Origin of the sequence: Parasphingopyxis lamellibrachiae, from assembly GCF_003385775.1 — a bacterium.
Classification (GTDB): Bacteria; Pseudomonadota; Alphaproteobacteria; order Sphingomonadales; family Sphingomonadaceae; genus Parasphingopyxis; species Parasphingopyxis lamellibrachiae.
Genome location: NZ_QRDP01000004.1, coordinates 2,063,862 through 2,173,526, shown reverse-complemented (window position 1 = coordinate 2,173,526; position 109,665 = coordinate 2,063,862). Strand labels below are relative to the sequence as shown.

Sequence of the window (109,665 nt, the reverse complement as noted above, 5' to 3'; positions counted from 1 at the left end):
CTCTTTGCGCTCGCCGGTCTGCTTGTCCTTCCATGTCTCGGATGTCGCGATGCGCAGATTGCAGACCTTGCCGCCATTGCTGAACGAACGCGATTCCGGGTCGCGCCCCAGATTGCCGATAAGGATTACCTTGTTGACGCTGCCAGCCATGTCTTGTCTCCCAGAATTCCTGCCGCCGAGTCCCGGCGGATAGTTCGCCTTGGCTTAGAAAAAGGGCGGGGATTCGACAAGCACCGGGAGAACGCAACATGGGGTTATGTTGGAGCGGTGTGTGTGTGCTTGCCAGAATTTCGCTTGTTGTCCGCCGGTCTCAGGCAGGTGATCGGGCACCGGACCGGTCGCTACAACCCGAATCCAACCGCCGTCCAATAGGTGATCCCGGCGGCCAGATAGGCAAGCGCAAACAGATAGGCGAGCATGAAGGCCGGCCATCGCCAGCTGTTGGTCTCGCGCCTTGTGACGGCAATCGTCGACAGGCATTGCGGGGCGAAGACGAACCAGGCGAGGAAAGCGAGCGCGGTTGGCAGGCTCCACTGCCCCTGCAGCTGCTGGGTCAGCGACTGTTCGGCCTGCTCCTCGTCGCTTTCATCGATCGAATAAGTTGTGGCAAGGGCGGAAACCGCCACTTCGCGGGCCGCCATGGCGGGGATCAGCGCCAGCGAAATTTCCTCGTTGAAGCCGATCGGCGCCATCACGACATGGAGCCCGTCGGCAACCCGCCCGGCAATCGAATATTCGGTCTGGCTGAGCGGGCTGTCTTCGGGTGCCTGCGGGAAAGAAAGCAGGCCCCAGAGCACGATTGTGGTGACAAAGATTATCGTCCCGGCGCGTTTCAGGAATATCCAGGCCCGTTGCCAGAGACCGAGCGCCAGATCGCGGAGCAGTGGCAGCTGATATTTGGGCATCTCCATGATGAAGCTGGCCGCCGCCCCTTTGGCGACAGTGCGCCGCAGAACGAGCGCCGCAATCATCGCCCCTACAATGCCCGATATATACAAGCCGAAAAGGACCAGACCCTGAAGACCGATACCCGGCCCCACACTGCTGTTGGGGATGAAGGCGGCGATAATGATCGCATAGACGGGCAGCCGGGCCGAACAGGTCATCAGCGGCGCGATCAGGATTGTTGTGAGCCGGTCTTTAGGATCAGCAATCGTCCGGGTCGCCATGATGCCCGGAATGGCGCATGCAAAGGAGGAAAGCAGGGGAATGAAAGACGCGCCCGACAGGCCGAAACGCGCCATCAGCCGATCCATCAGGAAAGCCGCCCGCGTCATATAGCCAGTGGCTTCGAGCAGCAGGATGAAAAAGAACAGGATCAGGATCTGCGGCAGGAAAACGACGACCGAACCGACCCCGTTTATCACCCCGTCTATGATAAAGGATCTGAAATATCCTTCCGGCAGCAAGTTGTCCGCGGTGGCGGTCAGCCAGCCCTGCCCGGCTTCGATCCATCCGACCGGGGCTTCCGACCAGGCAAAGACCGCCTGGAACATTACAAACAGCAATCCGGCAAGCAGCAGCGGACCGAACAGCGGATGCAGGGCCACAGAGTCGATACGCTGGTTCAGACGCCGGGAGGGCGTTTCGCTGACGATCGTGCGCCGGGCTATTGTCCGGGCGCGCTCCGTATTGAGCAGCGTATCATATTCGTCTCCGTCGCCGCGACCCGGGTCGATCGCGCGGATGTTCGCACCGGTAACGCTGCCGTCTATGGCTTCTTTCAGCTCTTCAATGCCGCGCCTTCGAACGGCGACGGTCGGAACGACAGGAACGCCGAGTTCCCGGGCAAGCGTATCCGGATCCAGCTCGAGCCCGTCGCGCGTGGCAAGATCGACCATGTTGAGGGCAACCACAATCGGCAGCCCCAAGGCGATCAGTTGCAGCGTGAAGCGGAGATGGTTTTCGAGATTCGCGGCATCGATAACCACGACAAGCGCATCGGGCAGGCGTTCGCCTTGCTGTGCGCCGGTTACGACATCGCGGGTCACCTCCTCGTCAGGGCTCGACGGGTCGAGGCTATAGGCGCCGGGCAAATCGATCAGCTCGACCGGGCGCCCATCGGCAAGCGCAAGCCGGCCAGCATGCCGCTCTACCGTGACACCGGGATAATTGCCGATCTTTTGCCGCGCGCCGGTCAGCGCGTTGAACAGAGCGCTTTTGCCGGCATTGGGATTGCCGACCAGCGCAACCAGCGGAATACCCGTCATGTCTCTGAAACTTCTACCTCTATGGCGCAGGCATGGGCCCGGCGCACCGCTATCGTCATCCGGCCGACCTTGCAGGCAATGGGATCGCGGCCGAAGGGCGCGCGGTGCAGGGGCTGGATCGCAACACCCTCGCCAAAGCCGAGCTCGCGCAACCTTTTGCCATCGGCGGGCGACAAGGCCGACCAGTTTATCGCCGCTATGCGGGCGGACTGGCGGAGAGGCAGGTCATCAAGACTCACGGGAATCATCCATCTGATGTGGTTATCTGCGAGTGATTATCAATATCGGAAAGGAAAAGCCAGCCATCTATATACCGCAGGGCCGCTAGCGGCCGGGATAGCGCAATCGACCGAGAAAGCGGGAAACGCTGAACCGGCGGTCCGGATCGCCGCGCAGCTTTTTCTTGAACTTTTCGAACTGCGCGACATTGCCCAGCCGGCGATCGAGAAAGGCTATGGTCTCCGCCTCGCCTTCGCTCTCATCGTCCATCCAGACCATGATCGTGGACCCGTAAACGCCGGACAGGATGGTCCGCTTGCTGTAATGGTTGAAGTCGGTCGCGGTATCGCCAGCCAGCCTCCACATCGCATCCGCCGACCGCCAGGCAAGCTTGCCGGCAAGCGGCATATTGCTGGGCATGGCCAGGATCGCCATGGCGCGGCGCAGGGCCTCCTTGTTGGGACGGGCGATTTCGATCCGTTTGAGGATCGCGCCCCTTATGCGCTTGTGAACGGGCATTGCGGCGAGCTCTTCGGCGGAGAAGGCCGCCGCCATTTCCGCATCGATATGCGCGAACCATGCATCGATCATGTCCGGAGCGCCCCGGGGGAAGGCGAGGCTCGCGGCGCCGGTGTCAACACCGGCTTCGTCCGCAGCCCGGTGCACAGCCTCTTCGTCCCACCCGTCAAAAGCGGCATGCCCGGCGATAATCGGCGCAAGGTGCACACGGATTTCGTCGAGTGTCGGGTCTGCAGGAAGGGGTTGGGCCATGGGTCTGTATATACGCCTTCGACAAATAAGGCCAAGGCCTGTGCACGTGCTTCGTGACAGATTCCCACGCCTTTGGTATCGCTCCCATTCACAGGCTCGCGGCCTTGAGCCTTGAGAACAACAGGGGAAGCAAAATGGCAAAGTTTTTCGGAAATCTGAATATGGTGCTGCTCGCCGGCGTGGTGGTCCTCGTCGCGATCATGTTCGGCCTGCATGGCGATGTGATGGGCGATGCCTATGCAAACAGTTTCATGCGCTATCTGCACGTGCTGTGCGGCATCATGTGGATCGGGCTGCTTTATTATTTCAATTTCGTGCAGGTTCCGGCGATGCCTGCCATTCCGGCCGAACATAAGCCCGCTGTTACCGGCCATATCGCGCCTAAAGCACTGTTCTGGTTCCGCTGGGCAGCGCTGTTCACGGTGCTGACCGGCCTCACGGTCGCGCATCTCTCGGGCTATATGGTCGAAGCGCTGACCTTGCAGCCAGGCGTCATGCTGATCGGTATCGGCATGTGGATGGCGCTGGTCATGGCGTTCAACGTCTGGTTCATCATCTGGCCCGCCCAGAAGAAAATCCTCGGCATTGTCGAAGCCGATGACGCGGCCAAGGCCGCGGCCGCTCCGCGTGCGTTGATCGCATCGCGGCTGAACACGCTGCTTTCCATCCCGATGCTCTATTGCATGGTGACGCAGGGTCTGCTCGGCAGCTGAACATAGTCCGGGCGGCGGTTGGTGCCGTCGCCCGGCCCTACCCCATCCCGATCGCACTGAACTTTAGGCCCACCTAGAAATGCTTGGGCAATTGCCGCGCATTTGCCTCTGGCTGAAGAGCGCGCGCTGCCTATGTTCGCTGCTGACGAAACTTTCAGGGACATACAACTCATGCCTACGCTTTTCGATCCAGTAACGCTTGGCGCCATCGAAGCGCCCAACCGCATCCTGATGGCGCCGCTGACGCGGGGCCGCGCCGCGCCGGGTTTCGTGCCCAATGCGCTGATGGCGGAATATTATACGCAGCGGGCCAGCGCCGGCCTGATCATCAGCGAGGCGACCGGCATCAGCAGGCAGGGGCTGGGCTGGCCCTCCGCGCCGGGTATCTGGACCGAAGAGCAGACCGAAGGATGGAAGCAGACGACGGCGAGCGTTCATCAGGCAGGGGGCAGGATTGTCCTCCAGATGTGGCATATGGGCCGGATCGTGCACCCCGATTATCTGGACGGCGAGCCGCCGGTGTCATCATCCGCCACGACAGCGCCCGGCCATGCCTATACGCCGACGGGGAAGAAGCCCTACGAACAGGCCCGTGCCCTGCGTACAGACGAGATTCCCGGCCTGCTCGACGACTATGCGAAGGCGGCCCGCAACGCGATGGCAGCCGGTTTTGACGGCGTACAGATCCATGCCGCGAACGGCTATCTGATCGATCAGTTCCTGCGCGACGGCTCCAACCTGCGCGAAGACGAATATGGCGGATCTCCCGACAATCGCACCCGGCTTCTGGCGGAAATCACGGAAGCGGTTGTGCGCGAGGCGGGCGCGGACCGGACATCGGTTCGCCTCTCCCCCAATGGCGACAGCCAGGGCGTGGACGACAGCAATCCCGAAGCCGTATTCCCGCTCGCAGTCCAGAAGCTCTCCGATCTCGGGATCGGCTTTCTCGAGTTGCGCGAACCGGGCCCCGAAGGAACATTCGGACGCACGGACGTGCCGAAACTCTCGCCCCTAATCCGCAAGGCCTTTGACGGCCCGCTGGTGCTCAATTCCGATTATGGCGCCGAAGACGGTCAGGCCGCGCTGGACAGCGGAATAGCCGATGCGGTCAGCTATGGCCGGACTTTCCTCGCCAATCCCGACCTTCCACGCCGTTTCCGCGAGGGTCTGCCGCTCAACGAGTCCAATATGGCGACATGGTATATTCCCGGACCCGAGGGCTATACGGATTACCCTTTCGCCGAAGAGACGGTAGCCGCCGAATAGCCTTCACGGCCTGAGCTTCAGACGCCGATTTTATTCGCCGGCAAAGCGCTGGCCGAGATCGAACATCGCGATGGCGGCTTTTGCCGCCTCTCCGCCCTTGTCCTTCTGGTCCGGGCGGGCGCGGACTTCGGCCTGGGCGGCGTTTTCCACCGTCAGTATCCCATTACCGATGGCGACGCCGTCCATGGTCAGCGCCATAAGCCCGCGCGCACTTTCACCGGCCACGATCTCGAAATGATAAGTCTCGCCGCGGATAACGACACCGATCGCAACGAACCCGTCATAACGACCGCTTTCCGCCGCCATGGCAACCGCGCCGGGGATCTCCAGCGCGCCGGGCACGGTGATCAGCTCATGGCTGTGCCCGGCCGCCTCAAGCGCGGCCTTCGCCCCCTCGATCAGCCAGTCATTATACTGGTCATAAAATCGCGCTTCGACGATCAGGAAATGCGCCATCAGCTCCGCTCCTCAACATCGATTGCACGCTCGCCCACAATGGACAGCCCATAGGCATCCAGGCCCACCAGGCTGTGATGCGTGTTGGTGAGCAGGGTCATGGTCTGGACCCCCAGTTCAGTGAGGATCTGCGCGCCCACGCCATAGTCGCGCAGCTCTTCCATATCCGGACGCTCCTGCCCGCTCTTAACCTGCAGCGCCTTGGTGAACGCACCCTGCATCGTCCGGTTGATCACCACCACGATGCCCGCGCCTTCCTCGCCGATAATCTCCATCGAGCGGGACAGCATCTGGCCGCGTGCGCCCTCTTCGCCGAACACATCGGTAAAGGCGGACAGCGCATGCATGCGGACCAGGGTCGGCTTGTCGGGATCGACCTTGCCTTTGACGAGCGCGACCTGCTCGGTTCCCGTCGCCTTGTTGAAGAAGGTCATCGCCGTCCAGTCGCCGCCCCAGCGGCTGGTGAACGGAGCCTCCGCCTTTTTCTCGACGAGATGATCGTGGCGGCGGCGATAGGCGATCAGATCGCGGATCGTTCCGATCTTGAGGTTGTGGAGCTGCGCAAAGGCCAGCAGGTCCCCCATCCGCGCCATCGTGCCGTCTTCATTCATGATCTCGCAGATCACACCGGCCGGATTCAGGCCGGCCAGCCGCGATATGTCGACAGCGGCTTCGGTATGTCCCGCGCGCACCAGAACGCCGCCGGGACGCGCCACGAGCGGAAACACATGGCCGGGCGTCACGATCTCGTCCTTGCCTTTGGAGGCATCGATGGCGACCGAGACGGTTCGCGCGCGATCCGCCGCTGAAATTCCTGTCGTCACGCCATCGCGCGCTTCTATCGACACGGTGAAGGCGGTTTCATGCCGGGTGCCGTTGTGACGGCTCATCAGGTCCAGCCCGAGTTCTTCCGTACGGTCTTTGGTCATCGCCAGACAGATGAGCCCGCGGCCATATTTGGCCATGAAGTTGATCGCATCCGGCGTCGCCATCTGGGCGGGAATAACAAGATCGCCTTCATTCTCGCGATCCTCGTCATCGACGAGAATGAACATCCGCCCATTGCGCGCCGCTTCGATTATCTCTTCGGGGCTGGCCAGCGCCTGGCCGCCGCCCGTCACCAGATAGCGTTCGAGCTTGAGCAGCGTTTCGGCAGTGGGATTCCAGTCCTCGTCGTCAAGCTTGCGCAGAGAGTTGGGGTGGAGGCCCGCCGCTTTGGCAAGGCCGGCCTTGCTGGCTTCGCCGGAAGCAACAAGACTGCGAACATTTTCGATCAAGGGTGTAGACATAGGGCCTGAATATCACATTTGGATGTGATGTCCAGACCGCAATCACACCAAGGTGTTAGCTGCCGGTCATTCTCGCGAGATAACGCGCCAAAATATCGATTTCGATGTTGATTGGCTGGCCGGCGCCTACCTTATCGAACGTCGTAACCTCGGCCGTGTGCGGAATGAGATTGATCGTAAAGCGGCATCCGTCATCGGTGTCGCTCACCGTATTGACGGTCAGCGACACGCCGTTGAGCGTGATCGATCCCTTGGCCGCGATCAGGCGCGCCAATTCGTCCGGCGCACGGATCGTGAGTTCAAGCGAATCGCCCACCGGCTCGGCAGCGATAATTTCGCCAATCCCGTCAACATGGCCGGTCACGATATGACCGCCCATTTCCTCACCCAGCTTGAGCGAGCGTTCGAGATTCAGCCGTGCGCCTTCATTCCATTGCCCCTGTGCCGTGCGGGACACGGTCTCAGCGGAGAGATCGACAGCGAACCAGTCCTCGCCCTTGTCGACAACTGTCAGGCAAACCCCCGAACAGGCGATCGACGCGCCGAGATCCACAGTCGTCATGTCATAGCCACAGAGTATCCGCAGGCGCAGATCGCCGCGTTGCTCGGCCTCGGCAATAGTGCCGATATCGGTGATGATTCCGGTAAACATTAGGCGCGCTCGTAAACCTCCATCCGGTCCTTGCCAAGCATGCGTGTTTCGATCAGCCGCCAATGGCCATGGGCATCGTCGAGCTGGGCAAGACCGATATCGCCCAGCGCGCTGAGGCCCGCGCCGATCAATATTGGCGCGCGATACAGTATGAGCCGGTCTGCACAATCGGCCGCTATAAAAGCCGCCGCTGCGCCCGCACCACCCTCCACCAGCAGATGATCGACATTTTCGAGATCGGCAATCGCGCCGGGCTCGGCAAGATGCTGCCAGACCGGCTTGTCCGCATGCAGCTGGAGCTTGCTGAAATTGCTATAATCGCCCGTCAGCACGGCCCGGGCCGGCGTGCGGTTGGCCAGGCCGTCCAGCCGCACGTTCAATGTCGGCGAATCGCTCTCCGCGGTTCCCCGGCCGACCACCACCATATCGGCAAGCGCCCGTTCGACATGAGCGTGCGCGCGCGCTTCGGGACCAGTGATCCACTGGCTGGATCCATCGGGAAGCGCGACCTGCCCGTCGAGCGAGGTGGCGAGTTTCAGCGTGACATGGGGCCGGCCTTTTTCCAGCCTTGTGAAGAAACCAGCCATTGCGCGTTTCGCCTCGTCGGCGAGCAGGCCTTCGACAACCTCGATTCCCGCGGAACGCAGTTGCGCTATTCCCCTTCCATCTGTCCGGGGGTCGGGATCGGTTGCGGCGATGACAACGCGGCGCGGCGCGGCGGCGACTATGAGGTCGACACAGGCGGGGCCGCGCGCACTCTGGTGCACACAGGGCTCAAGCGTTGTGTAGATATCGGTACCTTTCGCATCCACGCCTTCCAGCGCCATCGCCTCGGCATGCGGGCGGCCGCCTGGCTGGGTCCAGCCGCGCGAAACAACACGCCCATCGCGAACGATCACGCAGCCAACATTGGGATTGGGAGCGGTCCGGCCCCGGCCGCGCCAGGAAAGCGCCAGCGCCATGGCCATGATCCGCGCGTCAAAGGCCGTCAGCTGCCCGGCTCCGCCACATCGTCATCTTGTGGCCGCGCCAGCGTCCGGCGATTTTCTTCAGTGATCCGGTCCGCTTCGGCGGCGGCCTCGCGATCATAATCCACGCCGGAAGCATCGGCCAATTCCTGAAACCGCTGGCGTGACAGTGCCCGGCGCTCATTTTCGGCCAGGGCGAGAACCCGCTGGCGCTCGATGATTTCTTCGTCCGTCCGGTCGGCAGACCAGCTCTCGACATAGGTGATGGTCGGCTCGGTCGGCTCGATACCAGACGCGCTGTCGATCGCGAATACACCGATAACTACGGTGGGTATCGTGATCGCCATGACCAGCGCGACCCAGCTGTGGCGTTCGCGGCGCGTGAAGAAGGACACGGTGTCCTTCACGATCACACGGGGCTTGGGGGGCATCATTACCATGGCCCCCAAATAGTCCAACTGACCGTCCAGCGCCAGAGGCCGGGTCTGTTCGCCGTTCAGGTGATCCGGAATTCCACGACATGCTGCTGCCAGCTGTCTACCGTGACACCGTCACGCGTGGCCGGTTCGAAGCGCCAGCGACGCAGCGCCTGACGCTGCGTCGCCTCGCAAAAGGCCGGGTGTGTCGCGCGAACCGGCTCGGCCGCGATAACCCTGCCATTGGCGGCGATATGGACGCGGATCGTGCAACTGCCTTCTATCTCCTGCCGTATGAGTGCGGCTGGATAGCGCGGTTGCAGCGCGCCGCGATGTGACGGGTGAATGCGCGCCGCAACCAATACCGGTTCCGGCGTTGCCTCGACGATCGGCGTGACCGGAGGAAGCGGCGGCACCGGCCGAATCTCCGGCGCTTCGGTGAAGGTTATGCGGCCGGGCGGAGTCGGCACCGGCGTCGGTGTTGCGACAGGAGGGGGCGGCAACGCGGTTTCGGGGCCCGTCTGCTGGGGAAGCGGATCCGGATCCTGCGGCCGCACGATATTGACCACTTCGGGCGGCTCGCCCGGATCGGCAAGCCTTATCGCCCCCGATTTCATCAGAAATGCGACCGCAATCGCCGCGGCGTGCAGGCCGATAACAATTGCAAACCCCGACCCGCTATGCCGTGACTGGCCCAGAAAGCTGGATTGTTTCGATGTGTGTCCTGCCACTTCCTCTCTCCCGAACAATTGCAAGAAAGGTAATGTTACACCATATCATAAATGAAATCCAGACGACCGAAACCGTTGCCGTCTATCGATGGAACCGGGGTTAGGGTGGCAGAGAGGAAGGCGGGCGCTATTTTCCGCGCAACCGCATCAGTCCCTCTTGCGCAGCACTGGCGATGAGCTGGCCGTCCTGCGTGAATATCTGGCCGCGATTGAAGCCGCGCGCATGTCCCGTCCATGGCGAATCGGTCGCGTAGAGCAGCCATTCATCGGCGCGGAAATCCTCATGCATCCACAGCGAATGATCGAGACTCGCCATTTGCAGCGGATGGCGCATCCAGCTGATACCGTGCTTCAGCGTGCTCGTGCCGAGCAGGCTCATATCCGAGGCATAAGCCAGAATCGCCTGATGCAGGCGCTTGTCATCCCCAATCGGGGCCACGGCGCGGAACCATGTGCAGCTATAGGGCTCCGAGGGCTCGGGCTTCACCGGATTGCGCCGCTCCACCGGCTTGAGCTCAATCGAACGCTGGCGCAGCATGCGCTTGCGAAACGGCTCGGGAATCTGTTCGATATTATCGCGCCAATAGTCGGCTTCGCTCCGTAGCGAATCGGGACTCGGTACGTCGGGCATATCGAACTGGTGCGCGAGACCTTCCTCGGGACGCTGATAATTCGCCGCCATGTTGAGAATCGGCTTGCCGCGTTGCAGAGCGATGATCCGCCGGGTCGAAAAACTCCGTCCATCCCGGTCACGCTCGATCCGGTAGATGATGGGAAAGTCTTCATTGCCGGGCCGCATGAAATAGGCGTGGAGCGAATGGGCGACGAGTTCATCGTCGACGGACTGGTTTGCCGCGACAAGCGCCTGTGCAATCACCTGGCCTCCAAAGACGCGGCCAACGCCGCCCGGCAGGCGCGGCCCCCGATAGAGATCGGTATCCAGCTCCTCGACCGTCAGCAGATCGCATAATTTCCCGACCAGCTCTTCAGGCGTTTTCAACCCGGAGGTTTGCGCATCATCGTCGTTTTCCAAAATTTATCCTTCAATTCGTGCTTGCCCGCCAGCTCAACCGGCGTTGCGTCCGTCTTCGTTCAGTGCACTGCACAATTCAAGCCCGGCCGCAAACTCCCTAGCCGTAAAGATCGGCATAGACCGCGCCCAAAACGCCTGCGCGGAACGGCGTGACCTCGCTCGGCAGGTTCTGGACATAGCCCGATGCACGCAAATTGTTAGCGCGGTCGACCCAGGCGACAGTGCCAGCCGCACCGCCCCAGCCATAGGTGCCGATACCTTCGCCCGCCGCTCCCGGCTCCGTCGTGACCCGTCCGCCGGCTCCGAAGCCCGACTGATAATACATGTCCGTCTTGTCGACATCGGCCGGCAACAGATCGGACATGGCGAGCCGCGCCGTTTCGGCATCCATGATGCGGACATCGCCCAGCGCGCCTTCGCCGAGCAACATTGTGAGGAAACGGTCATAGTCGCGCGCACTCGAGACCAGCCCGGCCCCGCCATAGGGGTAGCGCGGCGGCTGCGCATAAACGGACCCCTCGGCCGGATCGACGAGAACCGGCGCACCGTCGCGGATGGTATAGCTTGCAGTCATCCGGCCGGTTTTCTCGGCCGGCACCTGGAAGATCGTGTCGCGCATATCGAGCGGCGTGAAAATGCGTTGCTGAAGAAATGTATCGAAGGGCATGCCGGAAGCGATTTCGATAATCCGCCCGAGCAGGTCGAGCGACACGGAATAGCTCCATTTGGTTCCCGGATCGGCAATGATCGGCAGCGTCGCCAGCCGGTTGGCAAATTCCTCCAGGCTTTGGGGGCGCCGTGCGACAATCTCCGGCTCTTCATGCATGATAACGCCGGGCTCCAGTCCCAACCGCCGATATTCAGCAAGCAACGGCCCGGTCGTGATGATCGTATAGCCGAGCCCTGCCGTATGGGTCAGCAGGTGGCGGATGGTGATCGGCCCGCTTGCCGGTCGCGTCTCCAGACTGTTGTCGGGATCGGTCAGAACGCGCGGTTCGGCAAAAGCTGGAAGGAAATCGGCGATATTCTGATCGAGGCCGATCACGCCATCCTCAACCAGAAGCATTGTTGCCATGCCGGTTACTGGCTTGGTCATCGAATAGATGCGCCAGAGTGTATTCGCATCGACTGGCTGCGCGCTGCCCAGCGCCGTCACCCCGTCCGCAAAATATTCGGGTGCGGCCTGGCCGCGACCAAGCGCGATCAGGGCTCCCGGAATCGGATGGTCGGCGACAAAGCGGGGCACGAACGCTTCAACCGAAGGCCAAGCGGAAGCCGGCGACCGGAATGCCATGGAGCGCGCCGCGGGAAAGCCTGTAAGAGCAAGGCTTGCCCCGACGCCGCCCAGAAATCGTCTCCGGTCGATTTGTAATCCGCCCATATCCACTCCCCCAAAACTGGTTTTTCTTTGAAACCAGCTTCGCGCGGCCACGCAAATTTGGCAAGCGCGGCGCGATGTATCTACAGGCGGCGGGCCAGCCGGGCGATCGCGCGATCTTTGCCGATCAGCGGCAGCAGCGACGCCATTTCGGGTCCGTGATCGCGCCCGGTCAGCGCCTGACGAAGCGGCAGGAACAGCGCCTTGCCCTTGCGGCCGCTCTTTTCTTTCAGCTCGCCCGTCAGCCTTTTCCAGGCGGCATCCGACCAATCGAGCGTCGCAGCTATCTCCGCAGCCTGGTCGAGAAAAGCCTCGGTCTCGGCATCAATGGCAACCGAGTCCACCGGCCCCTCAACCACATGCCACCAATCGCTTGCCTCGCTAAGCGTTGTGAGATTGGGGCGAATTGCCTGCCAGCCATCCGCGCCCATGCCCTGCGGCAAACGGGCCGCCACAGCGTCATAATCGAGCTGGTGGAGGATCTTGGCGTTGAGCGTTTGCAGCTCTTCGCCGTCGAACCGGGCCGGGGCGCGGCCGAACCGGGCGAAATCGAAACTCTCGATCAGCGGCGCGGCCTCGGTGAACGGCTCGACGGGATCGCTCGTGCCAATCCGCGCAAGCAAAGAGACCACAGCCATAGGTTCGATACCGTCCTCACGGAATGTCTCGACGCCGAGCGAGCCCAATCGCTTGGACAATTTGCCCTCGCTCCCGACCAGCAGCGCCTCATGCGCAAAGGCCGGGGGCAACGCGTTCATCGCGTCGAACATCTGCAACTGGAGCCCCGTGTTTGTCACATGGTCCTCGCCGCGTACGACATGGGTGATGCCCATTTCCGCATCGTCGACCGCGCTCGGCAGCATATAGAGCCAGCTTCCGTCCTCGCGGCGGATAACCGGATCGGAGAGCAGCGCCGGATCGAAATGCTGCGGCCCGCGGATCAGGTCGTCCCATGCAATCGGTGTGTCATGGTCGAGCTTGAACCGCCAATGCGGTGTCCTGCCCTCGGCTTCATGATCCGCAATCTGCCGATCCGTTAGGTCGAGCGCTGCGCGATCGTAGACCGGCGGCTTGCCGCGCCCCAGCAGGATCTTGCGCTTGAGCTCCAACTCCTGCGGCGTCTCGTAGCACGCATAAACACGCCCGGCAGCGCGCAGTCTCTCGAACGCGGCGTCATAACGATCGAAGCGCGCGGACTGACGCTCCTCGCCATCGACATCCATGCCGAGCCAGGCCAGATCGGCGCGGATCGCCTCGACATGTTCCTCTTTCGATCGCTCGCTATCGGTATCGTCGAGCCGCAGCAGGAAACGGCCGCCCTGCTTGCGCGCCCAGAGCCAGTTGTGGAGCGCCGTGCGGATATTGCCGACATGGAGCCGGCCGGTCGGCGACGGGGCGAAACGGGTGATGACGGTCATGGTTCAAACGGTCCGGAAGGCATTGGTGATCGGATAGCGGCGGTCGCGGCCGAAATTGCGGACGCCGATCTTGACGCCGGGCGGCGACTGGCGGCGTTTATATTCGGCGATGTAGAGCAGCCGTTCGATCCGGGCGACCGTTTCCCGCTCAAAGCCGCGTTCGACCAGCGTATCGATATCGGCCTCTTCCTCGATCAGTCCTTTCAGGAGCGGATCGAGCACATCATATGGGGGCAGGGAATCGCTATCTTTCTGGTCCGGACGCAGCTCTGCCGAAGGCGGTTTGGAGATCACGATGTCCGGCATGACCGGGCCATCGGGCCCCATCGCAAGGCTGGGCCGCGTTTCATTGCGGAAGCGCGACAGATCGAAAACGGTGGTCTTGTACGCATCTTTCAGCACTGAATAGCCGCCCGCCATATCGCCATAGATGGTCGCATAGCCGACCGCCATTTCGGACTTGTTGCCGGTGGTGAGCAGCATATGGCCGAACTTGTTGGAGAGCGCCATCAGGGTGACGCCGCGAATCCGCGACTGGATATTCTCTTCGGTGATATCAACTTCGGCATCGGCGAAACTGCCCGCCAGCATCGCGTCAAACCCTTCCACTGCGGGCATGATCGGGATCGTATCGAGCTTGCAGCCAAGCAGGCGCGCGCATTCCGCCGCATCGTCCAGGCTCTCCTGACTGGTGAAGCGCGAGGGCATCATCACGCACCAGACCCGGTCCGCACCCAGCGCATCGACGGCCACGGCGGCAGACAGCGCACTGTCTATCCCGCCGGACAGACCGAGCACGACGCCGGGGAAACGGTTGCGGTTCACATAGTCGCGCAGGCCGACGAGCATCGCATGGTAGATATCGGCCGGATGCGCATCGAGCGCATGTTGCGGCCCGTCGGTACAGGCCCAGCCATCCGGCTGTTTTTCCCAGACGGTCGTTGCGATCTCTTCTTCCCAGTCGGCAAACTGCCAGGCGATCTCGCCATCCGTGTTGAGGACGAAGGAGGAACCGTCGAACACGATCTCGTCCTGTCCGCCGACGCGGTTGAGATAGGCCAGCGGCAGCCCGGTATCGGCAACGCGGCCCCTGGCGAGAGCCAGCCGGATATCGTCCTTCTCCACCTCATAGGGGCTGCCATTGGGGACGATGAACAGTTCCGCGCCGAGCCCGGCGAGATGCGCGCAGACGCCGTCGACCCAGATATCCTCGCAGATCGGCACGCCGAGCCGTACCCCGCGAAACTCGATCGGCTCGGGCAATGGCGCCGGTGTAAACAGCCTGAGCTCGTCAAACGTACCGTAATTGGGCAAACGGTGCTTGCGGGTGATCGCCGCGATTTCGCCGCCATCGAGCAGCGCCATCGCATTATAGAGGCCGCCCTCCTCGGTGATCGCCGTACCGACCAGCATGGCCGGACCGCCGCCCGCAGTCATCCGGGCCATCCGTTCCAGTTCTGCGCGCGCACGTGCGATAAGCGCGGGTTTGAGCACCAGATCTTCCGGCGGATAGCCGATCAGCTGCAGTTCGGGGAAAACGATCAGGTCGGCATCGGGGCAGTCGGCGCGCGCACGGAGCATGGCATCGGCATTGCCGGCCAGATCGCCCATCACTTGGTTGAGTTGCGCAAACGCTATCGCCAGCCGGTCGGTCATGGCCCGCTCTTAAGCGGGCGCGGTGCGGGCGGCAATGCTTTGGACGAGCCGCCCGGTCGCATTGCAGCGTTCACCCGAACAGCAATGTTCCCAGAAGCCGTCCCGGTATGAAGGCAAAGGCGCCGGCCACGACCAGCCCGATATACATGCCTTCCATGGACCGGCGATGGCCGACGACATCGCCTTTGCTGATTCTCCAGAGAGAGAGCGGTACCGAAACAAGCACCAGCACCGAGAAAATGTGAATGAAGGAGAGGGAGAGCCAGAAGCTGGATATTGCCGTTACCAGCATCAGCACGACCCAGACCCTGCCCAATATCCGATGCAGCGAATCGCCCTTGCGCCGAAGCAGCACATAGCCGCCCAGAGGCACCGCAGGGACAACGGTTGCAAGATGGATCACGACGGCAAGAGACAAATTGTTGTCAGAGGGCTGACCCTCACCATAGCTGAGCGACATCAGCGTAAGGGTCACAACCACCGTCCCGAGTAGGACGGCCAGCGCTCCAATCAGACCGATTCCGGTCTGCCGGGATTTAGGGATAACGGTCATACCAATCTCCCGGCGATGGGCGCTCCCGGTATTCCGACCTGCTCGGCATAGCCATCAGCCAATGTCAGCAATGACACAGCGAGACAGGCGGCGAAGATGAGATGGATCGTCCGGCAATAGAATAGTCTCGGCATGGCTTGGCTCCTCTGTCCAATTTGGGCCTTCATGCTGACACCAGGCCACCGGTCGGCAAGCGCCTCTACGCGCCGCGCGCATTTTCTTCGCCAAACCCCCGGATTTGCGCTATTTGCCCATTCACGAAGCGCGAACGGGACAAGAAACGACCATGCTCTTGCGGCGACTGGCCATTGAAATCTTCATCATCGCGGCAATCGGGGCGATGCTCGGCCTGCTCGGACCGTTCGGGACCTATGCCATGCCCAGCGCGCCGCGCTTCGCCTATTGGCTGGGCTTCATACTGGTCGGATATGCGGTTTACCGGCCCGTTCAGACCGTGGCGACCTGGCTGGCTCGGGAAACGGCCATCCCGATCTGGGGGACGTTGCTGCTGGCGGCCGGCCTCGCCTCGCTGCCACTCACTGCACTGATCGGTTTCGCTCTCGGCGGCATGCGTTTGGACAGCCGCTATTTCGAGGCCGGCTTTGCCATGCTCTATCTGCAGGTTCTGGGCATCGGCATCGGTATCCAGATCGTGATGTGGCTGTTGTTCGGCCAGCGCCGCGCTGACCAACCTCGCTTGGCGACCGGAACCCCGGCCGCCCCGACGCCGCTCGATATCACTGCAATTCCGCTGCCCGAACAACCGCCCGCACCCTTTTTCGACCGGCTCTCGCCGCGACTGGGCCACAATCTCGTCTGCCTCGAAATGCAGGATCACTATGTGTGCGCGCACACGCTCGTCGGGAGCGAGATGATTCTTATGCGTTTGCGCGACGCGATCGCCGAGCTGGAGGGCTTTGAGGGGATGCAGGTGCACCGCAGCTGGTGGGTGGCCCGCGATCAAGTGCGCGCGATCCGGCGCGAAGGCCGCGCGATCAAACTCGAACTTGCCAACGGCCTTCTCGCACCGGTTTCGCGCAACCGCCAGGAAGTCCTCAAGCGCGAAGGCTGGCTCTGACAAGAGGTGTGGCCGGGCCACACCATCGTCTCTCCCCAAAAAAGCGCAGCAAACCAGTTTCTTTTTCCGGGGCACGTCCTAAAACAACGCGCAAAGGGGAAGAGCATCCATGAAATTGCTGTCGGGTAACTCCAATCTGCCGCTTGCGAGCGCCATCTCCCAATATCTGGAGATCCCGCTGACTGAAGCCAATGTCCGGCGTTTCGCCGATGAGGAAATCTTCGTCGAAATTCTCGAAAATGTGCGCGGCGAGGATGTGTTCGTCCTGCAATCAACGAGCTATCCTGCGAATGACAATCTGATGGAGTTGCTGATCATCATCGATGCGCTCAAACGCGCATCGGCGAAACGCATTACCGCCGTCATGCCCTATTTCGGCTATGCCCGGCAGGACAGGAAGCCCGGCCCGCGCACGCCAATCTCATCCAAGCTCGTGGCCAATCTGATCACCATCGCCGGCGCCAATCGCGTGCTGACCATGGATCTCCATGCCGGCCAGATTCAGGGCTTTTTCGATATCCCGACCGACAATCTCTATGGCGCGCCCGTGATGGCCGCAGATATTTCCGCGCGCTTCTCCAAGAAAGACATCACCGTCGTATCGCCCGATGTCGGCGGCGTCGTGCGCGCCCGGGCGCTGGCCAAACGGCTCGACAATGCGCCGCTCGCGATCATCGACAAACGCCGTGAAAAGCCGGGCGAGTCGGAAGTCATGAACATCATCGGCAATGTCGAAGGTCGGTTCTGCATCATCGTCGACGATATTGTCGATTCGGCGGGCACGCTCTGCAACGCAGCCGCGGCCATGAAAGAGGCTGGCGCCGAGGATGTGATGGCCTATTGCACGCACGGCGTACTCTCGGGCGGCGCCGTTGCCCGGGTCGACAAATCGGTGATGAAAGAGTTGGTGATCACCGATTCGATCGGCAATCATGATGCGATCGCCGAGACGGGCAAGATTCGTCACCTTCCCATCGCTCCGCTTTTTGCCGAGGCAATCCGCCGGATCGCGGACGAAAGCTCCGTTTCCAGCCTGTTCGACTAAACCGTGAGCCAGTGTCATAACGCGAATCGGAGGCGCATATGCCAAAGATCGCGAACAGTGGATTTTCCGACTGGGCCCCGGATCGCCTGGCGGATCTGACGGGCAGAACCTTTCTCATCACAGGCGGCAACTCGGGTATCGGTTTTGACGCCGCGAAAATGCTGGGCGAAGCCGGCGGCGATGTCGTCGTTGGCTGCCGCAATCCCGACCGGGCCAAAAACGCGGTCGCCGAACTCGAGAGAACCGCCAGAGGCAAAGTCGAAACCATCGCGCTCGACCTTTCCAACCTGTCCTCGGTCCGCAAAGCTGCGGACGAGGCACACACGCGCTACCGATCTCTTGACGCCCTGATCAACAATGCCGGCATCATGCAGACGCCCGAAACCAGAACCGTCGACGGCTTCGAGCTTCAGCTCACCACCAATCATCTCGGCCATTTCCTGCTCGCTGGTATGCTCCTCGATCTGGTGGAACGGGCGCAAGGCCGGATAGTCGTGGTTTCGAGCATTGCGCACAAATTCGGCACCATCCACCGCGACGACCTGATGCTGGAAAAAGCCTATTCGCCTACCAACGCCTATAGCCAGAGCAAGCTTGCCAATCTGATGTTCGCCCTTGAACTGGATCGGAAACTCAAGGCCAAGGACAGCCCGGTAAAGGCCATCGCCTGCCACCCGGGATATTCAAACACCGCGCTTCAGGATACCGGGCCCTCCGGCCTGCTGAATTTTGCCTACAAGTTCCTCAACCCACTCATGGCCCAGCCTTCCGAGAAAGGCGCAATTCCAACCGTGCTCGCAGCGGCGGGAAGCGAAGCCAGAGCCGGAGCCTATTACGGTCCGACGGGCTGGGGCGATGCCCGGGGCCCGGTCGGGGACGCGTTCGTCGCCCGGCGCGCGCTGGATGAAGAGGTTGCGCAGTGGCTTTGGGAAGAGAGCGAGAGGCTGGTCGGTTTTAACTGGATGATGGGGCAATAGGCTGTTCCGACTAGCGCAATCCCGCCCGCTGGTTTAGCGCCCGCAGCATGACACTTAAATCCGATCTCGATCTCGTAAACCGGCTTGCCGATGCCGCCGGCCAGGCCATCCGTCCCTTTTTCCGCTCCGCGTTCGCGCATGAAAAAAAGGCCGATACCACGCCCGTTACCGAGGCAGACCGCGCAGCGGAGACTGCTATCCGCGAAATCCTTGAACGCGAGCGGCCGGAAGACGGGATCATCGGTGAAGAATTCGGAACCACCCGCGAAACCGCATCGCGCCAATGGGTGCTTGATCCGATCGACGGCACGCTCAGCTTCATGGCGGGCCGCCCGATCTTCGGTACGCTGATAGCCCTGTTGCAGGATGGGTGGCCCGTGCTCGGCATGATCGACCAGCCAATTGCCAATGAGCGCTGGACAGGGGCTATGGGCGGCGAAACACTGTTCAACGGCAAACCGGCAAAGGCACGGCGATGCAAATCGCTGGAAGGCGCAACGGTGGCGACCACGAGCCCGCATTGTTTTTCCGAGGACGAAGCGGCCGCCTATCTGCGCGTTATCGCCACTGCTTACGGCAAAAATCCTTGGCCGCTCTATGGCGGCGACTGCTACAATTATGGCCTGCTCGCCTCCGGTCATGTCGATATTGTTATCGAGGCCGGGCTGAAGGTTCACGATTTCGCAGCGCTGGTTACGGTCGTCGAGGGCGCGGGCGGGCAGATGTGCGATTGGCAGGGAGAACCGTTGACCGCCGAAAGCGACGGCAGAGTTATCGCGCTGGGCGATTCAGCCCGGCTCGACGATGTGTTGGAAGCGCTGCACGCAGCCTAGCGGACCAGGCATTGGAGCACGCTGCCGACTCGCAATAGCCGGCGCTGGCCAAACGAAATTCGTCGTGCCAATAGTCGATCCCACATGCAGCCTGCGAGCGGCTTGCCATGAAAATCCATCTACCGTTTGGGGGGAAGCTTTGGTGAAAATACCATCTTTGGACGATCTGTTTCGGTATCGTTATCCGATCGCGATCGCAGCGATCATCATCAGCATTGTAACCTGGGCTGTCGAATTGCTCGGCTGGGTCTATGTCTGCCCCTATTGCCGCACACAGCGCACCGTTATCGGGCTGATCGGCCTTTCCCTGCTCTTCCCGAGGCCAGATCACTGGCTCAGTCGCTGGATCGTAACGGTTCTTGCGCTGTTCGGGATTGTCGTTGGTTCTACACAGCATTTTGCCGGGTGGAGAAAAATCATGTCCGGTGAGTTCTCCTGGGGCGAGCAATGGTATGTGAATCCCTGGATGCTTTCCGGCTTTGCGCTGTTCATCATCACCGGGCTGGCACTGTACAGCTGGGTCTGGAAGCGCCAGGATTAGGAACAGGCGCCTGCGGATTCCGCAGCGCAGTTCGATAATGCGCCTTGCGCGGTGCACCAAAAACAGCTAATGCGCGCGCCTTGCGAAGAGGCGGGCTGGCCGAAAGGGCTGCCAGGTCCGTCTGAAATCGCCTCGACAAAAGGAGACGAAAATGCCCAAACTGAAGACCAAGAGCGGTGTGAAGAAACGCTTCAAGATCACCGCAACCGGCAAGGTTATGCACGGAGTCGCTGGCAAGCGTCACCGCCTGATCAGCCACAACGCCAAATATATCCGCCAGAATCGCGGCACGGACGAACTGTCCGCAGCCGATGCCAAGGTCGTCAAGAAATGGGCGCCTTACGGACTGAGGAAATAGGTCATGGCTAGAGTAAAACGCGGAACGACGACCAAGGCACGTCACAAAAGAGTTCTCACCGAAGCCAAAGGCTATTGGGGCCGGCGGAAAAACACGATTCGTGTTGCCCGTCAGGCAGTCGAAAAGGCTGGCCAGTACGCCTATCGCGATCGCAAGGTCAGAAAGCGTAAATTCCGGGGCCTCTGGATTCAGCGGATCAACGCTGCGGTGCGCACGGAGGATTTGACCTATGCGCGCTTCATGCATGGCCTCAAACTGGCAGGCGTCGAGCTGGACCGCAAAGTCCTTGCCGATCTTGCCATGAACGAACCGGAGGCGTTTAGCGCCGTCGTTGCCCAGAGCAAAGACGCGCTCTCGAAAGCCTGAGGCAACGACAAGAATAGCCGGTAGCAACATCGGCGATTCCTATTAAAGAGGGCGCGGGGAGCGAAATGGCTCCACGCGCCCTTTTTGCATTCACGGCAACCGGAACGGACTGAGACATGGACCAGCAAAAGCCAGATTTGGAGCAGCTCAACACGGACCTGCAGGCCGCGATCGACGTCGCCGCCGGCCTTGATGCGCTCGACGCTGTCCGCGTCCATGCGCTCGGCAAGAATGGCGTCGTCACCGGCCTGCTGAAAACGCTGGGCAAAATGTCCCCTGAAGAACGCCAGGTGGAAGGACCAAAGATCAACGGCCTGCGCGCGGAAATTGCCGCCGCCATAGAGAGCCGGAAATCCGCATTGGAAGCAGACTTGCTCGCCGCACGACTGTCTTCCGAAACGCTCGACCTGTCGCTCCCGCCGAAAGAGATGCCGAAAGGCTCCATTCATCCGGTCAGCCAGGTGATGGACGAACTCGCCGAGATCTTCGCCGATCTGGGCTTTGCCGTCGCTACCGGGCCCGAGATTGAGGACGACTGGCACAATTTCACCGCGCTCAATATTCCGGAAACCCATCCGGCGCGCGCTATGCACGACACTTTCTATTTCGGCGAAGAGCAGCAGCGCGATGGACAGCCGATGATGCTGCGGACGCACACATCGCCCGTCCAGATTCGCACCATGACTTCTGAAAAACCCCCGATCCGGATCATCGCGCCAGGCCGCACTTATCGCTCGGACAGCGATGCAACACACACGCCTATGTTCCACCAGGTCGAAGGCCTGGTCATTGATCGCGACATCCATATGGGCCATCTGAAATGGACGCTTGAGACCTTCGTGAAGGCCTTTTTCGAACGCGACGATATCGTGCTCCGCTTCCGCCCCAGCTATTTTCCCTTCACCGAGCCTTCGGCCGAAGTCGATGTCGGCTATTCTCTGAAAGACGGAAAGCGGATCATCGGCGGCGATCCGACGAAAGAGGATGGCGGCTGGATGGAAATTCTCGGCTCGGGCATGGTCAATCGCCGCGTGATCGAAGCGTGCGATCTCGATCCGGATGAGTGGCAGGGCTTCGCCTTCGGCTGCGGCATCGACCGGCTCGCCATGCTCAAATATGGCATGGACGATCTGCGCGCCTTTTTCGACGGCGATCTGCGCTGGATCAGACATTATGGATTCTCGGTGCTCGACGTACCGACACTGAGCGCGGGAGTGGGCGCATGAAGTTCACACTGGGCTGGCTCAAAGAGCATCTCGATACCGAAGCCGATCTCGACACCATCCTCGAGACGCTGACCGCAATCGGGCTCGAGGTCGAGGGCGTGGAAAATCCGGGCGCGCAGATCGGCGACTTCCGGATCGCCCGGGTCGTATCGGCGGAAAAGCATCCGAATGCCGACAAGCTGCAGCTGCTCAAGGTCGATACCGGGTCCGGCGATCCGGTGCAGGTCGTGTGCGGCGCGCCCAATGCACGGGCCGGCATGGTCGGGGTTTTCGCGGCGCCCGGAATGTATGTGCCGGGCATCGACGTAACGCTTGGCCCGGCGAAGATCCGCGATGTCGAAAGCTTCGGCATGATGTGTTCCGAGCGCGAACTGGAGCTCTCCGACGCGCATGAAGGCGTGATCGATCTGGGCGACGAAGCGGCAGCGAATGTTGGCGAAAGTTACGCGATCTGGGCAGGGCTGGACGACCCGGTGATCGATATCGCTATCACCCCCAACCGGCAGGATTGCATGGGCGTATATGGTGTGGCGCGGGACCTGGCCGCGGCCGGCCTTGGTACGCTGAAACCCCTTCAAGTGTCTGATATTACAGCAAATACTCCCTGTTCCATCGAGATTCGCACAGACGATCCCGAGGGCTGCCCGGCCTTTTTCGGGCGCTCCGTTTCCGGTGTGGCGAACGGCCCTTCGCCCGCCTGGATGCAGAAGCGCCTGCGCGCCATCGGCCAGAAGCCGATCTCGGCTCTGGTCGACATCACCAACTATATCATGATCGATCATGGCCGCCCCCTCCACGTTTATGACCGCGCGAAACTGGGCAAGGCGATCTTTGCGCGCCGGGCCGAGGACGGGGAAACCGTCGTCGCGCTCAACGGCAAAGAGTATCGCCTCGATGACTCGATGACCGTGATCGCAGATGAAAACTCCGTTCACGATATTGGCGGCATCATGGGCGGCGAACATAGCGGTGTGCAGCCGGAAACCACGGATATCGTGATCGAATGCGCCTATTTCACGCCCGAGCGGATTGCCCTTACCGGCCAGAGGCTCGGCCTGATGTCTGACGCGCGCGCGCGCTTCGAACGCGGCGTCGATCCGGCGTTTCTCGACGACGGCCTCGCCATCGCAACGCAGCTTGTGCTCGATATCTGCGGCGGCGAAGCCTCGGCCAAAGTGGAAGCCGGCGCCCCGCCACTCGAAACAAAAGCCGTCGCGTACGACCCTGAGCTTTGTGCAACCTTAGGCGGCCTTTCCGTACCCTTCGACACACAACGCGCATCGCTGGAGGCCCTTGGCTTCACCGTCGAGGGCCCGAAAGAAAAGGGGGCGCCGTTCGCCGTTTCCGTGCCGAGCTGGCGGCGCGATATTGTTGGAGCGCCCGATCTGGTCGAGGAAGTGCTGCGGCTCGAAGGTTTCGACGCCATTCCCTCCACCGCCCTGCCCCGCAAGGAAGGCGTCGCCACGCCGACCGCCTCGCCCGAACAGAAGCGCGAACGCAAGGTCCGCCGGGCCGCCGCCGCGCGCGGGCTCAACGAGGCCGTGACCTGGAGCTTCATTCCCGAGGCCGAGGCCGCGCTCTCCGGCGAAGCGCCATGGGTGCTCGCCAATCCGATCAGCGAAGACATGAAGGTCATGCGGACCTCGATGATTCCAGGCCTCGCGGCTGCCGCCAAACGCAATGCGGATCGCGGCGCAGCCAGCATCCGGCTCTTCGAAATAGGCCGCCGCTATCTGGCAGAAGACGAACGCCCGACCTTGGGTCTCATCCTCGCCGGTGCGAAAGATGCGCGCCACTGGCAGGGCGGCGGTGCACCGTTTGACGCTTATGACGCCAAGGCCGAGATCCTCGCCCTGCTCGATGCGGCAGGCGCTCCAACCGCCAATCTGCAACTGTTTGGGGATACCAGCCCGCTTTATCATCCGGGCCGCTCGGGGCGTCTCTGCCTCGGCCCAAAGAACATGCTGGCCGAATTTGGCGAGCTGCATCCGGCTACCCTGAAGGCGCTCGATCTCGATGGCCCCGCCATGGCCGCCGAGCTGTATCTCGACGCCGTGCCGATGCCGCGGTCTTCCGGCCATATGCGCCCCGCCTTCACCCCGCCCGCGCTCCAGGCCGTAACCCGCGACTTCGCCTTCCTGCTGGATAGCGACACCCCCGCCGGCGATCTGCTCCGCACGGTCCGCAGCGCCGACAAGCAGGTGCTGGTCGATGCGCGGATCTTCGACGTCTTCACCGGCAAGGGTGTAGCCGAAGGCAAGAAATCGGTCGCCATCGAAGTGACGCTCCAGCCCGGCGAGAAAAGTTTTACCGAAGAGGAGCTAAAGGCGATTTCGGACAAGGTGGTAAAGGCGGCGGAGAAGGTTGGCGGTGAGCTCAGGGGTTAGATGTAATATTGAGATTCCCTAAGTGGCTGAACTGTGGATATTGTTTGAACGTTGATCCATTAGGTGGTTTAAGTTCTTGGACATGAACTTTGTGCCTCCAACCAGTCGTTATCGTCTCTATTTCGATGAGACCGGCAACGGTGATTTAGATGCGGCGGAGAAGCACCCAAACGAACGCTATCTGAGCATCACGGGTGTCGTCGTGAAACAAGACACCCATGACGGCTATCTGACCCGCCGGATGAACAGGCTCAAAGAGGATATTTTCGGAGCGCAAGAAGTAGTCTTGCATCGAAGAGATATTATGAGGAGCGAAGGCGATTTCGTGGCTCTCCGAAACGTGGAGCGGCGACAGGAGTTCGACTGGCGAATGTCTTCGATCATAGCTGAGTGTCTGATCGCTGCCTTCACGATTTCAATCGATAAACTTGAACATAAACAGCGATATAAAGTCTGGCGCTACAGCCCCTATCATTATCTGCTTGAATGCCTGTTGGAACGATTTGTATTGTGGTTGCGGAGAAATAACTTCCAAGGCGACATGCTAGGCGAAGCGCGCAATCCCAGACACGACAAGCAGTTGCGTCGGGCATTTACCTACTTTTACAAACATAAAACCGGGATGGTAGATTCCCAAATGATACAAGCTCGCCTGACTTCAAAAGATCTACGATTGCTGCCAAAAGAGAAAAACATAGCGGGACTTCAGATTGCAGATCTCCTGGCGCATCCCTGTCATCGCTCGCTCAAGTTTGAGCAGCTTGGAGAGGCAATCGGACCGGATCATGGAACCTATCTCGTAGGTCTACTTCGCCGCTACTGGTATGATCGGAATCCAAACAGCGGCGTGATTTCCGGCTACGGGACAAAATGGTTGCCCTGAAAAGTGTGCGGGGGCCTATAAGCCCCCGCGCGATCGCAAATTACGATCTCCCTTCGACCGAAGCCGAATTACCATCTATATAGTCAAATTGGCTATCTGGATCAAGATCCTCTGTTATGAATCATGGGGTTGCGCCTTAAGTCATTGATAGAATCCGGTTTTTTGGCATTTCGAAGACTCTCACAGAATCAAGAGCGGTCGAAAAGCCTTTCTTGAACGATCAAATCACCGCCCCAACAAGAACACCGCCTGTTCGGCCAGCAAATTCGCCGCCCCCGCACCGCGTTGCCGATTCCCGCTCAGGAACCAGGCTTGCTCCACGGCGATCCCCTGCTCGCGCAGCAATGCGCGGAAATCGTCGATGGTGACATGGTGGATATTCTCGGTCGCATACCAGCTTAGCGGCAAGGCGCCGGTGACCGGCATCCGCCCGCCGAAGAGCAGGCTCGCGCGCACCCGCCAATAGGCGAAATTGGGGAAGGAGACGAAGGCGCGCGGGGCGATGCGCAGCAGCTCGCCCAGGATCGCGTCGGGCGCGCGCGTGGTTTGGAGCGTCTGGCTGAGGATCGCATAGTCGAAAGCGCTGTCGGGATAGTCGGCGAGATCGGTATCGGCATCGCCCTGCACCACCGACAGCCCCTTCGCCATGGCGGTGGCGACATCGGCGGCGTCAAGCTCCAGCCCCCGGGCGTCCGCGCTTTTGGTTTCCCGCAATGCCGCCATGAGGCCGCCATCGCCGCAGCCAATATCCAGCACGCTGGCGCGGTCCGGCACATGGCTGGCGATAATCGCGAGATCGGGGCGCAGCGGCCTCATGCCGAAAAGGCCTCCGGATTGTCGAACAGCATCAGCCGCTCGGGATGTTTGCCGACAAACCAGCCAAACTGTTCGTAAAGGCTGTGCGCGTCGCGGGTGAAAAGCACCCAGCGACGCAAATCCCGCAGCCGTGCGTCGCCGTGCAGATGGGCGAGCATGGCTTTGGAAAGCCCCCGCCCGCGATGCTCTTCCAGTACATAGACATCGGCGAGATAGGCAAAGGTCGCCCAGTCGGTAATCACCCGGGCCATGGCGACCTGTTCGCTGCCATGAAAGATCGCGATGCAATGGCTGTTGGCAAGCGCAGTGGCGACAGTTTCGGCGGAAATGCCGGGCGACCAATAGGCGCGCGTCAGATAGGCATGGGCCGCCACCGCATCGATCCGCGCCTGATCTTCGGTCAACTCATATCCGGCCGGGAGAGTCACGCCCCCTCTCCCGCTTTCAGAAACCCGTCCACCGCCGTATTCAGGCCCGGCGTATCGAGCAGGAAGGCGTCATGGCCGAAGGGGCTGGGCAGTTCGACAAAGCTGACCTCCGCACCGCCGGCATTGAGCGCGCGGACGATCGTTTTCGCCTCGCTGGTCGGATAGAGCCAGTCGCTGTCGAAACTGATCACGCAAAAGCGCGTCGACGAGCCGGCAAAGGCATTGGCGAGCAGGCCGCCATGTTCCTCTGCCAGATCGAAATAGTCCATCGCGCGGGTGATATAGAGATAGGAGTTGGCGTCGAAGCGATCGACAAAGCTGATCCCCTGATGCCGCAAATAGCTTTCGATCTGGAAATCGGCATCGAAGCCGAAACTTTTCGAATCCCGCGCCTGAAGCCGCCGGCCGAATTTCTCGGTCAGGCCTTCTTCGGACAGATAGGTGATATGCGCGGCCATGCGGGCGACGGACAGTCCCTTGGTCGGCGGCTCGCCATCGGCATAATAATCGCCGCCGCGCCAGTTGGGGTCGGCCATGATCGCCTGCCGCCCGACTTCGTGAAAGGCGATATTCTGGGCCGAATGCCGGGCCGCCGTGGCGATGGCGACGGCGGAACGCACACGCTGCGGATAGCAGGCCGCCCATTGCAGCACCTGCATCCCGCCCATCGAGCCGCCGATCACCGCCTGCAGCGTCTCGATCCCCAGATGGTCGAGCAGCATCGCCTGGGCGCGCACCATGTCGCGCAGCGTGATGACGGGAAAGCGCATCGCATGGGGCCGCCCGTCCTCAGCCAGGCTGGCCGGGCCGGCGCTGCCCATGCAGCTGCCCAGCACATTGATGCAGATGATGAAATGGCGCGCGGGATCGATCGGCTTGCCCTCGCCGACCATGCGCGCCCACCAGCCGGGCTTGCCGGTTACCGGGTGCTGCGAGGCGACATGCTGGTCCCCGGTCAGCGCATGGCAGATCAGGATCGCGTTGGAGCGGCTCTCGTTGAGCGCGCCATAGGTTTCATAGGCGAAGTCCACGGGCGCAAGCGATGCCCCGCCATCGAGCGCCAGAGGCCCGGCCAGGGTGAGCGCGCGCGCGGCGCCAAAGGGGGAATTGTCCTCCGCCATAGAGAAGCGGCGCTAGGGCGCGGGGGGCCGGCTTGTCAAACCTTTGTCGGAAACTTCCCTGCGGAAGCTCGCCGCTCAACCCACAGGTTGAGCCCGACAAACAGATCTCACTTTGAACCGCGCCCGAATCCCTCTATCGACGCCGCATGACCGGCCCAACCCCCAAGCCCTGGATCGCGGCGATGACGCCCTACACGCCCGGCCGCTCCACGGGCGGTTCAAACGCCCCGGCGATCAAGCTGTCGTCGAACGAAAACCCGCTGGGGACGAGCGCGCGCGCGGCAGAGGCGCTGGCGGAGGCGCGCGGCAGCCTTGCGCGCTATCCCGATCCCGGATCGACGGCGCTGCGCGGCGCGATTGGCGCGCTGCACGGGATAGCGGCGGAGCGGATCATCTGCGGTACGGGATCGGACGAGATACTGCACCTGGCCGCCGGGGCCTATGCCGGGCAGGGCGACGAGATCCTCTATGTGCGATACGGCTTCAGCGTCTATCCGCTGGCGGCGCAAAGGGTGGGGGCGACACCGGTCGAGGCGGACGACCGCGACTATGCGACCGATATCGACGCGCTGATCGCCGCGATCACGCCCCGGACGCGGGTGATCTTCCTCGCCAATCCGAATAACCCCACGGGCACCTATACCGGCATGGCCGAGGTCGCCCGCCTGCATGACGCCATGCCCGCCGATTGCCTGCTCGTGATCGACCAGGCCTATGCCGAATATCTCGATCCGGAGCGCGCCGCAGCCCCGCTGGCGCTTGCGCGCGATGCTGACAATATAGTGGTTACGCGCACCTTTTCAAAGATTTACGGGCTGGCGGCCGAGCGGATCGGCTGGGGCTATGGCCCGCCCGCCGTCATCGAAGCGCTGAACCGGATCCGCGCGCCGTTCAACGTCACGACCGCCGGGCAAAAGGCCGCCATGGCTGCACTCGGCGACCAGGATTTCGTCGCGACGAGCCGCGCGCACAATGCAAAGTGGCGCGCATGGCTGGCCGGGCGGATCGCGGCGATGGGCAATGCCGGGCTGAGCGCCGTGCCGTCCGAAGCGAATTTCCTGCTGGTCCTGTTCGACGGCGCGCTGAGTGCAGAGGCCGCCTATGAGGGGCTGATGGCGCGCGGCTATATCACCCGCTGGCTGCCCGGGCAGGGCCTGGCCCATGGCCTGCGCATCACGATCGGCACCGAAGAGGAAACGCGCGGCGTGGCCGAAGTGCTCGAAGCGCTGGTCGGAGAGTGTCAGGCGCCGGGCGCGCGCTGACACTTTACTCTCTCCCGCTCTCCAGACTGTTGATCTCGGCATGCACCCGGGCTTCGATCTCCGCGCGCGGCAGGCCGGTCGGGATCGGATCGAAGAAACGATAGGTCACGACGCCGGGATATTTGATCCAGCCCTTGCGCGGCCAGACATGCCCGCTTTCGATGGCAATCGGCACGACCGGCAGGCCGAACATCTTGTAGAGCCCCGCAAAACCGGCCTGGAGCGGCGGCGTTTCGCCGGGCAGGACCCGCGTGCCCTCCGGAAAGATCACGACCGAACGGCCATCGGCAAGCACAGCGCGCGTGCGTTTCAGCATGGCGCGCATCGCCGCTGCGCCGCCGGCGCGGTCGACGGCGATGCCGCCATAGCGTGTCGCCAGCCAGCCCCAGCCCGGAATCGCGGTAAGCTCCTTTTTCAGCACCGGCGCCGGGGTATCGAGCAGGTTGAGGAAATCGAGCGTCTCGAACATCGCCTGATGCTTGGCGGCGAACAGATATTGCCCCTCGGGAATCGCGCCCTCGATCCGCACCCGGATGCCGAGGATCCAGCGCGCGCACCAACGGTGGAAACGCACCCAGCCGAAAATCACATTGTGCATCGGCCCATCGCCCAGCGCCGCGCCGATCAGGGCCGCCATCACCCAGGGAATGGTCAGCCCGTAGAAAAGGAGGATGAAAAGGAGCGTCCTTATTGCCGCCATGACGCCCTATAGCCCGACTATCGCACTGACGCGGCGCAGCAGATATTTGTTATATTCCAGAAACAGTTGCATGAAACTGGGGTCGCTCGGCACAGCATCGGCCAGCAGCGAAACGCCATCGTCCAGCTCGCGGACAAGCTCGAAACGGGCGCGAGGCATGTGCCAGTCGGTCGTGACCAGACGGACGCTGGTGAACCGGTTCTCGCGAACCCAGCGCGCCGCTTCCTGGCCATTGCTGCGTGTATCGACCGCTTCCTGACCGAGATCGATGCAGCAATCGAACAGCCGCTCGGGCGCGCCGGTTTGCTCGGCCAGTTCGACGGGCCGCACCGTCCGGTTGACGCCCGAGACCAGCATGCGCCCGGCCTGCCCGGCCTCGAGCAGCGCGATGCCCCGATCGATCCGGTTCTCGCCGCCGGTCAGCACGATGATCCCATCCGTTTCCTGCGGAGCCGCCGGACCGGGCAGACCAACGACGAACACCGCAAAGCCGAGCGCCCACACCAGCACGATCAGGGAAAGGATACGCCGCACCATCGCCCTACCCTACAGCATTTTCTTGAGAACGCCGATGACGGTGAACCGTGCGACCAGTGTCGACACTACCGCTCCGATGATCGGCAAAAGAATGAGGAGCAGCCAGGCAAGGGGCGGCAGGGTTGCGGAACCGAGCAGCTCCGACCCCACCGCGCCGATCCGTTGCCCGAGCAGCAGCAGCACGATCACCGCGGTCAGGAAGCCGATCGTACCGCCCAGCAGGGCATCGAGCGCAATTCGCCGCTGGAACAGGCGCGCAATCTGGATATCCGTCGCGCCCATCAGGTGCAGCACTTCGATCGTGCCGCGATGCGTGTTGAGCGCCGCGCGAACGGCGAGGATCACCGATGCAGCAAGAGCGCTGGCGGTCAACAGTACCAGCGCAAGGGCGAGCCAGGTCAGCGACCCGATCAGTCCGGCCAGCGGCGCAAGGAACTGGGCATGATCGTCGACCCGCGCGGCGGGCGCGGCGGCAATGATCGCCTCCTCCACCGTTTCGAGCCGGTCATGCGCTTCCTCGGTAAGGTCCGCGTCGATCATCGTGGGGACGGGAATCCCCTCCTCTTCGCCGGCGCCGCCGATCCAGGGCTCAATCAGCGCTTCGATCTCGGCATCGGGCACCCGGTTCACCGCCGTCACGCCTTCCATGGCCGAAAGTGCCGCCATGGCTGCGCGCGTCTGCTGCTCGCGCAGGTCGGGATTGGCCTCGACGATCTGGATGGTTATCCGCTGGGCGATACTGCCCGTCACATTGCGCGCCGCGTGGTTGAGAGCCAGCCCGCCGGCCGCCGCAAGCACGGTCAGGAACATCATGATCGCGATTACCCATGGCATCGGCCCCGACAGCCGGCCTTCGGTGAGCAGCCTGCGTTCGGCCGGGCTGGCGGCGAAGGGCAGGGTCATGCGCTGGGCTTCCGGGGCTTGCCCATATGCGGTTCGCGCGGCGGGTTTTTCAGTGCGCCGGTGGGATCGGACAGCCGCCCCCCTTCGAGCCGCATCAACTGCGCCGCAGACACCCGGCTCAGCAGATGGATATCGTGGGTCGCGACGACCAGCGTCGTGCCGAGCTTGTTGAGCGCATCGAACAGATGCAGCAGCCGGGCGGCCATTTCCGGGTCGACATTGCCGGTCGGCTCGTCCGCGATCAGGATCTCGGGTCGGCCGATCACCGCGCGGGCGATGGCGACGCGCTGCTGCTCCCCGCCGGAAAGCGTCGCCGGACGCGCGCTTGCGCGGTCGGACAGGCCAACCCAGGCGAGCATCTCATTGACCGGCGTCGCAAGCTCGTCTTCCTCCACACCCGCCACCCGAAGCGGCAGTGCGATATTGTCGAACGCGGAGAGATGCGGGACGAGGCGAAAATCCTGGAAGACGACGCCGATCCGCCGGCGAAAGCCCGGCAGACGATCGCGCGGCAGGGTAACCACATCCTCGTCGAAAAGCCGGATCAGCCCGCGGCTCGGGCGCTGCGCCAGATAGAGAAGTTTGAGCAGGGAGGTCTTTCCGGCGCCCGAAGGACCGGTGAGAAAATAGAAACCGCCGCCATCCAGTGAGAAGCTGACGTCAGACAGCGTCTCTGCGCCCGTACCGTAGCGCAGCCCGACATTTTCGAACTGGACAATTGTCGTGGCCATCCTTGCTGCCATGGCACAAGCCGCCATCCGGCGTAAAGCACACAACGCACAGCGGAACCAACTTGCCAGCAAGCCCCCTGCCCGCGTAGATCACAAGCCTGTTTGCAATCAGTTGGCGTTCCTTTCGCATGATCCTCGTTTGTCCTTCCTGTTCAACACGGTATCTGGTGCCCGATACAGCCATCGGCGTAGAAGGACGGCAGGTGCGCTGCGCCAATTGCAAGAATAGCTGGTTCGCCGAAGGCCCGGACACCGTCGCCGCCGCCGCCGCGCCTTCTCCTCCGCCGCAGCCCGTGCAACAGGAATTTGCGGAAACAGCTCCCCGGGAGCGCCGCACGGAAGAACCCCGGATCGAGAAGCCGGCGCCGCGCACGCCCTCCGTCGAGGGCAACGATCCCTTTGCCCACGAGCCGCCCTTCAAGCCCCGGCGCAACCCGGCAAAGATGTGGACCGCAATTGCCGTCGGGCTGTTTATTCTTCTCGCAGCCGGCATCGGGGCCGTCGCCTGGTTCGGTCCGCCGGGCTTCCTGTCGGGCTTTGGCGGCAGAGCCGCCGACAGCGCGCTCGACGTGCAGCTCGTGCGCAGCCCGGAGCGGCGCACCCTGGCAAGCGGCCATGAACTGCTCTCGATTTCCGGCCGGATCGTCAACATGACCGACGAAGAACAGCGGGTGCCCGATATCCGCGCCGAACTGCGCAATGCACAGGGCGCTGTTGTCTATGACTGGACGATCCAGGCGCCGCAGACTTCCCTGCCGCCGCGCGAAATGGTGGAGTTCAACTCCGCCGAGATCGACATTCCCCGCAATGCCGAGGAACTGAATCTCAAATTCGTGCCCCTCGAAGGAGGGTAGTTATCCATATCGGGATACTCACAGGAGGAGGCGACGTTCCGGGCCTCAACGCCTGTATCCGCGCGATCACGCTCGGCGCGCTGGAAGAAGGCTGGCAGGTTACCGGCTTCCGGCGCGGCTGGGAGGGGTTTTTGCGGATCGACCCCGACGACCCGGAGACCGTTGCCGCCCAAAGCTGGACGCTGGACCGTGCCCGGGTGCGCGGCATCGATCGCAGCGGCGGCACGATCCTCCATACCTCGCGCACCGATCCGCGCACCCAGGCCGAAGGCGACCGGACGGACCATGTGCTCCAAGTGCTCGACCGGCTCGGCATCGACGCGATGATCACCCTGGGCGGCGACGGAACGCTGCGCTTTTCCGCGCATCTCTCCGAACGGGGTTTCAAGGTCATCTCCATCCCCAAGACGATGGACAATGACGTGCACGGCACCGATTACTGTATCGGTTTTTCGACCGCGATCACCCGCTCGGTGGCGGCAATCAACGCGCTGCGCACGACCACGGCCAGCCATGAACGGATCGGCGTGATCGAACTGTTCGGCCGCCGTTCGGGCGAAACCGCGCTGCTTTCCGGCTTTCTTGCCCAGGTCGCCCGCACCGTAATCGCCGAAGTGCCGGCGGATCCCGATATACTGATCCCGCTGCTTGTCGAGGACCGCGACCATAGCGGCGAGCATTACGCGATGTGCGTGGTTTCCGAAGGGGCCAGCATCCTCGGCTCGGAAGCGAATGGCGAAATGGGCAAATCGGCGACCCAGCGGGCCGAAGGCGGGGTCGGGCAACAGCTCGCCCGGATTGTCGAGGCCCGGACCGGCATCGGCACCGTGGTCCAGGAACTGGCCTATCTGATGCGCGCCGGGGAGCCCGACGCGATGGACCGGATGGCGGGTTTCGCCTTTGGCGGGCTGGCCGTCCAGCTGCTGCGCGACGGCAAGGCGGGCCGGATGGTGGCACTGACCGACGGCAATTATTGCCATGTCCCGATCGGGACGCTGCTCGAGCAGCAGAAATCGGTCGATATCGCCAATCTCTACGACAGCAAGGCCTATCGCGCGAAACTCATGCGCATCGAAGGCATGCCGATGTTCCTCTGTTAGGCAGCGCCTATTACTGGAATTCGACGAGCTGCTCCGCGCCCTCCGCGTCGGGGCTTGCCGTCCCATCCGTATCACGGCGGCGGACGATCCTGAGCAGCACCCCCTCCGGCCGGGCATCCGGGCGCGTGAAATCTATCTCTTCGGCGGCGAGGATGTGCGCGGTGGCGCGTGCATGGACCGTTGTGCCTGATTCGGGCAGGGCGGCGAGCAGCAGGAGAGCGGTTGTGATGGCCATGGGGCGATGGCTAAGCGGCAAAATTCGGGGCGAAAAGGTGAAGAAAGGGTTAATGGTCCCCAAAAAGAGCCTTAATGCAGCGATTTGGGCGAATGTTGCCACCGGGAGGTGCAATCGATGATGATCGGCCATTGCACCGGCCCGCACCCTTTGCTAGAGGCTCGCGCCTGCCAGAAGCCGGAAGCTATGCCGGCCTTGTGAAAATGTGCGGTCGTGGCGGAACTGGTAGACGCGCATCGTTGAGGTCGATGTGGGCTAACGCCCGTGGAAGTTCGAGTCTTCTCGACCGCACCATTTTCCAACATTTCAATGATTTAGGATGAAGAGAAGTCGCGCAGCGCGACTTTTTTGTCTGTCAGACCTTTGGCTTCGCCTCAGGCGCCGCACCAGCCCTCACCCCCACCCGACCTCTCACAGGGTATACTGATTGGGAGGTCGGGTGGGGGTGAGGGCTGGTGCGGCGATTTCCTGCAAAGGAAATTCTGACAAGAAAGCCTACAATCCGCTACTCGCTTGAGGCGACGGGACCGCCGACGGCGACTGTGCCGAGCCGGACGCTGTCGGTTTCGTCCGAAACGAAAGCCCGGCGGCCAAGGGCGGCGTTTACGCCGATGGCCTGGGCCGAAAGTTCGGCAATGCGGACGCTGTATTCGCCGTAGGGCACGCCTTCGAAGACGAAAAAGCCGTCAAAATCGGTGCGCATCGTCTTAACGACCCGGCCTTCGATATCGACAAGCTCCAGATCCACGCCTTCCAGCGCGCCGCCGCCCGCCCGCACCAGCACACCGTCGACTTCGCCGGCGCTGACCAGCGGCAGTTCGACAACCGCGGCAATTCCGGGACGCGGCGTGACGACGACGCCCGGCCCGCGGGGCTGGACGAACGGATCTGCGAGCGAGGATGTGTCGATGCCGACGAGAATCGGCCGGTATGGGGTCATTCCGGTGACAACCGCCACGCCGTTTTCGTCGGTCGGCTCGTTGGAGGGCGCGCGGCCGGTCGTGATCTGCACGCCTTCCTCATAGGGTTCGCCGGGCTGGCGCACGCCGTCATTGTTGAGATCGCGGAACACGCGGGCCACCGTCTGCCCGCTGCTTGCGAGCTTGTCGGCCGTGACCTGCACGCCGCCGCGCGGATTCGGGCCGATGCTGAAGGCGAGATTGAGCCCGGCCGCGACCGAACCATCGGTCGCCGCTTCGGCAGATGCGGTCAAAGCAAAACGGTTGAAGCGCCGGACATAACCGATGCTCGCCCTCGCGCGGTTCAGCGTCGCCTGATAACCGAGTTCCGCGCGCCAGGCGCTGTTTTCGCCAGCCGCCCAGTCGGCGGTGAGCGCCGCGCTTTCGAACCGGCTGCCCGGCGAAAGCCGCCAGCGAGCCTCCCCTCTCAGGCGAACCCGCCCGATCCGGCCATTGGCAAGGATCGCGGCATTGGTCTGGGCGGGCGGGCCGACTGTATCGCTCGTCGTCTGGCGGCGATATCCGATCTCGCCGGTCAGCGCGAAACGGCGCATATTGGCGGATATCCGGGCCGCAACGTCAAGCTGGTCTGCCCCGTTTGCGCGTGTCTGATAGGTCGCCTGCACCCGGACCGGCATAACGACGCGGCCGATGTTGAGGCTGTGATCCAGGGCAAGGCTGTGACGCCCGGTCGTGTCCGTGCCATAGCGTTCGGTGCGGAAATCGCGCGCAATGACCGATTCCGCGCTGATATAGGCCCGGCCGAACCGGCCCAGAAGCTGGGCGCGGGCAGCATATCCGCCATTGTCCGCCCATGCGGCGGTTATTTCGACCAGCGCGGGCCCGATCGCGCGGCGTACCGAGCCCTCGACGACCGTGACGCGCTCGTCGGCGATCACCAGATTGTTGAGCTGGAACGCCAGCGAGGTGCGCGCATTGATCCCGCGTTCGAGGCCGAAACCCGCCCGCCAGTTGGATCCGCGCGCAAAATCGCGATTGTCGATCGAAATCAGGTCGCGATTGTCCTGGCTCGCGCCGGCCCAATACCATGTCTGGCGCGGCGGAATGCTCGCCGCGCCGACATTGATCACCTCGGTTTCGCGGCGCGTCTGCCCCTGGGGGCCGTACAGCACGACCTCGAACCGGTTGATGCCGTAGCGCAGCTCGACATCGACAAATTCGTACCGGCCGTCGCCGCGATCCATGGAAAAGGAGAGCAACTGGCCGTTGCGATAGAGTTCGGCCTCCCAGCCATCGGGCAATTCGCCGCGAAAAGTGCGGCGATCGAAGCTGTCCGGCTGGTCCAGCGGCCGGTTGGTGACGATCAGGCCGCGCCCGGATGTCGGTTGCACCGCAATAGGAGAAGACTGGCCGGCAACATCGCCGATCGCGAAATGGGTCGCCTGCAAGGGCCCGAGCAAATTGCCCGTGTTCGAGCTGCGAAAAGCCCGCACACGCAGCGATTGCGGAACCCCGCGATTGTCCGAAGCCAGCCGCGCATCGACTGAAGCCGTCAGCAGCTCGCCGGAGGCGTAGATCTCGTACCGCCGCTCGATACCGCTGGTCCGACGCTGGCGATCGCGCAATCCGCCGAGCGAAACGACCACATCCACCGAGGGCGTCCGCCACATGCGGTAGGGCGTATTGGCCTGAGGCAGGGAAGACAGGTCGAAATCGAGGCGCGGACGCAGCCCGGCCGCGCGGCCGCGGCGCTCCATTGCACGCTGCACGGGCAGGGGCTGTTCCGAACTGAGCAGAAGCACGGCGTTGCGCAGGTCCGCTTCCATTGTGACGCCAAACCAGGCGGCCAGCGCCTGGGTGGCGACACACCAGCCTTCGGGTGTATCGAAAACGATCCCGTCCGGAAGATTATCGGACGATTCCCCGAATCTGACCCGATTCCGGTTGCGATCGATAACAATTTGATTTTCTTCGGTAAAAGCCCAGCCTTCGGCGCGATTACCCGCGTCGTCGATGGCGATTGGTACATCGAGCGCCGCTATTGTGTCGGCAAGATCGATGCAGACGCTGCCGGGTGTCTGATAGCCGCGCACGCCGTCGCCCAGCCGATATTCGCCAAGCCTGACATCGAACAACAGAGAATCGTCGGGGTGCGGCTCCCAGGCCTCCTGTGCAGAAGCGCCCGCCGCACCAAAAAGCGCGGCGAGCCCTGCCAGGATGAGTTTTGCCTGATGTGCCCAGCGGCGCATGGTGCCCCGCTCCCTCCGGGTGCCGCTCTACCGCAGCACGCCTTCGGTTTCGGCGATCAGTCCGCCGCCCGCACTATCGGGTTCGCGGTACTGGATCCGTATGGGTCCCGCGAGATTGCCCTGAAATTCCTCGGAAACCGGCAAGATTACCGAGCGGCTGCCAATTTCTGAGTAAACCGCGATTCCCCGGGCGCGGGCCAGCGGAACATCCACACCGGGCCGGCTGACGATGATTTCGCCATAGACTGAACGATCACCCTGGCGGCTGAGGTCGAAACCGATGCCCTGAACGCCATTTTCCTCGACAATCCGGGGGTTTGCGATGGCTGCGGTCGCCGTCAGATTGCCGTGACGGATAATAATCGGGATCGTAACGCCATAAACCGGGACCAGACGGATCTGGAACCCTTCGCCCTGACTTTCGGCTTCGCTGGTTACGGGTCTTGGTCGCGGAATTGCGCGGAAAAGCATATGAACCCGGTATTCGCCATCGGCCAGGCCCTGCGGCGCACGGACACCGATACGGATCGCCTGAGGCTGGTTGGGCGGAAGCACGACGCGGCGCGGCGCATAGCGGATCATGCCGAGCGCCGCCTCTTCACTGTCATTCGGCAACTCAACCTCTTCAAGCCCGCCATCCGGCGTCATGCGCCGCAGTTCGAGCGAAATCCGGTAGGTCGCTTCCTCGGTGCCGATATTGTTGAGGATCACCTCGGTACCACGCGAGCCGTTGAGCACCACACGAGTCGGCGCGACGAGCAGGTCATTTGCGAGAACAGGCGCCGCCGCGGCAATGGCGGCCGCAGCAAGAGCCATAGCTGCAAAGCCGGACCGGATGGTTTTGGGCAGATATTCTAGGATCATGCGAAGGTCTCCGTCTGAACAAACGGGGAGCAACGCCACACATGACGCAGCAACGCATAACCCCCCGGAAATACGCACAGAACCTTGCAGAAATTGGTTATTTTTCCGTCAAGAATTGGGGGTTGGTGCAAAGAAAAGCCCGGCGGGGCTTGCGCTCCGCCGGGCCAAGTTCAGATATCGTGCCAGCTTCAGGCCGGCATCGGCATGTTATTGATAATCAACGCTTACCGAGAAGGTACCGCTGTAAACGCCAGCGGGCTGATTGGCCGCAACCGAGAGGCTGCCGCCCACATAAAGCGGAACGGCCGAACCGGTCATCGCCAGAACAGTGGACGAACCACCAAGCGTGATCGGCATGTTGTTGGTGCCGTCGCTAAGCTGCGTCAGGCCGCCAAGGCCGGTAACGTCGACATTGAGGCCATTGGCACCCGTGACGTTGAAGGAGGCGGACGAAACGCTGGCAGCGCCAGCACATGTCAGGTTGGCGGCGCAGTTGCGCGTGCCGGCTGCGTTTGCGGCAATCGAAACAACACCAGAAGCTGCGGTATCCGGCACGATCGTGCCGAAGTTAAGATCGCTGACCTGAGCAATCTGAACCTGCTGCAGAATTTCAGCCGTCGCATCGGCGGTTGCCGTTGCAGCATGCGCGCCGGTGGCACCCAGGCCGAGAGCAATCATTGCCGAACCAGCGGCGAATACAGTTTTGAGATTTTTCATTGATAGTCCCTTTTCCACTTTCCGAATGTAAAATTGAACGGAACGTGTCCCCCGCACCATTCAGCGCCTCTTGTGACCGGTTATGTTTCAGATATGCCGAACAACTATGGTTAAAGTGGGCTTAAGACTTTGATCTCACCGATCATTCATATTCGGCGCTAACCCGCATTCTTCCGCGGAAATTTCCAACATCCTCGCCATCGACGATGATTCGCCCGCCAAAGGAAAAGCGCAGCTGGCCGTCGCTGCCGATCCGCGGCTGGACCGGAAGATCGCTGCGTACATCGCGCAGTTCGACGCGCCGTCCGCCCGGTGCCCGCAAGATAACTTCATCCGGCAGGTCGACCCGTACCGCGCGGCCCGGTTCGCCACGGATGACGACGGTTCCACGCATGGCAAGGCCGCCAAGGTCGAGCAATCGGGTGAGCCGGCGCTGGCCGGTCTGCGGATCGATCTCTGCCTGGCCGCCCTGATAGTCGAGCAGCGCCATGCGATCGAAATCGATGCCGGTATCGATATCGATGTGGAGCGGACGCGACGGTCTCGCCTGCGGCATTATCGGCCCTGTATCCTCGCAAAGGCGGCACGCGCCCTGCGCCAGCACCGCCGTCGGCGACGCGATTGGCATTGCTGCAAGGAGCAAAACCGGGAAAAAGATAGGATGACGCCACATGACGCCCTTTTTCGGCGCTAACCAATCAATATATCGTTAACGATAAAAGCCTGCCATGAAGGGTTCACATGTTCGCTGCGACCTTTACGAAAGCCCCCTGACCGTGCCGATACCCACGCCTCATATCAATGGCATCGGCGCAGCGACGCCCGACCATGACATTCACCATGCCTTTATCGGCTGGGCGGCGGCACAATTGTCCGATCCGCGTGAACAGGCGATCTTCGCCCGCATGGCCGAACGGGCCGGGATCGAGCATCGCTGGTCCGTCTTGCCCAGAGGCGCGGACGGGGGCTCCCCGATCTGTGCGGGCGGCTTCTACGCACAGGGCATGCCGCCGACCTCAGAGCGCATGAAGCTCTACGCCGAAACGGCTCCGGAACTGGCGGTTGAAGCGGTTTCCAATCTGCCCGAGATACCCGATCCGGCCAGCATCACCCATCTTGTCGTTGCCAGCTGCACGGGTTTTACCGCGCCGGGCCTCGATCAGCTGGTCGCGCGGAGACTGGGCCTGAAGGGTTCGGTTGAACGCACATTGGTCGGCTTTATGGGCTGTTATGGTGCGGTGACCGCGCTCAGGAATGCCTATCATATCGTGCGTTCCGAACCGGAGGCGCGGGTACTTGTCATCACGACCGAACTGTCGACCCTGCATCTGCAGCCCGATGCGGCGCTCGAACCGCTGCTCGCGATGCTGCTGTTCGGCGATGGCGCGGCGGCGGCGATTGTCAGCGCCGAACCCAACGGACTGGCAATGGGCCGCCAGTTTGCCGCGACCCTTCCGGAATCGCACGATCTGATCCAATGGCATGTCGGCGATACGGGATTTGCCATGCATCTGTCGGGCGAAGTGCCGGGGCGGATTGGCGATGCGCTGGCCAGCGCCGAGTTCCGGTCCGCCATCTGCAACGGCGAAGGCCCCGATGCGGTCGACAGCTGGGCTGTGCATGGCGGCGGGCGATCGATCCTCGATGCGGTCGAAAAGGGATTGGACCTCGGCCCGGATGCGCTCGCCATTTCCCGCGATATCCTGCGCGAAAAAGGCAATATGTCCTCGGCAACGCTGATGTTCGCGCTTGAACGCATCATGCGCGAGCCGCCCGCCGGTCAGGGCCTGGCGATTGCCTTCGGGCCGGGGCTGGCGGCCGAGGGCTTCGAGTATCGGAGCGCCTGATGGCCGGCCTCTCCCAGCGCGCAATCGCCGAAGAGCAGATGGACGCGCCGGGCCTGGCGCCGGACATCTATGCCGCCGTCCTTACCGATCTTGAGCGGGCGAACCGCTGGACCTTCGCGGCCCGGCCAACGCTCAGCTTTCTGGCCCGTGCAACACAAGGGATGGACAGTTTCAGCCTACTCGATGTCGGCTATGGCGAGGGCGGCATGCTGCGCGCAATTGCGGGATGGGCGAAGGCGCGCGGCATAGAGGCAAGGCTGACAGGCATCGACCTCAATTCAAAAAGCCGGGCGGCTGCCGAAGCGCAAACACCCGATGGCATGACAATCGACTATCGGACGGGCGACTATGCCGATTGCGAGCCAACCGACTTCATCGTCTCCAATCTGGTCGCCCATCATATGACGCACGACCAGCTCATCGCCTTTCTGCGCCACATGGAAGCGCAGGCGATGCGCGGCTGGATGGTCAACGATCTCCACCGGCACCGCTTTGCGTATTTCGGCTATCCGCTGCTCGCGCGGATCATGGGCTGGCATCCGATTGTCCGGGCGGACGGGCGGTTATCGATAGCGCGCAGCTATCGCCCCGCGGAATGGCAAGCCCTGCTGGGCGAGGCGGGCATCGCACCGGGTGCCTCGCATATCGTCCGCTATTTCCCGTTTCGATTATGCGTCGAACGACAGCATTGATCGCTGGCGGCGGGCCGGCAGGGCTTACCGCAGCCATCGCGCTCGCCCGCGCTGGAATGGAACCGCTGCTGATCGAACGACACGCCCGAACGCCAGACCTGCTCTGTGGAGGCTTTGTCAGCTGGCAGACGCTGAAATCCCTGGAGCGGCTCAAAATCGATCCTGCGCGGCTGGGCGGCCATGCGATCGACCGGGTCAGGCTGTTCGCGGGCAACCGATCGCGCAGTGCGCAGCTTCCCCATCCCGGAATGGGCTTTTCCCGCCGCCGACTGGACAGTGTGTTGCTCGAAACAGCGGAAGCGGCGGGCGCCGATATTCAGCGCGGCACCGCGATAAGCAGCGCAGATGGCCCCGATGCAATACGCCTAGCGGACGGGCAAAGCCTGGCCGCCGATGCGCTGTTCCTCGCGACCGGAAAATATGAGCTGCGCGGCCTGAAACGACCGGTTGGCAAACAGGACCGCGACCCCTGGATGGGCCTGCGCTACCGGATTTCCGCCTCGGCCGCGCTTCGCGACAGGATCGGCGGCGCGATAGAATTGCATCTGTTCCGCCATGGCTATGCCGGACTTTTGCTGCAGGAAGATGGCAGCGCCAATCTCTGCCTAGCGCTGCGCCGCTCCCGCCTGCGCGAGGCGAACGGGAATCCGGGGCAGCTGCTCGGGCTATTGGGCAGGGAAGCGCCAAGCCTGGCCGCGCGGCTGGACGGCGAAACGCTGCCCGATACTTCCGACGCGATCAGCCGGGTGCCTTATGGATGGCGGATGCGTGAAGGGCATCGCGGCCTGTTCCGGATCGGCGATCAGGGCGCGGTCATCCCCTCACTCGCCGGCGAAGGGATAGGCATTGCGCTGGCCAGCGGCGAAGCGGCAGCAAGAGCCTATCTTGCTGGCGGCCCCGCAGCCGCCATTGCCTTTCAGAAGAATTTCGCCCGGACGGCGCGGCGGCCGATGGCGATCGCGGACCTCCTGAAACGGATCACCGATCATCCCCGCCTCGCGCGCCATGCCATCCGACTTGCCGGTTTCCCCGGCCTTGTCGGCCTGCTGGGCGAGGCGACCCGGATTCGCGCTTGATCGCTCCCGCGGCCGCTCCCATATTCGCACCATGGACAAACTGGATCTCACCGAAGCCGAATGGCGCGAGCGGCTGACCCCGGAACGCTATCATGTGCTGCGCGAAGGCGGCACTGAGCCCGCCTTTGCCGGCAGCCTGTACGACAATCATGAAGCCGGCGACTATCTGTGCGCGGGCTGCGGACTCAAACTGTTCGAGAGCAGGACGAAATATGACAGCGGCTCGGGCTGGCCGAGCTTCACCCAGCCGGCAAGCGAAGACGCGGTGACCGATCACCAGGATATGAGCCATGGCATGGTCCGCACCGAATCGCGCTGTGCGCGGTGCGATGGTCATCTCGGCCATGTTTTTCCGGACGGACCGCCACCGACCGGTTTGCGCTATTGCATGAACAGCCTGTCGCTCGAGTTCGAACCGCACGAAAAGGGCTGAACCGACCATCAGGACAGTCGGTCGCCAACTGCCGACAGGCCGTGATTCAGCTAACATTCAGCCGCAAACCCCGCTTGTGGCCCATTGGGTAGGCGCTTAGGGCAGGAATATATGGCGGCATCTCGAGCATCGAAGCGCGGGCCGGTCTGGCGCGTCACGATCGGACTGATCAAATTCGGCCTTTACGCCGCGCTGCTGGGCTTTGTGGCCCTGGCGGTCGCGGTCGGCATTGCCATGTCATCGCTGCCCGATTTTGATACGCTCCAGTCTTCGCCCAATGGCCAAACGGTACGCGTCCGCGCCGCCGACGGCACGGTGATCTTCGCGATGGGGCCGAGCTATGGCCAGTGGCTGCGCCACGACGAGATTCCCGAGATCATGCGCGATGCGATGATTTCTGTCGAGGACCGGCGTTTCGAGAGCCATCTCGGCGTCGATCCGATTGGCATCGCCCGTTCGGTCTGGGTCCGGATGGAGCGCGGCAGATGGGCCCAGGGCGGATCGACGATCACCCAGCAGCTGGCCCGCAACCTGTTCCTCACCAACACCCGCACTTTTGGCCGCAAGATCCGCGAAATGATTCTCGCACTCGCTATCGAACGGAGATTCACCAAGGAGCAGATCCTCGAACTGTATCTGAACCGCGTCTATTTCGGCGGCGGCGCCTATGGCATTGATGCAGCATCGCGGCGCTTTTTCGGCCATTCGGCGCGCGAGCTCGATCTTTCCGAGGCCGCAGTTGTCGCCGGTCTTGTCAAAGCGCCCTCCCGCTATTCCCCCACTGCCGATGCGCAGGCGGCCATCGGGCGGGCAGGCGTTGTACTCGATCTGATGGTGGAAACCGGGCATATCAGCGCCAGCGAGGCTTCGGCGGCGGCCCCCGACGATGTCTCCCTGACGCCCCAGCCGCGCCGCAACAGTGTGCGCTATTTTACTGACTGGACGCTAAACCAGCTCGACCTTCTGATCGATGAAACCCGCGCACCTATCGACGTCTGGACGACGCTCGATCTCGATATGCAGGCGCGGGCGGTTGAATCGGTGCGCGCCCACACGCCGGAAGGCGCCCAGGCCGCCCTTGTTTCGCTCGACCGGGACGGCGCAGTGCGCGCGATGGTCGGCGGCACGGACTATGTGACATCCAACTATAACCGGGCCGTGACGGCCGTGCGCCAGCCAGGCTCCTCCTGGAAACTGTTCGTCTATCTGGCGGCGCTCGAAAATGGCTACACGCCCGACGACCGGGTGATCGACGAACCGGTCAACTGGAATGGCTGGCAGCCGCGCAACAGTTCCGGCCGCTATTCGGGCGAAATGGACGTCCGCACGGCCTTTGCCTATTCGGTGAACACCGTCGCCGCCCAACTGGGCGCGGAAGTCGGCCTGCACACTGTCGCCAATATGGCCCAGCGCTTCGGGATCAGTACGCCTGTCAACACCCATCCCTCCATGGTGCTCGGCACATCAGAAGTGCGCGTGATCGATATGGCGCGCGCCTTCGCATCCGTTGCGGCGCACGGCATCGCGATCGAGCCTTACGGGATTGTGCGCGTGACGACCGAGGACCCGGAAACCCGCGAGGAGATAGAGCTCTACCGGGCCGAGATCGACCAGTCCCGCGTCCTGGTCGCGCCTTATGTCGCCGCGGAAATGACCGACCTTCTGCAAACTGCGGTCGCCACCGGCACTGGCCGGGCCGCCCAGATCGGCAGGCCGGTTGCCGGCAAGACGGGAACCACCAGCTCCAACAAGGATGGCTGGTTTGTCGGCTTTTCCTCGGGCTTGACCACGGCAGTCTGGATGGGGCGGGACGATGCCCGCGCCGTGGCCGGACTGCAGGGCGGACGGGCCCCCGCGCGCGCCTTTGCCGATTTCATGCGCTATGCCGTTTCCAGCCGGCCGGTCGAACAGTTCGAAACCGAAGTCACGCTGCCCGAATGGCAGCTGGAAGACGAGAATGACGCCTATTTCGGCGATCCGCTGGACGACGAAATCTTTGTCGACGAGAATGGCATGCCGATCAGCGATCCCGGGGTCTATGGCGAAGACCGGCGCTATGAGGATGTCGTAGCGCCCGACACCATGACCGAGGACTGGCTCGACGAAGTCCTGCGCCGCAGCGAGGGCGACAGGCGCGCGGAACAGCGAGACAGCCCGGCGCCGCCCGATGACGGAAATGCGCCGCCCGCCCCGGCGATCCGGAATCAGGAAGAAGAGCCGACCCAGTAAAGCGCGGCACCATGCCGGCGGAGCCAGGCCCGTTCCGGCGCCGGGTCGCGACCGAAAAGATCCGCAACGACAGCGTGGAATTCCGGCCCGTGATGCATATGGATGCGATGGGCAACCTCATGCGCCACGGTTGCGCTCAACACTTCCGGCGGGGCCATGACGAGCCGCCAATTATAACGGATATTGCCGCTCGATGCGCAGCTGCCCCAACGGCTGCGGGCATCGCCGATGCTGATCCGGGCCACCTGGATGCCGGCGCGCAGAGCGAGGCGGTATGTCTCCTCCTCGAGAATCTGCCGCGCCTGGGCCTTTAGCCAGCGCAGGGCGCGGCCGGCAATCGCTTCTTGGGGGCCGCCGAAAACCAGCCTGTCTCCACGATATTGCGGCGTCCGGGGATGGGCCGGGGACCAGTCTATCCGGATATCCCGGCCACGATAGGGCAGGGCGCCACCGGCGAGGACCGGGCGAGGACCGGGCAGTTTTTCCAACTGCGCCTCAATCCAATCCCGCTGCGTCTCCGCCCATTTTCGTGCCCTGGTGAGACTCGACCGCTGGGGCAGGCTGAGCAGTATGCGGCCGTCATGCGGATCGACACGCAACCGGAAAGAGCGCGCACGCGGATGGCGTTTCACCGTCAGAAAGCGGCGATGGCCGCCGCCTTCGAACGGGATATCAGAGATCGCGTTCGACACAGTGATGCTCGAGATCGCCGGCATCCAGCTCGGATATCGTCCAGCCGCGCACCGATTCCCCGGCTTCGTGCACGGCCTCGCGATCGCCGCATACCAGATAGTGCCAGGCGGGCAGCGGCTCGCCCCGCGCCAGCAGCCGATAGGCGCATGTCCGGGGTAGCCAGGGGAAATCCTCCATATTGCGAGCGGTGAGCCGCAGACAGTCGGGAACCTTGATCCGGCGATGTTTGTAATCCGTGCACCGGGCGCTTTCCCTGTCGAGCAGCTTGCACGCCACATTGGTCGGCTGGACAGCGCCGCTGTCTTCATCCTGCAGCTTGTGAAGACAGCATTTGCCGCAGCCGTCGCAAACCGCCTCCCACTCGGCGCGGGTCATCCGGTCGAGACGCTTGGTTTCCCAGAAATTGCCGGTCACCGACCCAAACCCTCCTGATCCGGCCTCACCGGGACCAGCGAACCAGGGTTTCGGCTATCGTCTCGGGGCCGTCCTGGATCGGCAGGATCGCAAGCGGCTCGCCCTCGGGGCCGAACAGGATGGCGTTGTTGCTGTGATCGACAAGATAATTGCCCGTCCCGTCATCCTCGCCAAGCGCATAATAGACGCCATAGCGTTCCGCCGCCGCATCGATCGCTTCGCGCGAGCCCGACATACCGATCATGCGCGGGTGGAAACTGTCGGTGAACTGGACCAGCACGTCCTGCGTATCGCGCGCCGGGTCGACCGAGATAAAGATCGGGGTGATCCGCTCGGCAAGGTCCGGATTGTCCCTTTCAACGATGCGCATCGCCTGGCCGAGTTTCTGCATATCGACCGGGCAGACATCGGGGCAGAAGGCATAGCCGAAATAGATGATCCGGTTCTGCCCCGCGAAATCGGCTTCGCGGACGGTTTCCCCATTTTCATCGGTCAGTTCGAAATCGCCGCCGATCGCCGCGCCCTGGAGCGGCGGCGGTGCGGGTTGCTGTTCCGCCGAACAGGCGAACAGGGCAAGAGCGGCGAGTATCGGGAGGCCGCCTTTTCTGAGAGGTTTGAGATCGTTCATGACAGGGCCAGTCATGCTTTGCTAAGGGGCAGGTTGCAAGCATCAATGGGGTCAGATTTCCATGCACGGGTCGACGTTACACAAAATCTCCAACAAGGCGGTTGCCATTCTCGTCGCAGCACTTGCTTCGCTGCTCCTGCCGGTAGCCGCCCAGGCGCAATTCTCCGACACCTATAATTTCATGCGCGGCGTGCGCGACCGCGATTTTGCCACGGTCCGCGACCTGGTCGAACAGCCTGGCTCGACCGTAATCAACATACGCGACCGATCGACCGGCGATGCCGCGCTCCATATCGTCACGCGGGAACGGGATTCGCAATGGCTGCTCTATCTGCTGCGGCAGAACGCCAATCCCGATATTCGCGACAGGGAAGGCAACACACCGCTGCATATTGCCGCGCAGATCGGCTATCTGGAAGCAGCCGACTGGCTCAGGATCGTCGATGCCGATCTGAACGCGCGCAACAATCGCGGCGAAACGCCGCTGATCCTAGCCGTGCAGCAGCGTAATGCGGCGCTGGTCCGCCAGCTGGTCGACGCCGGTGCCAATCCCGACATCGCTGACAGCGTAATCGGGCTCTCGGCGCGGGACTATGCCGTTCGGGACGGCCGCTCCGGCGATATTGTAGCGATCATCGAAGCCGGACCCGAAATCACAGCAGAAGAGGAAGAGGCTGTCGTCGGACCCAGCGTCAACTAAACCGGTTCGGGCCGATCAGTCGAAACCCGCCAAATGCGGGTCTTCGGCCGCCAGCAACCGCGCCGCAGCCCGGCGAGCAAATCGCAGGGTTTCGGCCTTGCGCCGCGCGGCGGTCAGATTCTGGTCGGCCGCCTCCCTGACAATGGCGGCATCATAGGGGTCGGCTACGATCAGACCCGAAATTTCCGGCTGCAATTCCGCCCGCGCGCACAGATCGAGGTCGAAACCGGCCGGAACGGCCCAGTAAAAGCGATCGCAATAATCGAGATAGTCGGGCCATTTCCGATCCCCGAGAAGGTCGGCCCGGCTGACCTTTATCTCGACGATCACGATCTGCCCCCTGGCGTCGATGGCCATGATATCGGCACGGCGACCATTGCCGAGCGTGACTTCGGTCTGCCCGATCAGCGTCTGGCGATAGAATAGGCGAGAGACTCCTCGCGCAACGTGGGTCGCCCCCAGCTGTTCATCGCTATCGATCACTTCCGAATCCGCCATAGCGCCTGTTTAGAACAAACATCGAACAGAAAAAAGAGGTTGCTACGCCGCGCCGATGAAATCGGCGAGCCAGGCCTCCGGTTCGTCCAGATCTATCTCGACAACCCAGATATCGGGGTCGAATTTGCGGCGGCGCTCCAGATAGTCGGCAAGGGCCTGCGGATCGCCGATATCGTCGGGCCCCGCCTCGACCCAGCGATAGCTGCCATCGGGCGCAAGGCCGCGTTCACGCAGGCCGCGCACGGTGCCGCGATCGGCCAGGGCAAGGAGCACGGCTCCGGAAATCTCGTCGCCCTTGCTGAGGACCATCGCATGGCCGCCCGCCGCCTCGACGCGTCGGCGAAGGGCGCCGATCAGCACCTTGCTCGTGATCCGGCCGCTCATGCGGGCAGTCGATATCCGTCCAGCGAGGAAAGCGGGATCCGCGATTTCATGAAGGTTCCCGTGCCCCGGGCCGCCTCCTCTCCATCGGCGTCGATCAGCCGCGCCTCGGCGACAAACACCCGGCGCTGGCCGCTGATCCAGCGCCCCTCGGCCGTCACCGATCCGCCCCTGATCGGCCGGGTGAAGAGCAGGTTGAACCCGGTGGTCAGCAGGAAACGGTCTGACACCAGGCTGTTCGCTGCATAAAAGGCCGCATCGTCGAGCATCTTGAAATAACTGGTGCCGTGCACCGCCCCGGCGGCGTGATAATAACGCTCGTCAAGCTCGGCCGTGATCCGCGAAACGCCGTTTTCGACGATCGCGAGTCGGGATTGCCACAGGCTATTGATCGGCGCGGAATCATATAATGTTTCGAGCGCCCGGAAATGTGCCTCGGCACCGGCAACCGGCGCGTTTTGCGCCGCTGCATCCGGTTTCGACCGGTCAGGCAGCGTCCGCCGCCTCGAAATTGGCGAGCAGTGCAAAAACCGCGTCCGTCGACCGGGCCCCGCGCAGCTTTGCTACGAACTTGTCATCGCGAAAGCGCCGGCTGATCCGTGCCAGTGCCTGCAGGTGTGCGGCGCCGTCGGCCTCGGGAGAAAAGAGCGCGAAAACGCAGTCCACCGGAAGATCGTCCACCGATGCGTAGTCCACCGGTGTGTCGAGCCGGACGAACAGGCCGAAAGGGCGTTCCAGTGTTTCGATCCGGCCATGCGGGATGGCGACACCGTCGCCAAAACCCGTCGAGCCCAGCTTCTCCCGCGAGACGAGCTGGTCTTCAACCGTCCCGGCGTCGACATCGACAATGCGGGACGCATGGTTCGCAATCAGGCGAAACAATGCGGCCTTATTCTCCACCGCGTCGGCAAATACGACGAATGCGGGGCTCGAAAAATCAAAATCGATCATGGAAAACCTTGGTTACGCGGTGATCGCCCGGGGAATGCGGGAATAGGGACTAGTCTGTGCTCAAACCGACCGCTCGGGTTCCACCCAGCCGATGGAGCCATCCCGGCGCCGGTAGACCATATTATATACGCCTGTGTCGCTATTTTTGAAGAGCAGCGCGTTGGTATTGCGCAAATCGAGCATCCAGACAGCATTGGAAACGCTGGCATCGGGAATATCGACGCTCATTTCGGCGATGATCGGCGGATTGTCGGGAAGATCTTCGGCATCTTCATCGCTCTTGAACACGGTATAGCCCGCGCTTGAATCAGGCATGGCTGCCGGGATATCGCCATTGGCATGTTTGTGATGGTCCTTGAGGCGATCCATGTGCCGGCGCAGCTGTTTTTCAACATGGCCTGCCGCTTCGTCAAATGCGGCATGGGCATCGCCCTGGCTGTCTGCTTCCCCCTTCAGCATCACGCCCTGCATAACATGGACGACAATGGCGCAGCGGAAACCGTGATCGTGCGGCCCTTTGCCGAAGGTGACATTGGCCGAGATCGTCCGCGGGAAATATTTGTCGGCCATCGCGGTAAGGCGCGCCTCAACATGTCCTTTAAGCGCATCGCCAGTCTCGATCTGATGGCCCGATACACGAATGTCCATTACGCTACTCCTTCATCATGCGCCGGCCGGAAGGGCGGGGCGCTTATTTCCAAATCCTATTGCGACTCAGCCGGCCAAAGCGGATCGGTGAGCTGCGAAACAAATGCGGCATGGCGCGCGCGCTCTTCCGCCGAAGCGGCATGCGGGCGAGGCTCGCGAACCGGACGGCGCGGCTGCGGCCTGGCTTCCGCCGTCCGCAAATCGGCAGGCGTGGCAGCCTGTTCCTCTTCCGCCAGCACCAGCCCGATCTGCCGACCGCCGGTCAGCTCGACATAAACCTGGGCAAGAAGCTGTGCATCGAGCAACGCGCCATGCAAAACCCGCTGGCTGCGATCTATACCATAGCGCGAACACAGCGCATCCAGGCTGTGCTTCGCGCCCGGATGCTTGGTGCGCGCTATTGCCAGCGTATCGATCATCCGGTCCATCGCGATGAACTGATGGCCGCAGCGATCGAGCTCGGCATTGATAAAGCCGAAATCGAACTGCGCATTATGCGCAACCAGCGGACTGTCTCCAATAAATTCCAGGAAATTCCCGACCTCTGCCGAAAAGAGCGGCTTGTTGGCCAGAAAAGCGTCGGAAAGCCCGTGCACGGCAAAGGCCTCGCTCGGCATCTCGCGCTCGGGATTGCAATAAATATGGAAGCTGCGTCCGGTCTCGACCCGGTTGACCATTTCAAGCGCGCCAATTTCCACCAGTCGATCCCCGTCTTTGGGGCTAAGGCCGGTGGTTTCCGTATCGAAAACTATTTCACGCATTGTTGGCAATATCGGACGTCATGCTCCCGTAAGCAAGTGACGAGTGCGTCAACCTGTGCCCGGGTTGCTTCCAGCGGAGTCCCGGTGTCGATGATGAAATCCGCGCGGGCCCGTTTTTCGGCATCGGGGAGCTGGAGAGCCAGAATATGGTCGAATTTCTCCGCCGTCATGCCGGGCCGCTTAAGCACGCGTTCGCGCTGCACTTCGGGCGGCGCCGATACGACGATGACAGCGTCGAGCCCGGCGTCGCCGGTTTTCTCATAGAGCAGGGGAATATCGAACAGCACAATCGGCGCATCGCAATGCTCTTCGAGAAAGGCCGCGCGGTTGAGCCCGACCGCCGGATGGATCAGCTCCTCCAGTGCGGCCAGTTTCGCGCGATCCCCCAGCACGGCCCGGGAGAGTTTCGCGCGATCGACGCCATCGGCGCCGGTGGTACCGGGAAACAGCTCTTCGATCGCCGCAACCAGTTCACCGCCCGGCCCCTGCAACCGGTGCACTTCGGCATCCGCATCGAATACCGGTACACCCTCGGCCGCGAACATTGCGGCGACGGTCGACTTTCCCATGCCGATGGATCCGGTGAGTCCCAGCAATTTCATCCGAGCAGTATCTCCTTCAGTTCGGCATCCCGGTCACGCGGCGCGGGCTGGCCGAAGAAAAGTTCGAACGCAATCGCCGCCTGGCCGATCAGCATCTCGAGCCCGTCGACCGTGGCCAGCTCTCTTTCCCGAGCCGCAGCAAGCAACCCGGTTTCGAGCGGCGCATAGACAAGATCATAGACAACCGCATCTTCGGGCAGCGGATCGAGGTCAAGCGTCAGCGGCGGCTGCCCTGTCATGCCAAGCGGGCTGGCGTTGACCAGGAGTTCGACGGGCGGGAGCGGCGCATCGAGCGGCAGGGCATCGCCCTTCACCCCAAAACTGGCGAGCAAGCCGGCACCCTTGATCGGCGTGCGATTGAGCAGCGCCACATTGGCAACGCCCACCCGCTTTAGCGCGAAGAGCACAGCCCGGGCGGCCCCGCCTGCCCCGACCACCGCAACATCGGCGCCTTCGAGATCCAGACCGGAAATCGGAGCATAGAAACCGGCGGCATCGGTGTTCGTGCCGATAAGCGCACCATCTTCGCTGAGCACGGTGTTGATGGCGCCGATACTCGTTCGCAGATCGCCGCGATCCTCGACATGATCGAGCGCAGTTTCCTTGTGCGGAATCGTAATGTTGCACCCCCGCCAGGCGGTGTCTGTCCGCCGGCTCTCGAAATAGGCTGCAAGGCCGTCCGGCGTTACATGTGCCGTCCGGTAGGTGCCGTCGATACCCAGTCTTTCAAGCCAGAAATTATGAATGAGCGGGGATTTCGAATGGGCGATAGGATCGCCAATCACCTCGGCATATGGTCTGGTCATTGCCCCATCACCCCGCGGGTCCGCAGATAATCGAGAAGCGGCAGCAGCGGCAGGCCGAGTATCGTGAAATGGCTGCCATCGATTCGCGTGAAAAGCTGCGCACCGCGGCCTTCGAGCCGGTAACCGCCGGCGCAGCCGCCGATGGCCGGCCATTCGGCATCCAGATAGCCGGTCAGGAACGCATCGGAGAAATCTCGCATGGCAAGTTTCGCGACATCTATATGACGCCAGACCGGCTTGCCCGCCTCGCAGATCACAGCCGCGCTCGTCTGGCTGTGGGTTTCCCCGCGCAGCACCCGAAGATGGGACTCGGCCTCTTCGCGCGTTGCAGCCTTGTCGAATAGCCTGTCACCAAGCGAGGCCACCTGATCGCAACCGAGTATCAGCGCATCGGGGAAACGGCGCGACAGTTTTACGGCCTTCAGCTCGGCCAGCGCATCGGCAAGGTTGCGCGGAGAGATTCCGCCCGCGCAAAGCGAAGCTTTGGCCAATTCCTCATCGACGCCAGCAGCGATGGCTTCAAAAGGCACGGCCGCCGCATCGAGCATGGCCCGGCGGGTGCTGCTTTGCGAGGCAAGGATCAGTCTGATGGCGCCGGCTCCCCACTCTCATCGTCAGCCTTTTTGGCGTGCGCGGTCACGATATTGAGGATGGCGGCTGCGCTTTCCTCGATCGAGCGGCGCGTCACGTCGATCACCGGCCAGTCATTATCGGCAAAGATGCGGCGGGCAAAGGCGACCTCTGCCTTGACCCGGTCCTGATCCACATAGTCCGTTTCTGGGGTCTGATTGAGGCTGAGCAGGCGGTTGCGGCGCACCTGGACAAGCCGGTCGGGACTTGTGGTCAGCCCGACAATGATCGGATTTTTCAGGCGATATAATGTGTCGGGCGGCGGCGATTCCGGCACAAGCGGCACATTGGCGACCTTGTAGCCGCGATTGGCCAGATAGATGCTGGTCGGCGTCTTCGATGTTCGCGATACGCCGGCCAGCACGATATCGGCGCGGTCCCAGTCGTCCGGCGCGACGCCGTCATCATGGGCAATCGTATACTGGATCGCCTCTACCCGCTGGAAATAGGCCGCATCAAGCAGATGTTGCCCGCCCGGCCGTTCCTTCGCTTCCATCCCGAGCAGGCGCGACAGCGCGTCGATAACCGGGTCGAGCGCGGATACGGCCGGCAGCCCCATGGCCCGACACCGCGTTTCCAACCGCCGCCGGACATTGTGGTCGACAAGCGTATAGAGAACCAGACCCGGCTGTTTGCCGATATCGTCGAACACCCGGTCGACATGGCCTTCGCTGCGGACCATCGGCCAGAAATGCTTTATCGTCTCGACATCGTCGAACTGGGCCAATCCCGCCTTGGCAATATTTTCCAGTGTCTCGCCGGTAGAGTCCGATATGAGATGGAGATGAAGCCGGATCATGGGGTGCCTGTATGACGGAGGCCGAGACGACCAAACCTGGACGTACAAGCCTGTGGAAAAGCCTGATGACGGCGCTAGCTGAACTGTCGGGATAGAGGCAAGCCATCAAACCACACCCATGACTCGATATTCGATCCCGAAACTCTTCCACAGGGAATGGAATTCGCACACAGGCTGTGAATTACCGGGATAACGGAATCGACTCCGGGTGCGGCCATGATTCATTCCTGAGTCAAGCTGTTGGCGTAAGCGGCTAAAGCGATTAAGCCCCGTTACCAAGCCTGCAACTGACTCCATCAATCTTATAATTATATAAGTATATATAGTAATAGTAGGGCATAGCGACGTGTCGAATTCCGGACAGAATGAGAAGAAACTGCTGAGCGTGCTGCGCGGCGAGCGAAGGGATCCGCCTCCCGTCTGGCTGATGCGCCAGGCCGGGCGCTACCTTCCCGAATATCGGGAGCTGCGCGCCGAAAAGGGCGGGTTCCTCGATCTCGTCCATGACAGCGAAGCCGCCGCGGATGTGACTCTCCAGCCGATCCGGCGGTTCGGCTTCGACGGCGCAATCCTGTTTTCCGATATCCTGGTCGTTCCCCATGCGCTTGGTCAGGATCTGCGTTTCGTTGCCGGGGAAGGCCCGCGGCTTTCGCCTCCGCTTGTCGATAGTGCGCTCGGCGCGCTTGAAGCCGCGCCAGAGCGGCTCGACCCGGTGTACCGGACCGTTGAGCTGGTTGCCGCCGCCTTGCCGCCTGGCACCACCTTTCTGGGCTTTGCTGGAAGCCCCTGGACCGTTGCGACTTACATGGTTGCCGGACAGGGGAGCCGGGACCAGAGCGAAACGCGCCGCATGGCCTATGGCGATCCGCAAGCCTTTGGCGCGATTATCGATGCGATCGCGGGCAAGACGATCGAATATCTCGGCAAACAGATCGATGCAGGTGTCGATGCCGTGCAGCTGTTCGACAGCTGGTCCGGCAGCCTGTCTCCCGCCCAGTTCGAGCAATGGGTGATCGCGCCGACGGTGAAGATCGTCAGCGCGCTCAAGGCCCGCTACCCCGATACGCCGGTCATCGGTTTTCCCAAAGGCGCGGGCGAAAAGCTGCCGGCCTATGCGCGCGAAACCGGGGTCGATGCGCTGGGGCTGGACGAGACGATCGACCCCGAATGGGCGGCGGAAACGCTGCCGGTGGATTTGCCGGTGCAGGGCAATCTCGATCCGCTGGCGCTGATTGCCGGCGGTGATCGCCTCGACAGCGCTATCGACCGGATAGAAAAGGCTTTCGCCGAGCGGCCGCATGTGTTCAATCTCGGCCATGGAATCCTGCCCGATACCCCGATCGCTCATGTCGAGCATTTGCTGGCGCGGCTGCGCAAGGGCTGAACCATGATCGAGATTCTCACGCTCGCCTATCCCTGGATCAAGGCCGCCCATATCATCTTCGTGATATTCTGGATGGCCGGGCTGTTCATGCTGCCCCGCTTTTTCGTCTATCATCAGGAAGCGGCGGAAGGATCGCCGGAGGCAACTGCCTGGGTCGAGCGGGAGGACAAGCTCGCGACGATCATCATGAATCCCTCGATGCTGATCGTCTGGGTGCTCGGCTTGACACTGGCCTATTATCTCAATCTCTGGGCCCAGCCCTGGTTCCTCGTGAAGCTCCTGTTCGTGACCGCGCTGTCGGGTTATCAGGGCTGGCTGATGGCTTATCGCAAGAAGCTGTCGCGCGGCGAACGACCGCTCTCCGGCAAGCGATTGCGGATGCTGAACGAAGTGCCGGGCATTGCCGCCGCGGTGATCGTTATTCTTGTGATCGTGCGTCCTTTTTCCTGAACCGGGTGGCGCCGCTTTGTCTTGACTTGACCGGCGCCGCTGCCTAATTCGCGGTCCAAGCACCTGCTGCCTCTCCTTGCGCAGCGCGACAGTTTTTCCGGCGCATTATCATTCGAACATCGCCGCTTTTCCAAAATCCATTTTCCGCCAGGAAACCCTCATGCATCTCAAAGACCTGAAACAGAAAAAGCCTGCCGAACTCGTCAAGATGGCGGAAGATCTCGGCGTCGAAGGCGCCTCAACCCTCCGCAAACAGGATCTGCTTTTCGGCATTCTCAAGGTGGAGAGCGAAGAGGGCGAGCAGATTATGGGCATGGGCACGATCGAAGTGCTGCCCGACGGTTTCGGTTTCCTGCGCAGCGCCGAAGCCAGCTATCTGGCCGGGCCCGACGATATTTACGTTTCGCCCAACCAGGTTCGCAAATTCGGGCTTCGCACCGGGGATACGGTCGAGGGCGAAATTCGTGGACCCAAGGATGGCGAGCGTTATTTCGCGCTGACCAAGGTCACCGAGATCAATTTCGACGATCCGGAATATCTGCGTACCCGCGTCAATTTCGACAATCTGACGCCGCTCTATCCGGACGAGAAGCTGAATCTCGATCAAGCCGATCCGACGATCAAGGACAAGTCATCCCGCGTCATCGATATTATCTCGCCTCAGGGCAAGGGCCAGCGCGCGCTTATCGTCGCGCCGCCACGCACCGGTAAAACCGTGCTGCTGCAGAATATTGCGCGCGCTATCACTGACAATCATCCCGAAGTCTATCTGATCGTGCTGCTCATCGACGAACGCCCCGAGGAAGTGACCGACATGCAGCGTTCGGTGCATGGCGAGGTTATCTCCTCGACGTTCGACGAGCCCGCGCAGCGCCACGTCCAGGTCGCCGAGATGGTGATCGAGAAGGCCAAACGCCTGGTTGAGCACAAGAAAGACGTGGTGATCCTGCTCGACTCGATCACCCGCCTCGGCCGGGCCTACAACACGGTAGTCCCGTCGTCGGGCAAAGTGCTGACCGGCGGTGTCGACGCCAATGCGTTGCAGCGTCCGAAGCGCTTTTTCGGCGCGGCCCGCAATATCGAAGAAGGCGGTTCGCTCTCGATCATCGCGACCGCGCTGATCGATACTGGCAGCCGGATGGACGAGGTTATCTTCGAAGAGTTCAAGGGCACGGGCAACTCGGAAATCGTGCTGGACCGCAAGGTTTCCGACAAGCGCATCTTCCCGGCTCTCGATGTCGGCAAGTCCGGCACCCGCAAGGAAGAGCTGCTCGTCGACAAGGACAATCTCGCCAAGATGTGGGTGCTCAGGCGCATCCTCATGCAGATGGGGACGGTCGATGCGATGGAATTCCTGCTCGACAAGATGAAGGATTCCAAGACCAACGAGGATTTCTTCGACTCGATGAATCAGTAATTTGCCGGGTCGCCGGTGATTCTCGAACATGCCTTGCTGCGCGTCCGGCCGGGCGAGGGCGAGGCGTTCGAAGCGGCGATGCACTCGGCGAGGCCGCTGATCGAAACATCTCCCGGTTTCCGTTTTATCGAAGTGTGTCCGGCAGCGGAAGAAGCGGAACTGTTCCTCCTCCTCGTCGGTTGGGAAGATATCGCCAGTCATCGCGATGGATTTCGGCGTTCGGACCGTTACAAGGAATGGCGCGATCGCCTTCATCGCTTTTATGACCCTGTGCCGACGATAACCTATTTCGGAGCTTCCCTGTTCGATGCTTGACCTAATTGCCTCCGTTCATTCTACCGCTCCAGGTCTTGGATCTCTGTCCGAAATCTGGGCCGCGATCGTCCATGATTTCTCCAACATAAACTCGCCTGCCGCGATGGCGGCCTTCGGTCAGGTTGTTCTGATCGATCTGGTTTTTGCGGCCGACAATGCGATTGTGGTCGGCGCGCTTGCTGCCGGTTTGCCGGCCGACCAGCGGCGCAAGGTCATTCTGATCGGCATTGCGGCTGCGCTTGTACTGCGTATCGTTTTCGCCCTGGCGGTCAGCATTCTGCTCGGCGTTGTGGGGCTGATCCTGGCGGGCGGGTTGCTGTTGCTCTGGGTCGCCTGGAAATTCTGGCGCGAGCTTCGCCATGACGGTGAATCTGCTGGATCGGCCGAAGTTGAGGGCGACGAGCATTCGGGTTTGAAACCAGCGCGTAGTTTCTGGGGCGCTGTATGGGCGGTGACGGCAGCCGATGTCAGCATGAGCCTGGACAATGTGCTGGGCGTCGCCGGCGCCGCGCGCGAGCATCCCGGAATCCTTGTTATCGGCCTGTTACTGTCGGTTGCCCTGATGGGCCTCGCGGCCAATGTGATCGCCCGCTATATCGAGCGCTACAAGTGGATTGCCTATATCGGTCTGCTCGTCATCCTCTGGGTAGCGGTCCGGATGATCTACGAAGGCACGATCGATCCCGAAGTCGGGCTGATGACGCTGTTCGGATAATATGTTCATCAGATTCGACTCGACGGTCGAGGGCTGGTGCGGCGATTTCCGGCCAAGGAAATTCTGACAGATTCTAGCGCTCGATCAGCAGCCTGTTACGCGGATAGTCGATAACGAAACGCCGGTCGGCGAAGGCTTCCGCGCTAAGCAGCATGGCCGGTCCGTCGCCGATACCCAGCGTTTCGAACACGGCAAGGTCGGTGATTCCGACGCGCGAACTGCCAAAGGCAAGATTGCCGATGCTGAAGCGGCTCACCTCGATCTGGTTCATGTCCTGAACATGGCCGGATGCACCGAAAACCGGCTCGCGGGAATCGCTGTCGGCAAAGAGATGCAGCCCGATCCGGCGCGCGGCCTCATGATTGACGATATTCTGTACCGCGCCGGTATCGAGCAGGGCGGGCATGGTGACCCTGCCAATGGAGACCGGCACGATCAGAAGGCCGTCCGCGCGCTCGTGAAAGGGAATGACGGCCCAGTTGCCGCCAGTCAGTTCGAATCGCGCCCGTGGATCGAACAGGCGCAGTTTCTGCCCCGGAATATCGAACTCGACGACATGACGGCGCAGGATATTTGCGCCGATCAGTCCATCCGATTCGACGGGGGCGGCCAGGCTTGGCAAGCTGTAGGCGCCGAGCCGCCGATATTCGCGCGCGCCCAGCCGCAGACTGGTGAGCCGGTAAAACTCGATCGCAGAAATGCCGGTTGCGCCGGAGATCTCCGCCGGCTCTCCGCGCCCGGCCAGGCCGAGCTGGTCGATCACGGCCTCAGTCAGAATCGTATCGCTGGCGGCCGTATCGACGATAAAGCGCGCTTCGACAGTATCGTTCAGCGTCACTGGCACCTGAGGCAGGCCGAGCCAAGGCGCTGTCAGCGGCAGGCTGGTGACGCGCTGCGCAGGGCTGGCGGTTGCCATGGCGAGGCCAGTTAGTAACAGGATTAGCCGCGCAATCATGTTCGTGCCGATGCTGCGAACAGGGTGAATGGGCGTTGAATGGCGGAGGTCGACGCGTCAACCCGCCTGTTCTTCGAGCTGTGCGGCCATCATCTTCCACAGCATGTTGATCGCCTTCAGGGGCCGGACCATCACCTTGAAATCGTCGATCAGGCCGTCGGAGTTCCAGTGGATGATATCGATGCCGTTGACATGGATGCCGTCCAGCTCCGCTGTGAATTCCAGCATCGCATTGTCGCCATCGACGATCATCCGGACATATTCAAAGCTGGCATCGCCGAACACCGTATCCGCTGCGCTCAGATAGCCCAGGGTGAGGTCTATCCCTTCCTGCGGCGTGTGCACGACGGGGGAATGAAAAGTGGCGTTACTGGCGAGCTGGGGACGCAGCGTGTCGACGCTGCGATCGCCCTCCATATGATCGAGCCAGCGTTGCAGGCGGGGGTCGGTGGTCATGCGAGTATCTTCGCGAAGAAAGATGTAGTCCGGCCGTCGGCCAGCGTTGCGGCTTCATCGTTGCGGCGATTGCCGAACTCGGTCGCGAAACCATGGTCGAGACCTTCATAATCGTGAAGCGTGATCTTGGGATGATCGTCAAGGCCTTCGTGCATCGCGGCTTGCGCTTCGGCGGGGACGAAACCGTCGGCTGTCGGAATGTGCAGCAACACCGGATGTGCGATTGCGTTTTTTTCGCCGAGCAGGCCGTCGATCCCGACGCCATAATAGCCGACGCTTGCATCGATATCGGTGCGGGCTGCGGTCATGAAAGCGAGCCGGCCGCCTAGGCAATAGCCGACGCAGCCGACCTTTGCGCGGGATGCGCCGCCGATTTCCTCGCGCGCAGCATGGATCGTGGCCTCGATATCGCGCACGCCCTGGTCCTGGTCGAACTTGCCCATGAGATCGAGCGCGGTCTGGAATTCGGTTTCGACATCGGGATCGAGCTCGACCCCGGGTTTCAGCCGCCAGAAGAGATCGGGCGCGAGGGCGAGATAGCCCTGCGACGCCCAATAGTCGCATTTTGCCCTTATGCCCCGGTTCACGCCGAAGATTTCCTGGATAACGATGATCGCCGCCTTGGCTTCGCCTTGCGGCTGAGCGCGATATACCCCAAACATCTCGCCGCCGCTCAAAGTGGATATCTTGGTCATGCTGCCCATTGGCTGGCCTCCTGCTTATTCTCGTGAATCAAAAGATAGCGTTTTGTCGGGATGCCTTCGCCGCCCGAATAATAGCCGATCTTGCCGCCCGCTGCGATAACGCGGTGACAGGGCACGACCAGCGGAAGGGGGTTGTGGCTGCAAACCCGGCCAATGGCGCGCGGACCGGAGTCGGCGCGGCGCGCAACCTCTCCATAGCTCGCAGCCTCGCCATAGGGGATCGCGATCACCGCGGCGCGCAATTCGTTCCCGCGTTTGGTCGATGCGGGTTCAAGCGGCAGGTCGTAATCCTGCAGCCGGCCCTCGAAATAGGCGGTGATCTGGCGCGCGGCTTCGCTGAGCAGTGGGTGATCTGTGGCGTCCGGCTCTGCGGAAGCGCCCAACATGCGGATTGACTGGAGTGCATCGTCGCTGGCCGAGATCGCGATGGCGCCGACCGGACTGGCTATAATATGGCAGGTCATGGACGGAGTTTCGCGCATTGCGTATGGAAAGGCCAGCATTTTGAGGCCAGCATCCGAGGAGCCACCCATGAAAGTCACTGTCGACGTCGATTGCACCCCCGAAGAGGCGCGCCGCTTTATCGGACTGCCGGATCTTACGCCCGTCCACGATCTCTATCTCGACAAGATGAAGGAGACGATGGAAGAGGGCATCACGCCCGATACCGTAGAGAAACTTATGCGCAGCTGGGGGCCGATGAGCGAGGCTGGCCTTTCCATGTGGACCCGCTTCTTCGACCAGATTGGCGGCGCGAAAAAATGAAGATCCCGGCATGGCGCTGACGATGGATGACCGCGCGACGATCTTTGCGCTGTCGACGGGCGGACTGCCGAGTGCGATTGCGATCATCCGGCTTAGTGGATCGGAATGCGGGCCGGTGCTGGAGGCGCTGACCGGCCGGTTGCCCGAGGCGCGCCGGGCTTCGCTGGCGCTGATCCGGGATCCCCTGAATGGCGAACCGATAGACCGCGCAATCACCTTGTGGTTTCCAGCACCAGATACGGTGACTGGCGAAGATATGATTGAATTTCATACACATGGCAGCCGGGCTGTTGCGGCGAAGATGCTCGGGATGCTTGGTGCGCTGCCCGGTTTGCGGGCGGCGGAAGCAGGAGAATTCACGCGCCGGGCCTTTATGAACGGGCGGATGGATCTTTCCGAAACCGAGGGACTGGGCGATCTGCTCGTTGCCGAGACGGAAAGCCAGCGGCGCTATGCGCTGGCCATGGCCGAAGGCGGGCTGGCGCAGAGGATCGCCGGATGGCGGGAACGCCTGCTGATGGCCGAGGCCAGGCTCGAAGCGGTGCTCAATTTTTCCGATGAAGACGATGTCGACGAGAGCGATGAGCGTTTCGCTCTGGATATCGCCCGCGATGTTAAATGTGAAATTATGGCGCTGCAGGATGCGCCACCGGCCGAGCGTATCCGCGATGGCATCCGTGTCGTTCTTGCCGGGCCGCCCAACGCCGGGAAGTCGACCCTGTTCAACGCTCTGGTGGCGCGCGAAGCGGCCATTGTCTCGCCGACGGCAGGCACGACCCGGGATGTGATCGAGGCGCCGGTGGAGATTGACGGGCTGGCCTTCCTGTTCAGCGATACGGCTGGGCTTCGCGCAGCGACCGACGCGATCGAGGATGAGGGCGTCCGGCGCGCCCGAGACACTTCGGAAGGCGCCGACATCCTGGTCTGGCTCGGCGAACCGCAGGAAGCACCGTCAGGAGACAATGTTCTGATTGTTCATCCGCGAGCGGACGAGGCGGGAAGGCAGGCAAAACCGGAGAACGCTAAGTTGGCGGTATCAGCGAAGACGGGGGAGGGGATGGATATGTTGCGCATCCTGTTGCTTGAAAGTGCCCGTTCGCTCCTTCCCCGGGAAGACCAGCTGGCGCTCAACCAGCGGCAACGCCAGGCGCTTCGTGAGACAGTGGCGGCGCTCGAGGACGCTGCTGCTGGCGATTGGATTTTACTCGTCGAAACTCTGCGCCACGCCCGCGCAGCCCTGGACCGGCTCAGCGGACATGGCGGCGTGGAGGATATGCTGGACGCATTGTTCGGGCGGTTTTGCATCGGCAAATAGGCTCCCGTTCCACGTGAAACATCTTTGAATCGGATCGCCGCACTGATACAGGCGCGGCATGGCTACAAGCGATCCATCCCTTCGCTACGACGTGATTGTCGTAGGCGGCGGCCATGCCGGCTGCGAGGCTGCGGCGGTAGCGGCGCGGATGGGCGCGCGCACAGCGCTTGTCTCGATGCGCCGGGATATGATTGGAGCGATGTCCTGTAATCCGGCTATTGGCGGTTTGGGGAAGGGCCATCTCGTGCGCGAAGTGGACGCCTTTGACGGGCTTATCGGCAAGGCTTCGGACGCCGCGGCCATCCATTACCGGATACTCAACCGGAGCAAGGGGGCGGCTGTGCGTGGCCCTCGGATCCAGGCGGACCGCAAGCTGTACGGGGCAGCTATTCATGACATGCTGAGTTGCGAGCCTCTGCTGGATATCGTCGAAGCAGAAGCGACGGCTCTCGCGCTCGACGATGATGGGCTGACGGTGCGCGGCATGGTCCTCGACGGCGGCAAACGGACGATTTCAGCGCCGTCAGTCATACTGGCGACGGGCACGTTTCTGGGCTCGAAGCTACATTTCGGGATGGATAATCATGCGGGTGGGCGCGTTGGCGAACGTGCAGCAACAGCACTTGCGGACCAGCTCTACGCGGCGAAACTTCCTATGGCGAGGCTCAAGACAGGCACGCCGCCGCGTCTTGACGGTCGCACGATCGACTGGGCAGCGCTGGAAATCCAGCCGTCTGACACCGAAGAGTGGACGATGTCCTTCGGGGCGGAGCGCCGGCTGAATCCGCAACTTTTCTGTGCGATCACGCGGACCAATGCACGGACGCACGATATCGTCCGAGCATCGCTCGATCGCTCACCGCTTTTCTCCGGATCGATCCAGGGCCAGGGACCGCGCTATTGCCCGTCGATCGAGGACAAGATCCATCGCTTCGGCGACCGCGATGGCCATCAGATTTTTCTCGAGCCGGAGGGGCTCGACGACCCGGCGGTCTATCCCAACGGCATTTCTACCTCGCTGCCTGAAGATGTTCAGCTGAAGTTTTTGCGGACGATCACCGGACTGGAGCGCGTTGAGATCGCGCAGCCCGGCTATGCAGTGGAATATGACCATGTCGATCCGCGAATTCTAGGACATGATCTTGGTGTTCGCACCATGCCGGGCCTGTATCTGGCCGGCCAGATAAATGGCACAACCGGCTATGAAGAAGCGGCGGCGCAAGGGCTCGTTGCGGGAATCAATGCCGCGCGCAACGTATTTGGCGAAAAGCCTGTGAGGTTCGAACGGGATGAAAGCTATATTGGCGTCATGATCGACGATCTCGTTCTACAGGGGATCACCGAACCCTATCGGATGCTGACGGCACGGGCGGAATATCGACTGCGGTTACGCGCGGACAATGCCGTCACCCGACTTTCGGCGACTGCAGACACGTGGAACTGCCTGGGCCCGGTCTATAAGAAACTGGTATTGGGGCGTGGCGAAGCGCTGTCTCGGGTGAAAGACGCCATGGCGCAGATGGTTCCACCGGCCGCTATGGAAGCGGCGGGTCTTGTCCTGGGCCAGCATCGCGAAACGCGCCGGCTGGCCGACTGGCTCAAGTTGCCGGACGCGGATGCTTCGGTCGTCCGATCGGTCGATCCGGCGCTTGCCGATATCCCGGACGCCGTGATCGACGAGGCCGTCGAGGATATCCGCTATGCGCCCTATCTTGAGCGGCAGGCCAGTGAAATCGCCCGCGTGAATGCGGATGAGCAAATCCGTATTCCGGACACGCTCGATTATGGCGTCATTGCCGGTCTATCGAATGAGATGGTCGAAAGACTGGAAACCGCGCGCCCAGCCACATTAGGAGAGGCGCGCAGGATACGGGGTGTAACGCCCGCCGCTCTTGCGGCTATACTTGTGCACGCGCGCAGGCGGGCCGCCTGACCGGATGGAAGAGGCTGCAGTAAAGACCTGGCTTGTCGAAGAGCTGGATGTTTCACGTGAAACATTGGAGCGGCTGGAAAAATTTTCAGCACTACTTCTGGAGGAAGCCACGCGCCAGAATTTGATCTCGCGATCGACGATCGACAGTTTCTGGGACCGGCATATACGCGATTCTGCCCAACTCCTATCGCTGGCTACGCCAGCCGCACGAGGCGGCCGATGGATCGATCTGGGCTCCGGCCCGGGCCTGCCCGGAATGGTATTGGCAATTATCGGCGCAATGGACATGACCCTGGTTGAGGTCCGGTCGCGCCGGGTCGAATTCCTGCAAAGGGCGCATGAGCAGCTCGGCCTTGGCGAGCGGGTCCATATAGAAGGTCGCAAGGTCGAACGCGTCGAAGCCGGTGTTTTTGACGTGATTGCGGCCCGGGCCTTTACCGCATTGCCAAAGCTTTTTTCTCTTGCACATCGGTTTGCCGGTACCGAAGCGCAATGGCTGCTGCCAAAAGGGAAAAGCGCGCAAGAAGAACTGGCAGAGGCGCGACGAACATGGCAGGGTGATTTCGCGCTGCATGCGAGTCTGACAAATGACGAGGCTTTCATCATCGACGCGCGCAATGTGAGGCCAAGGAGAGGTTCATGATCCGCATCGCGATTGCCAACCAAAAAGGTGGTGTTGGCAAAACGACGACGGCCATAAACCTTGCGACTGCGCTGGCGGCCTCGGGTTGGAAGGTTTTGCTGCTTGATCTCGATCCCCAGGGCAATGCCTCTACAGGACTTGGAATCCGGCACGATCAACGCACGCTTTCGAGTTACGACCTGCTCACTGGCGATGCAACTGTGGAAGAGGCGGCGATCGCGTCGCGCGTGCCGAGGCTCGATGTCGTCGCCGCCACCGTCGATCTGTCGGGCGCCGAGATAGAACTTGTTGACTATGAAGCGCGGACCGAACGGCTCAACATGGCATTGTCCGGCGCACCGACCGGCCGGTGGGACGTCTGCCTGATCGATTGTCCGCCCTCTCTGGGCCTGCTGACGATCAACGCCCTGGTCGCGGCTCCATCCCTGCTCGTGCCGCTGCAATGCGAATTTTTCGCGCTGGAAGGATTAAGCCAGCTTTTACAGACTGTTGAGCGTGTCCGTGAACGATTCAATCCCGATATTTCGATCTTTGGCGTCGTGCTGACCATGTATGACAAGCGGAACAATCTTTCCGGCCAGGTTGCCGAAGATGTCCGGGCGGTGCTCGGCAAGCTGGTGTTCAAGACGGTGATTCCGCGCAATGTGCGGCTTTCGGAAGCACCCAGCCACGGCCTACCGGCGCTCATCTACGATTATCGATGCCCGGGATCGGAAGCCTATATGGCGCTCGCGCGCGAAACCATCGCCCGGCTGCCCAAAAAAGCGCGAGCGGCCTGAGAGAGACGGATATGAGCAACGGAAAAGCAGAGAAAAAAACGCCCGCGCGCAAGAAGCCCAGCGGGCTCGGTCGAGGTCTTTCTGCGCTGATGGGAGAGGTCGAGCAGGAGGCGTCGGTCAGCGCCGCGCCGGATGAGGGGGCAGTGCAGATGCTGCCGGTCGGCAAGATCGCGCCCCATCCGGACCAGCCGCGCCGCCATTTCGACGAGGACGCGCTGAGCGAGCTTGCAAACTCGATCGAAGTGCGCGGTATGATCCAGCCGATCGTCGTGCGGCCGCAAGGCGCGGGTTACCAGATTGTCGCCGGCGAACGGCGCTGGCGCGCGGCGCAGCGCGCACATCTCCACCAGGTTCCTGTAATCGTTCGGGATTTCGACGATGCGGAGACACTGGAAATCGCGCTCGTCGAGAATATCCAGCGTGAAGACCTCAACGCGATCGAGGAAGCCGAAGCTTATAAAAGGCTGATCGAGGATTTCGGCCACAGCCAGGCCGCGCTTGCGCGCCTCGTCCACAAATCGCGCAGCCATGTCACCAATTTGTTGCGCCTGCTTGAACTGCCCGATGCCGTGCGGGCCATGGTCGTGTCGGGCGAACTCGATATGGGGCATGCGCGGGCGATTATCGGCGCGCCGGATGTCGAGGCCCTGGCCCGGCTGATTGCGGCACAGGGGCTTTCGGTTCGCGAAGCCGAAGATCTGGCCCGCCGCGCCAAACCCGGCGGATCGACGCAGCAGAAAAGGCCGCCGCGCGAACGCGATGCGGATATCGTTGCGCTTGAGCGCCAGCTTGGCGAAGCCATCGGCCTGGCGGTCGCGATCGACTATAATGGCAAGATGGGAACGGTGAGCGTGGCCTATCGCTCGCTCGATCAACTCGACCTGATCTGCCAGCGGCTTTCCGGTGAAAAAATTTAGTTCATAATGGCTAGCGCAATGTCCGGGCCTTGCGGGCGATGGCGAAAAGCTCTTCGTCGGCCGCGATTAAACCCGGCCCGCCCGCGCTTTTGAGCAGGCGCTCGGTGTCGCTCGCCCGGTTGATCGCGATCGCCAGGGCATCGCTGCGCCAGCGTTCCACCTGATCGGCGATAACCGCTTTTTCCTTCCAGAATATAGCCCGGCCGGCCTTGGCGATTACCGTCTGTGTGCTGTTTCCCTGTTCAACCTCGGCCCGCAATTTCGCCAAAAGCAGCAGGCGGCGCAGGATGGCGCGGATTAGCGGTATGCCGACCATTCCCTCGCTCGCAAACTGGGTAAGTTCGCGATCGAGCGCGACCAGATCGCCCGAAAGCACGACATTGGCGAGGCGCGAAAGATCGCCCTCGTCGCTGCTTGCTGAAAGTGCATCCATCGCGTCATGATCCAGCTGGCGCGGGCGATCGGGCGCGGCATCCAGATACAGCGCGAATTTTGCCAGCTCGCTGGCCAGTATCGAACGGTCCCCGTGGCTGCTGCGCGCCAAACGCTGGGCAATGTCCGGCGCGATCTGCAGGCCGGTTTCCTGGGCCATTTCGATCACCATCAGGTCGGCATCGCGGCCTTCGGGGGCATAGCTGGCACAGGCCATCGCCGCGTCGCTGGCAAAGGCCAGCTTCACAAGCTTGTTCGTGCCGCGCAGGGCACCGGCGATCGCTACCACCGGATTGCCGGCTTTTTCCGCTTCCAGCAGCGCTTCCACGCCTGCAAAAATTTCATCGCCGGCAGGGTCGATCCGGATGAAGCGGGCGCCCCCGAAAAGCGAGATCGCCGCTGCCTCGTCGGCCAGTTTGGCGGGGTCGGATTTGAGCTCGGACCCGGTAAGGTCGATCCGCTCCGCCTCTTCCCCCATCGCTTTGCCGAGCATTGCAGCCAGCGCTTCAGAACCCGACCGGTCCGGGCCGTAGAGCAGGTAAAAGCGGACATCCTCGCCGGGCGCCGAAAGCGCGCGCGCGATCTGGCCGCGATTGGCCTTCACCTAGGGGAGTTCCGAGACGGGTTCGGCGGCGCGCTGATCGGCGCGCCTGGTCGCATAAAGGGCGATCCGCGCGACTATCTGGTCGGCAACCTGCTCTGTGAGCCGCTCAAGCGCCGAATCCTCGGCGGCGATGGTTGCATATTCGGACGAGACAACGTCGATGCCGGCATCCGCGCCTGCTGTTGCATCCAGCAGCACGGTGCCCAGATCGGCCGTCAGCAGCTGGAAACGCGCGCGCAGCGTTCGCCGTTCGCGCGTTACGGCATTGTCCGCCCGAACGCCGAAACCCTCGATCCGGTCGTCGAGCGTGACTTCGAGCCGGTAGCGCGGGGCTTCCCGGCCCGCAGCACCGAGCCTCTGCTCAAGGGCGCCGCGCATCAGATAGCCGGAACGGCCCGGAATACCGCCAACCTCGACCGCGCCGAGTGTCTGGCGCGCCGGTGAGGATGCGCCGCCATAGAGCGGGCGCAGGCCGCAGGCTGTGAGAGGCAATGCGCATAGGAGGAGAGCGGTTACGGCGAATGCCCGTTTTTCCTGCACCTGTCGAAGGGTGGTTCTTCCTCTTCCCGGTTGGAAAAGGAAAGGCAGGGACTCGAGGATCGCGGCCCAAAGGGATGAAAGGCAAAAACGGCTCACGCGACGATATTTACCAGACGATCGGGCACGACGATAATCTTTTTCGGCTCATTGCCGTCCAGCTGGCGCGCAATCTTGTCCGATCCGAGCGCCAGAGCCTCAAGATCGGCTTTGGACGTGCCTTTTGCCGCCGATAGCGTGTCCCGCAATTTGCCGTTGATCTGGATCGCGATTGTTACCTCGTCCTCGACGAGCAGAGATGGATCGACATTGGGCCATGGCGCATCGGCGACCATGCCGCTTTCGCCTAACGCTTCCCATGCTTGTTCGGCGAGATGCGGGACCATCGGTGCTACGAGCCGTACAATCGTCCGGACGGCTACAGTACGGCTTTCGCTCGCTGCGGCTTTCTCGATCGCGTTGGTAAGCTCGTAAAGCTTGGCAACGGCCTTGTTGAAGGACAGGGTCTCGATATCTTCGCCGATCCCTTCAATTGTCTGGTGCAGCTTGCGGTCGAGATCCTTATCTTCGCCTTCGCCGGCCTCATTCCCGTCAATCAGCCGCCAGAGCCGCTGGGTAAAGCGCCACGACCCTTCGATTCCGGCCTCGCTCCACGGCAGGTCGCGTTCGGGCGGGCTGTCCGAGAGCATGAACCAGCGCACGGCGTCCGCACCATATTGATCGACGATGGGATCGGGATCGACGACGTTTTTCTTGGACTTGGACATTTTCTCGACGCGTCCGGCCTTCACCGGCTCGCCATGCTCGATATGCACCCAGTCGTCGCCCTCGCGGGTAACCTCGTCGGGGGAAAGCCAGCTGCCATCGCCCATCTGATAGGTTTCGTGCGTCACCATGCCCTGCGTAAAGAGCCCGGCAAAAGGTTCCTTTACATCGAGCATTCCGATCCGGTTGAGCGCGCGCGTCCAGAAGCGGGCATAGAGGAGATGCAGGATCGCATGCTCGACGCCGCCGATATACTGACCCACCGGCAGCCAGCTTTCCGCCTCTGCCTTGTCGAACGGCTTGTCGTCCGGCTGGCTCGCGAAGCGGATGAAATACCAACTGCTGTTTACGAAAGTGTCGAGCGTGTCCGTCTCGCGCCGGGCGGCAGTGCCGCATTGCGGGCAATCGACATTTTTCCAGCTCGGGTGGCGATCCAGCGGATTGCCGGGTGTGTCGAAATCGACATCCTCGGGAAGGACAACCGGCAACTGGTCCTTGGGAACGCCAACCGGGCCGCAATCCTCGCAATGGATGATCGGGATCGGTGTGCCCCAATAGCGCTGGCGCGATACGCCCCAGTCCCTGAGCCGCCATTCGGTCGTGCCCTCGCCCCAGCCTTCTTCCTCGGCACGGGATATGACAGCTGCCTTGGCGTCCTCGATATCCATGCCGTCCAGGAACCGTGAATTGACCAGTGCGCCTTCGCCGGACCAGGCTTCATCGCCTTCGAAATCCGATGCGGTTTCATCGCCATCGGCAACGACGCGGCGGACGGGAAGGCCGTATTTGCGGGCAAAATCCAGATCGCGCTGGTCGTGCGCCGGAACGCCGAAAACCGCGCCCGTGCCATAGTCCATGAGCACGAAATTGGCGATATAGACGGGCAGTTCCCATTCGGGCTGGAACGGATGGGCTGCGGTAATTCCAGTGTCGAAGCCCAGTTTTTCAGCGCTTTCGATATCGGCCGCCGAGGTGCCGCCCGCCTGGCATTGCGCGATGAAGGCCTGCGCATCGGCGTTTTTCTCCGCCACTTTCTGCGCCAGCGGATGGTCGGCCGCGACGGCGACGAAGCTTGCGCCGAAAATCGTGTCGGGACGGGTGGTAAAGACCTGCAAATTGCTCTGGCCGTTGATGCGCTGGTCCAGCGTAAAGCGGAACCGCAGGCCCCGGCTCTTGCCGATCCAGTTCTCCTGCATCAGCCTGACCTTGTCGGGCCACTGATCGAGTTCGCCCAGCCCGGCGAGCAGGTCATCCGCGAAATCAGTGATCTTGAGAAACCACTGGCTCAGCTTGCGCCGCTCGACGGTTGCGCCCGAGCGCCAGCCCTTGCCGTCGATAACCTGTTCGTTGGCGAGCACGGTCATATCGACCGGATCCCAGTTGACCGCCGATTCCTTGCGATAGACGAGGCCCGCCGCATAGAGATCGAGGAACAGGGCCTGTTCCTGGCCGTAATAATCGGGTTCGCAGGTCGCCAGCTCGCGGCTCCAGTCGAGCGCGAAGCCCAGGCTTTTCAGCTGGTCGCGCATCGCCGCGATATTGGCGCGCGTCCAGTCGCCCGGATGCACCTTCTTCTCCATCGCCGCATTCTCGGCTGGCATGCCGAAAGCGTCCCAGCCCATGGGGTGGAGCACTTCATGCCCTGTCATCCGCTTGTAGCGGGCCAGCACATCGCCCATCGTATAGTTGCGCACATGGCCCATATGGATGCGCCCCGAAGGATAGGGGAACATCTCGAGCACGTAGCTTTTCGGCTTGTCGGACGCGGTATCGGCGGCAAAAGTCCCGGCGGTTTCCCAGGCTTTTTGCCAGCGCCTGTCTACCGCTTGCGGATTGAAGCGTGACATTATGAGCAAACTTCCGTTTGAGGCGGCACCAGCCCGCTCCCCCACCCGGCCTCCCAGTCAGTGTATCCTATGGGAGGCCGGGTGGGGGAGCGGGCCGGTGCGGTAACCACTATTAGATAAGCTAACCGATTACGGTGTTGCGGCGCAGTTCGCGTGCACGGGTGAGGATAATCTCCTCGAGCCGCTGCACGGTGGCGGCCTGAACCGGCGCCTCGAGCCATTGCGATCCGTTGTAGAGCTGGCGCGACGCGGCGACGGCAAGCGCATCGGCGCGCAGATCCTGGTCGAGAATCGTAACGGTCAGCTTCATGCGCTCGGTCGGCGCCGCCGGATTGGCGTACCAGTCGGTCACGATAACCCCGCCTGCCGAATCGGCCTGGGTAAGCGGCATGAAGGAGAGCGTTTCCAGCGCCGCGCGCCAGAGATAGCTGTTGACGCCGATTGTCGAAATCTGGGCCGGGGCCAGATTCTGGGCCGGGCGGTCTCCGCCGCCGCAGGCGGTCAGAACCAGCGGTAAAAGGACGGCAATTGCGGCGTGACGCAAACGGGACATGATACTCACCTGCGAGGAAATAAATGTAAAAGGATGGCCGGTTATAGACGCTTGCGCGACCCCCGCAAGCGGCCATTTTCCGGCCCCCGCAAACAGGGTTGTGGAAGTTGCGCAACACTGGAGCGGATTCAGCCATTTGCCCTTGTTCTTTGTGGTGCGACTCGCAATCTTCATGCTAGGGCAATGCGGCAAGGAGAATAATAGTTCGATGTACGGGCGCTTCACATTGGCAGCTTTGGCGGGTTCCGCGCTGGTTGTCGCCGCATTGACGGCGATGCCCGATGCTGCCGAATCGCAGGCGCGCTCGCTCGCACTGAACGCTCCCGGCACGATGGGCACTTTCACGCCTGCCTCCGGCGATCCCAGCATGGCGCGGGCGCTGCGCCGCGCCGGCATTTCCAGTCGCGGTATGCGGTTTACGCCATCGGCCTCCCGCCAGGGCGATCGCCCTGTTACGGTTGCCGTGCGCGCCCGGGCGACAACGACAGCCCAGGCCCAGCGCAACGCCGAAATCGCGATGGCGACCAGTTCGACGACCGGCGTAACGGCGATTACGCCCTCCGCCTATAATCTCGGCGTATCGGTCGGCTGGCGGCGGTTCGCCATTTCCGGCGATGTCGCCCGCATCGATAGCGCCCTGATTCCGGGCCGCGCCCGCGAATCGGCAGATGTCGGCCTCAGCTATTCGGGCCGGCGGTGGAGTACGCGGGTTCAGGTTTCCGCCGACCGGCCGACACCGCAATCGGCACCGAGCCTGATCGACAACGAAGAGCGCGTCGCGGTCGATGTTGGCGGGTCATACACCATCGCGCGGAACATCGATATTACCGGCGGCGTCCGCTATCAGCGGCAACATCGGCTCGAACAGCCTGATGACGAGCGCCGTGACAGCCAGGCCGTTTATGTTGGAACCGCCTTCCGCTTTTAGCGGTCTTCTTGGCACGGCTTTGGCGTAAGCGCGCCAATACCGGCCCAGCCATATATTCCGAACCGCCTCAATGCCCGGGCCCGCCGGGCATTCATGCCGCCCAGAGCAATGACCGGGATAGGGGTTTCCCGAACCAGCCTGCTGAACCTCATATGGCTTAAGGGCCGCGTACCGGGATGCGATTCGGTGGCGAAGGCGGGCGAGAGGAAAATGAGATCGGCGCCGATGCGCTCGGCAGCGCGTAACTCGGTCAGGCTGTGCACCGCTGCCGTGCGCAGCAGCGCGCGCGGCCCGATATGCGGCGACCGCGTATGGAATCCGTCGGCTCGCGCCGCATTGGCCCCCTGTGCAGAACCCGCGACGACAAGGGCAAGACGCCGGGCCCGGGCAATTTTGCGAATCCGGGCGATCAGGGTGCGCCGGGCCGGGCAGTCCAGGCTATAATGGCGAACGATCACTCCGCTGCCGCGGGGCAGAGCCCCGAGCGCCGCCCATAGTTGCTCGCCTTGCCGCTCGTCGGTCATCAGCCACAGCCTGGGAAGCGCGGGAATGAGAGGGTGGCGGCGTCGCACGCGGCTTCCTATAGCAAGCGCCATGACAACAGGCGATATCCTTCAGGGCCCGGGCGAAAGGCTGGCCATGGTGCGCGAAGCTATGGCACGGGCGGGCAAGCTGGCTGGTCGTGACCCGGCCGATTGTGAGCTGATAGCGATCTCGAAAACTCGTGATGCAGGGGCGATCCAGCCCCTGATCGACGCCGGGCAACGGATTTTTGGCGAAAACCGGGTGCAGGAAGCGCAGAGGAAATGGCCCGCGCTCCAGGCCGACAATCCGGACATCGAACTGCATCTTGTCGGCCAGCTACAGTCGAACAAGGCGGAGGAAGCGGTGGCGCTCTTCGATGCGATCCACGCTGTCGACCGGCCGTCGCTTATCAAGGCGCTCGCCAAGGCCTTAGCCAAGACCGATCGGCGACCGGTCTTGTTCATCCAGGTAAATATTGGCGAGGAGGAGCAGAAGGGGGGATGCGCGATTGCCGATCTTCCCGTACTGCTTGAACGCGCGGATGCGGCGGGCCTCGAAATTGCCGGGCTGATGTGCATTCCGCCCAACGGCCTGGAACCCGCCCCCTATTTCGCGCTGCTTGCCAAACTTGCCGGCGATCACGGGCTTCCCCGGCTGAGCATGGGCATGTCGTCCGACTATGAAACCGCAATCAAGTGCGGCGCGACGCATGTCCGGGTCGGCACTGCGCTCTTCGGACCCCGGGAACCGGCGCCGCTAAGCTAGAGCTGGTGGCCGGTACGGTCGCGCTTGGTTGCCAGATACCGCTCGTTATGGGCATTCTCGCCATGCCGGTGCTCCACCCGCTCGCGAACGGCGATGCCGGCGGCTTCCAGCCCGGCAACCTTTTCCGGATTGTTGGTCAGCAGGCGGATTTCGTCCTGCCCCAGCAGTTTGAGCATCTTCGCCGCGATACCGAAATCGCGCTCGTCGACCGCAAAGCCTAGTCGCGTGTTCGCATCGACCGTATCAAAGCCCTGATCCTGCAACGCATAGGCGCGCAATTTATTGACGAGACCGATGCCGCGCCCCTCCTGCCGCAGATAGAGCAATATACCCCAGCCCTGCTCGGCCATTGCCGCCATCGCTCCGGAGAGCTGGGGCCCGCAATCGCATTTGAGGGAGGCCAGCACATCGCCGGTCAGGCATTCGCTGTGCAGGCGCACAAGCGGTGCTTTTCCATTGGGTGTGCCGATCAGCAGGGCCACATGCTCGGCGGCATCGGCCTTGTGGCGGAAGGCGATGATTTCGGCGGTTTCGGCCGCTGCTACGGGAAGCCGCGCGCGGGCGGCTATGGCAAGATCGTTGGGATCGTCATAGGCGGCGATATCGGCCGGGGTGACGGCGTCCCCGCCGGCTGCTTCCGTCACGAACACGGCCGGCAGCAGATTCGCCAGCCGGGCCAGTTTGAGCGCCGCTGCCAGCGCCTCGCCTTGGGGCAGAGCGAGCGCGTGAAACGGGCCTTTTAGCGGCGTGTTCAGATCAAAAGCCGGGTCGGCAATGGCAATGGCCGCGGCCAGATCGTGCCAGGCCTCGCGCTGTATGCGCACCGGCGCGCCCGGCGTCGCGGCCTCGCGTTGATTGGCCAGTTTGAGGGTTTCCGCCCGGCCTGCGCCGATCAGGATGTCGGCAGGTTTCGCGCCATCAAATTCGGCAAGGCTCTGTTCGTCCGCGGTCTCCACGGCGAGGATCCGAACCATGGCGTGCGCATCGCCGCAGGCGACGGGCCAGCCGCGCCGGAGCGCGTCGATCGCGCGCGCGACCTTGTGGCTATCGCCCGGCTTTGCTGCCGCGTCAGACACGGAACTCGGTCACCAGCGGAACATGGTCTGACGGCTTGAACCAGCTTCGGCTCGGTTCGTGAATGCTGTGCGCGACCGCTTTTTCGGCCAGCTCCGGGCTTGCCCACATATGATCGAGCCTGCGCCCCCTGTCCGATGCGGCCCAGTCCTTGGCCCGATAGCTCCACCAGCTGTAATAGCGCTCGGGCGGCGGGATGAACCGCCGGCCCAGATCGACCCAGTCATGCGCTTTTTGCAACCGGTCGAGATGTTCGACCTCGATCGGCGTATGGCTGACCACTTTGAGCAGCTGTTTATGGCTCCAGACATCGGATTCGAGCGGTGCTACATTGAAGTCGCCGACAAGCAGCGTCGGCCGGTCGAGCGTCTCGGACCATTCCGTCATCCGGTCGAGAAAATCGAGTTTCTGGCCGAATTTGGGATTTTGCTCGCGATCGGGGATATCTCCGCCCGCCGGCACATAGACGTTTTCCACGTAGAAGCCGCTGTCCAGCCGCACGCCGACATGGCGGGCCTCGCCATTGGCCTGCCAGTCGAGCCGGTCGTCTTCATGGAACGGCACCTTGCTGACGATCGCCACGCCGTGATGCATCTTCTGCCCGTGCAGCGCCTGATATTCATAGCCGAGCGACTTCAGTGCATCGACGGGAAAGGTCTTGTCGACGGTCTTTGTTTCCTGCAGGCACAATATGTCGGGCGCCTCTTCGTTCAGGAAGCGTTCGACGATGCCGATGCGGAAACGCACCGAATTGATGTTCCATGTCGCGATTTTGAGGGTCGAGGCCATGCAAAGAGCCTCTAGCGGGCTAGCCGGGGCAATGCCACCACCAAGCGGCATATCCCTTCCGGTCCCCCGTGGCGGAAACGAAGACCCCCGCTCCGGGGGCATTTGGAGCGGGGGTCAGACCTAGTCGTTCGTCACGCTAGGCGGGAGGTGCGGCGCATGGGAATAACAGGGGAATCCCTCATGGCTCTATGCGCCTCCACATCCTCTCTATAGCCACTCGTTCCTGACGCGCAGATGAATAGCGGCTGGTCGTTGGTCGACGAATTCGGGCCGTCGGTCACTGGAGTGAGCCGGGGACAGGACGATCGGTGAATATCGTGAAACTAACGCCTGCGATTGCGAGGTCGCGGATCGCGGTAGCGGAACGTGCTGTTGGGAATGGCCATGCCGAAACGCTGATTGGCCAGGTTGATCGTGGTCAGATTGTTTTGCGAATCGAGAACGGTCCAGCCCTGCAGCATCAGCCCGCCGGGCGAGGAGGGGCTGCGCAGGAAGGTGATGGTGATCGTTCCATATTCGGGATGTTCGGGATCGCGCGCGCGGATGCGCACCTCGCTGTTGCGGCCGGTATCGAGGACCGTTGCAAAGGTTGAAAGATCGCGGTCCGGATTGAGCAATACCGCAAGCGGCGAATCCCCAATCGGCCAGCGTTGGACCTGGCGGACATCGTAATCGACGAAAGTCAGCGCCCGCCCGTCCGAGACCACGACCATGTTGACGCTGTCTTCATAGGAGAAGCGTATGCGCCCGGGGCGCTTGAGAAACATCTCGCCGCGCACGGACTGGCCGGCGCGGTTGGTTTCGATGAAATCGGCCTGCATGGTGTTGACGCTTCGCAAATGGCGCTGGACCTGGCCGAGCACATCCTGCTGCGCGGCGGCGGGTATCGGGGCAATCACGGCGCCGGTCGCTAGGGCAATCGGTGCGGTGAGAAGGGCAAGAGCGGTAAAGCGGTGCATATGGTTATCCATTTGATGGTCGAGCGCGCGTAGTGCCGCTCACCCGTTGAATGCAAACTGAACCCGGGGATCTGCAATCATTCAGGCCGCCCACGCCCAGGCGGCAGGGTTGCGGCTTAAACCGGATTGCCCTCCAGATCGATCAGCACCTCGCGCCGGCCGACATGGTTGGCGGGGCTCACCTTGCCTTCCGTTTCCATCCGTTCGATCAGACGCGCGGCATTGTTATAGCCGACCCGAAGTTGGCGCTGGATATAGCTGGTCGAGGCTTTCTGGCTCTCCGCGACAATCTGGCAGGCCTTGCGATACAGCTGGTCTTCGGCCGAATCCTCGCCGGTCGGCTGGCCATCGAACGTATAGCCGCCATCCTCCGGCTCTTCGGTTACCGCCTGGATATAGTCGGGCTGGCCCTGTTCGCGCCAGTGATCGGCGACGCGGCGGACTTCCTCGTCCGACACGAAGGGGCAATGGACGCGGGCGATCTGCTTGCCGCCGGGCATATAGAGCATGTCGCCCTTGCCGAGCAGCTGTTCGGCGCCCTGTTCGCCCAGAATGGTGCGAGAATCGATTTTCGAGGTGACCGAGAAGCTGATTCGCGTCGGCAGGTTGGCCTTGATGACCCCGGTGATGACGTCGACCGAAGGGCGCTGGGTCGCCATGATCAGGTGGATGCCGGCGGCGCGGGCCTTTTGCGCCAGCCTCTGGATCAGGAACTCGACCTCCTTGCCGGCCGTCATCATCAGGTCGGCAAGCTCGTCGACGACGATCACGATCTGGGGCAGCGGCTCATATTCGAGCTCTTCTTCCTCATAGATCGGCTGGCCGCTATCCGCATCATAGCCGGTCTGGACGCGCCGGCCGAGCGGTTTTCCCTTGGCCTTTGCCGCGCGCACCTTGTCGTTGAAACCCTGCAACGACCGCACGGAGAGGGACGCCAGCATCCGATAGCGCTCTTCCATCTGCTCGACCGCCCATTTGAGCGCGCGGATGGCCTTGGCCGGTTCGGTCACCACCGGTGAAAGCAGGTGGGGGATATCGTCGTAAATGCTGAGCTCGAGCATCTTCGGATCGATCATGATCAGCTTACAGTCTTCCGGCGTCAGCCGGTAGAGCAGCGACAGGATCATGCAGTTCAGGCCGACCGACTTGCCCGAGCCGGTGGTGCCGGCAACGAGCAGGTGCGGCATTGGCGCAAGATCGGCGATCACCGGGTCGCCCGCGATATTCTTGCCGAGGATGATCGGCAGTTTCGCCGAATTATCCTCGAACGCCGCGCTCGCCACCATCTCGGAAAGTACGACCATCTCGCGATGCGCATTGGGCAGTTCGATGCCAATCACGCTGCGTCCCGGAATAACGGCAACGCGTGCCGAAATCGCGGACATGTTGCGGGCGATATCGTCGGCCAGCTGGATCACGCGGCTGGCCTTGATCCCGCTGGCCGGCTCCAGCTCGTACATGGTGACGACTGGACCGGGCCTGACTTCGACGATCGAGCCTTTGACATGGAAATCATCGAGCACTGATTCGAGCAGCCGGGCATTGCGTTCCAGCGCCGCCTTGTCGAGCGCCATGCCCCGTTCCTCGGCCGCAGGATTGAGCAATTCGATCGTCGGCAGGTCATATTTGAGATTGAGCGACCGTTGCCGGGGTTTGCTCCCCTTGGGCGGCCGGGCGGGATTGGCGTCGTTGATGACCGGTGCGCGGGTCTCGGCTTCCGGGGGGGCAACCTTTTTGCGCGGCTGCGGCGTCTTTTTCGCGGTTTCCCGGGCATCGGTGATCTTGACCGGCGCCGGGCGGTCTCCGCGGCGGAACAGGAAGGCCCGTTCGCTTTCATCCAGGGCCAGTCCGCGATACCAGAGAAAAAGTCCCGCGCCGCCCAGCAATGCCGCGAGCGCCCAGCCCAGATAGCGGCCGATATCGGGATTGCCCAACAGGCCGAGCAATCCTGAAAAAGCAGCGCCGCCGCTATAGCCCAGCACACCGCCCCAGCCGAGCGGAAGTCCCCGGATGCTTGGCCCGGCGAGCAGGGTCAGCGCCGATCCGATCAGGAGGATGGCGACAGCGATTACCAGGGTTGAACGGAGCCACCGGCCAAGGGGCGCATCGCGCCACAGCCGCAAGGCGACAAGCGCAAGGAGCGGCAGCAACAGCCCGGCCAGCGGACCGAACAGGATAAGCAGTGCTTCCGACACATAGGCGCCAATGCCGCCCAGCCAGTTTTGCGCCGGTCCCGATGCCGCGGTATTGAGCGCCGGATCGCTGGGCCGATAGCTGACCAGGGCAAGGCCGATAAGCACGGTCAGGATCAGCAGGCCAAGCGCGGCGAGCAGGGCGGTCGACCGCGAGGCCGCGCGCCGCATTGCTTCGCGCCAAGCCGGCATCTGCGCCGCCAATCCACCCTGTGCCATCTCGCGCCTCCCATAGTTTGTGCGCATTATGTTCTCTCGATTAACCCTAATGCCCTCCGGCCGGACTCGCCGTCAAGCACAAGCGGCCGTGCGGCTTGCCCTGGCTGCGTTAAAGAGAGTCCCCTTGACGATAAACGGCGTTTGTTTGTCAGAATGTTGCTAACACAACATTGCCGTACCGACAGGTTGAGTCTGATCCAAAAACCGGCAAGGGTCTTTCTGGCTATATCATCGGAGCATTGGGCAACTTCTCATGAATCAGACAGATGTCATCATTCTCGGCGGCGGGCTGGTTGGTCAGACGCTGGCTCTGGCCCTTGACCTGCATGGCTTGTCCAGCGCCGTGGTCGATCGGATGCCGACAAAGGCCCTGCTCGACAGCAGCTATGACGGCCGGGTTTCGGCGGTGGCGAGCGCAAGCTGGAACATGCTGAATGCCATCGGGCTTGGCGAGGCGCTTGAGGGCAAGGGCTGTCCGATCGGATCGATCCGTGCCAGCGACGGTCTTGCACCGGGCCGCCTCGATTTCGAATCCGGTGAGGGTGAAGGCCCGCTCGGTATCATGTTCGAAAACCGTTTGCTGCGAGCCTCACTGTTCGGGGCATCGCAAAAAGCGGAGCATATCGCGCTACATATGGCGAAAAGCGCAGCCGACGTGGTGCGCGAGCAGGAAGGGGTTACGGTCACGCTTGACGATGGCACGATCCTCAAGGGCTCGCTGCTGATCGGTGCGGAAGGCCGGGGTTCGCCGACGCGCGAAACTGCCGGGATCCGCGTCGCCCGATGGAGTTACCGTCATCATGCGATTGTCGCGACGATCAACCATGAACGTTCGCATGGCGGCATTGCCTATGAGATATTCTATCCGGCCGGGCCGTTCGCCCTGCTGCCGATGCTGGATGATGCAGGTGGCCATCGTTCGGCGCTGGTGTGGACGGTGCATGAAAAGGACGGCCCGGCAATGATGGGCCTGTCCGAACGCGCCTTTCTCGCCGAAGCGGAAAAGCGGATGGGCGGGTTTCTCGGAAATCTGGCGCTGGCTGGCCCACGCGGTTCCTATCCTCTCGGCTTCCACCACGCGGCAAAGATTACCGGCGAGCGGCTGGCCCTGGTCGGGGACAGCGCACACGGCATTCATCCGATTGCGGGGCAGGGGCTCAATCTGGGCTTTCGAGATGTGGCATGCCTCGCCCAGGTGCTGGTCGAAGGCGTGCGTCTCGGAATGGACGCCGGCGATGCGGAGCTGCTCAAACGCTATGAAACCTGGCGCAGCCTCGACACGCTGATGGTCGCCATGGCGACGGACGGGTTGACTCGGCTCTTCGGTATTCCGGGTAAAACCGCTTCCAGAATCCGCCGCTTCGGCATGACCGCCGTTGACCGTATCCCACCCCTCAAGCGCCGCTTCGTCGACGAGGCGCGGGGCAGCAGCGGAAAACTGCCGCTGCTGTTGCAGGGCGTTACGGTTTGACGCTCGTCTATCATTTTACGAAGGAAAGGTGGGCCAGACAGGCCGTCATCAATAAACGTCTCAAAATAGCTCGAATTGCTGATCTCAACGACCCATTTGAACTCATGGGGTTGAGGGTGCGCGACAAGCGGACTCGGCAAGCTTTCCTATCATGGAAAGATGAGATGAACCGACGGTATGGGATTCTGTGTTTCAGTCGAAATTGGCAAAGCCCGTTGTTGTGGAGTCACTACGCGGATCGCCATCGCGGTATTTGTCTTGGGTTGGAGGTTCGAAGCGACTATCTGAAGTCGATTAAATATCAGAAAACGCGCAAAGATTTTCGAAATGAAGCGCTCGATGAGAAGCTGTTAGACTATCTTCTCTTCACGAAGTTTCATGAATGGAGTTACGAAGACGAACTCCGACTTTGCAGTCGCCTTGAGACTCCAGATTCTACAGACGATCAGTACTATTCTGAACTAAATGAAGACATCCGTTTGCGAGAAATTATAATCGGACCGCTTAACGAGTTAAGGCGAGCAGATATTTTATCTGATTTGGAGAAGGCGAAAATTCCTCCCGGAAAAATCAGATTGATCAAAGCGAGGTTGGCGCACAAATCATTTGCAATCGTCCGAGATAAACGTGGTTTGATCTGAAGATTGGTCGGCATGAGCGCACGTTGTCGGGTAGGTCGGATCTTGGGGAGAGCGGAGCAAAAAGCCGCCGCCCCGTTTCGGAGGCGGCGGCAAGGCAGGGCTGGAGAGGCCCCTGTGAGAGAGCGGGAATGCCGCTATTCGGCGGACGCCAGGACATTCGGCATGGGCAGGTCGATGCTTTGCAGCGTCAGAACCTGGCATTCGCGGGCCGCATTCTGGCTCCGCAGATCGAAGTCGAAACCCGTTCCGCAGACCTCTCGCGCCGCTATACGCAGGCGGTGTTGCAGGCGTTCGCGATCCGCTGCGTTATTGAGATCGAGATCGGCATGGACAACCGTCACCGATGGCGCGTTTGCCGGGGCCGTCTGGGCAGCGACAGGCTGGGAGAAGGCCGCACCGAGAAGCAGTGTGGCAGGGATCAGGAGGGTGGTTAGCGTTTTCATCGTACGTTCCTTTTCAAAAAGGGGAGGGGAAAGTGTCGGTACGAAGCCCAACTAACATAAGTTTCAATTTGCAACGAACAACGATATTGCGCTATCGTTCTGCAAAAGTGCAGAATGGGCCATGATCGACTGGAATGATCTTCGATATTTTCTGGCCGTCGCAGAGACGGGCAGCACGCTGGGCGCGGGCAAAAAGCTCCGCGTCAGCCAGACCACGGCGGCGCGGCGGATTGCTGCGCTGGAGCGCGAGCTTGGCCTGTCGCTGTTCGAGCGCAGCCAGGCAGGATATGCGCTGACGCCGGTCGGCGAGGCGCTGCTCGACAAGGCCCACGCCGTTAACCGGGCTGCGGACGAATTCGCCGAAGCCGCCGCCGCTCAGGCACGCGATGTCAGCGGGACGGTCAAGCTGACGACGATCGACATATTCGCCGAGACTATTCTCGCGCCGATCTTGAACAAGCTGCATCAGGCATTTCCTGCCATCCGGATTGAAATCGATACTTCGCAAGAGCCCCGCAATCTTGCCGCCGGCGAGGCGGATATCGCGATCCGCAGCAGCAGCGGACCGAAAGGCGGCGGACTGGTGGGGCGCCGGATCGCCGAAGACCATTGGACCGTCTATTGCAGCCGTGGCTATGCCGATGCTCATGGCCTGCCACAGACAATCGAGGCCATGGCGGACCATGCATTTGTCGGCGGCGGCGGCGAGAATTTCTGGCGGCCCTACCGACAATGGTTGCTGGAAAACCGGCTCGAAAATGCGGTGGCGGTGCATCACGGGACGGGTACGGGGTTGCTGTCAGCGGTGAGGGCAGGGGTCGGCCTGGCGGTATTGCCGAGTTTTTTTGCAGATCATGATGCCGATCTCATCCGGTGTCTGCCGCCCCGCCAGGACGACGATGGAAGCCTGTGGCTCCTCACCCATGAAAGACTCCGCCATGTTCCCCGCATACGCGCCGTTCTCGATTTTCTGGCGCTCGAGCTGCGGAAGATCGCCTTGGCGGACAGCTAGCCCGCATTAATTCCGTATCAGCGATCGAGCCTCTTCGGGGAGCATCACCGGTACGCCGTCCCGCACCGGATAGGCGAGGCCCGCGGCTTCCGATACCAGCTCGTTCTTTGCGGCGTCATAGCGCAGCGCGGCCCGCGTAACCGGGCAGACAAGGATGTCGAGCAAGGCCGGATCCAGCGCGCCTGCGGTGCTTTTGTTCAACGCACTGCCCCTATTGCAGCGTCGCATGATCGTCGCCGCCCTGCTGCTGGTGCATGCGGAAGAACTGCATGAACTGGATCAGCAGTTCGGAACGATCATCGATTGTCGGCGCTTCGACGAGCGCCTGTTTGGCCACCGTATCGAAGGGCGCGACCTGGCTCACCATATTGACGAGGGTTTCGTCATCCAGGGTATCGACCGCATCCCAGTCGACCGCATAGCCCAGCAGATCGGCGAACTTCTTCGACTCGTCGACGAGCCCGCCGCGCATGGCGATGGACAATGGCTCGGCAACGGCCTCATCGCCAAATTCCTGCGTTACCGCCTCGACCTGGCGAAAGGATGTCGTCGCATCCAGCTCCCGGACGATGCGGAATCGCGTCAGCCCCTCGAGGATCAGGTTGAAGCGCCCGTCCTCCATCGCCTCGACTTCGGAGACCTTCCCGATGCAGCCCACGTCGAACAGCGGTGGATTCCTGCCGCCATCTTCGCCACCTTCGCTTCGCGGCTGGATCATGCCGATCCGCCGGTCCCGGGCCATCGCGTCCTTCACCAGCGCCTGATAGCGCGGCTCAAAGATGTGCAGGGGCAATTGCGCGCGCGGCAGCAGGATTGCTCCGGCCAGCGGGAAAATCGAAAGGCGGATCGGCGTTTCGGCCATTATCCGAACAGGATTGCGGACAGGCGGCGGCGCTGCTCGGACACCCATTCGTCTTCCAGGCCGACAACCTCGAACAGCTGGAGCAGCTTCTGCCGTGCCGCGCCTTCATTCCAGTCCTTGTCGGCTTCGATAATGTGGAACAGATGTTCGGCGGCCTCATCGCGCGCATCATTCGCCATCAGGGCCGTCGCCAGTTCCAGCCGCGCCTCGTGATCGCCCGGATTGGCCTCGACCTTTGCGGCCAGCGGCGCGGTATCCTCGCCCGCCGGTGCGTCGCCGATCAGGTCGATCGCCGATTGTGCCCGGGCGATGGCCGGGTCTTTGGCGACATCTTCGGGAATTTGCGCCAGCATCTCCTTTGCCTCGTCGATCTTCCCGATCATGACGAGCGCGCGGACAAAACCGGAAAGCACTTTTGGTTCGGTCGGGGCCATTTCCATGATCTGGCCGAAGACGGAAAGCGCGCGTTCGCCATCGCCTTCGGAAAGAACCTGTTCGCCCATTTCGATCAGCGGTTCGATCTCGGCCTGTTGCTGCTGGCTTTCGCCCTGGACCGGCAACTGGGCCAGTATCTGGTCGAGCATCTGCTTGAGCGCACCCTCGGTCCGCGCCTCGCCGAGATCGGCGACGGGCTTGCCCTGGAACATCGCATAGACGGTCGGGATCGATTTGATCTGGAACTGCGAGGCGATGAACTTGTCTTCATCGACATTCACTTTCTTCAGGACCACACCCTTGTCGGCATAGTCGGCCGCGACTTTTTCGAGCAGCGGCGTGAGCTGTTTGCAGGGCCCGCACCATTCTGCCCAGAAATCGAGAATGACGAGCTGGCTCATCGATGGCTCGACAACATCCGCGCGGAATTTCTCGACCTCCGCCTTCTGGTCTTCGGTCAGTCCCAATTGCGTGGCCACGATAGTTCGACTCCTGTTTGAACGTTTGCAGCATATATGGGGCAGCGGTGCCGATAACCCAAGGCCCTGAAGGAAAGCTGCCGCTAATTTGCATTCCTGTGATGGCCGCTGATCGAACGGATTTGGCCGCCTATCGAGACAGGGCTGGAGGATCGCCGGCTATCGGATAGCCAGAAGGCGAACAGGGAGAAGAGCAATGAAACATTTTCTGATGGGTGTCGCGGCGGCCGGTTTGGCGTTGACGCCGGCCGGTGCACAGGAATCCCGGCCGCAGATCAGCCTGGAATCGGCGCGGACGATGCAGCAGGCCTGCCTGGATTATGCGGCGGAGCATGATCTGGGGGTAGCGATCGCGATCTATGACAATGCCGGTATCCTGGTCGCCTATTCCCGGATGGATGGCGCATCGCTCGCCGCGCAGGATCTTTCGCAATGGAAGGGCCAGTCAGCTGCCCGGTACCGCTCGCCGACCCAGCGGTCTGCGGACTGGGATATGCCCAACCTTCCCCATATCGCCACGATTGGCGGTGGCCTGCCGATTTTCGATGCCGAGGCAAACCCTCTGGGCGGCATCGGAGTCTCCGGTGCGCCGGTTGCCGAAGACATCGCCTGCGGTATGGCTGCTCTGGCGGCGGCGGGGCTAACTTCGGAGCGTCCGACCGGATAGCCGCCTTTCCCCCTTGCCCCCCGTGTAATCCCATGCTAGCTGCGCCGCCTCTTCACCGGATGGCAACGCTTTGTCATTATGTCGAAGAGCGCCGAGCGGGCGTAGCTCAGGGGTAGAGCACAACCTTGCCAAGGTTGGGGTCGGGCGTTCGAATCGCCTCGCCCGCTCCATTTTTCTTCCGGAAATCCCGAACCGGACGGTGCCTTGCTAGAGCACCTTGTCCGGCTGTTCGGCCAGCTTGTCGGCGGTTTTCGTTTCGAAATCGCTGGCGTCGTGGCGTTCGGGCAGCTGGGTTTCAGGCTCGCCCCAGACGCGGTTGACCATGCGGCCGCGCTGAACGGCGGGGCGCTCGGCGATCATGTCGGCCCATCGATTGAGATGGGTATATTCGTGTACCTGCAGGAACTCGGCGGCCTCATAGAGCACGCCCTTGGCCATCCCGCCATACCAGGGCCAGATCGCCATATCGGCGATCGTATAGTCGCTGCCGGCCATATATTCATGATCGGCCAGATGCCGGTCGAGCACGTCCAGCTGCCGCTTAACCTCCATCGCAAAGCGGTCGATCGCATATTCGATCTTCATCGGCGCATAAGCGTAGAAATGCCCGAAACCGCCGCCGAGATAGGGGGCGCTGCCCATCTGCCAGAACAGCCAGTTGAAGGTTTCGGTGCGGGCTTTGAGATCGCCCGGCAGGAAGGCACCGCCGAACTTTTCGGCGAGATAGACGAGGATCGAAGCAGATTCGAACACGCGCTGCGGTTCGGGGACGGACCGGTCGACCATGACCGGGATCTTGGAATTGGGATTGATGTCGACATAGCCGCTGCCGAACTGGTCGCCCTCGCCGATATTGATCAGCCAGGCGTCATATTCCGCGCCTTCATGGCCAAGCGCGAGCAGCTCTTCGAGCATCACGGTCGCCTTCACGCCATTGGGCGTCGCCAGCGAATAAAGCTGGATCGGATGCTTGCCGACCGGCAATTCCTTGTCTTGTGTCGGCCCGGCGATGGGCCGGTTGATAGCGGCAAACCGGCCGCCACTGGCTTTGTCCCAAGTCCAGATTTTCGCAGGCTCATAGTCTGCAGGCTGGTTTGCAGGTGCGTCGGTTTCGGTCGTTTCGGTCATGTCCGGATGTCCTGTGATAGGCGAAGAGGCGTTATGGCAGCCAGCCTCGCCTATCCTCCCCCACGAGTCTAGCTATGAAAACTTTGGGCGGACCAGCAGGGGCTTTATGCCCCAAGCTGCGTATCGGGACCCGTCGGCCGCTCCTTTCGCCCGATGCTAGTGCGCGGCGGCAAAGAACATCAGATAGACCAGGCGCCCGGTTTCCCTGTCGTGGCCAAAGCCCGGCCCGGCATTGTGGAATTGCCAGGGCTTGAACAGGATCAGCCGGTTGAAACGCATCGGCACCCGCGTCGTCCGCTCCCATTTGCCGGCCTGTGTCGTGTCCTTGTTGACCACATCTTCGATCAGCACATTGGGATCGGTATAGCCGGTCGCCGCCAGCGCTGCGGCGTCGCTTGGAACGCTGTCCAGCCCTGTCCGGCGATGGCGGAAAAAATCGGTGCCGCCGCGGCAATGCGCGTCAAGGCTCAGATAGAGGATGCCGGAATAGAAGCAGGGATCGATATGGACCCCGCTCCTGCCCTTGTCGGCCTTGAGCGTCAGCCGGCAATGGCCGTGGCTGGTCTGGGGATCGGCCTTGACCGGCGCGCCGATAATCCGGCCGACGCTTTCCTCCAGCCCGCGGATCGGCAACGTATCGGTCGAGAGCAATCCGGGATAATTGCCCTTTTTGAACGCGGGATCATAGTCGAGAGCCAGGGCCTGGCGCCGCGCGCCGTGCGGATCGCTGAGAAAATCGTCGATAACGATGAGCGAAGGCAACATGAAAGGCACCTGCATTGCGGTCGAAAAATGGCCTGTTCGGGGTGTTTCATCATTGCTGGACTGTCAAGCGGGTCGGCGAAGGATTGGGGGTGCGCAATCAGGGGTGATACGCATTTGCGCAGCCCGGACTGTTGGGGCATGGTCGGGGCGACTCAAAGGGAGAGTGCCATGTCTGCCATATTCAATTCCCATAGCCGTATTGCCGCGCTGCTATGCGCATCGACTGCCCTTGCAGCCTGTGGTGGCGGAGCGCCCGCGCCGGGCGATTTCGCCGCTGCCTGCAATGCGCAGGGCGAACTGACGCCCGAGCTTTGCGCCTGTCTCGACGAACAGGCTCAGCAGCTGACACCGGAAACCCATGCCTTTGTGATTGCCAAAATCGCCGGGGATGAGGAAACCGCTCTGGAGCTGCGCGCCGATCTGGACGAAGATCAGGCATTCGAGGCTGGCCAGTTTATCTCGCGCGGGGTTCAGGAATGCATTATCGACCTTCCCGACACTGCCGCAGGATAAGCCCGCCTCTATGACCACCACTCCGCGAAGCTGGCTATTCGTACCGGCTGACAGTGAAAAGAAAATCGCCAAGGCGCTCGGCGGTGAGGCCGATGCGCTGATCTTCGATCTGGAAGATTCAGTGGCAGAGGCGAACAAGCCCGCCGCCCGCGAAACCGCGGCTGCGGCGCTGGAGCATGGCGGCGAGGCCGGGGCGCAGCTCTGGGTGCGCATCAACCCGCTCGACAGCGATCTTGCCGGAGCCGATCTGGCGGCCATTGTCGGCGCCCGGCCCTATGGCGTCATGGTTCCAAAAACCGAGAGCGGCGGCGATATAGCGAAATTGGCGGCCATGCTGGAGGCGGAGGAGGCTGCGCACAACGTGCCGGTCGGAACGATCAGGATCAGTGCCGTGGCAACCGAAACCGGGGCCAGCCTGTTCGGCCTTGGCAGCTATGCGGGATCCAGCGACAGGCTTGCGGCGCTGACCTGGGGGGCGGAAGACCTGTCTGCGGCGCTCGGCGCGTCGAGCAAGTTCGACAGCGATGGCGAGCTCAGCTTTACCTACAAGCTCGCCCGGTCGCTTTGCCTTGCGGGTGCAGTTGCGGCGCAGGTGCAGCCGGTCGACAGCCTGTTTGGCGATTTTCGCGACGAGGCGGGTTTGGCTGCCGATTGCGAAAAGGGCCGGCGCGAAGGGTTCACCGGCAAGCTGGCCATCCATCCGGCGCAGGTGCCGGTAATCAACGCGGCCTTTACGCCGAGCGAGGCCGAGATCGCGCATGCGCGCGAAGTGGTGGCGCTGTTTGCCGCCAATCCGGATCTCGGAACGATCGGCCTTGACGGAAAAATGCTGGATCGCCCGCATCTGCTACAGGCCCAGCGCGTTCTGGATCGCGCGGAGCGCGGCTGACCGGACCGGTCGAAGCCATATATCGCTTTGTCGAATAGCGATTTTCGCGCACCCCCAAAAAGGATCAAGCTTGCCATCCTGTCCGGGCATGGAGCGCGACTATGGGTGACACAATTCTTGGGGCGACAATCGCGAAGGCATTGGCGATCGGCTGGCTGGCGGCAGGCGGCGGCCTGTACGCGGCATCCCAGCAGGAAAACCCCGGCGCCGCACCGACCCCTTGTGCGGGCAATGCGCACCGGGCCTTCGATTTCTGGCTCGGCGAGTGGAATGTCACCGCGAGCGGGGCGAGCCAGTTCACAGCCACAAGCCGGATAGGCTCCCGCCATGGCGGCTGCGTGATATTGGAGCAATATGACGCTGGCGCCTATGCCGGGATGAGCCTCAGTTTCTACGACAGGGTATCCGGCCGCTGGCACCAGACCTGGATGGCGAACGATGGTGCGCCGGTCTATCTCGAAGGCAATCTCGACGGCGAGGGCGCGATGATACTCTCCGACGCGGAATTGCCCATCAGCCGGGCGACCGGCACGATCAACCGCGTGACCTGGACGCCGGAAGACGGCGGCGCCGTCCGGCAATTCTGGGAAATCTCAACCGATAGCGGGGAGAACTGGTCGGTCGCTTTTGACGGACTCTATACGCCGCGCGAAAATGTCGGCGCGGAATAGGGCGGCTATTGCGCCGTATCGGTATCCGCGTTTTCGCGGGCTTCTTCGCGCTGCCTTTGCCGTTCGGCGATACGCGGCTCCATAAGCGCAATCGTCTCGATCCGGTCGAGCGCATTGCGCGCGGCAATGTACCGGCGGGCATCGGATATCCACTGATCGGCCTCTTCGCGGCCCGGCAGGCGCAGCACTTCCGCCAGCGCCGTATCGACCTGGCCGACCGCAAGCTTGTCGCGCGCGCGCTGCAGCCGTTGGCGCGGGGCGGGCGAAGGGGTGCCCTCCTGCCGCAACACGAAAAGTTCGGAAAACTCCCGCCGCGTCGCATCCCACCAGCTTTCGCCTTCGCCTCTACCAATCAGCGCGGGCTCAAGCTCGGTCAGCCGCGATTGCAAGCCATCCAGCGTTACCGGCTGTTGCGAGGCGGCAATGACACGTGCCACGGCTTCGGGCGCAGACCGGCCAAACCGTTCGCGGAGAAGGCCCTCGATATAGCCGAGCGCAACCCCGCGATCGAGCGCCCGCCTTGCCGCGAAGGCGACCAACAGGCCTTCAGCCCGGTCGGCATTGCCGGCAGCAGCGCCAGCCCGCGTGCCGATGCGGTCGATGCGATCCTCAAGCTGGGCGACCCGCCTGGCCAGGGTTGCGCGATCCGCCTCGATTTCCGCGGTATCGGGCGTCTCTCCCACCGGCGCGCCGGGCAGCCCGGGCTCGGCTTCGTCGAGCTGGCGCTCAAGCGCAGTAATGGCTGCGCTGCTTTCTTCGGAGGGCGGGGCATTTTCCTCGACGGCGAGAATGCCCATGGATCCGCCATAATTCACGAGGAACCACCCCATGCCGATCACGCCGCCGAAAAAGGCCACACCGGCGATAATCAACACCCGGATCAGCGAACGCTGCGGTGTTTCTGTTGTTTCGATCGGCTCATAATCGCGCGGCATAGTTGTGGGTCCAGGATCCGAAACGGCCCACGATATGTGCGCCGGGCCGCTGCTTTACCCGATAGCGGACCGTCCGCCTAGTGAAGAAGCGGCGGCCAGCATGGCGGCGTCGGTCGAGCGTTCCGCAGCCAGCGCCGCGCGCCAGCCTGTCCCGGCTTCAGCGAGCGCCGCCTCGCTTATCGCGACCAGCGAAACCGTGCCGCGCGCGATGCTCTGCGCGGTGCATAGCGTGTCGAGATAGCGTGCCGCCCGCGGCGAATGGACGAGCAGGATCGCCTCATCGCCGATCGCTTGCGCTAGGTCGGGCGGTGCCGTGCGGCGGGCCGCATAGACCGGAACATGGACGATACCGAGCCCGCTTTCGTCAAACGTCCGCCGGTGTTCACCGCATGGATGAAAGAGGCGCACCGCGCCTTCGGCCCGTATCCGGTCCGCCAGTTCGGCGACGTTCGTCTCGCCGGCGATGACGGTCCCGAAGCCGTATTTGCGCGCCGCCTCCGCGCTCTGCCCGCCCACCGCATAAAGGGGCAGGCCATGATAGTCGGCCAGCCGGGGCCCGCCGCAGCGCACGGCATTGGCGCTGGTCATCAGGACCGCATCGAAATTGTCCGCATCGGGCGGCTGCCATGCGATCGGCACAATTTCGAACAGCGGGAGGAGAGTAACCGCCCAACCCTCCGCCCGGGCGCGTTTCGCGGTCGCGCTGGCGCCCGGCTCCGGTCGGAAGACGATGAGCGGCGGGCTCATCCGGCAAACAGGGCCCGCAAGGCCGGGCACGCTGCGTCGAGCAATGCCCGAGCGAGTTCCTCCGCCAGATCGTGCCGGGCATCGATCGTCCCGCCTGCCGATTGCCCGACCCGTTCGCTGCCGTCATGCAGCAGCAGTTCGGCCGTCACGGTTATGACGCCATCGTCGATCCGTGCAAGCGCGGCCACCGGCGAATGGCAATCGGCGCCGAGCGTATCGAGCAGGGCGCGTTCGGCTTCGATGCACTGGCGCGTCGCCGGGTCGTCGATACGCTCCAGCAGCTTGCGGACCCGGGCGTTTTCGGCAAGCGTTTCAATGCCGATCGCGCCCTGCTGTGCGGCCGGCAGCATCCTTTCGACGGGAATTGCAGTGCCGATATCGGCATGGCCGAGACGCTCCAGCCCGGCGGCGGCGAGCAAGGTTGCGTCGACATCGCCGCTTTCGACAGCCGCCAGACGCCGCGCCACATTGCCGCGCAGCGTCATGACGGAAAGATCGGGGCGCAGACACAGCAACTGGGCGGCGCGGCGCGGCGAGGATGTCCCGATACGCGCGCCCCGGGGCAGCGCTTCGATACTGTCCGCGCCGATCAGCCGTTCGCGGACATCGGCGCGCGGCAGATAAGCCGCCAGCACGATATCGGCCGGCCGTATCGTCTCGACATCCTTCATCGAATGCACGGCGCAGTCGATCGTCCCGTCGCCAAGGGCCCGGTCCAGTTCCTTGGTCCATAGCGCCTTGCCGCCGATCTCGGCGAGGGGCCTGTCCTGCACCCTGTCGCCCGTCGTTTTCACCGGCACGATCGCGATGTCCGCCTCGTTCAGGCCGTGCGCGGCGATCAGCGCCGCCTTGACCATGCGTGCCTGTGTCATGGCGAGCGGCGATCCGCGCGTCCCTATCCGAAGAGCTGTCGTCATGAGGCTTGTGCTAGCCGGGGAAGCGGTGGCAGGGAAGGGGTATGGCGATCATTCTGGGCCTCGAATCGAGCTGCGACGAAACCGCGGCCGCGCTGGTGACGAGCGAGCGCGAAATTCTCGCCCATGCGCTGGCGGGGCAGGAGGAGGCGCACCGCCCCTTTGGCGGGGTGGTGCCGGAGATAGCGGCGCGCGCCCATGTTGAAGTCATGACACCACTCGTAGCACAAGTCTTTGAAGAGGCTGAACTTTCCCTGTCCGATATCGATGCGGTGGCGGCCACGGCGGGTCCCGGGTTGATCGGCGGCGTCATGGTGGGCCTGATGACGGGCAAGGGGTTGGCGCTGGCAGGCGGCAAGCCGCTGGTTGCGGTCAACCATCTCGAGGGCCATGCGCTTTCGCCCCGGCTGGCGGACCCGGCGCTCGAATTTCCCTATCTGCTGCTGCTCGTATCGGGCGGCCATTGCCAGCTGTTGCTCGTCAAGGGTGTCGGGTCGTACGAAAGACTGGCGACGACCATCGACGATGCCGCCGGCGAAGCCTTCGACAAGACGGCGAAGCTGCTCGGCCTTGGCTTTCCGGGCGGCCCGGCAGTGGAAAAGGCGGCGCAAACGGGCGATCCGGCCTCCGTGCCCCTGCCCCGGCCGATGGTGGGGCGGGCGGATCCGCATTTTTCCTTTGCCGGCCTGAAATCGGCCGTTCTTCGTGCACGGGACAGCGGCCACTACACGCCTGAGGATATCGCGGCGAGTTTCCAGGCAGCGACGATCGATTGCCTTGTGGACCGCACGGCCAGAGGGCTTGCGTCGGCAGGCGATATCACGGCGCTGGTGGTTGCGGGCGGGGTTGCCTCCAACAGCGCAATCCGCGGAGCGCTGCGGGCGCTGGCCGAACGGAACGGCCTTCCCTTCATCGCACCGCCGCCCTGGCTGTGCACCGATAATGCGGCCATGATCGCCTGGGCCGGCGTCGAACGCTTTGCCGCGGACCTGAGTGACCCGCTCGATATTCCCGCCCGCGCCCGCTGGCCGCTTGACGCCGATGCCGCTAAAGCCAGAGGCGCAGGAGTAAAGGCATGACGATAGAAACAATCGGGGTTATCGGCGGCGGCGCCTGGGGCACGGCGCTGGCGCAAGCCGCGGCGGCGGGCGGCGATCCGGTTGTCCTCTGGGCCCGCGAGGGCGATGTCGTCCGTGCGATCAACGATCAGAGCGCCAATCCGCTCTTTCTCCCCAATATTCCACTGTCCCGCAAGATCCGCGCAACCAGTCAGCTGGACGATCTGGCCGATTGCGACGCAATTCTCGTCGTCGCGCCGGCCCAGCATGTGCGCGAGATACTCGGTTCGGCGTCGATCGGTTTTGCGCCGTTGATCCTGTGCGCGAAGGGCATAGAGGCGGGCTCGAAAAAACTGATGAGCGAGGTCGCGGCCGAAGTGTATCCGGGATCGCCGATCGCTGTCCTGTCCGGCCCCACTTTTGCGCACGAAGTCGCCGCCGGATTGCCGGCCGCGGTGACCCTGGCCTGTGAGGATCAGGTGCTGGGCCAGTCGATCGCCGCGCGCCTGGCGAGTCCGGCTTTCCGGCCCTATCTGTCGAAGGATGTGATCGGCGCCGAGATCGGCGGCGCGGTGAAGAATGTCCTCGCTATCGCCTGCGGCGTGGTGGAAGGAAAGCGATTGGGCCAGAATGCGCGCGCGGCGCTGATTTCCCGTGGTTTTGCGGAAATGACGCGGTTCGGACTGGCGCGGGGGGCGGAGGCCGAAACATTGGCCGGCTTGTCGGGGCTGGGCGACCTCGTCCTCACCTGTTCGTCGACCAGCTCGCGCAATTTTTCGCTCGGCAAGGGGCTTGGTGAAGGCAAGTCGGGCGCGGAACTACTCGCAGATCGCACCACGGTTGCCGAAGGCGCGCACACTGCGCCGGTCCTGCGCGAAGCGGCGCATGACGCCGGTGTCGAAATGCCGATAACCGAGGCGGTTTGCGCGCTGCTGGAGGGGAAAAATTCGGTCGAGGCGACGGTCGAGGCGCTGATGGCCCGGCCGCTCAAGAATGAGCGTTAGGCGAAAGGATGGTCTGGCGCTAAAAGTCCCAGCAAATGCCTTTATGCTCCCAATCGCCATAGCGCGTCGGTTCAAGCATATCCTTGCCGCCATGTTCGGACTGGGTCTCGACAGGCTCGGGCTCGGGAACCGGCGGGCTTTCGGAAAGATATGCGGGAGCCTTGACCCAGTCGGGGCGCTTGCCAGCCATATAGTCCTCCAATTGCCAAATCGCCTGCCAGTCCCCATTTCGGGGCTTGAAGACGGAGACGCAAGGTGAATCAGTTCAAAACCCTCATAATGCTAGCGGTGATGACGGCGCTCTTCATGGGCGTCGGGCTGATGCTCGGCGGCCGGATGGGCATGATCCTGGCGCTTGTCTTGGCGGCGGGGATGAACCTCTTCACCTATTGGAATGCCGACAAGATCGTTCTCAGGATGCATGGAGCGCGCGAGGTCGACGCCCGAACCGCGCCGGAATTTTACGGCCTTGTTCAGCAACTGGCCCAGCGGGCGGGCCTACCGATGCCGAAAGTCTATATCGTCGAATCGCCTCACCCCAACGCCTTTGCAACCGGCCGCAACCCGGAAAATGCCGCGGTTGCGGCAACATCGGGCCTGCTCGATATTCTCAATCGCGACGAGATTGAAGGCGTCATGGCGCATGAACTGGCCCATGTTCGCAACCGGGACACGCTGATTATGACGATGACGGCGACGATCGCCGGCGCGATCTCCATGCTGGCCAGCTATGGCTATTTCTTTCGCGGCGGCAATGGGCGCGCGGGTATCGCCGCGCTCGTTGCCGTATTCCTTGCGCCCTTTGCCGCGATGATCGTCCAGATGGCGATCAGCCGGACCCGGGAATATGGCGCCGATCGCGGCGGGGCGGAAATATCCGGCAAGCCCGGGGCCCTGGCCTCGGCGCTGGCCAAGCTCGCCAATGGCGCGTCGAAGATTCACAACCCGGTTGTCGACCGCAACCCGGCAGCAGCCCAGCTCTATATCGTCCCGGCGCTGTTCGGCGGCGCGCGCAGCCTGTTTTCCACCCATCCGGACACGGGCAGCCGGATCGCCGAACTCGAGAAAATGGCCTCCGTCATGAACAGTGGACCTGCAACCCCATCCTTTGGCGTCGGCCAGAAACCCGGCGGTACGCTGGGCCAGAAACCTGCCCGGCGCGGTAGCGCGCTCGACCCGCATGGGCGTGGCCGTTGAGCGCGCAGGGCGAACCGCGCGACAAGCCGCGCGCGGTGCAGGGCGCTGAAAGCCGGCGGGCGGCGTTGCAGCTGCTCGATGCCGTTCTGCGTCAGGGGAAATCGGTCGATGCCGCAATGGGCCAGGCGTTCCGGCGCCTGAAACGCGCCGACGATCGCGGGCTGGCCGCGGCCATTACCGGCGAAGTGCTGCGCCGCCTGCCCGATTATGATGCGCTGATCGACAGCGCGACGAAAAACCCGCTGCCCGATGACGCCAAGGCGCGCATGGTCTTGCGGATGGCGTTGGCCCAGGCCTTGGCGCTCGGTACACCGCATCACGCCGCGATTTCGACGGCGCTGCCATTGCTGGCGGGCGGGCCGAAACGGCTGGCGCACGGCGTTTTCGGGACGCTGTCGCGGCAGGAAGTCACACTGCCCGAAATACCGACCTTGCCCTATCCCGTGTCCATGCGCTGGCAGCGCCATTGGGGCGACGCCATGGTGGAAGCCGCTGCGCGAGCCATTGCCGTACCGCCGCCGCTGGATATCATCCTTGCCGATCCGGCGAACACCGAAGACTGGGCTGCAAAACTGGGCGGCCAGAGCCTGCTGCCCGGCCATGTGCGCCGGGAGCGCGCTTCCGTGCACGACTTGCCCGGCTATGCCGAAGGCCGATGGTGGGTGCAGGATGTGTCGGCATCGCTTCCGGCAAGATTCTTTGGCCTCGGCGAGGGCCGCAAGGCCCTTGATCTGTGCGCCGCGCCAGGCGGCAAAACCATGCAACTGGCGGCGCAGGGCTGGCAGGTGACGGCGCTCGACCGGGCCGAAAGTCGTCTGACGCGACTTTCGGAAAATCTCGCACGGACCGGACTGTCGGCGGCCACAGTCTGCGCCGACGCGCTCGAATGGGCGACGGATGAGCAGTATGATGCCATCCTTGTCGACGCCCCCTGTTCGGCGACCGGCATTTTCCGCCGCCATCCGGATGTTCTCTATCGGGCCAGTCCGCGCCTGATCGCCGAAAGTGCCGAGATCCAGGCGGCGATGCTCGACCGGGCATCCCGCTGGCTCAAGCCCGGCGGCAGCCTCGTTTACGCCGTGTGTTCGCTGGAACCCGAAGAGGGCGAAGCTGTGGCGAAGGATTTCCTTGCCGGCCATCCGGCTTTCACGGTCGAACCCATCGATGCAGCGTCGCTGCCCGAAGGCCTGGCGCCGGTGCCCGAAGGCTGGCTGCGCATTTTGCCGGGCCAGATCGCCGATCCGGGCGGAGCGGACGGCTTTTTCATTGTCCGTTTTCGGCACAGCTAGGTCCTGCTCCTGAGCCTTGGTCGCGCAAACCGTGCATCTTATCCCCAAATAGTCCGCAGGGACGGCCGCATCTGCTTGCCCGATTCGCGGCCCTCACCTAAGTCTGCCCAATTATGGCCAGCCCCGTCCGCATAGCGCCCTCGATCCTCTCCGCAGACTTTGCAAAGCTGGGGGAAGAGGTTCGTGCGATCGATACAGCCGGTGCGGACTGGATTCACATCGACGTGATGGACGGGCATTTCGTACCCAATCTCACCATCGGGCCGGGTGTCGTCAAAGCGCTCCGGCCGCATACCGACAAGCCGTTCGACGTCCATCTGATGATTTCGCCGGTCGATTCCTTTCTCGACGATTTTGCGGCGGCGGGTGCCGACACGATCACTGTGCATCCCGAAGCGGGCGCGCATGTCCATCGGACGATCCAGCATATAAAATCGCTGGGCAAGCGGGCGGGCATTTCGCTCAACCCGGCTACCCCGGTGGAAACGCTTGATTACCTGCTTGAAGAGATCGATCTGGTTCTGGTGATGAGCGTCAACCCTGGTTTTGGCGGGCAGAGCTTTATCGAGAGCCAGCTCAGGAAGATCGAAGCCATCCGCGCACGGATCGACGCGCTCGGCAAGCCGATCGATCTGGAAGTCGATGGCGGCGTCGATGCCGAAACGGCTCCGCGCGCTATCGCCGCTGGCGCCGATGCGCTGGTTGCCGGCACCGCGACATTCCGCGGCGGCCCGGATTTCTATGCAGCCAATATCCGCGCCCTGAGGGGTGAATGACTCACGCCGGGCGGATTGATATGCCCGACGAATCCCGGGACGGTATCGACAAGGGACGGCGACTGATACGGCTCGACGATGGCGGATTGTCGCTGTCCGAGCGTCTGGCGACGCGGTTTCGCCATATGCTCTGGCGAACGCCGCTGCACCGGCTCCGCCTGCGCGGTAAATTCCCGCTCAAACTGCTCGCCGTGCCCGGCGATCCGATTCCCGGCGATCGCACGCGCGGCACGGCGCTGCTCGAAGGCCGGGCGCTGTATCACGGACAGGAAACGCGGCTCGCCGATCTCGATTTCGCGACGCTCAACGTCTCGCCCGGACTTGCCGACTATCTGCAGAGCTTCGAATGGCTGCGCGATCTCGCCTCGGCGGGGCCGCGCGAGGAAACCGCGCCTATCGCCGAAAAGCTCATGCGCAACTGGCTTGAAACGCATGGCGGCAAGGTGGCGGAAGCCGGCTGGCGGACGGAAATGTGGGGGCACCGCATCTTCCTCTGGGCAAGCTATGCGCCGCTGATCCTGTCTTCCGCCGATCTCGTCTACCGCTCTGCGGTGCTCAACACCCTGGCGCGGGGCGCACGCCATCTCGACCGCGCAGCCCCCAAGGAGCCGCCGGGCCTGACCCAGGTGCGCGCCTGGGCGGGCGTGATAGGTGCCGGGCTGCTGGTCCAGGGTGGGGAATCGCGAGTGGCGCGCGGCGAAGTTGGCCTCGAACGCTCGCTTTCGCAAACATTGACGGCCGATGGCGGCATCATCTGCCGGTCTCCCGTGGCGCAGCTCGCGCTGGTCGAAACTCTGGCGATGCTCCGATCGGCTTATGATTCGCGGGGCATTGCCTTTCCCGCGGCCTTTTCCTCGGCGCTTTCCTTTGCGGTGCCAGCGCTGCTTGGCGTCACGTTGGGCGATGGCGGCCTGTCGAGCTGGCAGGGCGGCCCGCCGGTACCCGGACGCCGGATCGCGGCGGCGATCGAGGCCAGCGGTCAGCGCGGTTTGCCGCTCCGCAAGGCGCGCGACTGGGGCTATCACCGGATGACTGCGGGCGACACCGTATTGGTCGTCGACGCCGCGCCGCCGCCTTCGATGCGCCTGGAAACCGGCGGCTGTGCTTCGACCTTGGCTTTTGAACTGTCGCACGGACCGCACCGTATCGTTGTCAATTGCGGCGGCGCGGGCGGTTCGGCCCTGCCTGGAAATTTTGCCCAGGGACTGCGCACGACTGCCGCCCATTCGACCCTCACCATAGGCGACAGCAATTCGACGGCGCTAAACGCCGATGGTTCGCTCGGGCGCGGTGTTGTCGAAGTCGAGCTCAACCGGCGCGAGCGCAACGGCATTGCGCGGCTCGAAGCAAGCCATGACGGCTATGTGCCGCGCTTCGGATTCGTCCATCGCCGCCAGCTCGGCCTGTCCGAAGACGGGGACGAACTGCGCGGGGAAGATGTGCTGCTTCCGGGCGGGCGGCACAAATCCGAAGGCGCGGCCTTTGCGATCCGCTTCCATCTGGGGGCAGGGGTCGAGGTTTCACCGACGGCGGACAATATGGGTGCCCTGCTGCGCGTCGAAGGCGGGCCCGCCTGGCATTTTCGGTGCCGGGGTACGGGCCTGATGATCGACGACAGTGTCTGGATCGACGAGAAGTCGCGCCTCTGCAAAACAAAACAACTGGTGCTTGCCGGCGAATCCTCACCCGGCGGCACGACGATCGGTTGGCTCTTCCGCCGTGCGGGCTAGACGGCTAACAGGTCGCGGCGATCCACTCTCTCACTCAGGAAATCACATGTCGGATGTTACAATCACCCGGGCGCTCTTGTCGGTATCGGACAAGTCGGGCCTAGCCGAACTCGGTCAGGCGCTGGTGCGCCATGGCGTTGAGCTTGTCTCGACGGGCGGCACGGCGAAGGCGCTCCGCGAAGCGGGGCTTGCGGTGTGCGATATTTCGGAACTGACGGATTTTCCGGAGATGATGGACGGCCGGGTCAAGACGCTGCACCCCAAGGTGCATGGGGGGCTGCTCGCAGTGCGCGACAATGCGGAGCATGTCGCGGCGATGGAGGCTCATGATATCGGCGCGATCGATCTTGTGGTAGTCAATCTCTATCCGTTCGCCGCCACTGTGGCGCGCGGCGCGGAGCGCCCCGACATCATCGAGAATATCGATATTGGCGGGCCGTCCATGGTCCGCTCGGCGGCGAAGAACCACGCCCATGTCGGCATCGTCACCGACCCGTCTGACTATGCGGAGCTGGTCGGAGAACTGGATTCCAATGGCGGCAAGACGTCGCTTGAATTTCGTAAACGTCTGGCTGCAAAGGCTTTTGCGGCGACGGCAGCCTATGATTCAATGATTGCGAGCTGGTTCGCCTTTGCCGATCAGGGCGAGCAGTTTCCGGAACGCCTGCAGATTCCGGTGCATCGCAAACAGGCGCTTCGCTATGGCGAGAACCCGCACCAGGCGGCGGCGCTCTATGTGCCGGACATGCCGGGCGCGCCGGGCATAGCCCAGGCTGAGCAGCTGCAGGGCAAGGAACTGAGCTACAATAACTTCAACGATGCGGATGCCGCGCTGGAGCTGGTGTCCGAATTCGAGGCGGCCCAGCCCGCCTGCGTCATCGTCAAACACGCCAATCCCTGCGGCGTTGCTGTCGCTGGCTCCGCCATTGAGGCGTATCGATCGGCTTTTGCCTGCGACACGGTTTCGGCTTTTGGCGGTATCGTTGCGCTGAACCATGCGCTGGATGCCGAAACCGCCGCCGCCATTACCGAAATATTCACCGAAGTTGTGATTGCACCGGATGCCGATGACGAGGCCCGGGAAATCTTCGCGAAGAAGAAAAATTTGCGGCTTCTGCTGACGGGCGACTTTGCCGACCCGGCTCGGCCCGGCATGACAATGAAGACGATTGCGGGCGGTCTGCTCTTCCAGGCACGCGACAATGGCCGGATCGGTGCCGACGATCTCAAAGTCGTGACAAAACGCCAGCCTACTGAACAGGAACTGGCCGATTGCCTGTTTGCCTGGACGGTCGCCAAGCACGTCAAATCCAATGCGATTGTTTACGCCAAAGATGGCAGTACCGCCGGAGTTGGCGCCGGGCAGATGAATCGGCTGGAATCGGCGCGCATCGCTGCGTGGAAGGCCAGGGATGCTGCGGAGAAAGCCGGCTGGGGCGAAGCGCGCACGATCGGTTCGGCGGTTGCCTCCGATGCGTTCTTCCCGTTTGCTGATGGACTGATGGCCGCTGTGGAAGCCGGGGCCACAGCCGTGATCCAGCCGGGTGGCTCGATCCGCGATGATGAGGTTGTCGCCGCGGCGGACGAGGCAGGCCTCGCCATGGTCTTCACTGGAATGCGGCATTTCCGGCATTAATCTGTCAGAATTTCCTTAGCAGCGACGTTGCACGTGCAACGTTCGGACAAGTCAAACAGCTTCGCCTTTTTTCCCCATCTTGAACAGGATCCGGTCGTCCGGGCCGAAGCCCCGATACCAGATGATCAGGCAATAGACGACGAGTACCGCGGGAACGCCGATAATGAGTTCGCTCCATTCCGGGAAGAATGTCGCAATATAGCCGGTCACCGTCGCCGTTGCCGCCGCCCAGACAAGCGCCCAGCGCCACGGGCTGACCGGCGCTTCGAGCAGCCGGGACAGTAGCCGCGCCTTGGCAATCGATGCACCGCCGAGCGCCAGCATCAGCGCAATCGCCGGGCCGGTCGCCTGATAGAGCAGCGGGAGGTCATAGGCCCGCATGATGAGGATGATGACGACGCTCAGGCCTGCCTGGACACCGATCATGACGGTGGAAATTACGAGATTGCGGTGCCGGGCGACATAGATCAGCGCGGACTCGGATACCGCTGCGGTTGCGGCGACCACTTCAGCCGCCAGCAAAAAGGCGAGAACGCCGGTGCCTGCGACAAAGGTCGGGCCGACCAGGCCCATCCACGCTTCGCCCGGAATGCCGAGCGCGAGCGCAACACCGGCCTGGGCGGCGATGATCCAGAAGCCCGCCTGGCGAACCTGATGGGCGACTGCAGCCTTGTTCCCGACCCGCAGATTCTGCGTGATGACCGGTCCCAATATCGGGTCGAAGCTGGTTTTGAGCTTTTGCGGCAGCGAGGCGATCTGCTGCGCAACATAATAGATGCCGACGATGGTGGGCGAGAAGAACAGGCCGAGAATGGCGATGTCGATGCGCCGGGACGCCCATTCGATGGCATCCGCCGCCGCCAGCGGGAGATTGTGCCAGGCCAGCATCAGAAGCCGAATCGGTTTGGGCCGCCAGCCATAGGGAATCCCGTAGCTTCGGAACAACGGCCAGAGCGATGCGACGAGCGCTGCCAGCATCGAGAGGACATAGGCAAGGATCAGCCCGTCGCGCAGGGAATAGAAGGCGAGTGCGAATGCCGCGATGCTGATCGTCCATGGCTCGACAATCGCCCGCGCGCGCACGGTTGCGCCAATATCGTGGCGATAAGCCAGCGCCGCGAGCGCGATGTCCGACGCAGCCAGCGCGAAGATAGTCAGCGGCAGCAGTCGCTCCATCCCCTGAATCTCGCTGTTCGGGAACATCGCCCAGGGAAAGGCGACGAGCAGGAGCACGGCAATCGCCGAGGCCACGAACCCCGCGAGCATCGCATCCCAGACGACAAAGACATGGGGCCGGTCCGTCTTGGACAATTGCTCTGCAAGGCCGCGTTTCAGCCCCAGCGTCGAAAGCTGGGCCGCAAATTCGACGACGATCACGGCATAGGCGAAAATGCCGAGCGCTTCGGCGCCGTACCAGCGTCCGGCGATGAACAGAAACGGTATCCGGGCTGCAAGGCGCAGGACGAAACCGAACAGATTCGTACGGCCGCCTTTTGCAAGGGCAGAAAGGTCAGGCGGAGGCGGCTCTTTCCCCTCCGTCATACTGAGCCCCTATTGGCGGCCCTCAATGCGCGGCGCCCCAGCTCAGGCCGGTGCCGATATCGACCGCCAGCGGAACGTCTATCGTCACCAGCGGCCCGGCGGCCGACGCCATGACGTCACGGATTACGGAAGAGGCTGATTCCACGTCGTTCTCCGGCAGCTCAAAGACGAGTTCGTCATGCACCTGAAGCAGCATTCTGACGTCATCGAGTCCGGCCCTGGCCAGCGCTGGCCCCATGCGCGCCATCGCCCGTTTTATGATGTCCGCGCTAGTGCCCTGGATCGGCGCGTTGATCGCTGCGCGTTCGGCCCCCTGTCGTTCATGCTGCATCTTGCTTTTGATGCGCGGAAAATGCGTCCGGCGGCCGAACAGTGTTTCGGTAAACCCGGTCTCGCGCGCAGCGGTCAGCGTTTGCGTGATATACTGGTTGATGCCGGGGAAGCGTTCGAAATAACGGTCGATCATGGCCTGCGCCTCGTCGGGCGTTATTTCGAGCCGTCCGGCCAGGCCCCAGCGGGAAATACCGTAGAGAATAGCGAAGTTGATCGTCTTGGCCCGTCCGCGCGTCTCGCGATTGACCTCGCCGAACAGCTCCTGCGCGGTCCGGTTGTGAATATCCTCGCCGGCTTCGAATGCCTGTTTGAGCGTCGGCACATCGGCCATATGCGCGGCAAGGCGCAATTCGATCTGGCTGTAATCGGCCGCGAGCAGCACGTTGCCGGGCTCCGCGACAAAGGCGAAGCGGATCTTGCGACCCATCTCGGTGCGGATCGGGATATTCTGCAGATTGGGTTCGGTTGAGGACAGCCTGCCCGTCTGCGCGCCGGTCAGCGAATAGCTGGTATGAACGCGCCCGGTTTTCGGGTTGATCTGCGCCTGCAGCGCATCGGTATAGGTGGACTTGAGCTTGGAAAGCTGCCGCCAATCGAGCACTTTCTGGGCGATGGGCTCGCCGTCCCGGGCGAGGCGTTCCATCTCGTTCACATCGGTCGACCAGACGCCGGACTTTCCCTTGCGTCCGCCTTTCAGCCCCATCTTGTCGAACAGGATTTCGCCCAACTGCTTTGGACTGCCGATGGAGAAAGGCTCGCCTGCAATCGCGTGCACTTCTTTCTCGGTGCTTTCCATCTGCTTGGCGAATTCGGCCGACAGGCGGGCCAGCTCTTCGCGGTCCACCTTGATCCCTGCGCATTCCATCCCGGCAATCACCGGAACGAGCGGCCGGTCGACCAGTTCATAGACGCGCGTCACCTTGTCCGTGGAGAGCCGCGGTTTCAGGCGTTTCCAGAGGCGCAACGTGACATCGGCATCTTCGGCTGCATATTCCGTGGCCGTGTCGAGCGGTACCTGGGCAAAGGAAATCTGTTTCTTCCCCGTGCCGACCACATCCTTAAACTTGATACACTCATGGCCGAGAAACAGCTGGGCGATCTCATCCATGCCATGGCCGTGCATGCCCGCTTCCAGGTCGAAGCTCATGACGATCGTGTCGTCGATCGGGGCGAGCGCAATGTCATGCTGGGTCAGAACGCCCATGTCATATTTCAGGTTATGGCCGATCTTGAGGACGGCCGGGTCTTCGAGCAGGGGTTTGAGCTTCGCGATGGCGGCGTCAAAATCGATCTGGTCGGGCGTTTCGCCGAGCAGGTCGTCGCCGCCATGGCCGAGCGGTATGTAACAGGCCCTGCCCGGCTCGGTGGCCAGACACACGCCCACAAGCCGCGCTGTCACCGATTCCAGGCTGTCCGTCTCGGTATCGACCGCAACATGGCCCATGCGCCGCGCCTCCGCGATCCAGCGGTCGAGCGCTACTTCGTCGGTCACCGTCTCATAGGCTTTGCGATCAATCGGCGGGTCGTCGTCTTCCGGGCCGACATCGGTTTCGCTGGAATGCTGGGCTCGTTCTGCGCCGGCACCCGCCCCGTCCGTTCCGCCGCCGATCCGCGTCAGCAGCGATTTGAAACCATGATCTTCCAGAAAGGCGCGCAGCGGTTCTTCGGGTATGCCCTTGAGCGCGAAATCGTCCAACTCTTCGGGCAGGTCGCATTCCTCATGGAGCGTCACCAGCACGCGCGACATCCGCGCATTGTCGGCCTGCTCGATCAGATTCTCGCGCATCTTGGATTTCTTCATGTCCGGCGCGGCGGCGAGCACGGCCTCGACATCGCCATATTCGCCGATCAGCTTGGAAGCCGTTTTCGGCCCGATCCCTGTGACGCCGGGAATATTGTCCGATGTGTCGCCCATCAGCGCCAGCACATCGCCGAGCTTCTCCGGCTCGACGCCGAATTTCTCAAGCACATGGTCCCGCCCCAGCTTGCGATCATTCATCGTATCGTAGAGATCAAGACCGGGTTCAATCAGCTGCATCAGGTCCTTGTCGGAACTGACGACGGTGACCTTCCATCCCTGTTTGAGCGCCTCCTTGGAATAGGAAGCGATCAGGTCGTCCGCTTCAAAGCCCTCTTCCTCGATACAGGGCAGCGAAAAGGCGCGCGTCGCATCGCGGATCATCGGGAATTGCGGGACAAGGTCTTCGGGCGGCGGCGGGCGGTTCGCCTTATACTGGTCGTAGATATCGTTGCGGAATGTCTGCGAGCCGGCGTCGAGAATCACCGCCATATGGGTCGGCCCGTCCTCGGCATTGAGCTGGTCGACCAGCTTCCAGAGCATCGTCGTATAGCCATAGACCGCACCCACCGGTTCGCCGCGGATATTGGTGAGCGGCGGCAGCCGGTGATAGGCGCGGAAAATATAGCTCGATCCGTCGACAAGATAGAGATGGTTTTCCGATGGCATCGCGGCGGTCTAGCCGATGCGCCGCGCGGGGCAAAGGGACTTGCTGGCTAAGGCGTTAGCACCGTATCGAGGGCCTTGTCGGCGAGGTCGGGATAGTCGGTTGTGAAGTGCAGTCCGCGGCTTTCCTTGCGCTCAAGTGCCGAGCGAATGATCAGCGCTGCCACCTCGATCAGGTTGCGCAATTCGATAAGGTCCGGCGTTACCCGGAAATTGCCGTAATATTCGTCGACTTCGCTGCGCAGCAATTCCACCCGGTGCTGGGCGCGCTCCAGGCGTTTCGTGGTGCGGACGATGCCGACATAATCCCACATGAAACGGCGGATCTCGCGCCAGTTATGCTGGACGACGACTTCCTCGTCGGAATCCGTTACCCGGCTCTCATCCCAGGGGCGGATGGCAGGCGGCGCGGGCAGGTCGCCCCAGTGCGCGCAGATGTGATTGGCGGCGGCCTCGCCGAACACGAAACATTCGAGCAGGCTGTTGGAAGCCAGCCGGTTGGCGCCGTGCAGCCCGCTTTCGCTGACTTCGCCGGCGGCATAGAGGCCGGGCATGTCGGTCCGGCCGTCCAGGTCTATCCGCACGCCGCCGCAGGTATAATGCTGCGCGGGAACGACCGGGATCGGCCCTGTCGTCATATCAATGCCCAGCCCCATAAGCTTGTCATGGATATTGGGAAAATGACCTTTGACGAATTCGGGATCGCGGTGGCTGATATCGAGATGGACATAGTCGAGGCCGAAGCGTTTGATCTCATGGTCGATGGCCCGGGCGACGATGTCGCGCGGGGCGAGTTCTTCGCGGGGGTCGAATTCGGGCATGAAACGGTGGCCGGGGTCGGGGGCATCCTGCGGCAATTTCAGATGCCCGCCTTCGCCGCGCACCGCCTCTGTGATGAGGAAATTCTTGACCTCCAGATTGTAGAGGCAGGTCGGGTGGAATTGCATGAACTCCATGTTGGAAATACCGCACCCGGCGCGCCACGCCATGGCGATGCCGTCTCCCGTCGCGCCGCGCGGTGCGGTCGAGAAGAGATAGGTGCGCCCTGCGCCGCCGGTGGCGAGGATGGTGGCGCGCGCAGCAAAGGCTTCGACATGGCCGCTCGCCTTGTTGAAGGCATAGGCACCCCAGACATGGTCGGTGTCGGTCGGCGCTTCGCTGTGTCGGTCGGTGATCAGGTCGACCGCCACCATATCGGGCAGCATGGTGATATTCGGATTGGCCTTTGCGGCGTTTTCCAGGGCCTCTTGCACGGCCCAGCCCGTGGCATCGTCGACATGGACGATGCGGCGATGGCTGTGCCCGCCTTCGCGTGTCAGGTGGAGGTCGCCATCGTCCTCGACATTGAAAGGCACGCCCAGCTCGACGAGATTGGCGATGGCGCGCGGTGCGTTTTCCACGACGAACTCCACGGTCTCGCGGCGATTGAGGCCGGCTCCCGCATCCATCGTGTCGTCGATATGGCTTTCGAACGTGTCGCCGGGCTCCAGCACGGCCGCAATCCCGCCCTGCGCCCAGGCCGTTGAGCCGCCCGAGATCGCACCCTTGGCGAGCACCAAGACCTTGAAACGCTCGGCCAGCGTAATGGCAGCGGTCAACCCGGCCGCACCAGACCCGATTATGAGGATGTCGTGATCGCTCACGCCGCTTCCCGCGTGAGGTTGAGGAAGACATCTTCAAGATCGGCTTCACGGGTGGTTACGTCGATAATCACATGGCCGGCCTCGCCAAGTGCGGTGAGCACTTCGCCTGCATTCACCCGGTCCTTGCGATAGGTGATCGTGATCGTGTTGTGATCGATCTGTTCGACTTTCTCGAAACAGCTCCTGTCGGGCAGGGTCGTGATATCCTTCTCGACGGTCACGACGACCGCTTTCTCCTGCGCCATGTTCACAAGCTCGCGCGTCGGCTTGTCGGCGATCAGCTTGCCGTGATTGATGATTGCGATCCGGTCGCACAGCTCCTCGGCTTCTTCCAGATAATGGGTGGTGAGGATGACGGTAACGCCGCCAGCATGCAGTTCGCGGACATAGTCCCAGAGCTGGCGGCGCAAATCGATATCGACTCCCGCTGTGGGTTCGTCGAGGATGAGTACAGGCGGCGAATGGACCATGGCCTTGGCCACCATCAACCGGCGCTTCATCCCGCCGGAAAGGGTGCGCGCATAGGCATCGGCCTTGTCCTCGAGCCGCACCGCTTTCAGCAATTCCATGGTGCGTTTGGCGTTTCGCGGCACCCCATAAAGCCCGGCCTGGATATCGAGCGTTTCAGCGGGCGTGAAAAAGGGATCGAAGGTAATTTCCTGGTTGACGATGCCGATGCTCGCCTTGGCGTTGCGCGGATCCCGGTCGATATCGAAGCCCCATACCGAGGCCGAACCCGCCGTCTTGTTGACCAGCCCGGCAAGGATATTGATCAAAGTCGACTTGCCCGCACCATTGGGGCCGAGCAGGCCGAAAATCGTGCCGCGCGGCACGGTGAGATTCACATTGTCGAGCGCGCGGACGTCACCCTCATAGATTTTGGTGACATTTTCGACATGAATGGCTGCATCGGTCATGCGCCCGCGCATAGCGCGTCGCGCGGACGGCGCAAAGCTCGGCCCTGCCTGTTTATGCTTTGCGGCCTGTTAACCAGCCTTGTTCGGCCTGCATTCTCTATTTTCAGCGATAAAGGAGGCAAGGGGGAATATCATAATGAAATCCAATTGCTTTGAGCGCCGCATGGCGCTGCCCGCTGTTGCATTCCTATTGCTGACAACAGCACCGGCCTATGCCGCATCTGTTGATAGCAACGCCGAAACGGAGATTTTGCAACCGCTGACGCTTACCCAGATATCCGTTCTCGATTTCGGCTCGATCGTACCGGGCAATGTCGCGGGACGGATCAATATCCGGCGCAATGACGGCACGTGCGTTGCGCAGGGCGGGGCAATGCTGGTCGGCACAAATTGCCAGCGCGGCGAGTTCCTGATTACCGGACCTTCGCGTCAGCGCGTCCGCGTCACAACTGCGCCTGCTCCGATAACGCTGTCGCGACTAGGCGGCGGGGCAAGCATGACAATGGATCGGGTGCGGATCAACGGCCGCGCGAACAAGCGGCTGAACGCGGCTGGAGAACGCACATTTTACGTCAGTGGCCGGCTGCTTGTCGGCGCCAACCAGGCCGAAGGCGTGTATGACGGAACATTCGACGTCACTGTCGATTATCGCTGATCCCGTCCGGCTGGGCAGCATCAAGAGCGCTATGCGATATGCCTCCCGGTACATCGCATAGCGCTCTTTTCGCTGTCTGTATGAAGTGGCAGTCCGGCCCGCCGATAACGGTCCGGATCCTGAAAAGCGGCCCTAGAAATAGGTGACGGTTATCTGGAAATCGCCTTCATAGATGCCCGGTGCCTGATTGGCGCCGACCTGCAATCTGCCCCCCACGCGCAGATCGAGCAGGCCGGCGCCATTCAGATACCGGAAGACCGGGCCGTTCAGTGTCAGCTGGGAGACAGTCATGCTGCCTCCGCCGCCGACCCGGTCAAGGACCGGAAGAGGGCCGCGCGTTACGTAGATGAACTGACGCGGCCCCCCATAGGTCCAGAATTGGGCGGCCTGCCCCCCCGAACCGGCCGCCGTGACACCGCCCGTAACCGAGCGTGCGTCATTATCGGGATCGATGACGACAGTCCCGGCCGTCGGCCCGGACAATAGTGCACCAAATTCCAGATCGCTTGTGTTGACCAATGAAAGCGGTGTTACGATCACGGCTTCGGCGTCGCCGGCTTCATCAGCGGCGAGCGCCGTACCGGCGTGGCTCAAGGCCATGGCTGGAGCCATGATGGCCCATAACAATTTGCGTTCCATAAATCCCCCCGGATCCGACAGGCCGCTTATGGCCGTTCATGCTCAAAATCCCGTCAATCCTTATGGTTAACAGCGGGGTAACGAATGCATCGCGCTTAACGCTCTCTTAAGGGTGCTGCACAGGAATGGGTTAAGGCGTGCGGGCCTATTATGCTGGCATGACTTGGAAAACCCTCTCCGGCTTCTGGCGCAAGATGGCCCACGAGTTTTCGGCCTCCGCCGTTCTCGCAGCGCGCATTTTCCGCTCTGGCCCCGTTTGATCCGGGCATGAGCAAGCAATTACCGCGCATCCGGCCGACGCCGGGCTTCTAATCATTGCTATCGACAGTCTAAGCCGATTGCGCGGCAATCGGGTGCTTGCTATGCGCATCGCCACTATGACCGATCAACCCGAAACCCTCCGTGTCAGCCAGTCCCGCGTCGCGTGCGATGGTGCCGACGACATTCCCGGCGGAGCCGCGCTGGGCCATCCGCGTGTCTGGCTGGAGATCGACGAAGCGGGTTTTGTCGATTGTGGCTATTGTGATCGACGCTTTGTGCTGATCGGCGGGCCGGCCGATACCGTTTCCGGCGAAAATCGGTCGGACGAGGGTGTATCCGCCGCTTAATCGCCTTATATCGGCAAGCATGACATCAGCCTCCGACCCCCGCTCGTTCCTCTACCGCCCGGATGCCCTCGATCCCGATCGCGCGCAATCGCTTGCGGCGGAGATCCTGAAGACCGCCGATGATGGCGAGCTTTATCTGCAATATAGCGCGAGCGAAGCCTTTGCTTTCGACGACGGGCGCCTGAAGACCGCCGATTACAGCACCGAGGCGGGTTTTGGCCTGCGCGGCGTATCGGGCGAGACCACGGCCTTTGCTCATGCCAATGAAATTAGCGAGGCGGCGATTCTGCGCGCGGGCGAAACCATGCGTCTGCTCGATCCGGCGAACCAGCCGCGCCAGGCGCCGCCGCGCCCGACCAACCGGCATCTCTACACCGATAGCGATCCGCTTACCCTCGTGCCCTTCGCCAAGAAGGTCGCACTGTGCCAGCAGATCGATGCCGCCGCGCGTGCCCGCGATCCGCGCGTCGTGCAGGTCACGGCGGGGGTTTCCGGCTCGTGGAGCGTGGTCGAGATCGTCCGCCCCGATGGCTATGTCGCAACCGACATCCGTCCGCTGGTGCGTTTGAATGTGTCGATTGTCGTCGAGGAAAACGGGCGCCGCGAAACCGGATTTTTCGGTATGGGCGGGCGTTATCTCTATGATCGCCTGTTCGAACCGGCCAATTGGAATCGCGCAATTGACGAAGCGCTTGCTCAGGCGGTCGTCAATCTCGGATCGGAGCCTGCACCGGCGGGTGAAATGACGGTCGTGCTCGGCCCGGGCTGGCCCGGGGTTCTGCTTCATGAAGCAATCGGCCACGGCCTGGAGGGCGATTTCAACCGTAAGGGCACATCGGCTTTTTCGGGACGGATCGGCGAACGCGTTGCGGCCCCGGGCGTCACGGTTGTCGACGATGGCTCGATTGTGGATCGCCGCGGTTCGCTCTCGATCGACGACGAAGGCACACCGACCCAGGAAACGGTGTTGATCGAAGACGGAATTCTCGCCGGCTATATGCAGGACCGGATGAATGC

At 62.5% G+C, this 109,665-nt stretch carries 120 protein-coding genes and 2 tRNA genes (2 of these 122 running past the window's edge); 53 read left to right on the top strand and 69 right to left on the bottom strand.

The genetic code is table 11. The features are described 5' to 3' along the window. The 4 genes from ssb to DFR46_RS10885 form a co-directional block, all read right to left on the bottom strand. Positions 1–150, bottom strand: partial view of a single-stranded DNA-binding protein gene (ssb, locus tag DFR46_RS10900; RefSeq protein ID WP_116236463.1) — the 5' portion only. It extends 363 nt beyond the left edge of the window; only the first 150 of its 513 coding nucleotides appear in the window; its start codon is at positions 148–150; the stop codon falls past the left edge of the window. Positions 151–341: 191 nt separating this feature from the next. Then, on the bottom strand, positions 342–2,210 hold the full coding sequence (feoB, locus tag DFR46_RS10895; protein ID WP_116236462.1) for a ferrous iron transporter B: 1,869 nt from the start codon (positions 2,208–2,210) through the stop codon (positions 342–344). Further along, the gene (locus tag DFR46_RS10890; RefSeq protein WP_116236461.1) at positions 2,207–2,458 is read right to left on the bottom strand and encodes a FeoA family protein; all 252 of its coding nucleotides are present in this window, start codon (positions 2,456–2,458) and stop codon (positions 2,207–2,209) included. The genes feoB and DFR46_RS10890 overlap by 4 nt, the downstream gene beginning before the upstream one ends. Before the next feature lie 76 nt (positions 2,459–2,534). After that, positions 2,535–3,200, bottom strand: coding sequence for a COQ9 family protein (locus DFR46_RS10885; protein ID WP_116236460.1), 666 nt, complete (start codon positions 3,198–3,200; stop codon positions 2,535–2,537). 134 nt (positions 3,201–3,334) lie between these two features. Here DFR46_RS10885 and DFR46_RS10880 point away from each other — a divergent pair, with 134 nt between their 5' ends. Together DFR46_RS10880 and DFR46_RS10875 are read left to right on the top strand one after the other, a co-directional pair. Next, positions 3,335–3,913 carry a urate hydroxylase PuuD gene (locus DFR46_RS10880; RefSeq protein WP_116236459.1) on the top strand — a complete coding sequence of 193 codons (579 nt, stop codon included), beginning with the start codon at positions 3,335–3,337 and terminating at the stop codon, positions 3,911–3,913. 171 nt (positions 3,914–4,084) lie between these two features. Further along, a complete protein-coding gene (locus DFR46_RS10875) occupies positions 4,085–5,179 on the top strand; it encodes an alkene reductase (RefSeq protein WP_116237300.1) in 1,095 nt (364 codons plus the stop codon). A gap of 30 nt (positions 5,180–5,209) precedes the next feature. Here DFR46_RS10875 and ribH read toward each other — a convergent pair whose 3' ends face one another. The 12 genes from ribH to DFR46_RS14850 form a co-directional block, all read right to left on the bottom strand. Then, positions 5,210–5,635: a 6,7-dimethyl-8-ribityllumazine synthase gene (gene ribH, locus DFR46_RS10870; protein WP_116236458.1), complete on the bottom strand. Its 426-nt coding sequence runs from the start codon at positions 5,633–5,635 to the stop codon at positions 5,210–5,212. Further along, positions 5,635–6,924: a 3,4-dihydroxy-2-butanone-4-phosphate synthase gene (gene ribB / locus DFR46_RS10865; protein ID WP_116236457.1), complete on the bottom strand. Its 1,290-nt coding sequence runs from the start codon at positions 6,922–6,924 to the stop codon at positions 5,635–5,637. The genes ribH and ribB overlap by 1 nt, the downstream gene beginning before the upstream one ends. A gap of 55 nt (positions 6,925–6,979) precedes the next feature. Then, on the bottom strand, positions 6,980–7,576 hold the full coding sequence (locus tag DFR46_RS10860) for a riboflavin synthase (RefSeq protein WP_116236456.1): 597 nt from the start codon (positions 7,574–7,576) through the stop codon (positions 6,980–6,982). After that, positions 7,576–8,544 (bottom strand): bifunctional diaminohydroxyphosphoribosylaminopyrimidine deaminase/5-amino-6-(5-phosphoribosylamino)uracil reductase RibD, encoded by a 969-nt coding sequence (ribD, locus tag DFR46_RS10855; RefSeq protein ID WP_116236455.1) that lies wholly within the window; start codon positions 8,542–8,544, stop codon positions 7,576–7,578. Before ribD ends, DFR46_RS10860 begins: the two co-directional genes overlap by 1 nt. Before the next feature lie 20 nt (positions 8,545–8,564). Further along, positions 8,565–8,978 carry a hypothetical protein gene (locus DFR46_RS10850; RefSeq protein WP_116236454.1) on the bottom strand — a complete coding sequence of 138 codons (414 nt, stop codon included), beginning with the start codon at positions 8,976–8,978 and terminating at the stop codon, positions 8,565–8,567. Positions 8,979–9,040: 62 nt separating this feature from the next. Next, positions 9,041–9,691, bottom strand: coding sequence for an energy transducer TonB (locus tag DFR46_RS10845; RefSeq protein WP_245953825.1), 651 nt, complete (start codon positions 9,689–9,691; stop codon positions 9,041–9,043). A 127-nt stretch (positions 9,692–9,818) separates the two neighbouring features. Beyond that, on the bottom strand, positions 9,819–10,724 hold the full coding sequence (locus DFR46_RS10840) for an acyl-CoA thioesterase (RefSeq protein ID WP_425453129.1): 906 nt from the start codon (positions 10,722–10,724) through the stop codon (positions 9,819–9,821). Positions 10,725–10,821: 97 nt separating this feature from the next. Beyond that, a complete protein-coding gene (locus tag DFR46_RS10835; RefSeq protein WP_116236453.1) occupies positions 10,822–12,105 on the bottom strand; it encodes a serine hydrolase domain-containing protein in 1,284 nt (427 codons plus the stop codon). 80 nt (positions 12,106–12,185) lie between these two features. Continuing rightward, a complete protein-coding gene (gene gltX, locus DFR46_RS10830; protein WP_116236452.1) occupies positions 12,186–13,520 on the bottom strand; it encodes a glutamate--tRNA ligase in 1,335 nt (444 codons plus the stop codon). A gap of 3 nt (positions 13,521–13,523) precedes the next feature. After that, positions 13,524–15,176, bottom strand: coding sequence for an NAD+ synthase (locus DFR46_RS10825; protein WP_116236451.1), 1,653 nt, complete (start codon positions 15,174–15,176; stop codon positions 13,524–13,526). A gap of 70 nt (positions 15,177–15,246) precedes the next feature. Beyond that, positions 15,247–15,729 carry a DUF2306 domain-containing protein gene (locus DFR46_RS10820; RefSeq protein WP_116236450.1) on the bottom strand — a complete coding sequence of 161 codons (483 nt, stop codon included), beginning with the start codon at positions 15,727–15,729 and terminating at the stop codon, positions 15,247–15,249. Further along, entirely contained in the window at positions 15,726–15,863 is a 138-nt protein-coding gene (locus tag DFR46_RS14850) for a hypothetical protein (RefSeq protein WP_162843466.1), read from the bottom strand. The genes DFR46_RS10820 and DFR46_RS14850 overlap by 4 nt, the downstream gene beginning before the upstream one ends. Positions 15,864–16,015: 152 nt before the next feature. Between DFR46_RS14850 and DFR46_RS10815 the strand changes: the two genes are divergently transcribed. The 10 genes from DFR46_RS10815 (at position 16,016) to DFR46_RS10770 (ending at position 25,423) form a co-directional block, all read left to right on the top strand. Beyond that, positions 16,016–16,807, top strand: a complete 792-nt coding sequence (locus DFR46_RS10815) for a LytTR family DNA-binding domain-containing protein (protein ID WP_116236449.1) — start codon at positions 16,016–16,018, stop codon at positions 16,805–16,807. 109 nt (positions 16,808–16,916) lie between these two features. Further along, positions 16,917–17,852, top strand: coding sequence for a ribose-phosphate pyrophosphokinase (locus DFR46_RS10810; RefSeq protein WP_116236448.1), 936 nt, complete (start codon positions 16,917–16,919; stop codon positions 17,850–17,852). A gap of 38 nt (positions 17,853–17,890) precedes the next feature. Next, positions 17,891–18,829, top strand: coding sequence for an oxidoreductase (locus tag DFR46_RS10805; protein ID WP_116236447.1), 939 nt, complete (start codon positions 17,891–17,893; stop codon positions 18,827–18,829). 47 nt (positions 18,830–18,876) lie between these two features. Beyond that, complete coding sequence (gene hisN / locus DFR46_RS10800; RefSeq protein WP_116236446.1) at positions 18,877–19,662, top strand: histidinol-phosphatase; 786 nt, start codon at positions 18,877–18,879, stop codon at positions 19,660–19,662. A 142-nt stretch (positions 19,663–19,804) separates the two neighbouring features. Next, on the top strand, positions 19,805–20,203 hold the full coding sequence (locus tag DFR46_RS10795) for a hypothetical protein (RefSeq protein WP_211306419.1): 399 nt from the start codon (positions 19,805–19,807) through the stop codon (positions 20,201–20,203). A 151-nt stretch (positions 20,204–20,354) separates the two neighbouring features. Continuing rightward, positions 20,355–20,561, top strand: a complete 207-nt coding sequence (gene rpmI, locus DFR46_RS10790) for a 50S ribosomal protein L35 (RefSeq protein WP_116236444.1) — start codon at positions 20,355–20,357, stop codon at positions 20,559–20,561. A gap of 3 nt (positions 20,562–20,564) precedes the next feature. After that, positions 20,565–20,927, top strand: a complete 363-nt coding sequence (gene rplT, locus DFR46_RS10785; protein WP_116236443.1) for a 50S ribosomal protein L20 — start codon at positions 20,565–20,567, stop codon at positions 20,925–20,927. Positions 20,928–21,043: 116 nt separating this feature from the next. After that, a complete protein-coding gene (gene pheS, locus DFR46_RS10780) occupies positions 21,044–22,153 on the top strand; it encodes a phenylalanine--tRNA ligase subunit alpha (RefSeq protein WP_116236442.1) in 1,110 nt (369 codons plus the stop codon). Then, positions 22,150–24,540, top strand: coding sequence for a phenylalanine--tRNA ligase subunit beta (gene pheT / locus DFR46_RS10775; protein ID WP_116236441.1), 2,391 nt, complete (start codon positions 22,150–22,152; stop codon positions 24,538–24,540). Before pheS ends, pheT begins: the two co-directional genes overlap by 4 nt. A gap of 82 nt (positions 24,541–24,622) precedes the next feature. Next, entirely contained in the window at positions 24,623–25,423 is an 801-nt protein-coding gene (locus DFR46_RS10770; protein WP_116236440.1) for a DUF3800 domain-containing protein, read from the top strand. A 225-nt stretch (positions 25,424–25,648) separates the two neighbouring features. Here the strand turns inward: DFR46_RS10770 and metW are convergent, their stop codons facing one another. The 3 genes from metW to metX are packed head-to-tail and all read right to left on the bottom strand — an operon-like array spanning position 25,649 to position 27,788. Continuing rightward, positions 25,649–26,239 (bottom strand): methionine biosynthesis protein MetW, encoded by a 591-nt coding sequence (gene metW / locus DFR46_RS10765; protein ID WP_116236439.1) that lies wholly within the window; start codon positions 26,237–26,239, stop codon positions 25,649–25,651. Then, entirely contained in the window at positions 26,236–26,667 is a 432-nt protein-coding gene (locus DFR46_RS10760; RefSeq protein ID WP_116236438.1) for a GNAT family N-acetyltransferase, read from the bottom strand. The genes metW and DFR46_RS10760 overlap by 4 nt, the downstream gene beginning before the upstream one ends. Beyond that, positions 26,664–27,788: a homoserine O-acetyltransferase MetX gene (metX, locus tag DFR46_RS10755; protein WP_116236437.1), complete on the bottom strand. Its 1,125-nt coding sequence runs from the start codon at positions 27,786–27,788 to the stop codon at positions 26,664–26,666. Before metX ends, DFR46_RS10760 begins: the two co-directional genes overlap by 4 nt. A 146-nt stretch (positions 27,789–27,934) precedes the next feature. On the opposite strand from metX, the gene hisC reads away from it, so the two are divergent. Beyond that, positions 27,935–29,050: a histidinol-phosphate transaminase gene (gene hisC / locus DFR46_RS10750; protein ID WP_116236436.1), complete on the top strand. Its 1,116-nt coding sequence runs from the start codon at positions 27,935–27,937 to the stop codon at positions 29,048–29,050. A gap of 4 nt (positions 29,051–29,054) precedes the next feature. Here hisC and DFR46_RS10745 read toward each other — a convergent pair whose 3' ends face one another. From DFR46_RS10745 to ftsE, 4 genes are read right to left on the bottom strand one after another with little or no spacing between them, the layout of a single operon-like run. Beyond that, entirely contained in the window at positions 29,055–29,750 is a 696-nt protein-coding gene (locus tag DFR46_RS10745; RefSeq protein ID WP_116236435.1) for a lysophospholipid acyltransferase family protein, read from the bottom strand. A 6-nt stretch (positions 29,751–29,756) separates the two neighbouring features. Continuing rightward, positions 29,757–30,287, bottom strand: a complete 531-nt coding sequence (locus tag DFR46_RS10740) for a YdcF family protein (RefSeq protein ID WP_116236434.1) — start codon at positions 30,285–30,287, stop codon at positions 29,757–29,759. 9 nt (positions 30,288–30,296) lie between these two features. Continuing rightward, positions 30,297–31,190 (bottom strand): cell division protein FtsX, encoded by an 894-nt coding sequence (locus DFR46_RS10735; protein WP_116236433.1) that lies wholly within the window; start codon positions 31,188–31,190, stop codon positions 30,297–30,299. Continuing rightward, positions 31,187–31,921: a cell division ATP-binding protein FtsE gene (gene ftsE, locus DFR46_RS10730; RefSeq protein ID WP_116236432.1), complete on the bottom strand. Its 735-nt coding sequence runs from the start codon at positions 31,919–31,921 to the stop codon at positions 31,187–31,189. The genes DFR46_RS10735 and ftsE overlap by 4 nt, the downstream gene beginning before the upstream one ends. A gap of 128 nt (positions 31,922–32,049) precedes the next feature. Between ftsE and DFR46_RS10725 the strand changes: the two genes are divergently transcribed. After that, positions 32,050–32,775, top strand: coding sequence for an MJ0042-type zinc finger domain-containing protein (locus tag DFR46_RS10725; RefSeq protein WP_116236431.1), 726 nt, complete (start codon positions 32,050–32,052; stop codon positions 32,773–32,775). Beyond that, entirely contained in the window at positions 32,751–33,875 is a 1,125-nt protein-coding gene (locus tag DFR46_RS10720) for a 6-phosphofructokinase (RefSeq protein WP_342769846.1), read from the top strand. The genes DFR46_RS10725 and DFR46_RS10720 overlap by 25 nt, the downstream gene beginning before the upstream one ends. Positions 33,876–33,885: 10 nt before the next feature. On the opposite strand, the gene DFR46_RS10715 is transcribed toward DFR46_RS10720, so the two are convergent. Beyond that, positions 33,886–34,110 carry a hypothetical protein gene (locus tag DFR46_RS10715; RefSeq protein ID WP_116236429.1) on the bottom strand — a complete coding sequence of 75 codons (225 nt, stop codon included), beginning with the start codon at positions 34,108–34,110 and terminating at the stop codon, positions 33,886–33,888. Between the two features lie 207 nt (positions 34,111–34,317). Between DFR46_RS10715 and DFR46_RS10710 the strand changes: the two genes are divergently transcribed. Continuing rightward, positions 34,318–34,404: transfer RNA gene (locus DFR46_RS10710), tRNA-Leu, on the top strand. A 211-nt stretch (positions 34,405–34,615) separates the two neighbouring features. Here the strand turns inward: DFR46_RS10710 and DFR46_RS10705 are convergent. The 4 genes from DFR46_RS10705 to DFR46_RS10690 all read right to left on the bottom strand — a co-directional run bounded on the left by DFR46_RS10705 (position 34,616) and on the right by DFR46_RS10690 (position 39,416). Continuing rightward, positions 34,616–37,279: an MSCRAMM family protein gene (locus DFR46_RS10705; protein WP_116236428.1), complete on the bottom strand. Its 2,664-nt coding sequence runs from the start codon at positions 37,277–37,279 to the stop codon at positions 34,616–34,618. A 27-nt stretch (positions 37,280–37,306) separates the two neighbouring features. Beyond that, positions 37,307–38,143 (bottom strand): fimbrial biogenesis chaperone, encoded by an 837-nt coding sequence (locus tag DFR46_RS10700; RefSeq protein WP_245953823.1) that lies wholly within the window; start codon positions 38,141–38,143, stop codon positions 37,307–37,309. Between the two features lie 207 nt (positions 38,144–38,350). Next, the gene (locus DFR46_RS10695; RefSeq protein ID WP_162843465.1) at positions 38,351–38,860 is read right to left on the bottom strand and encodes a DUF4402 domain-containing protein; all 510 of its coding nucleotides are present in this window, start codon (positions 38,858–38,860) and stop codon (positions 38,351–38,353) included. Between the two features lie 142 nt (positions 38,861–39,002). Next, entirely contained in the window at positions 39,003–39,416 is a 414-nt protein-coding gene (locus DFR46_RS10690; protein WP_211306418.1) for a DUF4402 domain-containing protein, read from the bottom strand. A gap of 172 nt (positions 39,417–39,588) precedes the next feature. Between DFR46_RS10690 and DFR46_RS10685 the strand changes: the two genes are divergently transcribed. The 5 genes from DFR46_RS10685 (at position 39,589) to DFR46_RS10665 (ending at position 45,137) form a co-directional block, all read left to right on the top strand. Continuing rightward, positions 39,589–40,707, top strand: a complete 1,119-nt coding sequence (locus DFR46_RS10685; protein ID WP_116236425.1) for a type III polyketide synthase — start codon at positions 39,589–39,591, stop codon at positions 40,705–40,707. Further along, the gene (locus DFR46_RS10680) at positions 40,707–41,399 is read left to right on the top strand and encodes a methyltransferase domain-containing protein (protein ID WP_116236424.1); all 693 of its coding nucleotides are present in this window, start codon (positions 40,707–40,709) and stop codon (positions 41,397–41,399) included. Before DFR46_RS10685 ends, DFR46_RS10680 begins: the two co-directional genes overlap by 1 nt. Then, positions 41,378–42,475 carry an NAD(P)/FAD-dependent oxidoreductase gene (locus DFR46_RS10675; RefSeq protein ID WP_116236423.1) on the top strand — a complete coding sequence of 366 codons (1,098 nt, stop codon included), beginning with the start codon at positions 41,378–41,380 and terminating at the stop codon, positions 42,473–42,475. The genes DFR46_RS10680 and DFR46_RS10675 overlap by 22 nt, the downstream gene beginning before the upstream one ends. Before the next feature lie 31 nt (positions 42,476–42,506). After that, positions 42,507–42,908: a peptide-methionine (R)-S-oxide reductase MsrB gene (gene msrB / locus DFR46_RS10670; protein WP_116236422.1), complete on the top strand. Its 402-nt coding sequence runs from the start codon at positions 42,507–42,509 to the stop codon at positions 42,906–42,908. A gap of 111 nt (positions 42,909–43,019) precedes the next feature. After that, positions 43,020–45,137, top strand: a complete 2,118-nt coding sequence (locus DFR46_RS10665; RefSeq protein ID WP_116236421.1) for a transglycosylase domain-containing protein — start codon at positions 43,020–43,022, stop codon at positions 45,135–45,137. Here DFR46_RS10665 and DFR46_RS10660 read toward each other — a convergent pair. The 3 genes from DFR46_RS10660 to DFR46_RS10650 form a co-directional block, all read right to left on the bottom strand. Next, entirely contained in the window at positions 45,113–45,853 is a 741-nt protein-coding gene (locus tag DFR46_RS10660) for a M48 family metallopeptidase (protein ID WP_116236420.1), read from the bottom strand. The two genes, DFR46_RS10665 and DFR46_RS10660, sit on opposite strands and share 25 nt — an antisense overlap. Beyond that, complete coding sequence (locus DFR46_RS10655; RefSeq protein ID WP_245953901.1) at positions 45,810–46,205, bottom strand: YcgN family cysteine cluster protein; 396 nt, start codon at positions 46,203–46,205, stop codon at positions 45,810–45,812. The genes DFR46_RS10660 and DFR46_RS10655 overlap by 44 nt, the downstream gene beginning before the upstream one ends. A gap of 64 nt (positions 46,206–46,269) precedes the next feature. Continuing rightward, positions 46,270–46,887 (bottom strand): SCO family protein, encoded by a 618-nt coding sequence (locus DFR46_RS10650; protein WP_245953822.1) that lies wholly within the window; start codon positions 46,885–46,887, stop codon positions 46,270–46,272. A 46-nt stretch (positions 46,888–46,933) separates the two neighbouring features. On the opposite strand from DFR46_RS10650, the gene DFR46_RS10645 reads away from it, so the two are divergent. Beyond that, a complete protein-coding gene (locus DFR46_RS10645) occupies positions 46,934–47,572 on the top strand; it encodes an ankyrin repeat domain-containing protein (protein ID WP_116236417.1) in 639 nt (212 codons plus the stop codon). 15 nt (positions 47,573–47,587) lie between these two features. Here the strand turns inward: DFR46_RS10645 and DFR46_RS10640 are convergent, their stop codons facing one another. Genes DFR46_RS10640 through DFR46_RS10595 form a run of 10 tightly spaced genes read right to left on the bottom strand, consistent with a single transcriptional unit; the run spans position 47,588 to position 53,648 of the window. After that, positions 47,588–48,070 (bottom strand): MmcB family DNA repair protein, encoded by a 483-nt coding sequence (locus tag DFR46_RS10640; RefSeq protein WP_116236416.1) that lies wholly within the window; start codon positions 48,068–48,070, stop codon positions 47,588–47,590. Between the two features lie 42 nt (positions 48,071–48,112). Continuing rightward, positions 48,113–48,454: a DUF1491 family protein gene (locus DFR46_RS10635; RefSeq protein ID WP_211306417.1), complete on the bottom strand. Its 342-nt coding sequence runs from the start codon at positions 48,452–48,454 to the stop codon at positions 48,113–48,115. After that, positions 48,451–48,978, bottom strand: coding sequence for a PaaI family thioesterase (locus DFR46_RS10630; RefSeq protein WP_116236415.1), 528 nt, complete (start codon positions 48,976–48,978; stop codon positions 48,451–48,453). Before DFR46_RS10630 ends, DFR46_RS10635 begins: the two co-directional genes overlap by 4 nt. After that, complete coding sequence (locus DFR46_RS10625; RefSeq protein WP_116236414.1) at positions 48,938–49,402, bottom strand: PTS sugar transporter subunit IIA; 465 nt, start codon at positions 49,400–49,402, stop codon at positions 48,938–48,940. The genes DFR46_RS10630 and DFR46_RS10625 overlap by 41 nt, the downstream gene beginning before the upstream one ends. 60 nt (positions 49,403–49,462) lie before the next feature. Beyond that, the gene (gene hpf, locus DFR46_RS10620) at positions 49,463–50,050 is read right to left on the bottom strand and encodes a ribosome hibernation-promoting factor, HPF/YfiA family (RefSeq protein ID WP_116236413.1); all 588 of its coding nucleotides are present in this window, start codon (positions 50,048–50,050) and stop codon (positions 49,463–49,465) included. Positions 50,051–50,106: 56 nt separating this feature from the next. Beyond that, positions 50,107–50,811 (bottom strand): DNA polymerase III subunit epsilon, encoded by a 705-nt coding sequence (gene dnaQ, locus DFR46_RS10615; RefSeq protein WP_116236412.1) that lies wholly within the window; start codon positions 50,809–50,811, stop codon positions 50,107–50,109. After that, on the bottom strand, positions 50,799–51,413 hold the full coding sequence (gene coaE, locus DFR46_RS10610) for a dephospho-CoA kinase (protein WP_116237295.1): 615 nt from the start codon (positions 51,411–51,413) through the stop codon (positions 50,799–50,801). The genes dnaQ and coaE overlap by 13 nt, the downstream gene beginning before the upstream one ends. Further along, entirely contained in the window at positions 51,410–52,219 is an 810-nt protein-coding gene (gene aroE / locus DFR46_RS10605) for a shikimate dehydrogenase (protein ID WP_116236411.1), read from the bottom strand. Before aroE ends, coaE begins: the two co-directional genes overlap by 4 nt. After that, on the bottom strand, positions 52,216–52,767 hold the full coding sequence (locus DFR46_RS10600; RefSeq protein ID WP_245953820.1) for a Maf family protein: 552 nt from the start codon (positions 52,765–52,767) through the stop codon (positions 52,216–52,218). The genes aroE and DFR46_RS10600 overlap by 4 nt, the downstream gene beginning before the upstream one ends. 32 nt (positions 52,768–52,799) lie before the next feature. Beyond that, positions 52,800–53,648 carry a pyruvate, water dikinase regulatory protein gene (locus DFR46_RS10595; RefSeq protein WP_116236409.1) on the bottom strand — a complete coding sequence of 283 codons (849 nt, stop codon included), beginning with the start codon at positions 53,646–53,648 and terminating at the stop codon, positions 52,800–52,802. Positions 53,649–53,994: 346 nt separating this feature from the next. Here DFR46_RS10595 and hemE point away from each other — a divergent pair, with 346 nt between their 5' ends. From hemE to DFR46_RS10570, 5 genes are all read left to right on the top strand, one after another. Beyond that, positions 53,995–55,032, top strand: coding sequence for a uroporphyrinogen decarboxylase (hemE, locus tag DFR46_RS10590; protein WP_116236408.1), 1,038 nt, complete (start codon positions 53,995–53,997; stop codon positions 55,030–55,032). Positions 55,033–55,038: 6 nt separating this feature from the next. Beyond that, positions 55,039–55,482, top strand: a complete 444-nt coding sequence (locus DFR46_RS10585) for a CopD family protein (RefSeq protein ID WP_425453162.1) — start codon at positions 55,039–55,041, stop codon at positions 55,480–55,482. A 160-nt stretch (positions 55,483–55,642) separates the two neighbouring features. Next, positions 55,643–56,899, top strand: coding sequence for a transcription termination factor Rho (gene rho, locus DFR46_RS10580; RefSeq protein WP_116237294.1), 1,257 nt, complete (start codon positions 55,643–55,645; stop codon positions 56,897–56,899). Positions 56,900–56,914: 15 nt separating this feature from the next. Further along, entirely contained in the window at positions 56,915–57,214 is a 300-nt protein-coding gene (locus tag DFR46_RS10575; protein ID WP_116236406.1) for an antibiotic biosynthesis monooxygenase family protein, read from the top strand. Then, entirely contained in the window at positions 57,207–57,929 is a 723-nt protein-coding gene (locus DFR46_RS10570) for a TerC family protein (protein WP_116236405.1), read from the top strand. The genes DFR46_RS10575 and DFR46_RS10570 overlap by 8 nt, the downstream gene beginning before the upstream one ends. Before the next feature lie 73 nt (positions 57,930–58,002). Here DFR46_RS10570 and DFR46_RS10565 read toward each other — a convergent pair whose 3' ends face one another. Genes DFR46_RS10565 through DFR46_RS10550 form a run of 4 tightly spaced genes read right to left on the bottom strand, consistent with a single transcriptional unit; the run spans position 58,003 to position 60,508 of the window. Continuing rightward, positions 58,003–58,884, bottom strand: a complete 882-nt coding sequence (locus DFR46_RS10565) for an aspartyl protease family protein (RefSeq protein ID WP_116236404.1) — start codon at positions 58,882–58,884, stop codon at positions 58,003–58,005. A gap of 57 nt (positions 58,885–58,941) precedes the next feature. After that, a complete protein-coding gene (locus tag DFR46_RS10560) occupies positions 58,942–59,340 on the bottom strand; it encodes a nuclear transport factor 2 family protein (protein WP_116236403.1) in 399 nt (132 codons plus the stop codon). Continuing rightward, entirely contained in the window at positions 59,337–60,044 is a 708-nt protein-coding gene (locus DFR46_RS10555; protein WP_116236402.1) for a dienelactone hydrolase family protein, read from the bottom strand. Before DFR46_RS10555 ends, DFR46_RS10560 begins: the two co-directional genes overlap by 4 nt. Beyond that, the gene (locus DFR46_RS10550; RefSeq protein WP_116237293.1) at positions 60,032–60,508 is read right to left on the bottom strand and encodes a methylated-DNA--[protein]-cysteine S-methyltransferase; all 477 of its coding nucleotides are present in this window, start codon (positions 60,506–60,508) and stop codon (positions 60,032–60,034) included. Before DFR46_RS10550 ends, DFR46_RS10555 begins: the two co-directional genes overlap by 13 nt. A gap of 67 nt (positions 60,509–60,575) precedes the next feature. On the opposite strand from DFR46_RS10550, the gene DFR46_RS10545 reads away from it, so the two are divergent. The 6 genes from DFR46_RS10545 to DFR46_RS10520 are packed head-to-tail and all read left to right on the top strand — an operon-like array spanning position 60,576 to position 66,396. Then, on the top strand, positions 60,576–60,809 hold the full coding sequence (locus DFR46_RS10545) for a DUF6489 family protein (protein ID WP_116236401.1): 234 nt from the start codon (positions 60,576–60,578) through the stop codon (positions 60,807–60,809). A gap of 10 nt (positions 60,810–60,819) precedes the next feature. Further along, positions 60,820–62,124, top strand: coding sequence for a tRNA uridine-5-carboxymethylaminomethyl(34) synthesis GTPase MnmE (gene mnmE / locus DFR46_RS10540; protein ID WP_245953818.1), 1,305 nt, complete (start codon positions 60,820–60,822; stop codon positions 62,122–62,124). A 58-nt stretch (positions 62,125–62,182) separates the two neighbouring features. Further along, a complete protein-coding gene (gene mnmG, locus DFR46_RS10535) occupies positions 62,183–64,057 on the top strand; it encodes a tRNA uridine-5-carboxymethylaminomethyl(34) synthesis enzyme MnmG (protein WP_116236400.1) in 1,875 nt (624 codons plus the stop codon). Beyond that, complete coding sequence (gene rsmG, locus DFR46_RS10530; RefSeq protein WP_245953816.1) at positions 64,029–64,700, top strand: 16S rRNA (guanine(527)-N(7))-methyltransferase RsmG; 672 nt, start codon at positions 64,029–64,031, stop codon at positions 64,698–64,700. The genes mnmG and rsmG overlap by 29 nt, the downstream gene beginning before the upstream one ends. Next, a complete protein-coding gene (locus tag DFR46_RS10525) occupies positions 64,697–65,479 on the top strand; it encodes a ParA family protein (protein WP_116236399.1) in 783 nt (260 codons plus the stop codon). Before rsmG ends, DFR46_RS10525 begins: the two co-directional genes overlap by 4 nt. A gap of 11 nt (positions 65,480–65,490) precedes the next feature. Beyond that, entirely contained in the window at positions 65,491–66,396 is a 906-nt protein-coding gene (locus DFR46_RS10520) for a ParB/RepB/Spo0J family partition protein (protein WP_116236398.1), read from the top strand. Positions 66,397–66,406: 10 nt separating this feature from the next. On the opposite strand, the gene holA is transcribed toward DFR46_RS10520, so the two are convergent. From holA to DFR46_RS10500, 4 genes are all read right to left on the bottom strand, one after another. After that, positions 66,407–67,432 (bottom strand): DNA polymerase III subunit delta, encoded by a 1,026-nt coding sequence (holA, locus tag DFR46_RS10515; protein ID WP_116236397.1) that lies wholly within the window; start codon positions 67,430–67,432, stop codon positions 66,407–66,409. Next, a complete protein-coding gene (lptE, locus tag DFR46_RS10510) occupies positions 67,433–67,924 on the bottom strand; it encodes an LPS assembly lipoprotein LptE (protein WP_245953814.1) in 492 nt (163 codons plus the stop codon). A gap of 140 nt (positions 67,925–68,064) precedes the next feature. Next, a complete protein-coding gene (leuS, locus tag DFR46_RS10505; RefSeq protein ID WP_116237290.1) occupies positions 68,065–70,584 on the bottom strand; it encodes a leucine--tRNA ligase in 2,520 nt (839 codons plus the stop codon). 118 nt (positions 70,585–70,702) lie between these two features. After that, positions 70,703–71,134, bottom strand: coding sequence for a DUF3576 domain-containing protein (locus DFR46_RS10500; RefSeq protein WP_116237289.1), 432 nt, complete (start codon positions 71,132–71,134; stop codon positions 70,703–70,705). 208 nt (positions 71,135–71,342) lie between these two features. Between DFR46_RS10500 and DFR46_RS10495 the strand changes: the two genes are divergently transcribed. Further along, positions 71,343–72,062 carry a porin gene (locus tag DFR46_RS10495; RefSeq protein ID WP_245953812.1) on the top strand — a complete coding sequence of 240 codons (720 nt, stop codon included), beginning with the start codon at positions 71,343–71,345 and terminating at the stop codon, positions 72,060–72,062. Here the strand turns inward: DFR46_RS10495 and DFR46_RS10490 are convergent. Continuing rightward, complete coding sequence (locus DFR46_RS10490; protein WP_116237287.1) at positions 72,059–72,586, bottom strand: thiamine phosphate synthase; 528 nt, start codon at positions 72,584–72,586, stop codon at positions 72,059–72,061. The genes DFR46_RS10495 and DFR46_RS10490 overlap by 4 nt on opposite strands. A 70-nt stretch (positions 72,587–72,656) precedes the next feature. Here DFR46_RS10490 and DFR46_RS10485 point away from each other — a divergent pair, with 70 nt between their 5' ends. Continuing rightward, on the top strand, positions 72,657–73,352 hold the full coding sequence (locus DFR46_RS10485) for a YggS family pyridoxal phosphate-dependent enzyme (RefSeq protein WP_116236395.1): 696 nt from the start codon (positions 72,657–72,659) through the stop codon (positions 73,350–73,352). On the opposite strand, the gene ribA is transcribed toward DFR46_RS10485, so the two are convergent. The 4 genes from ribA to DFR46_RS10465 all read right to left on the bottom strand — a co-directional run bounded on the left by ribA (position 73,349) and on the right by DFR46_RS10465 (position 78,612). Next, positions 73,349–74,428, bottom strand: a complete 1,080-nt coding sequence (gene ribA, locus DFR46_RS10480; protein ID WP_245953810.1) for a GTP cyclohydrolase II — start codon at positions 74,426–74,428, stop codon at positions 73,349–73,351. The two genes, DFR46_RS10485 and ribA, sit on opposite strands and share 4 nt — an antisense overlap. Next, positions 74,421–75,215, bottom strand: coding sequence for an exodeoxyribonuclease III (locus DFR46_RS10475; protein WP_116236394.1), 795 nt, complete (start codon positions 75,213–75,215; stop codon positions 74,421–74,423). Before DFR46_RS10475 ends, ribA begins: the two co-directional genes overlap by 8 nt. A 323-nt stretch (positions 75,216–75,538) precedes the next feature. Next, positions 75,539–76,174: a LolA family protein gene (locus tag DFR46_RS10470; protein WP_116236393.1), complete on the bottom strand. Its 636-nt coding sequence runs from the start codon at positions 76,172–76,174 to the stop codon at positions 75,539–75,541. A gap of 116 nt (positions 76,175–76,290) precedes the next feature. After that, positions 76,291–78,612: an FtsK/SpoIIIE family DNA translocase gene (locus DFR46_RS10465; RefSeq protein WP_425453128.1), complete on the bottom strand. Its 2,322-nt coding sequence runs from the start codon at positions 78,610–78,612 to the stop codon at positions 76,291–76,293. 226 nt (positions 78,613–78,838) lie between these two features. On the opposite strand from DFR46_RS10465, the gene DFR46_RS10460 reads away from it, so the two are divergent. Together DFR46_RS10460 and DFR46_RS10455 are read left to right on the top strand one after the other, a co-directional pair. Then, complete coding sequence (locus DFR46_RS10460) at positions 78,839–80,056, top strand: UbiH/UbiF/VisC/COQ6 family ubiquinone biosynthesis hydroxylase (RefSeq protein WP_116236392.1); 1,218 nt, start codon at positions 78,839–78,841, stop codon at positions 80,054–80,056. After that, on the top strand, positions 80,053–80,697 hold the full coding sequence (locus DFR46_RS10455; RefSeq protein ID WP_116236391.1) for a DUF2971 domain-containing protein: 645 nt from the start codon (positions 80,053–80,055) through the stop codon (positions 80,695–80,697). The genes DFR46_RS10460 and DFR46_RS10455 overlap by 4 nt, the downstream gene beginning before the upstream one ends. 134 nt (positions 80,698–80,831) lie before the next feature. Here the strand turns inward: DFR46_RS10455 and DFR46_RS10450 are convergent, their stop codons facing one another. Next, on the bottom strand, positions 80,832–81,140 hold the full coding sequence (locus DFR46_RS10450) for a UrcA family protein (RefSeq protein ID WP_116236390.1): 309 nt from the start codon (positions 81,138–81,140) through the stop codon (positions 80,832–80,834). Positions 81,141–81,261: 121 nt separating this feature from the next. On the opposite strand from DFR46_RS10450, the gene DFR46_RS10445 reads away from it, so the two are divergent. After that, on the top strand, positions 81,262–82,152 hold the full coding sequence (locus tag DFR46_RS10445) for a LysR family transcriptional regulator (RefSeq protein ID WP_116236389.1): 891 nt from the start codon (positions 81,262–81,264) through the stop codon (positions 82,150–82,152). A 6-nt stretch (positions 82,153–82,158) separates the two neighbouring features. Here the strand turns inward: DFR46_RS10445 and DFR46_RS10440 are convergent, their stop codons facing one another. From DFR46_RS10440 to DFR46_RS10430, 3 genes are read right to left on the bottom strand one after another with little or no spacing between them, the layout of a single operon-like run. Next, positions 82,159–82,353 (bottom strand): Trm112 family protein, encoded by a 195-nt coding sequence (locus DFR46_RS10440; protein ID WP_245953809.1) that lies wholly within the window; start codon positions 82,351–82,353, stop codon positions 82,159–82,161. Positions 82,354–82,363: 10 nt separating this feature from the next. Beyond that, positions 82,364–83,014 carry an LON peptidase substrate-binding domain-containing protein gene (locus DFR46_RS10435; RefSeq protein WP_116236387.1) on the bottom strand — a complete coding sequence of 217 codons (651 nt, stop codon included), beginning with the start codon at positions 83,012–83,014 and terminating at the stop codon, positions 82,364–82,366. Next, positions 83,014–83,931, bottom strand: a complete 918-nt coding sequence (locus DFR46_RS10430; protein ID WP_425453161.1) for a tetratricopeptide repeat protein — start codon at positions 83,929–83,931, stop codon at positions 83,014–83,016. The genes DFR46_RS10435 and DFR46_RS10430 overlap by 1 nt, the downstream gene beginning before the upstream one ends. 193 nt (positions 83,932–84,124) lie before the next feature. On the opposite strand from DFR46_RS10430, the gene DFR46_RS10425 reads away from it, so the two are divergent. Then, positions 84,125–84,595, top strand: coding sequence for a GlcG/HbpS family heme-binding protein (locus DFR46_RS10425; RefSeq protein ID WP_116236386.1), 471 nt, complete (start codon positions 84,125–84,127; stop codon positions 84,593–84,595). A gap of 95 nt (positions 84,596–84,690) precedes the next feature. Then, positions 84,691–84,765: transfer RNA gene (locus DFR46_RS10420), tRNA-Gly, on the top strand. Positions 84,766–84,802: 37 nt separating this feature from the next. On the opposite strand, the gene yghU is transcribed toward DFR46_RS10420, so the two are convergent. After that, positions 84,803–85,723, bottom strand: coding sequence for a glutathione-dependent disulfide-bond oxidoreductase (yghU, locus tag DFR46_RS10415; protein ID WP_116236385.1), 921 nt, complete (start codon positions 85,721–85,723; stop codon positions 84,803–84,805). Between the two features lie 156 nt (positions 85,724–85,879). Continuing rightward, positions 85,880–86,488 carry a DUF6445 family protein gene (locus DFR46_RS10410; RefSeq protein WP_116237283.1) on the bottom strand — a complete coding sequence of 203 codons (609 nt, stop codon included), beginning with the start codon at positions 86,486–86,488 and terminating at the stop codon, positions 85,880–85,882. Between the two features lie 168 nt (positions 86,489–86,656). Between DFR46_RS10410 and DFR46_RS10405 the strand changes: the two genes are divergently transcribed. The 3 genes from DFR46_RS10405 to DFR46_RS10395 all read left to right on the top strand — a co-directional run bounded on the left by DFR46_RS10405 (position 86,657) and on the right by DFR46_RS10395 (position 88,561). Beyond that, positions 86,657–87,001: a hypothetical protein gene (locus tag DFR46_RS10405; protein WP_116236384.1), complete on the top strand. Its 345-nt coding sequence runs from the start codon at positions 86,657–86,659 to the stop codon at positions 86,999–87,001. 10 nt (positions 87,002–87,011) lie between these two features. Next, on the top strand, positions 87,012–87,890 hold the full coding sequence (locus DFR46_RS10400) for an HpcH/HpaI aldolase/citrate lyase family protein (RefSeq protein WP_116236383.1): 879 nt from the start codon (positions 87,012–87,014) through the stop codon (positions 87,888–87,890). 101 nt (positions 87,891–87,991) lie between these two features. After that, a complete protein-coding gene (locus DFR46_RS10395; RefSeq protein ID WP_116236382.1) occupies positions 87,992–88,561 on the top strand; it encodes a hypothetical protein in 570 nt (189 codons plus the stop codon). 5 nt (positions 88,562–88,566) lie between these two features. Here the strand turns inward: DFR46_RS10395 and DFR46_RS10390 are convergent, their stop codons facing one another. From DFR46_RS10390 to hemC, 3 genes are read right to left on the bottom strand one after another with little or no spacing between them, the layout of a single operon-like run. After that, positions 88,567–89,496: a hypothetical protein gene (locus DFR46_RS10390; protein WP_116236381.1), complete on the bottom strand. Its 930-nt coding sequence runs from the start codon at positions 89,494–89,496 to the stop codon at positions 88,567–88,569. A 54-nt stretch (positions 89,497–89,550) separates the two neighbouring features. Beyond that, on the bottom strand, positions 89,551–90,243 hold the full coding sequence (locus DFR46_RS10385) for a uroporphyrinogen-III synthase (protein WP_116236380.1): 693 nt from the start codon (positions 90,241–90,243) through the stop codon (positions 89,551–89,553). Further along, on the bottom strand, positions 90,240–91,160 hold the full coding sequence (hemC, locus tag DFR46_RS10380; protein WP_116236379.1) for a hydroxymethylbilane synthase: 921 nt from the start codon (positions 91,158–91,160) through the stop codon (positions 90,240–90,242). The genes DFR46_RS10385 and hemC overlap by 4 nt, the downstream gene beginning before the upstream one ends. A 41-nt stretch (positions 91,161–91,201) precedes the next feature. Between hemC and tsaD the strand changes: the two genes are divergently transcribed. Both tsaD and DFR46_RS10370 read left to right on the top strand, forming a co-directional pair. Then, the gene (gene tsaD / locus DFR46_RS10375; protein ID WP_116236378.1) at positions 91,202–92,236 is read left to right on the top strand and encodes a tRNA (adenosine(37)-N6)-threonylcarbamoyltransferase complex transferase subunit TsaD; all 1,035 of its coding nucleotides are present in this window, start codon (positions 91,202–91,204) and stop codon (positions 92,234–92,236) included. Beyond that, the gene (locus DFR46_RS10370) at positions 92,233–93,219 is read left to right on the top strand and encodes an NAD(P)H-dependent glycerol-3-phosphate dehydrogenase (protein ID WP_116236377.1); all 987 of its coding nucleotides are present in this window, start codon (positions 92,233–92,235) and stop codon (positions 93,217–93,219) included. The genes tsaD and DFR46_RS10370 overlap by 4 nt, the downstream gene beginning before the upstream one ends. Positions 93,220–93,238: 19 nt before the next feature. Here the strand turns inward: DFR46_RS10370 and DFR46_RS10365 are convergent, their stop codons facing one another. Then, on the bottom strand, positions 93,239–93,409 hold the full coding sequence (locus tag DFR46_RS10365; protein WP_116237282.1) for a DUF1674 domain-containing protein: 171 nt from the start codon (positions 93,407–93,409) through the stop codon (positions 93,239–93,241). Positions 93,410–93,474: 65 nt separating this feature from the next. Here DFR46_RS10365 and htpX point away from each other — a divergent pair, with 65 nt between their 5' ends. The 5 genes from htpX to purH all read left to right on the top strand — a co-directional run bounded on the left by htpX (position 93,475) and on the right by purH (position 99,847). After that, on the top strand, positions 93,475–94,416 hold the full coding sequence (gene htpX, locus DFR46_RS10360; protein ID WP_116236376.1) for a zinc metalloprotease HtpX: 942 nt from the start codon (positions 93,475–93,477) through the stop codon (positions 94,414–94,416). After that, positions 94,413–95,705: an RsmB/NOP family class I SAM-dependent RNA methyltransferase gene (locus tag DFR46_RS10355; protein WP_245953805.1), complete on the top strand. Its 1,293-nt coding sequence runs from the start codon at positions 94,413–94,415 to the stop codon at positions 95,703–95,705. Before htpX ends, DFR46_RS10355 begins: the two co-directional genes overlap by 4 nt. A gap of 113 nt (positions 95,706–95,818) precedes the next feature. After that, positions 95,819–96,481, top strand: a complete 663-nt coding sequence (gene rpe / locus DFR46_RS10350) for a ribulose-phosphate 3-epimerase (RefSeq protein ID WP_116236375.1) — start codon at positions 95,819–95,821, stop codon at positions 96,479–96,481. 20 nt (positions 96,482–96,501) lie between these two features. Beyond that, positions 96,502–98,211, top strand: coding sequence for a heparinase II/III family protein (locus DFR46_RS10345; RefSeq protein ID WP_245953802.1), 1,710 nt, complete (start codon positions 96,502–96,504; stop codon positions 98,209–98,211). Between the two features lie 46 nt (positions 98,212–98,257). After that, complete coding sequence (gene purH, locus DFR46_RS10340; RefSeq protein ID WP_116236373.1) at positions 98,258–99,847, top strand: bifunctional phosphoribosylaminoimidazolecarboxamide formyltransferase/IMP cyclohydrolase; 1,590 nt, start codon at positions 98,258–98,260, stop codon at positions 99,845–99,847. 51 nt (positions 99,848–99,898) lie between these two features. Here purH and DFR46_RS10335 read toward each other — a convergent pair whose 3' ends face one another. The 4 genes from DFR46_RS10335 to DFR46_RS10320 are packed head-to-tail and all read right to left on the bottom strand — an operon-like array spanning position 99,899 to position 106,746. After that, the gene (locus DFR46_RS10335) at positions 99,899–101,389 is read right to left on the bottom strand and encodes a lipopolysaccharide biosynthesis protein (RefSeq protein ID WP_116236372.1); all 1,491 of its coding nucleotides are present in this window, start codon (positions 101,387–101,389) and stop codon (positions 99,899–99,901) included. A 22-nt stretch (positions 101,390–101,411) separates the two neighbouring features. Beyond that, positions 101,412–104,189 carry a DNA polymerase I gene (polA, locus tag DFR46_RS10330; RefSeq protein ID WP_116236371.1) on the bottom strand — a complete coding sequence of 926 codons (2,778 nt, stop codon included), beginning with the start codon at positions 104,187–104,189 and terminating at the stop codon, positions 101,412–101,414. A gap of 47 nt (positions 104,190–104,236) precedes the next feature. Continuing rightward, positions 104,237–105,829: an L-aspartate oxidase gene (gene nadB, locus DFR46_RS10325; protein WP_116236370.1), complete on the bottom strand. Its 1,593-nt coding sequence runs from the start codon at positions 105,827–105,829 to the stop codon at positions 104,237–104,239. Continuing rightward, on the bottom strand, positions 105,826–106,746 hold the full coding sequence (locus DFR46_RS10320; RefSeq protein ID WP_116236369.1) for an ABC transporter ATP-binding protein: 921 nt from the start codon (positions 106,744–106,746) through the stop codon (positions 105,826–105,828). Before DFR46_RS10320 ends, nadB begins: the two co-directional genes overlap by 4 nt. 136 nt (positions 106,747–106,882) lie before the next feature. On the opposite strand from DFR46_RS10320, the gene DFR46_RS10315 reads away from it, so the two are divergent. Next, positions 106,883–107,401, top strand: a complete 519-nt coding sequence (locus tag DFR46_RS10315; RefSeq protein ID WP_116236368.1) for a DUF4402 domain-containing protein — start codon at positions 106,883–106,885, stop codon at positions 107,399–107,401. A gap of 132 nt (positions 107,402–107,533) precedes the next feature. Here the strand turns inward: DFR46_RS10315 and DFR46_RS10310 are convergent, their stop codons facing one another. After that, a complete protein-coding gene (locus DFR46_RS10310) occupies positions 107,534–108,040 on the bottom strand; it encodes a DUF4402 domain-containing protein (protein WP_116236367.1) in 507 nt (168 codons plus the stop codon). Positions 108,041–108,417: 377 nt separating this feature from the next. Between DFR46_RS10310 and DFR46_RS10305 the strand changes: the two genes are divergently transcribed. After that, complete coding sequence (locus DFR46_RS10305) at positions 108,418–108,648, top strand: zinc-finger domain-containing protein (RefSeq protein WP_116237281.1); 231 nt, start codon at positions 108,418–108,420, stop codon at positions 108,646–108,648. Positions 108,649–108,667: 19 nt separating this feature from the next. Continuing rightward, positions 108,668–109,665, top strand: the 5' portion of a protein-coding gene (gene tldD / locus DFR46_RS10300; protein WP_116237280.1) for a metalloprotease TldD. It continues 433 nt past the right edge of the window; 998 of the gene's 1,431 nt are visible here — the first part of the coding sequence; it begins with the start codon at positions 108,668–108,670; the stop codon falls past the right edge of the window.

What these genes read in the sequence shown, in the direction of transcription:
- feoB (WP_116236462.1), bottom strand. Translation starts at nt 2,210, where the DNA reads ATGACGGGTATTCCGCTGGTTGCGCTGGTCGGCAATCCCAATGCCGGC.
- DFR46_RS10890 (WP_116236461.1), bottom strand. Translation starts at nt 2,458, where the DNA reads ATGATTCCCGTGAGTCTTGATGACCTGCCTCTCCGCCAGTCCGCCCGC.
- DFR46_RS10885 (WP_116236460.1), bottom strand. Translation starts at nt 3,200, where the DNA reads ATGGCCCAACCCCTTCCTGCAGACCCGACACTCGACGAAATCCGTGTG.
- DFR46_RS10880 (WP_116236459.1), top strand. Translation starts at nt 3,335, where the DNA reads ATGGCAAAGTTTTTCGGAAATCTGAATATGGTGCTGCTCGCCGGCGTG.
- DFR46_RS10875 (WP_116237300.1), top strand. Translation starts at nt 4,085, where the DNA reads ATGCCTACGCTTTTCGATCCAGTAACGCTTGGCGCCATCGAAGCGCCC.
- ribH (WP_116236458.1), bottom strand. Translation starts at nt 5,635, where the DNA reads ATGGCGCATTTCCTGATCGTCGAAGCGCGATTTTATGACCAGTATAAT.
- ribB (WP_116236457.1), bottom strand. Translation starts at nt 6,924, where the DNA reads ATGTCTACACCCTTGATCGAAAATGTTCGCAGTCTTGTTGCTTCCGGC.
- DFR46_RS10860 (WP_116236456.1), bottom strand. Translation starts at nt 7,576, where the DNA reads ATGTTTACCGGAATCATCACCGATATCGGCACTATTGCCGAGGCCGAG.
- ribD (WP_116236455.1), bottom strand. Translation starts at nt 8,544, where the DNA reads ATGGCCATGGCGCTGGCGCTTTCCTGGCGCGGCCGGGGCCGGACCGCT.
- DFR46_RS10850 (WP_116236454.1), bottom strand. Translation starts at nt 8,978, where the DNA reads ATGATGCCCCCCAAGCCCCGTGTGATCGTGAAGGACACCGTGTCCTTC.
- DFR46_RS10835 (WP_116236453.1), bottom strand. Translation starts at nt 12,105, where the DNA reads ATGGGCGGATTACAAATCGACCGGAGACGATTTCTGGGCGGCGTCGGG.
- gltX (WP_116236452.1), bottom strand. Translation starts at nt 13,520, where the DNA reads ATGACCGTCATCACCCGTTTCGCCCCGTCGCCGACCGGCCGGCTCCAT.
- DFR46_RS10825 (WP_116236451.1), bottom strand. Translation starts at nt 15,176, where the DNA reads ATGACCGACCGGCTGGCGATAGCGTTTGCGCAACTCAACCAAGTGATG.
- DFR46_RS10820 (WP_116236450.1), bottom strand. Translation starts at nt 15,729, where the DNA reads ATGACCGTTATCCCTAAATCCCGGCAGACCGGAATCGGTCTGATTGGA.
- DFR46_RS14850 (WP_162843466.1), bottom strand. Translation starts at nt 15,863, where the DNA reads ATGCCGAGACTATTCTATTGCCGGACGATCCATCTCATCTTCGCCGCC.
- DFR46_RS10815 (WP_116236449.1), top strand. Translation starts at nt 16,016, where the DNA reads ATGCTCTTGCGGCGACTGGCCATTGAAATCTTCATCATCGCGGCAATC.
- DFR46_RS10810 (WP_116236448.1), top strand. Translation starts at nt 16,917, where the DNA reads ATGAAATTGCTGTCGGGTAACTCCAATCTGCCGCTTGCGAGCGCCATC.
- DFR46_RS10805 (WP_116236447.1), top strand. Translation starts at nt 17,891, where the DNA reads ATGCCAAAGATCGCGAACAGTGGATTTTCCGACTGGGCCCCGGATCGC.
- hisN (WP_116236446.1), top strand. Translation starts at nt 18,877, where the DNA reads ATGACACTTAAATCCGATCTCGATCTCGTAAACCGGCTTGCCGATGCC.
- rpmI (WP_116236444.1), top strand. Translation starts at nt 20,355, where the DNA reads ATGCCCAAACTGAAGACCAAGAGCGGTGTGAAGAAACGCTTCAAGATC.
- rplT (WP_116236443.1), top strand. Translation starts at nt 20,565, where the DNA reads ATGGCTAGAGTAAAACGCGGAACGACGACCAAGGCACGTCACAAAAGA.
- pheS (WP_116236442.1), top strand. Translation starts at nt 21,044, where the DNA reads ATGGACCAGCAAAAGCCAGATTTGGAGCAGCTCAACACGGACCTGCAG.
- pheT (WP_116236441.1), top strand. Translation starts at nt 22,150, where the DNA reads ATGAAGTTCACACTGGGCTGGCTCAAAGAGCATCTCGATACCGAAGCC.
- DFR46_RS10770 (WP_116236440.1), top strand. Translation starts at nt 24,623, where the DNA reads ATGAACTTTGTGCCTCCAACCAGTCGTTATCGTCTCTATTTCGATGAG.
- metW (WP_116236439.1), bottom strand. Translation starts at nt 26,239, where the DNA reads ATGAGGCCGCTGCGCCCCGATCTCGCGATTATCGCCAGCCATGTGCCG.
- metX (WP_116236437.1), bottom strand. Translation starts at nt 27,788, where the DNA reads ATGGCGGAGGACAATTCCCCCTTTGGCGCCGCGCGCGCGCTCACCCTG.
- hisC (WP_116236436.1), top strand. Translation starts at nt 27,935, where the DNA reads ATGACCGGCCCAACCCCCAAGCCCTGGATCGCGGCGATGACGCCCTAC.
- DFR46_RS10745 (WP_116236435.1), bottom strand. Translation starts at nt 29,750, where the DNA reads ATGGCGGCAATAAGGACGCTCCTTTTCATCCTCCTTTTCTACGGGCTG.
- DFR46_RS10740 (WP_116236434.1), bottom strand. Translation starts at nt 30,287, where the DNA reads ATGGTGCGGCGTATCCTTTCCCTGATCGTGCTGGTGTGGGCGCTCGGC.
- DFR46_RS10735 (WP_116236433.1), bottom strand. Translation starts at nt 31,190, where the DNA reads ATGACCCTGCCCTTCGCCGCCAGCCCGGCCGAACGCAGGCTGCTCACC.
- ftsE (WP_116236432.1), bottom strand. Translation starts at nt 31,921, where the DNA reads ATGGCCACGACAATTGTCCAGTTCGAAAATGTCGGGCTGCGCTACGGT.
- DFR46_RS10725 (WP_116236431.1), top strand. Translation starts at nt 32,050, where the DNA reads ATGATCCTCGTTTGTCCTTCCTGTTCAACACGGTATCTGGTGCCCGAT.
- DFR46_RS10715 (WP_116236429.1), bottom strand. Translation starts at nt 34,110, where the DNA reads ATGGCCATCACAACCGCTCTCCTGCTGCTCGCCGCCCTGCCCGAATCA.
- DFR46_RS10705 (WP_116236428.1), bottom strand. Translation starts at nt 37,279, where the DNA reads ATGCGCCGCTGGGCACATCAGGCAAAACTCATCCTGGCAGGGCTCGCC.
- DFR46_RS10700 (WP_245953823.1), bottom strand. Translation starts at nt 38,143, where the DNA reads ATGATCCTAGAATATCTGCCCAAAACCATCCGGTCCGGCTTTGCAGCT.
- DFR46_RS10695 (WP_162843465.1), bottom strand. Translation starts at nt 38,860, where the DNA reads ATGAAAAATCTCAAAACTGTATTCGCCGCTGGTTCGGCAATGATTGCT.
- DFR46_RS10690 (WP_211306418.1), bottom strand. Translation starts at nt 39,416, where the DNA reads ATGCCGCAGGCGAGACCGTCGCGTCCGCTCCACATCGATATCGATACC.
- DFR46_RS10685 (WP_116236425.1), top strand. Translation starts at nt 39,589, where the DNA reads ATGAAGGGTTCACATGTTCGCTGCGACCTTTACGAAAGCCCCCTGACC.
- DFR46_RS10680 (WP_116236424.1), top strand. Translation starts at nt 40,707, where the DNA reads ATGGCCGGCCTCTCCCAGCGCGCAATCGCCGAAGAGCAGATGGACGCG.
- DFR46_RS10675 (WP_116236423.1), top strand. Translation starts at nt 41,378, where the DNA reads ATGCGTCGAACGACAGCATTGATCGCTGGCGGCGGGCCGGCAGGGCTT.
- msrB (WP_116236422.1), top strand. Translation starts at nt 42,507, where the DNA reads ATGGACAAACTGGATCTCACCGAAGCCGAATGGCGCGAGCGGCTGACC.
- DFR46_RS10665 (WP_116236421.1), top strand. Translation starts at nt 43,020, where the DNA reads ATGGCGGCATCTCGAGCATCGAAGCGCGGGCCGGTCTGGCGCGTCACG.
- DFR46_RS10660 (WP_116236420.1), bottom strand. Translation starts at nt 45,853, where the DNA reads ATGCCGGCGATCTCGAGCATCACTGTGTCGAACGCGATCTCTGATATC.
- DFR46_RS10655 (WP_245953901.1), bottom strand. Translation starts at nt 46,205, where the DNA reads ATGACCCGCGCCGAGTGGGAGGCGGTTTGCGACGGCTGCGGCAAATGC.
- DFR46_RS10650 (WP_245953822.1), bottom strand. Translation starts at nt 46,887, where the DNA reads ATGACTGGCCCTGTCATGAACGATCTCAAACCTCTCAGAAAAGGCGGC.
- DFR46_RS10645 (WP_116236417.1), top strand. Translation starts at nt 46,934, where the DNA reads ATGCACGGGTCGACGTTACACAAAATCTCCAACAAGGCGGTTGCCATT.
- DFR46_RS10640 (WP_116236416.1), bottom strand. Translation starts at nt 48,070, where the DNA reads ATGGCGGATTCGGAAGTGATCGATAGCGATGAACAGCTGGGGGCGACC.
- DFR46_RS10635 (WP_211306417.1), bottom strand. Translation starts at nt 48,454, where the DNA reads ATGAGCGGCCGGATCACGAGCAAGGTGCTGATCGGCGCCCTTCGCCGA.
- DFR46_RS10625 (WP_116236414.1), bottom strand. Translation starts at nt 49,402, where the DNA reads ATGATCGATTTTGATTTTTCGAGCCCCGCATTCGTCGTATTTGCCGAC.
- hpf (WP_116236413.1), bottom strand. Translation starts at nt 50,050, where the DNA reads ATGGACATTCGTGTATCGGGCCATCAGATCGAGACTGGCGATGCGCTT.
- dnaQ (WP_116236412.1), bottom strand. Translation starts at nt 50,811, where the DNA reads ATGCGTGAAATAGTTTTCGATACGGAAACCACCGGCCTTAGCCCCAAA.
- coaE (WP_116237295.1), bottom strand. Translation starts at nt 51,413, where the DNA reads ATGAAATTGCTGGGACTCACCGGATCCATCGGCATGGGAAAGTCGACC.
- aroE (WP_116236411.1), bottom strand. Translation starts at nt 52,219, where the DNA reads ATGACCAGACCATATGCCGAGGTGATTGGCGATCCTATCGCCCATTCG.
- DFR46_RS10600 (WP_245953820.1), bottom strand. Translation starts at nt 52,767, where the DNA reads ATGCTCGATGCGGCGGCCGTGCCTTTTGAAGCCATCGCTGCTGGCGTC.
- DFR46_RS10595 (WP_116236409.1), bottom strand. Translation starts at nt 53,648, where the DNA reads ATGATCCGGCTTCATCTCCATCTCATATCGGACTCTACCGGCGAGACA.
- rho (WP_116237294.1), top strand. Translation starts at nt 55,643, where the DNA reads ATGCATCTCAAAGACCTGAAACAGAAAAAGCCTGCCGAACTCGTCAAG.
- DFR46_RS10570 (WP_116236405.1), top strand. Translation starts at nt 57,207, where the DNA reads ATGCTTGACCTAATTGCCTCCGTTCATTCTACCGCTCCAGGTCTTGGA.
- DFR46_RS10565 (WP_116236404.1), bottom strand. Translation starts at nt 58,884, where the DNA reads ATGATTGCGCGGCTAATCCTGTTACTAACTGGCCTCGCCATGGCAACC.
- DFR46_RS10560 (WP_116236403.1), bottom strand. Translation starts at nt 59,340, where the DNA reads ATGACCACCGACCCCCGCCTGCAACGCTGGCTCGATCATATGGAGGGC.
- DFR46_RS10555 (WP_116236402.1), bottom strand. Translation starts at nt 60,044, where the DNA reads ATGGGCAGCATGACCAAGATATCCACTTTGAGCGGCGGCGAGATGTTT.
- DFR46_RS10550 (WP_116237293.1), bottom strand. Translation starts at nt 60,508, where the DNA reads ATGACCTGCCATATTATAGCCAGTCCGGTCGGCGCCATCGCGATCTCG.
- DFR46_RS10545 (WP_116236401.1), top strand. Translation starts at nt 60,576, where the DNA reads ATGAAAGTCACTGTCGACGTCGATTGCACCCCCGAAGAGGCGCGCCGC.
- mnmE (WP_245953818.1), top strand. Translation starts at nt 60,820, where the DNA reads ATGGCGCTGACGATGGATGACCGCGCGACGATCTTTGCGCTGTCGACG.
- mnmG (WP_116236400.1), top strand. Translation starts at nt 62,183, where the DNA reads ATGGCTACAAGCGATCCATCCCTTCGCTACGACGTGATTGTCGTAGGC.
- DFR46_RS10525 (WP_116236399.1), top strand. Translation starts at nt 64,697, where the DNA reads ATGATCCGCATCGCGATTGCCAACCAAAAAGGTGGTGTTGGCAAAACG.
- DFR46_RS10520 (WP_116236398.1), top strand. Translation starts at nt 65,491, where the DNA reads ATGAGCAACGGAAAAGCAGAGAAAAAAACGCCCGCGCGCAAGAAGCCC.
- DFR46_RS10500 (WP_116237289.1), bottom strand. Translation starts at nt 71,134, where the DNA reads ATGTCCCGTTTGCGTCACGCCGCAATTGCCGTCCTTTTACCGCTGGTT.
- DFR46_RS10495 (WP_245953812.1), top strand. Translation starts at nt 71,343, where the DNA reads ATGTACGGGCGCTTCACATTGGCAGCTTTGGCGGGTTCCGCGCTGGTT.
- DFR46_RS10490 (WP_116237287.1), bottom strand. Translation starts at nt 72,586, where the DNA reads ATGACCGACGAGCGGCAAGGCGAGCAACTATGGGCGGCGCTCGGGGCT.
- DFR46_RS10485 (WP_116236395.1), top strand. Translation starts at nt 72,657, where the DNA reads ATGACAACAGGCGATATCCTTCAGGGCCCGGGCGAAAGGCTGGCCATG.
- DFR46_RS10475 (WP_116236394.1), bottom strand. Translation starts at nt 75,215, where the DNA reads ATGGCCTCGACCCTCAAAATCGCGACATGGAACATCAATTCGGTGCGT.
- DFR46_RS10470 (WP_116236393.1), bottom strand. Translation starts at nt 76,174, where the DNA reads ATGCACCGCTTTACCGCTCTTGCCCTTCTCACCGCACCGATTGCCCTA.
- DFR46_RS10465 (WP_425453128.1), bottom strand. Translation starts at nt 78,612, where the DNA reads ATGCGCACAAACTATGGGAGGCGCGAGATGGCACAGGGTGGATTGGCG.
- DFR46_RS10460 (WP_116236392.1), top strand. Translation starts at nt 78,839, where the DNA reads ATGAATCAGACAGATGTCATCATTCTCGGCGGCGGGCTGGTTGGTCAG.
- DFR46_RS10450 (WP_116236390.1), bottom strand. Translation starts at nt 81,140, where the DNA reads ATGAAAACGCTAACCACCCTCCTGATCCCTGCCACACTGCTTCTCGGT.
- DFR46_RS10445 (WP_116236389.1), top strand. Translation starts at nt 81,262, where the DNA reads ATGATCGACTGGAATGATCTTCGATATTTTCTGGCCGTCGCAGAGACG.
- DFR46_RS10435 (WP_116236387.1), bottom strand. Translation starts at nt 83,014, where the DNA reads ATGGCCGAAACGCCGATCCGCCTTTCGATTTTCCCGCTGGCCGGAGCA.
- DFR46_RS10425 (WP_116236386.1), top strand. Translation starts at nt 84,125, where the DNA reads ATGAAACATTTTCTGATGGGTGTCGCGGCGGCCGGTTTGGCGTTGACG.
- yghU (WP_116236385.1), bottom strand. Translation starts at nt 85,723, where the DNA reads ATGACCGAAACGACCGAAACCGACGCACCTGCAAACCAGCCTGCAGAC.
- DFR46_RS10410 (WP_116237283.1), bottom strand. Translation starts at nt 86,488, where the DNA reads ATGTTGCCTTCGCTCATCGTTATCGACGATTTTCTCAGCGATCCGCAC.
- DFR46_RS10405 (WP_116236384.1), top strand. Translation starts at nt 86,657, where the DNA reads ATGTCTGCCATATTCAATTCCCATAGCCGTATTGCCGCGCTGCTATGC.
- DFR46_RS10400 (WP_116236383.1), top strand. Translation starts at nt 87,012, where the DNA reads ATGACCACCACTCCGCGAAGCTGGCTATTCGTACCGGCTGACAGTGAA.
- DFR46_RS10395 (WP_116236382.1), top strand. Translation starts at nt 87,992, where the DNA reads ATGGGTGACACAATTCTTGGGGCGACAATCGCGAAGGCATTGGCGATC.
- DFR46_RS10390 (WP_116236381.1), bottom strand. Translation starts at nt 89,496, where the DNA reads ATGCCGCGCGATTATGAGCCGATCGAAACAACAGAAACACCGCAGCGT.
- DFR46_RS10385 (WP_116236380.1), bottom strand. Translation starts at nt 90,243, where the DNA reads ATGAGCCCGCCGCTCATCGTCTTCCGACCGGAGCCGGGCGCCAGCGCG.
- hemC (WP_116236379.1), bottom strand. Translation starts at nt 91,160, where the DNA reads ATGACGACAGCTCTTCGGATAGGGACGCGCGGATCGCCGCTCGCCATG.
- tsaD (WP_116236378.1), top strand. Translation starts at nt 91,202, where the DNA reads ATGGCGATCATTCTGGGCCTCGAATCGAGCTGCGACGAAACCGCGGCC.
- DFR46_RS10370 (WP_116236377.1), top strand. Translation starts at nt 92,233, where the DNA reads ATGACGATAGAAACAATCGGGGTTATCGGCGGCGGCGCCTGGGGCACG.
- DFR46_RS10365 (WP_116237282.1), bottom strand. Translation starts at nt 93,409, where the DNA reads ATGGCTGGCAAGCGCCCCGACTGGGTCAAGGCTCCCGCATATCTTTCC.
- rpe (WP_116236375.1), top strand. Translation starts at nt 95,819, where the DNA reads ATGGCCAGCCCCGTCCGCATAGCGCCCTCGATCCTCTCCGCAGACTTT.
- DFR46_RS10345 (WP_245953802.1), top strand. Translation starts at nt 96,502, where the DNA reads ATGCCCGACGAATCCCGGGACGGTATCGACAAGGGACGGCGACTGATA.
- purH (WP_116236373.1), top strand. Translation starts at nt 98,258, where the DNA reads ATGTCGGATGTTACAATCACCCGGGCGCTCTTGTCGGTATCGGACAAG.
- DFR46_RS10335 (WP_116236372.1), bottom strand. Translation starts at nt 101,389, where the DNA reads ATGACGGAGGGGAAAGAGCCGCCTCCGCCTGACCTTTCTGCCCTTGCA.
- polA (WP_116236371.1), bottom strand. Translation starts at nt 104,189, where the DNA reads ATGCCATCGGAAAACCATCTCTATCTTGTCGACGGATCGAGCTATATT.
- DFR46_RS10320 (WP_116236369.1), bottom strand. Translation starts at nt 106,746, where the DNA reads ATGACCGATGCAGCCATTCATGTCGAAAATGTCACCAAAATCTATGAG.
- DFR46_RS10315 (WP_116236368.1), top strand. Translation starts at nt 106,883, where the DNA reads ATGAAATCCAATTGCTTTGAGCGCCGCATGGCGCTGCCCGCTGTTGCA.
- DFR46_RS10310 (WP_116236367.1), bottom strand. Translation starts at nt 108,040, where the DNA reads ATGGAACGCAAATTGTTATGGGCCATCATGGCTCCAGCCATGGCCTTG.
- DFR46_RS10305 (WP_116237281.1), top strand. Translation starts at nt 108,418, where the DNA reads ATGACCGATCAACCCGAAACCCTCCGTGTCAGCCAGTCCCGCGTCGCG.